Genomic DNA, 115,343 nt, shown 5'->3' with positions numbered 1-115,343 from the left:
TCTCCACCGGGCGTATTGAAGAGCTGATCACCGAATTGAAGCAGGATTACACCGTAGTGATCGTAACTCACAACATGCAGCAGGCTGCGCGTTGTTCTGACCACACGGCGTTTATGTACCTGGGCGAATTGATTGAGTTCAGCAACACGGACGATCTGTTCACCAAGCCAGCGAAGAAACAAACAGAAGACTACATCACCGGCCGTTACGGTTGATTCAGGAGTGCGTTATGGACAGTCTCAATCTTAATAAACATATTTCCGGCCAGTTCAACGCTGAACTGGAAAGCATCCGCACGCAGGTGATGACCATGGGCGGGATGGTGGAGCAACAGCTTACCGATGCCATCACTGCGATGCACAACCAGGACAGCGATCTGGCGAAGCGCGTGATCGAAGGCGACAAAAACGTCAACATGATGGAAGTGGCGATCGATGAAGCCTGCGTGCGCATTATTGCCAAACGTCAGCCGACGGCGAGCGACCTGCGTCTGGTGATGGTGATCAGTAAAACTATCGCTGAGCTGGAGCGTATTGGTGATGTGGCGGACAAAATCTGCCGTACTGCGCTGGAGAAATTCTCCCAGCAGCATCAGCCATTGTTAGTCAGTCTGGAGTCGCTGGGGCGTCACACCATCCAAATGCTGCACGACGTGCTGGACGCGTTCGCGCGCATGGACATTGACGAAGCCGTGCGAATCTATCGTGAAGATAAAAAAGTTGATCAGGAGTACGAAGGTATTGTTCGTCAACTGATGACCTACATGATGGAAGATTCGCGCACCATTCCGAGCGTACTTACCGCGCTGTTCTGTGCACGCTCCATCGAACGTATTGGTGACCGCTGCCAGAATATCTGCGAATACATCTTCTACTACGTGAAGGGGCAAGATTTCCGCCACGTAGGCGGTGATGAGCTGGATAAACTGCTGGCAGAAAAAGAACCGAAAAAGTAACGCTAACTGTAGGACGGATAAGGCGTTTACGCCGCATCCGGCAAAATGTGAATACGTAATCTGCCCGGTGAACATATCACCGGGTTTCTTTATTTACCGTGTAATATCCCAGCCACGCGCCTTCCACAGTTCCGGCAATTGCGAAAGATGGGTAAAGGTAGTGACTTTCGGATGAACGATCGGCTTATTGTGCGGGTCAGCGCAGAAGTAAAACACTTCCATACCGGCATCGATTCCTGACTGTGCTCCTGCGCTGGAGTCATCGACCAGAATGCAGTTTTCAACGTTCACATTCATTGCTTTTGCGGCGTGGAACATTAATGCCGGATCGGGTTTCCAACGCTGAATGTCGTAACCGCTGAACAGTTTTTCCGGGAAATAGTGCAGCATGTTGAGCTTGCCGAGTGAATGCTGCATTTTGTTGACCGGACCGTTAGAGACGACGCACATCGGCACTTTCACGCTTTCCAGTAAGGCGTTTGCTCCCGCAATCACCTCCAGTTCGCTATCAAACAGACGCGCCACCTCTGCACGATAAACGTGTTCGGCATCGGCACGGACTATTTCTACACCCTGTTCTTTGCTAATGATGTCGATGATTTCGTAGAGTTTTACGCCTTTAAAGCGGGTAAAAATCTCTTCAAGGTCAACGTTAATGCCAAACTCTTTGAACATCGTGACATAGGCACGAGAGCAAATAACCTCGCTGTCGACCAGCGTACCGTCGCAGTCGAAAAATACCGCTTCTATCTGGGACATGTCTTTCCTTTATCGTTAGTTTAACGTTTTCGTCATGCAGATTTGAGTGACGCAATCGTTGCCGTATAAGCAAATACAATTAAAAAAAGTTATCTTCAGCCGTCCATATTGTCTCATTTTGGTATAGGATAGCGACGGATTTTCCCTCCTTGTTCGGAAATAGATAATGAGTCAACAACACACAACCCAGGCTTCTGGCCAGGGGATGCTGGAACGCGTGTTTAAACTGCGCGAACATGGCACGACGGCACGGACCGAAGTGATCGCCGGTTTTACCACTTTCCTGACGATGGTTTACATCGTTTTTGTTAACCCGCAAATTCTTGGCGTAGCTGGCATGGACACCAGCGCCGTCTTCGTCACCACCTGTCTGATTGCTGCGTTCGGCAGTATTCTGATGGGGCTGTTTGCTAACCTGCCAGTCGCGCTGGCTCCCGCTATGGGCCTGAACGCGTTCTTCGCTTTTGTAGTGGTGCAGGCGATGGGCTTGCCGTGGCAAGTCGGGATGGGCGCAATTTTCTGGGGCGCGATTGGTCTGCTGCTGCTGACTATTTTCCGCGTTCGCTACTGGATGATTGCCAACATTCCAGTAAGTCTGCGTGTGGGCATTACCAGCGGTATCGGTCTGTTCATTGGTATGATGGGGCTGAAAAACGCGGGGGTGATTGTTGCTAACCCGGAAACGCTGGTGAGTATCGGTAACCTGACATCTCACAGCGTACTGCTGGGTATCCTCGGCTTCTTCATCATTGCTATTCTGGCCTCGCGCAACATTCACGCGGCGGTGCTGGTTTCCATCGTGGTGACGACGCTTCTGGGCTGGATGCTGGGTGATGTGCACTACAACGGCATCGTCTCTGCGCCGCCGAGCGTAATGACGGTGGTGGGGCACGTGGATTTGGCCGGGTCGTTTAACCTCGGCCTGGCAGGCGTAATTTTCTCTTTCATGCTGGTCAACCTGTTTGACTCCTCCGGCACCCTGATTGGCGTGACCGATAAGGCGGGTCTGGCTGATGAAAAGGGTAAATTCCCGCGCATGAAGCAGGCGCTGTATGTCGACAGTATCTCTTCTGTTACCGGTTCGTTTATCGGTACATCTTCTGTCACGGCGTATATTGAATCTTCTTCTGGTGTTTCCGTTGGCGGTCGTACCGGTCTGACGGCAGTGGTTGTTGGTTTGCTGTTCCTGCTGGTTATCTTCTTGTCGCCGCTGGCGGGAATGGTGCCTGGCTATGCTGCTGCTGGTGCGCTGATTTACGTTGGCGTACTGATGACTTCCAGTTTAGCACGCGTGAAATGGCAGGATCTGACTGAATCCGTTCCGGCGTTTATTACCGCTGTGATGATGCCGTTCAGTTTCTCGATTACCGAAGGTATCGCGCTGGGCTTTATCTCCTACTGCGTGATGAAGATCGGCACAGGACGTCTGCGTGATCTAAGCCCGTGCGTAGTCATCGTTGCACTGCTGTTTATCCTGAAAATTGTGTTTATTGACGCTCATTAAAATCGATAGCACGCTAAAAAACCCGCCATGCGTTATTGCTGGCGGGTTTTTTATTTAGATTTTCACCCGCTGAATAAACTCGCCAAACGCAGTTAACTGCCCGGCCAGGTGATCCAGCGTTCCCTGATCAATCACCTCTCTGGTTTGCGGATCGACTTTGTTCTGAATCACGCCGCCCATAAACTCAGGTTTGTTCATTACCATCGCATCGAGGAAGACCAGAATCTGGCGCAGGTGATACTGACAACGTGCGCCGCCAATCACACCCATTGAACTGGTCTGAATCAGCACCGGTTTACCGGCCAACGGTTGATCCGGCAGGCGAGATAGCCAGTCGATGGCATTTTTCAGCCCACCCGGCACCGAGTAGTTATATTCCGGCGTGACAATCACCACACCGTCAGCCTGACGGATCTGTTCCGCCAGAGCTTCAACTGTCGCGGGAAAGCCTTCTTCCTGCTGAACATCTGCGTCATACAGGGGAATATCGGCAATGGAAGGCAACGCGTTGACTTCCATACCCGCCGGGGCAATTTTCGGCAGCGTACGTGCAACCATGCCATTAAATGAACCTTTACGCAGGCTCCCCAATAACGTAACCACCTTCAATTTTTCAGACATGATGACTCCTGTGGTTGTTTATTAATTTGGCGAAAAAGACTTCACGGTAGAGAGCTGGGCAAAACGCATCATCCGGCTGGTGGGGTTGTTGGCACGGTTGTGAATATCAGGCAGGCTTTTCCAGCCTTGTTTGCCATCAAACTCCCAGACATTGAGCTTTTCAATTGCCGGAGTGACTGCCACGGACCACACCAGCACGTCCTCTGCGTCGCATAATACTTCTACATGATTGAGATGGGCACATTTCAGGCGTCCCGCAATGGGCATCAATTGCAGATCGCGCGGGTCGTCATTCAGTACATCGCCGGTAAGTTTTAGCACGCTTCGACGCAAAGTAATGAGTTGCGCTCGTGCTTCGTTAGGATCGTTCTGTTTGCTGATCCATAATGATTCATTGCTGGAAAAAATAGGGTTATCGGGTGCATGGGGGCTATGAAACCCGCGTGTCGCGCGCTGGAGTTCCATATCGAGGCCGCATTCGCCTTCGGTTGTTAACGCCACACCGACGATATTTCCGGCATAGGATATTGAAAATGATGGCAAACTTTTATCGCGGAAAACTGGCTTTCCTTTAGCCTGGGTAACGATTTCCGGCAATTCACTAATGCCATACAGCATGAACATCAGTTCTGCGAGTAAACCTCTGGACGCCAGGAAACGGCTTTGACGATGAGGGGGAATATTTTGGGTTTCTTGATGACACTGCGAGGGTAGGCGAACAGATATCAGATGTCCTTCCGTTAACGTTCCTCGGGCAAAGTGAGTCGCCATTTTTCGCTCCATGCTTAATGGTCCATTATGAATACAAGAGTAATCATTTACTGGAACTATGGACAGACTAAAGCGGCGAAAAGTTCGATTCGGATAAACTTATTACATATATTTTACATTTAAACGCGAGATATGGTCGTATTTCATACAACTTGATTATGCCATCGAGGCGTAAAGATTTTTAATGGTTTCTCGTAACCAGACAATCTTCGGGTTATGGCTATTCCGTTTGTGCCACAGCAGAGTAAACGGTACTTCCAGCTTTTTTTGCTGGATTTCATCAAACGGGAGAGGGAGAGCAACCAGCGGAAGCTGGTGGAGCTGGTTGTAGTACTGACAGTAGCGTGGCGCGGTCGCCAGTAGCAGATTGTCAGGCTGCGCCGCCATAAATAGCGCCTGCTCAAATTCCGGTAGACTCATAGCAATCGTGCGTTCGCGTCCTGATTCTTGCAATACATTGTCCAGCGCCCAGGTATCGCTCTGTTCCCAGCAAATGCTGATATGCGGATAACGCAGAAACGAGTCCAGGTTCCACGCTTCATTCAGCACCGGATGATCTTTACGCAGCCAGACGCAGGGTAAATCGCTAAATAGCACTTCATAATCAATGGATAACGGCAGTGAACTTAGCAGTTCCCGGGAGCGTGGATGACTTTCACGCCCGGAAAAACCGATATCCACTTCACCACGAGTAATGGCATCCAGCGAATCGTAATCCCAGTTACGTAATTTAATAGTCGCCTGGGGGTAACGCTGGTAGATCTGTTTCGATAGCGCATTAAACATGATCATCATCAGCGGCGACTCCGCCGCCAGCTCAAATTTCAGGCCGCGCGGCGTTTCATGATGCGGTTTGTCCAGCAGTTGATTACTCATTTGCATCCACTCCGCCAGATTTTGCTCCATGCTGACCATCAGCGGTGTGGGCGTCAGACCCAACGGGGAGTTCACAAAGAGCGGATCATCAAACCATGTCCGAAGCTTTGCCAGCGATTTACTCACTGCCGAAGGTGTTACGTTCATCCGCTTCGCCGCTTTGGTCACGCTGCGCTCCTGCATCAGTAATTGCAGGCAGAGCAGTAAATTGAGATCAAGCGTGGTGATGGATTTCTTCATGAGCGGCAACAGGGCGTCCAGGTGCGACGAGCATAATCAGCAACAGGCTTACTATGCTACAGGCAATCAGAATCCCGATCAGCATATTCCAGGCGCTGATGCCAATCACTGCTGCCAGCCAAATCCACAGTGACGAGCCACAAACCTGTGCAATGCCTAACGTCGAGCTGGCCACGCCTGCGCGTAATGAAAACGGGCCTAATGCCTGGCTCATTGCCACGCCGAAGCCCACTGAGAAACCGGCGCAAATCAGCGTGATGCCAAACAGCGAAACCGCATGGGAAGGCGAAACTGCAAGGATGATACCCGCCGCCAGGAATAACATTTGCGAGGTGATCATCAGTGTGCGCGGCTTAAAAATTCCCAATGCAAACGGCGTGGAAAACGAAACGGTCATGCTGACGCCTGCGGTTAACGCCATAATGGTGGCGTATTCACCACGTTCGAAGCCCATAATTTCCATCATCAATACAGGCGACGTATTCACGAAGGTAAGAATCACGGAAACGCTGAGAGTGGTGATAAGCACACGGCTAAGGAAAAAACGATTAAGCAGCGACTCGGTATTCTCTCGTGGTCTGTCCGAAGCAGCAGGTGCAGCAGGGCGTGTTTCTTTTAAAATAAACAAAGACAACATGAGTACAGTGATGCCCATCATCGCCATTGTCCAGAACAGGCTCTGCCACGGAAATTTGAGCATAATCAGGTGCCCGAGTACCGGAGCTAACACCGGAATGATGCAGGTAATACCATTGAGCAATGACAGCACTTTTGCTCTGCGTCGATCATCCAGCGTGTCGCGTAAAATCGCGAATGCGACGACATAACAGCAGCCAGCGCCCAGCCCTTGCATAAAGCGTCCGACAAGAAATAGCGTGCTGGTTTCAGACAGTGAACAGAGCACAGAGGCGATAATAAATAGCGCCGCGCCGGGAATGGCGACAGGTTTTCTTCCTGAACGATCGGCCACTTTACCGGCAAACAGCATTGCTGCCGCCATCCCCGCCAGATAAACCGAGAAAGCTATATGCAACTGCGCTTCGCTGGCATTGAGATCGGCGGCAATGCGTGGCAAGCCGACCAGATACATATCAATACCTGCGGGATAAAGTAAAACCAGAGCAAAACTACAAATCAAAAAACGGGACATGGGCTAGCGTCCTGACGGTAAGGTGACGCAAAGCATACGTGGTGAAAGAGAATCAGGCGAGTTGCCATTTGGACATGAGTGATTTCCTGACAGGCAAAAAGCCAGCGAATGACCGCTGGCTTTTTGAAGTGCTTAACCAAATTTGGGTAACACATTAAAGACGTTACCAAACCAGCACAAAATCACGGTTATGCCAAAGAGAATAACAATCGCCGGAATAAGATTACCGCCCCAAACTGTGAATATCTGGTTGGGAAATTTCTTGCGGGCTTTGATAGCCAGTACCGCGGGGATAATCACCGCCCAGATGGTGGCGCACAACCCGGCACCGCCGATCCCGTAAATAAAGCCATTAGGGAAGACCAGATACAACAAAGCGGGTGGCAGGAAGGTTAACAGCACGGTTTTGCAACGTCCGGCGTGGGAGTTATCAATCTTAAACAGATCCGCCAGATAATCGAACAGCCCCAGCGTGACGCCAAAAAATGAACTGGCAACAGCTAAGTTTGAGAACACCAGCAGGCAAAACTCGATAATGCCATGCTGTTTGGTGCCGAGGAACGATTTTACCAGCGAATCAACATTGCCGCCCGAAGAGATAATCGCCTTAAAGCTTTCTCGCGGAATATTCCCCATTGTGCAATACAGCCAGAAGAGATAAATCACCAACGCCAGCAGCGAGCCGAAGATCACGCTTTTGATTAGCTTATCTTTGCGTTTGCCATAGCAAATAATCAGGCTGGGAATATTGCCGTGGAAACCAAATGACGCCAGGCATACCGGCAAAGCCATAAAGATATACGGGAAGTAAGACGTCCCCGAAGTCGTGCTGGTGGCATCGCGCAGAATGGAATAATCGACCTGGAAGAAGAAAGAACCAAACACAATCACAAAGGAGATAATTTTCAGGCCGAGAAACAACGAGGTAATACGACTGGCGGCTAACGAACTTATCCACAGTACGCTGGCGACGAAAATGGCCGTGCAGATCCCAACAATGCGAGGATTAGCGTGATAGCCGAAATTCATCGATATCGTTTCGCTAATGATTGCGCCGTTAGCGGAGATATAGGCGTAGGTGAGAATATAGAGAACGAAAGCAACCGTAATACCACTAATAATGTTCCAGGTGTTACCGATTAAATCTTTGGTGATGGTATTAAAACTGGAGCCGACGGGATAATTTAAATTTGCTTCTAATAACAATAACCCAGAATGTAGCATTGAAAACCAGGCAATGATGAGGATAAATGCGCCCCAAAAAAACCAGGCACCAGCTAGATCAACAGGTAAAGCAAACATACCTCCACCAATTACTGTACCCGCTATAACCATGACACCCCAAAATGCAGAGTGTTTTTTTTCTGATTGTTCAGTCATGATGCCACCTTTAGAGGAAGGCTATTTTTGTTATTGAGGATGTAGAGAATAAGAGTGGCTAACATCCTTATAGCCACTCTGAGTATATTAATTAAACTTCTTTCAGTTTTGCGGTGAAGTGACGTAATACTTTTGGTTCGTATGTAAAGGTTAACCCTTTAATATTTGCCGCGTTCTCTTTCACATGTTTGAAGGCTTCAATAATGAAGTCCATATGTGTTTGCGTATAAGTTGCGCGTGGAATGGTTAAACGCAGCAGCTCAGCCGGACATGGTAATTGTTTACCGGTTTTCGGATCGCGACCTAACAGGAAAGACCCAATTTCTACCGCACGAATCCCCGCGACTTTATACAGCTCGCAGGCCAGCGCCTGTGCCGGAAACTGGTCTGCAGGGATATGCGGCAACAGTTTACCGGCATCCACGAATGCCGCGTGACCGCCCGCCTGCTGACACACTACGCCAATCTCTTCCAGGCCATCGACCAGATACTGCACCTGCGCAATACGATAGGCCAGCCAGTCCAGATTCATGCCGTCATACAGACCTACCGCCAGACGTTCCATTGCGCCGCCTTCCAGACCGCCATATGTCGGGAAGCCTTCCTGCACCACGCAAAGAGTTCTGCACTCGGTGTAGACATCGAAGAAGCTGTCATCTTTCACGCACAGCAGGCCACCCATTGGCACCATCGCATCTTTCTTGGCGGACATCGCCAGCATATCGGCATATTTGTAGGTTTCACGGGTGATCTGCTCGATAGTCCAGTCTTTATATTCCGCTTCGCGCTGTTTGATGAAATAGGCGTTTTCGGCAAAGCGTGCGGAGTCCATTACCACTGGAATGTCATATTTCTTCGCAATGCTGTACATCGCTTTCATGTTCGCCAGTGAAACCGGCTGGCCGCCTGCGGAGTTACTGGTGATGGTCGCGACGATATATGGCACATTATTCGGGCCAACTTCTTCAATACCGCGTTCTAATCCTTCAAGGTCAAAGTTACCTTTAAAGTCATAACGCACGCCAGTATCGAAGGCTTCTTTGATATAGACGTTGCGTACGGTACAGCCGTTAATCTGGCTATGGCCCTGAGTGGTGTCGAAGAAATAGTTAGAGAACGCCACCATTTTGCTGCGATCCAGGCCTTTTTCCTGCTCACGCTTTTTAATCAGTACCGGAATATAGATTTGCTCTGCACCTCGGCCCTGGTGCGTTGGAATGGTGTATTGATAACCAAAGATATTTTTTACTGACTCAGCTAATGCATAGTAGCTACGACTGCCGCTGTAGGCTTCGTCGCCGCGCATCATCGCTGCCTGCATACTCTGCGTCACCGCTCCGGTGCCGCTGTCGGTCAGTAAATCGATAAACACATCTTCGCTATCCAGCAGAAACGGGTTCATACCGGATTTAATAATCGCTTCTTCACGATAAGCGCGGGTAGTACGTTTTACGGGTTCAATAACACGAATGCGGAACGGTTCAGGGAGATGTTTAAAGTTTTCCATTACATAATCCTTCATTTATTTTAATTGCAATGATCCCTGTGAATATTACATTTGCAATATCTATTAATTTCCAGAATATATACATCTACAATTATTAGCTTAATAAAGCAATTAAGACGGAAATAATGTAGATAAAAAGGAAAATAAAGATATAGCAAACTCATAGATCACATTGAATCTAATCGGTTTGACTCTGGTGATGGCGACAGAAGGGAAAATTAAGGGCGGTGATCGACAATCTTGTTGTCAATATTAAACCACTTTGAGGTCACACATATATGTAAGGTATTCATAATGCACTTATCCTCGAAAGACACGACGCTACAGTATAATACTCAAGATTTTTGTCTATTCTGAAGTTGTTTAAATGTGAATCGAATCACAAACGGTCGTGAAGCAATATTAAATGCTCTTTTTAAGAGAATAAATTATGTGAGAAGTTTAATTTTTATAAAAAGGGTTGATTAATAATAAGAGTGCCAACAAGAAAGCGAAACCGCATCTGACAATCAGAATGCGGCTTCGTAATTGCGGGTTACTTACCAATACAGAAGCTGGAGAAAATCCGTCCCAGCAGATCGTCAGAAGTAAACTCTCCTGTGATCTCGCTTAAGTTCTGCTGCGCCAGACGCAGTTCTTCCGCCAGTAATTCACCCGCCCATGCGCCCAGCAGTTGCGCTTTACCCTGCTGCAGATGCTCCGCCGCTTGCTCCAGCGCCTGTAAGTGACGGCGACGCGCCAGGAAACCACCTTCCATATTGGTATCAAAGCCCATGCTCTGTTTGAGATGGTTACGCAGAACGTCCACACCTTCGCCAGTGCGTGCTGAGAGGCGAATCAATGCATGGCCGTTAACTTCACTCATCCCCAGCGTTTCGCCAGTAATATCGGCTTTATTGCGCACCACGGTGATCGGCAGTTTGGCAGGCAGACGGGCAATAAATTCCGGCCAGATTTCTGCCGGATCTACGGCGTCTGTCGTGGTGCCATCGACCATAAACAGCACGCGGTCGGCCTGTTCAATTTCCTGCCATGCGCGCTCGATACCAATGCGTTCGACTTCGTCGCTGGCTTCGCGTAACCCGGCGGTATCGATGATATGCAGCGGCATCCCATCAATGTGGATATGCTCACGCAGTACGTCACGCGTGGTTCCGGCGATATCGGTAACGATAGCGGCTTCACGGCCCGCCAGCGCGTTTAGCAGGCTCGATTTACCGGCGTTAGGACGCCCGGCAATCACCACTTTCATGCCTTCACGCAGCAGGCTGCCCTGACGTGCTTCGGCGCGTACCGCGTCGAGATCGGCAATCACGTCATTAAGCTGGGCTTCAATTTTGCCGTCGGAGAGGAAATCGATCTCTTCATCGGGGAAATCAATCGCCGCTTCGACGTAAATGCGCAAGTGGGTGAGGGCTTCTACCAGATGATTAACTCGTGCAGAGAATGCGCCTTGCAGTGAGTTAAGCGCCGAGCGAGCCGCCTGTTCGGAGCTGGCGTCGATAAGATCCGCAATCGCTTCGGCCTGGGCTAAATCAAGTTTATCGTTGAGAAATGCGCGCTCTGAAAACTCACCTGGGCGGGCAATCCGCAGGCCTGGAATGGTCAGGATACGTTTTAACAGCAGGTCGAGGATCACCGGACCGCCATGACCTTGCAGCTCCAGCACATCTTCGCCGGTGAACGAGTTCGGGCCGGGGAACCATAGCGCGATGCCCTGATCCAGCACGCTGCCGTCGGCGTCTTTAAACGGAAGATAATCGGCGTAGCGCGGTTTGGGTAACTTACCCAGCACGGTTTCGGCAACCTCGCGCGCTTTGAGGCCGGAGATGCGCAGGATACCCACACCGCCACGTCCTGGAGGCGTGGCCTGGGCTACGATAGTGTCATTATCGCTCATGATGTTCCTGTTGCTTTGTTTGGCGGATGCGCTGTGCTTATCCGCCCTACGAAAAGAAAAAAGGCGGTCAACTGACCGCCCTTATTTTAGCGAAAACTCACCGAATCAGGATTTTTTCTTCTCGCGGCTATGCAGGCCACGTTTTTCCAGACCACGGTAAATCAACTGCTGCTGGATAATGGTTACCAGGTTGCTGACGATATAGTACAGCACCAGACCTGACGGGAACCACAGGAAGAACACGGTGAAGATGACTGGCATAAAGGTCATGATCTTCTGCTGCATCGGGTCGGTCACGGTGGTCGGTGACATCTTCTGAATGAAGAACATCGTTACGCCCATCAGGATCGGCAGGATGTAGTATGGGTCCTGTGCAGACAGGTCATGGATCCACAGTGCAAACGGTGCCTGACGCAGTTCAACGGAACCCATCAGCATGTAGTACAACGCCAGGAAGATTGGCATCTGGATCAGCAGCGGGAAGCAGCCGCCCAGCGGGTTAACCTTCTCAGCTTTGTACAGCGCCATCATTTCCTGGCTGATACGCTGTTTGTCATCGCCCAGACGCTCACGCATGGCCTGAATCTTAGGCTGCAGCATACGCATCTTCGCCATGGAGGTGTACTGCGCTTTGGTCAGCGGGTACATGATGCCACGAACGATAAAGGTGATGATGATAATGGAGAAGCCCCAGTTACCCACAAAGCTATGGATCCATTTCAGCAATTTGAACAGCGGCTGAGAGATGAACCACAACCAACCGTAATCAACGGTCAGATCCAGATGCGGAGCAACTGCCGCCATTTTGTCCTGGATTTCCGGGCCAACCCACAGGGTGCTGTTCATCGCGCCAGTCTGACCAGGCTGAACCAGTACCGGCTGAGACTTATAGCCGATAGCGGCGATGCCGTTACCCAGATTAGCGGTATAGAAGTTGTTGGTGCCGTCGTTATGTGGGATCCATGCCGTCGCGAAATACTGTTGCAGCATCGCGACCCAACCACCTTTCGAAGAGATGTTCAGGTTTTCGTTGTCGGCAATAGTATCGAACTTGTATTTCTCGTATTTTTCGTCAGGCGTGGAGTACGCCGCGCCACGGAAAGTGTGCAGTGCGAAGTTGCTGCTTCCGGTGTCGAGATGCGGTGGCAGAGTGATGGATTGCTTCAACTGACCAAAGGTGGAGATCTCCAGCGGTTTTTCGCCAGCGTTCTGCACGTTGTAGTTGACGTTGACAGCGTAATCACCACGTTTCAGGACAAACGTTTTAGTAAACGTGTTGCCTGCTGCGTCGGTATACGTCATCGGCACCTGCAGTTCGTTTTGACCTTCGGCCAGCACATAAGCGTCTTTTTCGACGTTATACAGTGGACGCGGGCCGTTAGCCGGATTATCCGGGCCATCACGACCGGTCAGACCGCTCTGTGCCTGATAAATAAACTGCGGTGAGGTTTCCAGCAACTGGAACGGCTGGGTAGAGTTCAGCTCTTTCGGGTAAGCCGGCAGCAGAGCCTGCTCAACATCACCACCACGGGTGTTGATGGTCAGATCAAGCACGTCGGTTTTTACCGAAATAAGTTTCCCCTGGCCACTGGCCGGTACGCCCTGGTCGGCGGCGCTACCCGCTGCGGTGGTCGTTGTCTGCGTGGTCTGTTGAGCCTGAGGTTGCGGGTTTTTATCCTGCTCCCAGGCTTGCCAGATCATGAAAGACACGAACAGCAAAGCGATGACTAAAAGATTGCGTTGCGAATCCATCGTTAGTGTTCTCTGGTATCAAATGGTCCGGGCGGGACGGGATCGTCACCACCAGGGTGTAAAGGGTGGCATTTTAATACGCGTTTCACCGTCAACCAACTGCCTTTTATCACTCCAAACCTGCGCAATGCCTCAATTCCGTAGCTTGAACAAGTTGGAGTGAAACGACAATGCGGCCCGAGTAGCGGACTAATCAGGCGTTGGTAGACCCGAATGAGGGCTATCAGGACCCGCGAGCCAGGCGACAGTGGCGGCGCCATAATTTTTCCAACGCTTCCGAGAGAGCACGGTTATCGAGGTCGGCAACCCCTTTTTTCGCCACCACCACGAAATCCATAGCCGGGAGTTCATGTTGGCGTAGACGAAAGCTTTCACGCGTCAGACGTTTAATCCGATTGCGTTCATGCGCTCGTCGAACGTTTTTCTTGGCGACTGTAAGACCGATACGGGGATGCCCCAGCGAATTCAGGCGGCCGAGGATGGTGATTTGCGGCGTGCCAGCCCGTTGTGGCTGCTGGAAGACGAATGTGAATTGACTGGGAGTTAACAAGCGTAACTCCCTGGGAAATGCGAGCTTAACCACTCAGGGGTTAGCTTTATTACTTAGAAACGGTCAGACGAGCACGGCCTTTAGCACGACGACGTGCCAGTACCTGACGACCATTTTTAGTAGCCATACGAGCACGGAAGCCGTGAGAACGGTTGCGCTTCAGTACAGACGGTTGAAAAGTGCGTTTCATGGCGATTTCTACCTAAACTTGAATAAATTCAATGGCTTTATTGGATATCCGCCCGAAAACCGAACGATGGACACCGAAGCCATGGGTGATTAAAGAGGCCGGATTGTAATAATTGTACACTCCGGAGTCAATTCTCTTTCCTTATTTACCGCGCTTTTCCGCACCTTTTCACAGGGAAAAAGTACAACTATATACCGGTGAAAACCAGCATTACGCGCCGGGTGGAGGATTATACGGGCTACCGGATAAAGCGCAAGGATCGTCCAGGATCTTTATTAGATCGATTAAGCCTAATTTTGTCTATGGTCATTAAATTTTCCAATATGCGGCTTAAATCGTGCCCGCCTGGTGTCTGGATCGTTTACACTTAGCGGGTTCTGGATCATCCTGTGGATAAATCGGGAAAATCTGTGAGAAACAGAAGATCTCTTGCGCAGTTTAGGCTATGATCCGCGGTCCCGATCGTTTTGCAGGATCTTGATCGGGCATATAACCGCAGACAGCGGTTCGTGCGTCACCCTTATGCAGGGTCTTTTCGACGTGCGTCAACAATCATGAATGTTTCAGCCTTAGTCATAATCGACTTTTGTTCGAGTGGAGTCCGCCGTGTCACTTTCGCTTTGGCAGCAATGTCTTGCCCGATTGCAGGATGAGTTACCAGCCACAGAATTCAGTATGTGGATACGCCCATTGCAGGCGGAACTGAGCGATAACACGCTGGCCTTGTACGCGCCAAACCGTTTTGTCCTCGATTGGGTACGGGACAAGTACCTCAATAATATCAATGGACTGCTAACCAGTTTCTGCGGAGCGGATGCCCCACAGTTGCGTTTTGAAGTGGGCACAAAGCCCGTGACACAAACGCTGAAAGTCCCTGCCAGCAATACAGTTGCACCGGCTCAGGCTGCTCAGGTGCAACCGCAACGTGCTGCGCCTTCTACGCGCTCAGGTTGGGATAACGTTCCGGCTCCGGCAGAACCGACCTATCGTTCCAACGTTAACGTTAAACATACATTTGATAACTTCGTCGAAGGTAAATCTAACCAACTGGCGCGCGCGGCGGCTCGTCAGGTGGCAGACAACCCTGGCGGTGCCTATAACCCGCTGTTCCTTTATGGCGGCACGGGGCTGGGTAAAACTCACCTGCTACATGCGGTGGGCAATGGCATTATGGCGCGCAAGCCGAATGCCAAAGTGGTTTATATGCACTCCGAACGCTTTGTTCAGGACATGGTAAAAGCCCTGCAAAACAACGCGATCGAAGACTTTAAACGCTACTACCGTTCTGTTGACGCGCTGCTGATCGACGATATTCAGTTTTTTGCTAATAAAGAACGATCCCAGGAAGAGTTTTTCCACACCTTTAACGCCTTGCTGGAAGGTAATCAACAGATCATTCTTACTTCGGATCGTTATCCGAAAGAGATCAACGGCGTTGAGGATCGTTTGAAATCCCGCTTCGGCTGGGGGTTGACTGTGGCGATCGAACCGCCAGAGCTGGAAACCCGTGTGGCGATCCTGATGAAAAAGGCAGACGAAAATGACATTCGTCTGCCGGGTGAAGTGGCATTCTTTATCGCCAAGCGTCTACGCTCTAATGTGCGTGAGCTGGAAGGGGCGCTGAACCGTGTTATTGCTAACGCCAACTTTACCGGACGGGCGATCACCATTGACTTCGTGCGCGAAGCGTTGCGCGATTTGCTGGCATTGCAGGAAAAACTGGTCACCATCGACAATATTCAGAAGACGGTGGCGGAGTACTACAAGATCAAAGTCGCAGATCTCCTTTCCAAGCGTCGATCTCGCTCGGTGGCACGTCCGCGCCAGATGGCGATGGCGTTGGCGAAAGAGCTGACTAACCACAGTCTGCCGGAGATCGGTGATGCGTTTGGCGGTCGTGACCATACAACGGTGCTTCATGCCTGCCGTAAGATCGAGCAGTTGCGTGAAGAGAGCCATGATATCAAAGAAGATTTTTCAAATTTAATCAGAACATTGTCATCGTAAACCTATGAAATTTACCGTAGAACGTGAGCATTTATTAAAACCGCTACAACAGGTGAGCGGTCCGTTAGGTGGTCGTCCTACGCTACCGATTCTCGGTAATCTGCTGTTACAGGTTGCTGACGGTACGTTGTCGCTGACCGGTACTGATCTCGAGATGGAAATGGTGGCTCGTGTTGCGCTGATTCAGCCGCACGAACCAGGGGCGACGACCGTTCCGGCGCGCAAATTCTTTGATATCTGCCGTGGTCTGCCTGAAGGCGCGGAAATTGCTGTGCAACTGGAAGGTGAGCGGATGCTGGTGCGCTCCGGGCGCAGCCGTTTTTCGCTTTCTACTCTGCCAGCGGCGGATTTCCCGAACCTTGATGACTGGCAGAGCGAAGTTGAATTTACCCTGCCGCAGGCAACGATGAAACGTCTGATTGAAGCGACCCAGTTTTCGATGGCGCATCAGGACGTTCGCTATTACTTAAATGGTATGCTGTTCGAAACCGAAGGTGAAGAACTGCGCACCGTGGCGACTGACGGCCACCGCCTGGCGGTCTGTTCAATGCCAATTGGTCAGTCTTTGCCGAGCCATTCGGTGATCGTGCCGCGTAAAGGCGTGATTGAACTGATGCGTATGCTCGACGGCGGCGACAATCCGCTGCGCGTGCAGATTGGCAGCAACAACATTCGCGCCCACGTAGGTGACTTTATTTTTACCTCCAAACTGGTGGATGGTCGATTCCCGGATTACCGTCGCGTTCTGCCGAAGAACCCGGACAAACATCTGGAAGCAGGCTGCGATCTGCTCAAGCAGGCGTTTGCTCGTGCGGCAATTCTCTCTAACGAGAAATTCCGTGGCGTGCGTCTGTATGTCAGTGAAAATCAACTGAAGATCACCGCCAACAACCCGGAACAGGAAGAAGCGGAAGAGATCCTCGACGTCACCTACAGCGGCGCGGAGATGGAAATCGGCTTTAACGTCAGCTATGTGCTGGATGTTCTGAACGCGCTGAAATGTGAAAACGTGCGCATGATGCTGACCGATTCAGTTTCCAGCGTGCAGATTGAAGATGCGGCCAGCCAGAGTGCGGCTTATGTTGTCATGCCAATGAGACTGTAATGTCCCTCACCCGCTTGTTGATCCGCGATTTCCGCAATATCGAAACCGCGGATCTCGCTTTATCTCCCGGCTTTAACTTTCTGGTGGGTGCCAACGGCAGTGGCAAAACCAGCGTGCTGGAAGCTATCTATACGCTCGGCCACGGCCGGGCGTTTCGCAGTTTGCAGATTGGTCGCGTCATTCGCCACGAGCAGGAGGCGTTTGTTCTTCACGGGCGTTTACAGGGCGCAGAGCGCGAGACGGCGATTGGCTTAACCAAAGACAAACAGGGCGACAGTAAAGTCCGTATTGACGGTACTGACGGGCATAAAGTTGCGGAACTGGCGCACCTGATGCCGATGCAGTTGATAACGCCTGAGGGGTTTACTTTACTCAACGGTGGCCCCAAATACAGAAGAGCATTCCTCGACTGGGGATGCTTTCACAACGAACCCGGATTTTTCACCGCCTGGAGCAATCTCAAGCGATTGCTCAAGCAGCGTAATGCGGCGCTGAGGCAGGTGTCACGTTACGAACAGCTCCGCCCGTGGGATAAAGAACTGATCCCGCTGGCGGAGCAAATCAGCGCCTGGCGCGCCCAGTACAGCGCCGGTATCGCCGCCGATATGGCCGATACCTGTAAGCAATTTCTCCCTGAGTTTTCTCTGACTTTCTCTTTCCAGCGCGGCTGGGAGAAAGAGACAGAGTACGCTGAGGTGCTGGAACGTAATTTTGAACGCGATCGCCAGCTAACCTACACCGCGCACGGCCCGCATAAAGCGGACTTACGCATTCGCGCCGACGGTGCGCCGGTGGAAGATACCTTATCGCGTGGGCAGCTTAAGCTGCTGATGTGCGCCTTACGTCTGGCGCAAGGAGAGTTCCTCACCCGTGAAAGCGGGCGGCGGTGTCTCTACCTGATAGATGATTTTGCCTCTGAGCTTGATGATGAGCGTCGCGGGCTGCTTGCCAGCCGCTTAAAAGCGACGCAATCACAGGTCTTTGTCAGCGCGATCAGTGCTGAACACGTTATAGACATGTCGGACGAAAATTCGAAGATGTTTACCGTGGAAAAGGGTAAAATAACGGATTAACCCAAGTATAAATGAGCGAGAAACGTTGATGTCGAATTCTTATGACTCCTCCAGTATCAAAGTCCTGAAAGGGCTGGATGCGGTGCGTAAGCGCCCTGGTATGTATATCGGCGACACGGATGACGGCACCGGTCTGCACCACATGGTATTCGAGGTGGTAGATAACGCTATCGACGAAGCGCTCGCGGGTCACTGTAAAGAAATTATCGTCACTATTCATGCTGATAATTCCGTCTCTGTACAGGATGACGGGCGTGGCATTCCGACCGGTATTCACCCGGAAGAGGGTGTATCGGCGGCAGAAGTGATCATGACCGTGCTGCACGCAGGCGGTAAATTTGACGATAACTCCTATAAAGTGTCCGGCGGTCTGCACGGCGTTGGTGTTTCGGTAGTAAACGCCCTGTCGCAAAAACTGGAGCTGGTTATCCAGCGTGAAGGTAAAATTCACCGTCAGATCTACGTGCACGGTGTACCGCAGGCACCGCTGGCGGTTACCGGCGATACCGATAAAACCGGCACTATGGTACGTTTCTGGCCGAGCCTCGAAACCTTCACCAATGTAACCGAGTTTGAATATGAAATTCTGGCGAAACGCCTGCGAGAGTTATCCTTCCTTAACTCCGGCGTTTCCATTCGCCTGAAAGACAAACGTGACGGCAAAGAAGACCACTTCCACTATGAAGGCGGTATCAAGGCGTTCGTTGAGTATCTGAACAAGAATAAAACGCCGATCCACCCGAACATCTTCTACTTCTCCACCGAAAAAGACGGTATCGGCGTTGAAGTGGCATTGCAGTGGAACGATGGCTTCCAGGAAAACATCTACTGCTTTACCAACAACATTCCGCAGCGTGATGGCGGTACTCACCTGGCGGGCTTCCGTGCGGCGATGACCCGTACTCTGAACGCCTACATGGACAAAGAAGGTTACAGCAAAAAAGCCAAAGTCAGCGCCACCGGCGACGATGCGCGTGAAGGCCTGATTGCGGTTGTGTCCGTGAAAGTACCAGATCCGAAATTCTCCTCCCAGACTAAAGACAAACTGGTTTCTTCTGAGGTGAAATCGGCGGTAGAACAGCAGATGAACGAACTGCTGGCAGAATACCTGCTGGAAAACCCAACCGATGCGAAAATCGTGGTTGGTAAAATAATCGATGCTGCCCGCGCCCGTGAAGCGGCACGTCGTGCGCGTGAAATGACGCGTCGTAAAGGTGCACTGGACTTAGCCGGCCTGCCGGGCAAACTGGCGGACTGCCAGGAACGCGATCCGGCGCTTTCTGAACTGTACCTTGTGGAAGGGGACTCCGCGGGCGGCTCTGCGAAGCAGGGGCGTAACCGCAAAAACCAGGCGATTCTGCCGTTGAAGGGTAAAATCCTCAACGTCGAGAAAGCCCGTTTCGATAAGATGCTGGCTTCCCAGGAAGTGGCAACGCTCATCACCGCGCTTGGCTGCGGTATCGGTCGTGACGAGTACAACCCGGACAAACTGCGTTATCACAGCATTATCATCATGACCGATGCGGACGTCGACGGCTCGCACATTCGTACGTTGCTGTTGACCTTCTTCTATCGTCAGATGCCGGAAATCATTGAACGCGGTCACGTCTACATTGCCCAGCCGCCGCTGTACAAAGTGAAGAAAGGCAAGCAGGAACAGTACATTAAAGACGATGAGGCGATGGATCAGTACCAAATCTCCATCGCGCTGGATGGCGCTTCTTTGCATACCAACGCCAGTGCACCAGCTTTAGCTGGCGAAGCGTTAGAAAAGCTGGTGTCTGAGTACAATGCGGCGCAGAAAATGATCGTTCGTATGGAACGTCGTTATCCGAAGGCGATGCTGAAAGAGCTTATCTATCAGCCGACGCTGACGGAAGCGGATCTCTCTGACGAGCAGGTTGTTACCCGTTGGGTGAATGCGCTGGTGACAGAACTGAACGATAAAGAGCAGCATGGCAGCCAGTGGAAGTTTGATGTCCACACCAATGCCGAGAAAAACCTGTTCGAGCCGATTGTTCGCGTGCGTACCCACGGCGTGGATACTGACTACCCGCTGGATCACGAGTTCATCACCGGTGGCGAATATCGTCGTATCTGCACGCTGGGCGAGAAACTGCGTGGCTTGCTGGAAGAAGATGCGTTTATCGAACGTGGTGAGCGTCGTCAGCCGGTAGCCAGCTTCGAGCAGGCGCTGGACTGGCTGGTGAAAGAGTCCCGTCGTGGCCTCTCCATCCAGCGTTATAAAGGTCTGGGCGAAATGAACCCGGAGCAGTTGTGGGAAACCACTATGGATCCGGAAAGCCGTCGTATGCTGCGCGTTACCGTTAAAGATGCGATTGCTGCCGACCAGTTGTTCACAACTCTGATGGGTGATGCTGTTGAACCGCGTCGTGCGTTTATCGAAGAGAACGCTCTGAAAGCGGCGAATATCGATATTTAATGGCATTAGCAATGCGAGCGTGCCTGATGCGCTACGCTTATCAGGCCTACAATACTCATGCAAAATATTGAATTTTCATGATTTTGTAGGCCGGATAAGGCGGTTACGCCGCATCCGGCAAGAAGCTATAAGAAAAGGGCGGAGATGATCTCCGCCCTTTTTACTCCTGTAATCCGCAACTATCATCCCGCAGAACTATACTTTCTGAGTCAACACGTAACGCTTTACAGGTGATTATCATGGGACTTTTCGATGAAGTTGTCGGTGCCTTTCTGAAAGGCGATGCGGGGAAATATCAGGCCATTCTGAGCTGGGTTGAAGAGCAGGGCGGCATCCAGGTGCTGCTGGAGAAACTGCAAAGTGGCGGCTTAGGTGCCATTCTCTCAACCTGGTTGAGTAATCAACAGGGCAATCAACCGGTTAGCGGCGAACAACTGGAATCGGCACTGGGTACGAATGCAGTAGCCGATCTCGGGCAAAAACTCGGCGTAGATACCAGTGCTGCTTCCAACATGCTGGCGGAACAATTGCCGAAGATTATTGATGCGCTATCTCCGCAGGGCGAAGTTTCACCGCAAGCCAATAACGATCTGCTTTCCGCAGGCATGGAGTTGCTGAAAGGGAAACTCTTCCGCTAAGCAAAAGGGGAGCACGCAAGGCGCGTTGCATCCCCCTTTTCCCTCGGGTGTTGTACTGATTTTTGAGCGGAATCGCGTTAGCATGGGTCAGGAATCAATCTACCTGGGGAACTCATGGCTATCAAACTCATTGCTATCGATATGGATGGCACCCTTCTGCTGCCCGATCACACCATTTCACCCGCCGTTAAAAATGCGATTGCCGCAGCTCGCGCCCGCGGGGTGAATGTCGTGCTGACGACAGGTCGTCCTTATGCAGGTGTTCACAGCTACCTGAAAGAGCTGCATATGGAACAGCCGGGCGACTACTGTATTACTTATAACGGCGCACTGGTGCAGAAGGCCGCTGATGGCAGCACCGTGGCGCAAACAGCATTGAGCTATGACGACTATCGTTTCCTGGAAAAACTCTCTCGCGAAGTCGGTTCCCATTTCCACGCGCTGGACCGCACCACGCTGTACACCGCTAACCGTGATATCAGCTATTACACGGTACATGAGTCGTTTGTGGCCACCATTCCGCTGGTATTCTGCGAAGCGGAAAAAATGGACCCCAATATACAGCTCCTGAAAGTGATGATGATTGATGAACCCGCCATCCTCGACCAGGCCATCGCGCGTATTCCGCAGGAAGTGAAAGAGAAATATACCGTACTGAAAAGCGCGCCGTACTTCCTCGAAATCCTCGACAAACGCGTCAATAAAGGTACCGGTGTGAAATCGCTGGCGGATGTGCTGGGCATTAAACCGGAAGAAATTATGGCGATTGGCGATCAGGAAAACGACATCGCAATGATTGAATATGCAGGCGTCGGTGTGGCGATGGATAACGCTATTCCTTCGGTGAAAGAAGTGGCGAACTTTGTCACCAAATCCAACCTTGAAGATGGCGTGGCGTTTGCTATTGAAAAGTATGTGCTGAATTAATCAGTGGGCGGGCAAACTGCATAAACGCGTTTGCCCGCAGCGATTAACAATTTCTGGTCGTGCATAAAATCAGGAACTGGAGTGGTGATGTTACTATATCCAGCGTAAGAGTGACTGGCAGCAACGCGTTAGCGAGGCCGCGCGGGACGCCATCTGTTGTTTTGTACTTATAAAATCCCACTGTAAAGGGTTGATGGAAAACCATCACGTTTGAGTAATCCGCTTTTTTATTTTTCTGGTGGATAGAGCCTTTCAGGCCGTCCAGCATCCATGTACAACGCTGGGTATCACACACAAAGCCATATTGTGTCGCCAGTGCTTTATCTTCCTCATTATCCCAGTCGTAATAGAGCGTTATGGCACCAGAAAAATTCGTATCACCGCTGCTTAAAATAAATTTCGCGTTATCGGAAACGGTGATTCTTTCGCCATGAATTACCGGGTCGTTCAGCATTTTAACCACCTCATCGCCGCCGTTGGTCAACAGGTAGTCCAGCGACTCTCCAACAAAAACATAGCCTTTCGTACCGTTACTATCCTCTGCCAGCGATAGACCCTTAATCGTGTCTGAGCGCCATTGCTGGGCATGTGGAGAGCTTGCGGTATTGAAAACCAGTCCAGCGGTTAGACATCCGGTCAACGCGAATGCTAAAGAACATAAACAGGCTGCTTTAATAAATCCCTGAAAATTCAATTGCATGATTAATCCTTTAAACAAGAATGCTAAGCCGTTGGAAGCATACCTTTATTTCCCCGCCTGTTTACTCCCTGACAACCCTTTTCAGATTTGTGCCTGATGGATGCCATTTTCTTATGTATTGTTCTTTTTGTGATCTAAATTGTAGTACAACAATACATGTTTGTACTACATTACACGCACAGTAAACGCGAATATCATCATGCTGGTACTACAAAGTTGCCGCGTTATGCATCGATCGGGGTAAAGTAGAGCAGAACATACAGAGCACAAGGACTCTCCATGACTCTCAATAAAACCGATCGCATTGTCATTACACTGGGTAAACAGATCGTTCACGGTAAATATGTACCTGGCTCGCCGCTTCCGGCCGAGGCGGAACTCTGTGAGGAGTTTGAAACCTCGCGCAACATCATTCGTGAAGTGTTCCGCTCGCTGATGGCGAAGCGGCTGATTGAAATGAAGCGTTATCGCGGCGCATTTGTGGCATCGCGTAATCAGTGGAATTACCTCGACACTGACGTACTGCAATGGGTGTTGGAAAACGACTACGACCCACGGCTTATCAGTGCAATGAGCGAAGTGCGAAATCTGGTGGAACCGGCGATTGCCCGTTGGGCGGCAGAGCGCGCGACCTCCAGCGATCTGGCGCAGATTGAATCGGCGCTGAACGAGATGATTGCTAACAATCAGGATCGCGAGGCATTTAACGAAGCTGATATTCGCTACCACGAGGCGGTACTTCAGTCGGTACATAACCCGGTGTTACAGCAACTTAGCATCGCGATTAGTTCACTGCAGCGGGCAGTTTTTGAACGAACCTGGATGGGCGATGAGGCCAACATGCCGCAAACGCTTCAGGAACATAAGGCGCTGTTCGATGCGATACGGCATCAGGACGGCGATGCGGCAGAGCAGGCGGCGCTTACCATGATCGCCAGCTCGACACGAAGATTAAAGGAAATCACATGACAGCTCGCTACATCGCAATTGACTGGGGATCGACCAATCTGCGCGCCTGGCTTTATCAGAGCGACAACTGCCTGGACAGCAGGCAATCAGAAGCAGGCGTCACGCGCCTGAACGGAAAATCTCCGGCTGCGGTGTTAGCAGAAGTGATAGCAGGCTGGCGTGAAGAGAATACGCCAGTGGTGATGGCAGGAATGGTCGGCAGCAATGTTGGCTGGAAAGTCGCTCCTTATTTATCCGTTCCTGCCTGTTTCTCATCTATTGGTGAACAGTTAACGTCTGTTGGCGACAATATCTGGATTATTCCCGGATTATGCGTCTCTCATGATGATAACCACAATGTGATGCGCGGCGAAGAAACACAATTGCTTGGCGCGCGTGCTCTTGCTCCTTCCTCTCTTTATGTTATGCCCGGTACGCATTGCAAATGGGTGCAAGCCGATAGCCAGCAAATCAACGATTTTCGCACCGTGATGACCGGTGAATTGCACCATTTACTGCTAAATCAGTCATTGATTGGGGCTGGTTTGCCGCCGCAGGAAAACTCTGCCGATGCCTTCGCGGCCGGTCTTGAACGCGGCCTTAATGCTCCCGCCGTATTGCCGCAACTTTTTGAAGTTCGCGCCTCGCATGTGCTGGGAACGCTTCCCCGCGAACAGGTCAGCGAATTTCTCTCTGGTTTGTTGATTGGTGCTGAGGTCGGCAGTATGCGCGACGACGTGGCTCATCAACAGGCTATCACCCTTGTCGCCGGAACATCGCTGACCGTGCGTTACCAACAAGCCTTTCAGGCTATGGGTTGCGACGTAACGGCGGTGGCGGGCGACACGGCATTTCTGGCTGGTATAAGGAGCATTGCTCATGCAGTGGCAAACTAAACTCCCGCTGATCGCCATTTTGCGCGGCATTACGCCTGACGAGGCGCTGGCGCATGTTGGCGCGGTGATTGACGCCGGGTTCGACGCGGTTGAAATCCCGCTGAATTCTCCCCAATGGGAGCAAAGCATTCCCGCAGTCGTTGAAGCATACGGCGACAAAGCGTTGATTGGCGCAGGTACGGTACTGAAACCTGAGCAGGTTGATACGCTCGCCAGGATGGGCTGCCAGCTCATCGTTACGCCCAATATCCATAGTGAGGTCATTCGTCGTGCGGTGGGTTACGGCATGACCGTTTGCCCCGGTTGTGCGACGGCGACCGAAGCCTTTAGCGCGCTCGAAGCAGGCGCGCAGGCACTGAAAATATTTCCGTCATCGGCTTTTGGCCCGCAGTACATCAAAGCATTAAAAGCGGTATTACCGCAGGACATCGCGGTCTTTGCCGTTGGCGGCGTGACGCCAGAAAACCTGGCGCAGTGGATAGACGCTGGTTGTGCTGGAGCGGGCTTAGGTAGCGATCTCTATCGCGCCGGACAGTCCGTGGAACGTACCGCGCAGCAGGCAGCAGCATTTGTTAAGGCGTATCGAGAGGCAGTGCAATGAAAATTACCAAAATTACCACGTATCGTTTACCTCCCCGCTGGATGTTCCTGAAAATTGAAACCGATGAAGGCGTGGTCGGTTGGGGCGAACCGGTGATCGAGGGCCGCGCCCGCACGGTGGAAGCGGCAGTTCACGAGCTGGGTGACTATCTTATTGGTCAGGATCCATCGCGCATCAACGACTTATGGCAAGTGATGTATCGCGCCGGTTTTTATCGTGGCGGCCCCATTCTGATGAGCGCCATCGCCGGGATCGACCAGGCGTTATGGGATATCAAAGGCAAAGTGCTGAATGCGCCCGTCTGGCAACTAATGGGTGGCCTGGTCCGCGACAAAATCAAAGCCTACAGTTGGGTCGGCGGCGATCGTCCGGCGGATGTTATCGACGGCATTAAAACCCTGCGTGAAATCGGCTTCGATACTTTCAAACTGAACGGTTGTGAAGAACTGGGTCTGATTGATAACTCCCGCGCGGTAGATGCGGCGGTCAACACCGTGGCACAAATTCGTGAAGCCTTTGGTAATCAGATTGAGTTTGGCCTTGATTTTCACGGTCGCGTCAGCGCGCCGATGGCGAAAGTGCTGATTAAAGAACTGGAACCGTATCGCCCGCTATTTATTGAAGAGCCGGTGCTGGCGGAACAAGCCGAATACTACCCGAAACTGGCGGCGCAAACTCACATTCCGCTGGCAGCGGGGGAGCGCATGTTCTCGCGCTTCGATTTTAAACGCGTGCTGGAGGCGGGGGGCATTTCGATCCTGCAACCGGATCTCTCCCACGCGGGCGGTATTACCGAATGCTACAAAATTGCCGGAATGGCGGAAGCCTATGACGTGACTCTTGCGCCGCACTGTCCGCTCGGCCCCATTGCACTGGCTGCTTGCCTGCATATCGACTTTGTCTCCTATAACGCCGTACTTCAGGAACAAAGTATGGGCATTCATTACAACAAAGGCGCGGAGTTACTCGACTTTGTGAAAAACAAAGAGGACTTCAGCATGGTCGGCGGCTTCTTTAAACCGCTAACGAAACCGGGCTTAGGCGTGGAAATCGACGAAGCCAAAGTCATTGAGTTCAGTAAAAATGCCCCGGACTGGCGTAATCCGCTCTGGCGTCATGAAGATAACAGCGTAGCAGAGTGGTAATTCCTGCCACGTAAGCCCCTCATCGGGCACTAAAACAGCAATACAAAAATATAACCCTCTGTAACTTACAGGGCATGGTGAGCGGCCTCGCTATGCCCAAAATCAGGAGATAGCTCGCTATGGATATTCCCGTAAATGCAGCAAAGCCGGGGCGTCGGCGTTATCTGACGTTAGTGATGATTTTTATTACGGTAGTGATTTGTTATGTCGATCGCGCCAACCTGGCCGTGGCTTCCGCCCATATTCAGGAAGAGTTCGGTATTACTAAAGCCGAAATGGGCTATGTATTTTCGGCCTTCGCCTGGCTTTATACCTTATGTCAGATCCCCGGCGGTTGGTTTTTAGATCGCGTGGGTTCACGTGTGACTTATTTTATTGCGATATTTGGCTGGTCGGTGGCGACATTATTCCAGGGATTTGCCACGGGCTTAATGTCATTAATTGGTCTGCGGGCGATAACCGGTATTTTCGAAGCGCCCGCTTTCCCGACCAATAACCGTATGGTGACCAGTTGGTTCCCGGAACATGAACGTGCTTCTGCCGTTGGTTTTTATACCTCTGGTCAGTTTGTCGGTCTGGCGTTTCTGACTCCGCTGCTGATCTGGATTCAGGAGATGTTGAGCTGGCACTGGGTGTTCATTGTCACCGGCGGTATCGGCATTATCTGGTCGCTGATTTGGTTTAAAGTTTACCAGCCGCCGCGCCTGACCAAAGGCATCAGCAAAGCTGAGCTGGATTACATTCGTGATGGTGGCGGTCTGGTGGATGGCGATGCGCCGGTGAAAAAAGAGGCGCGTCAGCCGTTAACGGCAAAAGACTGGAAACTGGTGTTCCATCGTAAACTGATCGGCGTCTATCTCGGGCAATTTGCGGTGGCGTCTACGCTGTGGTTCTTCTTAACCTGGTTCCCGAACTATTTAACCCAGGAAAAAGGGATAACGGCGTTGAAAGCGGGTTTTATGACCACGGTGCCATTTCTCGCTGCGTTTGTCGGTGTACTGCTCTCAGGATGGGTAGCGGATCTGCTGGTGCGGAAGGGCTTTTCGCTGGGCTTTGCGCGTAAAACACCAATAATCTGCGGCTTGTTGATCTCCACCTGCATTATGGGTGCTAACTATACCAATGACCCGATGATGATTATGTGTCTGATGGCGCTGGCATTCTTCGGTAACGGTTTTGCTTCGATTACCTGGTCGCTGGTCTCTTCTTTGGCACCGATGCGCCTGATTGGTTTAACCGGCGGGGTGTTTAACTTCGCCGGTGGTTTGGGGGGTATCACCGTTCCGCTGGTGGTGGGTTACCTGGCGCAGGGTTACGGTTTTGCACCTGCACTGGTTTATATCTCCGCCGTCGCGTTGATTGGCGCGCTCTCTTACATCCTGCTGGTAGGTGATGTGAAGCGCGTTGGGTAATCTCTCAACTGTGGAATATGTGCAATGCCACTGCGCATAATCCACTTTCTTAAGGCCGGTGCGGTCAGGCATCGGCTTTTCAGGATCTTGCCGTAGAGTTTTAAACGCAGTTTGCGGGTGGCGTGCCAGTAAGCGGCATTGATTTTCTCCGGCTGCTTCAGTAGCACCGAACGCAGTATTTCCGCGCTATCCAGCGCATAGCTAATCCCCTCCAGCGAGCTGGCACTGATAAATCCCGCCGCTTCGCCAATAAGAAAAGCATTGTCCTTACCGCAGACAAAATCCTGCCAGCGTGAGGGAAACAACACGGTGCATTTTTCACTTTTCACCGCTTTGCCAAACTGGAACTGAAAGGCGTTCATTTTCTCTTTCAGCGCCGCAAAACGCGCCTGGCCGTCTTTCATCGGATAGGCACCGCCAAAAATAAAATAACCGTCTTTGCTGATACTCCATGAGTAACAGTCAGTTATCGCATTATCAAAGATACAGGAGTAGAACGGCGTCGGATGTTTCTCTGTGAACCACTGCTGGATAGCGACATATTTACGAATCTGATGATCCGGGTAGAGATGTCGCCGCACCATCGAGTTTGCACCATCAGCACCGACCAGATAGCGGGCAGTAATGTGTTGCTCCCAGCCATCGGCGCGAAAAATAACATGCCATTTATCATCCTCACGCCAGATTTTCCGGCACAGGCTGTCGTGGTAAACCTCAACGCTGGTGGGGATCAGCGATTTCATCCACAAGTCGAAGGCATGACGATTAATATTGATATAGCTTCGCTGGTAGTTACGCGTGAGCGATGCTGTGACGTCGACGGTTTTGACGCTGAAAATCTGTGGGTTGGCGATCACATCGACAGGGAGCGTTAGCCCGTCGCGAATAAAAGAACGCTGCGCGTCCGGTGCCAGCAGACCACCGCAAGGTTTGCTGAAACCTTCTGTACCGCACTGGTGCTTTTTATCCAGTGCAATCACCTGCATTTTTCCTGCTAACTGCCGCGCCAGTGCGGAACCCGCCGGGCCGAGGCCGATAATCGCTACGTCAAAATGTTCCATCTTTTTACTCACATTCATCACGATGGCAAAAGACTATTGTCTGAAAGTGAAGTCCTTGTGAAGTATGATGGCGGAAACCGTTTTGTATCAGGATCACGCCATGAAACAACTCACCAACGCTTCACGAAACCACCTGCTCACCAATACCAACACCTGGACACCCGATAGCCAGTGGCTGGTATTTGACGTGCGGCCTTCTGGCGCGTCGTTTACCGGCGAGACAATTGAGCGTGTGAATATCCATACCGGCGAGGTTGAAGTTATTTACCAGGCGTCACAGGGTGCACACGTTGGCGTGGTGACCGTTCATCCGAAGCTGGAGAAATATGTCTTCATCCACGGCCCAGAAAATCCTGATGAAACATGGCATTACGATTTCCATCACCGCCGCGGCGTGATTGTTGAAGGCGGAAAGATGAGCAATCTCGATGCCATGGATATTACCGTTCCGTACACTCCTGGGGCGCTACGTGGCGGCAGTCATGTACATGTCTTTAGCCCGAACGGTGAAATGGTGAGTTTTACCTATAACGACCATGTACTACATGAATGCCGCCCGGCGCTGGATTTGCGAAACGTCGGGGTTGCGGCACCGTTTGGCCCGGTTAACGTACACAAACAGCATCCGCGCGAATACAGCGGCAGCCACTGGTGCGTGCTGGTAAGTAAAACCACGCCCACGCCGCAGCCGGGCAGTGATGAAATCAATCGCGCTTATGAAGAGGGATGGGTCGGAAACCACGCGCTGGCGTTTATTGGCGACACACTTTCGCTGAACGGCGAGAAAGTACCGGAGCTGTTTATTGTAGAGCTGCCACAAAATGAAAACGGCTGGAAAGCGGCTGGTGAGGAGCCGTTAAGCGGCACGGAATCAACCCTGCCAGCGCCGCCGCGTGGTGTCGTGCAGCGACGTTTAACCTTTACTCACCATCGTACTTACCCAGGGTTAGTCAACGTTCCACGCCATTGGGTGCGTTGTAACCCACAGGGGACGCAAATCGCGTTTTTAATGCGTGACGATAACGGTATTGTGCAATTGTGGCTTATCTCCCCACAGGGCGGCGAACCGCGCCAGTTAACCGATAACAAAACGGATATTCAGTCAGCGTTTAACTGGCATCCGTCAGGAGAATGGCTGGGTTTTGTGCTGGATAATCGTATTGCCTGTGCACATGCGCAAAGCGGTGAAGTTGAGTATTTAACCGAAAATCACGCCAACCAACCTTCGGCAGACGCCGTGGTCTTCTCGCCAGATGGTCAATGGCTGGCGTGGATGGAAGCTGGCCAGTTGTGGGTCACCGAAACTGGCCACTAATTCAGTTCGTTGGCATTCGGGCTGGTGGAATGACGGCATTGATGGCCTGCGCGTCGGCTTCACTTTTTTCCACGCGTGAGCGCACTGAACTGTCTTTGCGGAATGCATCCCACGGCAGTAAAAGCGTGTCCATAACAGCGGTAAACGGCATATCAAGAATCACCAGTGACTTAGTGCCCCAGTTGGTTTCATTGTCACCAATCATGGTGGCGCTGGCACGGGTGCCAGGGTATGTTCCCTCTTTGCCCCCTGTATGGGACATCACGCTGGAACATCCTGTCATTAACGCCATCCCGCTGCACATTAAGAGTGCTAACAACACATTTCTTATCATAATAAATTCATCAGTTGATCGTTGGTGTTGGCATGATGTGTTATAGCGATCCCTTGCTGAAAATAACATCATCATCATGTCGCACTGTGGCGGCTATCGCACTTTAACGTTTCGTGCTGCCCCTCAGTCTATGCAATAGACCATAAACTGCAAAAAAAAGTCCGTTGGAAAGACTTGAAAAGTGCATATCCAGACCCATTTTTATACCGTAGCCGATGAGAACGCGCCTGATGGGTGTTCTGGCTATCCGACCTGTCCATTGTGGAAGGTCTTACATTCTCGCTGATTTCAGGAGCTATTGATTATGCGTAACTTTGATTTATCCCCGCTTTATCGTTCTGCAATTGGATTTGACCGTTTGTTTAACCACTTAGAAAACAACCAGAGCCAGAGTAATGGTGGCTACCCTCCGTATAACGTTGAACTGGTAGACGAAAACCATTATCGCATTGCTATCGCTGTAGCTGGTTTTGCTGAGAGTGAACTGGAAATTACCGCCCAGGACAATCTGCTGGTGGTGAAAGGTGCTCACGCCGACGAACAAAAAGAGCGCACCTATCTGTACCAGGGCATCGCTGAACGCAACTTCGAACGCAAATTCCAGTTAGCAGAAAACATTCATGTTCGTGGCGCTAACCTGGTGAACGGTCTGCTGTATATCGATCTCGAACGCGTGATTCCGGAAGCGAAAAAACCGCGCCGTATCGAAATCAACTAATTCTCTAAGGCCGCCTGGCGCGGCCTGGCAACTTCATGCTCGCCGTCAGGGAGCATATGCGAATCCTCGGATTTGCAGGTACTTACTCGCTTCTTAGAAGGAGAAATGACTATGCGTAACTTCGATTTATCCCCACTGATGCGTCAATGGATCGGTTTTGACAAACTGGCCAACGCACTGCAAAACGCCGGTGAAAGCCAGAGCTTCCCGCCGTACAACATTGAGAAAAGCGACGATAACCACTACCGCATTACTCTTGCGCTGGCGGGCTTCCGTCAGGAAGATTTAGATATTCAACTGGAAGGTACTCGCCTGAGCGTAAAAGGCACGCCGGAGCAGCCCAAAGAAGAGAAAAAATGGCTGCATCAAGGTCTTATGAATCAGCCTTTTAGCCTGAGTTTTACGCTGGCAGAAAATATGGAAGTCTCTGGTGCAACCTTCGTAAATGGTTTGCTGCATATTGATTTAATTCGTAATGAGCCTGAACCCATCGCAGCGCAGCGTATCGCTATCAGCGAACGTCCCGCGTTAAATAGCTAATTAGCTATTCTTTTTGCCCCGCCAGCCTGGTGGGGCTTTTTTTATTTACCATCTTCAACAATGTGTTAATTTTCGCCAATTTAAGATGTTCCTGCACTCTCTTTCCCGTGATAATGTGCGCCATAAGGCAAATCTGCTTCACCGATTCAGCCATAATCCATAGCAATTAAAATGTTATCTCAAGAGAAATGGACGATGAGTGATATAGCATTAACAGTCAGTATTCTGGCTTTGGTGGCGGTCGTCGGTTTGTTTATCGGCAACGTCAAGTTTCGCGGCGTTGGATTGGGCATTGGCGGCGTACTATTCGGTGGGATCATCGTCGGCCATTTTGTTTCACAGGCTGGGATGACATTAAGTAGCGACATGCTGCATGTTATCCAGGAATTTGGTCTGATCCTGTTCGTTTACACTATCGGCATTCAAGTGGGGCCGGGATTCTTTGCCTCGTTGCGTGTCTCCGGATTACGCCTTAATTTGTTTGCCGTTTTGGTTGTCATCATCGGTGGCCTGGTCACCGCCATCCTGCATAAATTGTTCGATATCCCACTTCCCGTGGTGCTGGGTATTTTCTCCGGCGCGGTCACCAATACGCCAGCGCTGGGCGCAGGTCAGCAGATCTTACGCGACCTCGGCACACCGATGGAGATGGTTGATCAGATGGGGATGAGCTATGCGATGGCGTATCCATTCGGCATTTGCGGGATTTTGTTCACCATGTGGATACTGCGGGTTATTTTTCGCGTCAATGTTGAGACGGAAGCCCTGCAGCACGAGTCGACACGAACCAACGGCGGTGCGCTAATCAGGACGATTAATATCCGTGTTGAGAATCCTAATTTGCATAATTTAGCCATTAAAGATGTGCCGATTCTCAATGGCGATAAAGTTATCTGCTCGCGATTGAAACGAGAAGAAACCCTAAAAGTACCTTCACCAGAGACCATTATTCAGTTGGGAGATTTACTGCATCTGGTGGGGCAGCCTGCGGATTTACATAATGCACAACTGGTGATTGGTCAGGAAGTGGATACTTCGCTGTCGACGAAAGGCACCGATTTGCGTGTCGAACGCGTGGTGGTCACCAATGAAAATGTGCTCGGCAAGCGTATTCGCGACCTGCATTTTAAGGAGCGCTATGATGTCGTCATTTCGCGACTGAATCGTGCCGGGGTTGAACTGGTTGCCAGTGGCGATATTAGCCTGCAATTTGGCGATATCCTCAACCTGGTTGGACGCCCGTCGGCTATTGATGCCGTTGCCAATGTATTAGGTAATGCGCAGCAAAAACTGCAACAGGTTCAGATGTTACCCGTGTTTATTGGTATCGGTCTTGGCGTGTTGTTAGGCTCCATTCCGGTGTTCGTGCCAGGATTCCCGGCGGCGTTGAAGCTGGGGCTGGCGGGTGGTCCGCTGATTATGGCGCTGATCCTTGGACGTATCGGCAGTATCGGTAAGCTGTACTGGTTTATGCCGCCAAGTGCCAACCTGGCACTGCGCGAACTGGGTATCGTACTGTTCCTTTCAGTTGTTGGTCTGAAATCCGGCGGCGATTTTATCCATACATTGGTTAATGGCGAAGGGCTAAGTTGGATAGGCTATGGTGCATTGATTACCGCGATTCCGCTGATCACAGCCGGCATTCTGGCGCGGATGTTAGCCAAAATGAATTATCTCACTATGTGTGGGATGTTGGCGGGTTCAATGACCGATCCACCGGCGCTGGCGTTTGCCAATAATCTTCATCCAACCAGTGGTGCAGCGGCTCTCTCTTACGCCACGGTGTATCCATTAGTCATGTTTCTGCGCATCATCACACCACAGTTACTTGCGGTGCTTTTCTGGGGCATCGGTTAACCCTTTTCCGGGTGGAGTCGCCGTAAATGGTACTCCACCCGGTATTCACAGGCGTTTCTGAACATTACTGAGTTACTTAAACCAGTGAACCACCGGTCAGGAAAGAAAAGATCAGGAATATCAGCACAATTCCACAGATGATGCCGATACCAAAAAGCAAGGTATGGAAAGCCAGCGTCCCGCTACCAAAAAACAGTGCACCGCGAATGCCCCAGCGATTTTCTTTACGCATACCGGCAACAAACGCGCAGAGTAGCGCGGCAATGGCCAGGGCGATACCGCCGTGATCGAGGATTTTATCGACATCAACGTCCTCTTTTTTCTGCGTCGTGGTGATTTTTTCGCCTTTTATTCCGGCGAGAAGACCTCTTTTAATTTCCGCCGTTTTTTCTGCAATAACGCTTTCCAGCGTTGGCGGCGGCGTGGAAAAAGGGCCGAATGAAAAGTGGATAATGCCCATTATTAAAGCGATAGCACCGAACAGCATACCCAGTGAACTGATTTTATTTTGCGCTATGATACCCATCTGACCTCCTTGTAGCGGATGGCAAGCATATCAGGAAAGCGCCGGACGACATTCCTAAAAATAGACGAATAAGACATCGCTATTGCGAAACGACTAAGGAGCCATAGTGAAAATTTCCCGACTCGGAGAAGCGCCCGATTACCGTTTTTCTCTGGCTAATGAGCGTACCTTTCTGGCGTGGATCCGAACTGCGCTGGGTTTTCTGGCGGCAGGTGTTGGGCTGGATCAGCTTGCGCCGGATTTCGCCACGCCGGTCATTCGCGAACTGCTGGCATTGTTGTTGTGTCTGTTTTCCGGCGGGTTAGCGATGTATGGTTACCTGCGCTGGCTACGTAACGAAAAGGCGATGCGTCTGAAAGAAGATTTACCCTACACCAACAGCTTATTAATCATTAGCTTAATATTGATGATTGTGGCGGTGATCGTTATGGGACTGGTACTGTATGCCGGATAGCCGCAAAGCCAGACGGATTGCCGACCCGGGTCTTCAGCCGGAACGCACATCGCTGGCATGGTTTCGCACCATGCTGGGTTACGGTGCGTTGATGGCGTTGGCAATCAAACACAACTGGCATCAGTCAGACACATTGTTCTGGATTTCTATTGGCATCCTTTCCTTTGTGGCATTGATCCTCTGGCGCTATACCCGCAATCGCAATTTAATGGATGTCACTAATAGCGATTTTTCCCAATTTTACGTAATCCGTGACAAATTTATGATCTCCCTCGCGGTGTTATCTCTTGCAATACTGTTTGCTGTAACGCATATACATCAAATTATCGTATTAATTGAGAGAATCACATGACAGGAAGTCAGGTTAGAAATGCTGAAGAGGACAGGCACAAATTGGTTATAGAGTATAAAGATGCTCTGCAACCTGCCGATTTTTATCAAAATTTCAAACAGCGAGGCATCCGCTCCGTGCAACTTATTCCCCACATTGAATTTGATGACCGGGGCGAGCTGACGGCAGCTTCGATGACAGAGAAGCTGTGGGGGCAATTTTTAATTGCCCTGTTCGAGTGTTGGGTGCGGGCAGATATCAGTCGTATATCAATTGAGCTTTTCGACGCCACCCTGCAAAAATGGTGCAGGAGCGAAAAACTGCAACCCCGGCGAGGCTGTCAGGGATGTGACTGGCATCGTCTTTGCCCACAAGCATGGGATGATCAGCCGGACGACGTGCTTTGTGCTGGCTATCAAGCTTTTTATTCCCACTCGGCACCGTACATGCGGGTGATGCGCGACTTGATAAAGCAGCATCGTTCTCCCATGGAGTTGATGACGATGCTGCGGTGATGCGAGCTTAAACGGCCTGCCCCTGGTGTGATATCCGCGTTGCCAGCGGCAGCCAGCAAAGCACAATCAATAACCCCATTAAGGTCATCAACAGCCCCAGACTTCCCTGGCCGGTTTGCGGCAGCATCGCAGAGAGCGACGCCAGTACGCCGGAACCAATGTTTTGCAGGCCGCCAACCAGTGCGCCAGCAGTACCTGCCAGGAATGGAAACGGCTCCATCGCGCCGCTGGTGGCCAGCGGAAATAGCATTCCGGCACCAAAAAAGAACAGCGCGGCGGGAACGAGTAGTGTCCAGACATTCATCACGCCAAACCAGCCAGGGATCCACATCATCAGTCCTGCCAGCAGGCAACAGATAACTGACTGCCACATTAACGAAGAGAACCGTTTATTCGGGCGTCCGGCAAACCATGCGCCGAAAAATGCCGCCGGGATTGGCAGAATAAATAAAATACTGACCGTCATACTGCTCAGCCCTAATACTGCGCCCATCAACACACCAGAACAGGCTTCGAAAGCGGCAATTCCTGCCAGACCGCCAATAAGCATCAGTAAATAGCAGTTAAAACCGCCGTTACCGAAAAGAGTTTTATAACTGGTCAGTAGGCGCGTGCGTGGCGCATCGACAGGGCGCGTTTCCGGCATCCAGCGCGCCATACTGAACGTCACACCGGCACAGAGCACCAACAAAAACAGGTAACAGGCCCGCCAGTTCCACATGGTATTCAGCAGACCGCCAATTAATGGCGCAAGCAAAGGGCTGACGAGAATACCCATATTTAACATGCTATTAGCGTGACGTAGCTGTGTCCGTTCATACAGATCACGCGGTAATGTACGCGCCATCACACCACCGACACCGGTTCCCATTCCCTGCATTGCGCTGGCAGTAATTAATACCGTCAGGCTGGAGGTGGTGACCGCCACCAGCGTTGCTAACATAAAAATGGACATTCCGACGAGGATCACCGGGCGGCGACCCACACGGTCGGAAATTGGGCCATAAAACAGTTGTGAGACACCGTAGGTCAGCAGATACGCGCCCATTACGCTCTGCACCGCCCCTTCACGGACGTTGAGATCGCGCGCCATATCGGCAATAGCTGGAATATAAATAGTTTGTGCCATCTGACCGACAGCCACGAGTAATACCAACATCAATAATAAATTGATGTTTCTATGCGTTTTCATTATCACAGATGCTTATATAAGAATATTTAGAATAAGTTGCTACGCATTCCAATAAATGCGGGAGAGGAATCTATCACATTGATAAATGTTAGCCAGATATATATATGGAATGATGAATAACGAAGCGGCAGAATATATAAACAACAGCGGCAATAAATGTTTCCGGAATGGATTGTAGTTTAAATAAATTCTGTAGGGTGGATACGATGCGTCAGCATCGCATCGACACGAATCTGCCAGCAGAATGTAAAAGACCACCTCCTCAGGAGGTGGTCTTTTACTTCTTACGTTTCAGTACAAAACGTGATCAGTCCCTCATTTTTTCCCTGATGAAAAATTTTCCATTGTCTCTCCTGTAAACCTGTGCTTGTATAAATATTGTTAAACACAAAACAAACAAGGTCCCCAATGACTACTTCCATGCTCAACGCAAAACTACTACCAACTGCGCCATCCGCCGCAGTGGTCGTCGTGCGTGTGGTGGTGGTCGTCGGCAATGCGCCGTAGGGACTGGAACAACACACGATTCCAAAACCCCGCCGGCGCAAACCGGGCGGGGTTTTTCGTTTAAGCACCCCCGGAAAGTCGGCCCAGAAGAAAAGGACTGGAGCATGGCAAGTTCGGGCACAACATCGACACGTAAGCGCTTTACTGGCGCAGAATTTATCGTTTATTTCCTGGAACAACAGGGCATTAAGGTTGTGACGGGGATCCCTGGTGGCTCAATTCTCCCTGTCTATGACGCCTTAAGCCAAAGTACACAAATCCGCCATATTCTGGCCCGTCACGAACAAGGAGCGGGATTTATCGCCCAGGGGATGGCGCGCACCGACGGAAAACCAGCGGTTTGCATGGCCTGCAGTGGGCCGGGAGCGACTAATCTGGTGACTGCCATTGCCGATGCGAGGCTGGACTCCATTCCGCTGATTTGCATCACCGGTCAGGTTCCGGCCTCAATGATTGGCACCGACGCCTTCCAGGAAGTCGATACCTACGGCATCTCTATCCCCATCACCAAACATAACTATCTGGTCAGACATATCGAAGAACTTCCGCAGGTCATGAGCGATGCCTTTCGCATTGCGCAATCAGGCCGCCCTGGCCCGGTGTGGATAGACATTCCTAAGGATGTGCAAACAGCGGTTTTTGAGATTGAAGAACAACCTGCTCCGGTAGAAAAAGCCGCCGCGCCTGCCTTTAGTGAAGAGAGCATTCGTGACGCGGCAGCGATGATTAACGCAGCCAAACGCCCGGTGCTTTATCTGGGAGGCGGTGTGATCAACGCGCCTGCGCGGGTGCGTGAACTGGCAGAGAAAGCGCAACTGCCCACCACCATGACCTTAATGGCGCTGGGCATGTTGCCAAAAGCGCATCCGCTGTCGCTGGGTATGCTGGGAATGCACGGTGTACGCAGCACCAACTTTATCTTGCAGGAGGCAGATCTGCTGATTGTGCTCGGTGCACGTTTTGATGATCGGGCGATAGGCAAAACCGAGGAGTTCTGCCCGAACGCGAAAATCATTCATGTTGATATCGACCGCGCAGAGCTGGGCAAAGTTAAGCAAGCGCACGTGGCGATTCAGGCGGATGTTGATGATGTGTTGTCGCAATTAATCCCACAGGTGGAAGTCCAACCGCGTACAGAGTGGCACCAACAGGTGGCTGATTTACAACGCGAATTCCCGTGCCCTATCCCGAAAGCATGCGATCCGTTAACGCATTACGGCCTGATCAACGCCGTTGCCGCCTGTGTGGATGACAACGCGATTATCACGACCGATGTTGGTCAGCACCAGATGTGGACCGCACAAGCGTATCCGCTCAATCGTCCTCGTCAGTGGCTGACCTCCGGTGGGCTGGGAACCATGGGCTTTGGCCTGCCAGCGGCGATTGGCGCGGCGCTGGCAAACCCGGATCGCAAAGTTTTATGTTTCTCCGGTGACGGCAGTCTGATGATGAATATTCAGGAGATGGCCACTGCCAGCGAAAACCAACTGGATGTCAAAATCATTCTGATGAACAACGAAGCGTTAGGGTTGGTGCATCAGCAGCAAAGCCTGTTCTACAAGCAGGGCGTTTTTGCCGCCACCTATCCGGGCAAAATCAACTTTATGCAAATAGCCGCCGGATTCGGCCTCGAAACCTGTGATTTGAATAACGAAGCCGATCCGCAGGCCGCGTTGCAGGAAATTATTAATCGCCCTGGCCCGGCGCTGATCCACGTGCGCATTGATGCCGAAGAAAAAGTTTACCCGATGGTGCCGCCAGGTGCGGCGAATACTGAAATGGTGGGGGAATAAACCATGCAAAACACAACTCATGACAACGTGATTCTGGAACTCACCGTTCGCAACCATCCGGGCGTAATGACCCACGTTTGTGGGCTTTTTGCCCGCCGCGCCTTTAACGTCGAGGGTATTCTCTGCCTGCCGATTCAGGACAGCGACAAAAGCCATATTTGGCTACTGGTTAATGATGACCAGCGGCTGGAGCAGATGATAAGCCAAATCGACAAACTGGAAGATGTGGTCAAAGTGCAGCGTAATCAGTCTGACCCGACCATGTTTAACAAGATTGCAGTGTTCTTTCAGTAACCGCTCAAGGCTTGAACAGCGGCGCGCTTATCGTTAAGGTAAGCGCGTTTTTTTACCCGCCAGGACAAGACCATGATCACCGTTGCCCTTATAGACGATCACCTTATCGTCCGCTCCGGCTTTGCGCAGTTGCTGGGGCTGGAACCTGATTTGCAGGTAGTTGCTGAGTTTGGCTCGGGGCGCGAGGCGCTGGCCGGATTGCCTGGGCGCGGTGTGCAGGTGTGTATTTGCGACATCTCAATGCCGGATATTTCGGGGCTGGAGTTGCTAAGTCTGCTACCAAAAGGGATGGCGACAATTATGCTCTCCGTTCATGACAGTCCGGCGCTGGTTGAACAGGCGCTTAATGCGGGCGCGCGCGGTTTTCTCTCCAAACGTTGTAGCCCGGACGAACTGATCGCCGCCGTGCATACAGTTGCCACGGGCGGCTGTTATCTGACGCCGGACATCGCCATTAAGCTGGCATCCGGCCGCCAGGATCCACTGACCAAACGCGAACGTCAGGTGGCGGAAAAGCTGGCGCAAGGGATGGCAGTAAAAGAGATCGCCGCTGAACTGGGGTTGTCGCCTAAAACGGTGCACGTACATCGCGCTAATCTGATGGAAAAACTGGGCGTCAGTAACGACGTTGAACTGGCTCGCCGTATGTTTGATGGCTGGTGATGAAGACGTTTTTTTCCCGCTTAATTACCGTTATTGCCTGCTTTTTTATTTTCTCTGCCGCGTGGTTTTGCCTGTGGAGTATCAGCCTGCATTTGGTTGAACGCCCGGAGCTGGCTGTGCTGCTGTTCCCGTTTGGCTTGCGGCTGGGACTGATGTTGCAATGCCCGCGCGGATACTGGCCCGTATTGCTGGGCGCGGAATGGTTGCTGATTTACTGGTTGATGCAGGCGGTTGGGTTAACGCATTTTACGTTATTGATGATCGGTAGTTTACTGACGTTACTGCCCGTGGCGTTGATTTCTCGCTATCGCCATCAGCGTGACTGGCGCACGTTGCTGTTACAAGGAGCAGCGTTGACGGCGGCAGCGTTGTTACAGTCACTGCCCTGGCTTTGGCACAGATATGGAAACGAGTCGTGGAACGCGCTGTTATTGACCTTAACTGGCGGTCTGACGCTGGCTCCTGTTTGTCTCGTGTTCTGGCATTACCTGGCGAATAACACCTGGCTACCGCTGGGGCCGTCGCTGGTTTCTCAGCCGATAAACTGGCGTGGACGCCATCTGGTCTGGTACTTGCTGCTGTTTGTTATCAGTCTCTGGCTGCAACTGGGGCTGCCGAACGAACTGTCGCGCTTTACGCCATTCTGCCTGGCGCTGCCGATTATTGCCCTGGCCTGGCACTATGGCTGGCAAGGAGCGCTGATTGCGACGCTGATGAACGCCATTGCGTTGATTGCCAGCCAGACATGGCATGATCATCCGGTGGATTTATTGCTCTCGCTGCTGGTGCAAAGCCTTACAGGCTTGTTGCTTGGCGCAGGTATTCAGCGACTGCGCGAGCTTAACCAGTCGCTGCAAAAGGAACTGGCGCGCAATCAGCATCTTGCCGAACGTTTGCTGGAAACCGAAGAGAGCGTGCGCCGCGACGTAGCGCGTGAACTGCACGATGATATCGGCCAGACCATCACCGCTATTCGCACCCAGGCGGGCATTGTTCAGCGACTGGCAGCGGATAACGCCAGTGTGAAGCAGAGTGGACAGCTAATCGAACAACTATCGCTGGGCGTTTACGACGCGGTGCGCCGCTTGTTAGGGCGGTTACGCCCACGTCAGTTGGATGACCTCACTCTTGAGCAGGCCATTCGTTCACTGATGCGAGAAATGGAACTGGAGGGGCGCGGTATTATCAGTCATCTCGAATGGCGGATAGATGAATCGGCGTTAAGTGAAAACCAGCGAGTAACGCTGTTTCGTGTCTGCCAGGAAGGGCTGAACAACATTGTGAAACATGCCGATGCCAGTGCGGTCACGCTGCAAGGCTGGCAGCAGGATGAGCGGTTAATGCTGGTGATTGAAGACGATGGTAGCGGTTTGCCGCCAGACTCAGGGCAACACGGTTTTGGCCTCACCGGAATGCGTGAGCGTGTAACGGCGCTGGGCGGCACCTTAACCATCTCCTGTCTGCACGGCACACGCGTCAGTGTCTCTCTCCCCCAACGTTATGTCTAAGGCTTGATGATGTTGCAGTTTCTGAAAGCGCCTGCCGACGCGCCGCTGATGAGTGATAAACGTGAAATTGATGCCTGCTACCGCTACTGGCGTCGGCATATTTTGTTGACCATCTGGTTAGGTTATGCGCTGTTTTATTTCACGCGTAAAAGTTTTAACGCCGCTATGCCGGAAATCCTTGCTACCGGCGTGCTAAGTCGTAGCGATATTGGCCTGTTAGCAACCCTGTTTTATATCACCTACGGTTTGTCGAAGTTTGTCTCCGGCATTGTCAGCGACCGCTCAAATGCGCGTTATTTTATGGGGATTGGGCTTATCGCGACTGGCATCATCAACATTCTGTTTGGATTTTCCACTTCGCTATGGGCGTTTGCCGTGCTCTGGGTGTTGAACGCCTTTTTCCAGGGCTGGGGGTCGCCGGTTTGTGCGCGTCTGTTAACTGCCTGGTATTCACGTACCGAGCGTGGCGGTTGGTGGGCGCTGTGGAATACGGCACATAACGTTGGCGGTGCGTTGATCCCCATCGTGATGGCGGCAGTTGCGCTGCATTATAGCTGGCGTATCGGGATGATGATTGCCGGAAGTTTAGCCATTATAGTGGGGGTTTTTCTCTGCTGGCGGCTACGCGACCGCCCGCAGGCGTTAGGTTTACCGGCGGTCGGAGAATGGCGGCACGACGCACTGGAGGTAGCCCAGCAACAGGAAGGGGCGGGGTTGACACGTAAAGAGATCCTCACCAAATATGTGTTGCTGAATCCATACATCTGGCTGCTTTCGTTCTGCTACGTGCTGGTTTACGTGGTTCGTGCAGCGATTAACGACTGGGGCAACTTGTACATGTCCGAGACGCTGGGCGTCGATTTGGTGACGGCGAATACCGCGGTAACCATGTTTGAACTGGGCGGATTTATCGGTGCGCTGGTTGCAGGCTGGGGATCGGACAAACTGTTTAACGGTAACCGTGGGCCGATGAATTTGATATTCGCCGCGGGGATTTTGCTTTCTGTCGGCTCGCTGTGGCTGATGCCGTTTGCCAGTTACGTGATGCAGGCGACCTGCTTTTTCACCATTGGCTTTTTTGTTTTTGGCCCGCAGATGTTAATCGGCATGGCAGCGGCAGAGTGTTCTCACAAAGAGGCGGCAGGGGCAGCGACGGGGTTTGTCGGCTTGTTTGCTTATCTTGGGGCATCGCTCGCCGGTTGGCCGCTGGCGAAAGTGCTCGATACCTGGCACTGGAGCGGTTTTTTTGTGGTTATCGCTATCGCCGCCGGGATTTCGGCGCTGCTGTTACTGCCCTTTTTGAATGCTCAGGCACCACGCGAAGCGTGATGCATCTCACCTTTTTACTTCATATCCGGCAAAACTAAGAAATTTTCCTGGTTTTGCCTGGACGCTATCCCAGGCCTGATTTGCTGCTGATTTTTACAATGAATACCTCACGCAGGTATTCATTTCAGGAGTAACCCATGCTGGCTTTCCTCAACCAGGTTCGCAAGCCGACTCTGGATCTTCCGCTCGAAGTGCGGCGCAAAATGTGGTTCAAACCGTTCATGCAATCCTACCTGGTGGTCTTTATTGGCTACCTGACGATGTACCTGATTCGTAAGAACTTTAACATTGCGCAGAACGACATGATCTCCACCTACGGGCTGAGCATGACGCAGTTGGGGATGATAGGACTGGGCTTCTCCATCACCTATGGCGTGGGTAAAACGCTGGTTTCCTATTACGCTGACGGCAAAAATACTAAGCAGTTCCTGCCATTCATGCTGATCCTTTCAGCTATTTGTATGCTGGGGTTCAGCGCCAGTATGGGCAGCGGCTCGGTTAGCCTGTTCCTGATGATTGCTTTCTACGCCTTAAGCGGCTTTTTCCAGAGCACCGGCGGTTCGTGCAGTTACTCCACCATCACCAAATGGACGCCGCGTCGTAAGCGCGGGACGTTCCTCGGTTTCTGGAACATTTCCCACAACCTCGGCGGCGCGGGTGCGGCGGGTGTGGCGCTGTTCGGCGCAAATTACCTGTTCGATGGCCACGTGATTGGCATGTTTATTTTCCCGTCGATTATTGCACTGATTGTCGGTTTTATCGGTCTGCGTTACGGAAGTGACTCCCCTGAAGCTTATGGTCTTGGCAAAGCCGAAGAACTGTTCGGTGAAGAGATCAGCGAAGAGGACAAAGAGACGGAATCCACGGATATGACCAAGTGGCAGATCTTTGTCGAATATGTTTTGAAAAACAAAGTGATCTGGCTGCTGTGCTTCGCCAACATCTTCCTGTACGTGGTGCGTATTGGTATCGACCAGTGGTCAACCGTCTACGCTTTCCAGGAACTCAAACTCTCTAAAGCGGTAGCGATTCAGGGCTTTACGCTGTTTGAAGCAGGCGCACTGGTCGGTACGCTGCTGTGGGGCTGGCTCTCCGACCTGGCGAATGGTCGCCGTGGCCTGGTGGCCTGCATCGCGCTGGCACTGATTATCGCGACACTCGGTGTGTATCAGCACGCCAGCAATCAATATATCTACCTGGCTTCTCTCTTTGCATTAGGTTTCCTGGTATTTGGTCCGCAACTGTTGATTGGCGTGGCGGCTGTTGGCTTTGTACCGAAAAAAGCGATCGGCGCTGCCGACGGGATTAAAGGCACCTTCGCCTACCTGATTGGTGACAGCTTTGCCAAGTTAGGTCTGGGGATGATTGCCGATGGTACTCCGGTATTCGGCCTTACCGGCTGGGCTGGAACCTTCGCCGCGCTGGATATCGCCGCAATTGGCTGTATCTGCCTGATGGCGATAGTCGCGGTGATGGAAGAACGCAAAATCCGCCGCGAGAAAAAAATTCAGCAGTTGACAGTGGCATAAACGTAACTGGTGACTTTTGCCCGGCATGATGCCGGGCTTTTTTTATTCCACGATCTCAAGCGTAGTGAAGGAAAACGTCTCGCCATCAAACAAACCCTGGCTGGTCAGTTTCAGCGCGGGGATCACTGGCAGGGAAAGAAATGCCATCTGAATAAACGGTTCATCCGGTAGTGAACCACATTCACGGGCGGCGACTTTCAATGCGTCAATTTGTTCCGCCAGTGACTGCGCTGTGTCGGTGCTCATCAGCCCGGCAATGGGCAACGGCAGGTGGCTCTGTACCTGACCGTTACGTACTACGCAAAGCCCACCGCCGTCCTGAATAACCTGATTCACCGCCAGCGCCATTTCTTCGGTGCTACGACCGATCACCACAATATTATGGCTGTCATGGCTGACCGTCGCCGCCATCGCGCCTTCGTTCAGGCCAAAGCCGCCGAGCAAACCACAGGCCGGAGTCAGTCGTTGTCCGTAGCGCTCAAGCACGGCAATAAAGCACACATCATCGCGATCAAAACCGTTTTCGCTGTAAACGCAGGAGCGGGAGTGCGTAATCAGTTCGTTATGAATAACGTCAATGACACGATAGCGTTTTCCGGGAGTAAATTGCAGCGCAAAGTCGCTGGCGGAAACAGGCTGGCGGGCAATGGTATTGCCATACGGCGGGGCAGATTGCGCCAGTCTTACCGACTCTTGTGCCTGTAAGGTTTGTGCGTCAATCGGTTCGCCTTTCACCAGTACCTGTTGTACTGTGACCTTACGCGCGTCACTTAGCAGAACGATATCGGCCTGTTTGCCTGGTGCCAGTAAACCGAGATGATTAAGACCAAAATGACGCGCCGTCGACCAACTGGCTACACGATATGCCACATGCAGCGGCACATTGTGTTGTTCGATCAGGCGGCGGATTAAGGCGTCGATATGCCCTTCATGGGCAATTTCCCACGGGTTACGGTCATCGGTACAGAGCATGCATTGCGGGCTGTTAAATTCGTTGATCAACGGTGCCAGTGCATTGAGATTGCGGGCGGCGGACCCTTCGCGGATCATCAACGACATACCGAGTTGTAATTTCCGGCGACCTTCTTCCAGCAGATAACTTTCGTGGCAGTTTTCAATACCCGCAGCAATATAAGCGTTAAGTTCTTTACCACCCAAACCGGGACAGTGACCGTCCAGCGTCAGATGGCGAAACGCGTCCAGTTTATCGAGTAGCGCATTTTGGCCGCTAATCACGCCTGGATAGTCCATCATCTCGGCCAGACCGGTAACCTGCGGATGATCCCGCCAGGTGAGCATCTGTTCGAGGGTAAAACTGGCACCGTTTACATCGCAGCCTTCCAGGGCGGGAACGCAAGAACTGACCTGCAAATACTGATTCTGCCTTGCCTGTTCAGCGCAGCGGGCAAACCAGGCGAATCCGGCTTCACCCATGACGTTGACGATTTCATGAGGGTCGCAAATGACGGTTGTCAGGCCACGCGGCAGGGTGGCGGTTTCAAAGGTGACTGGCGTCATCATGCTGGATTCAATATGCAAGTGAGCATCAATAAACCCCGGCACTGCCGTTGCGCCGTTAGCATCAATTCGATGCAAAGCCGGAGCGTCGGCGTATTCTGCGCCAACACCGGCAATGTAACGCCCTTTAATCACAATCGGGCCGGAAATTTCTCCGCCATTGATCAGATCCAGAATAGAGACATTATCAATAATATAATCGGCAACGGCTTCTCCACGGGATACGGCTAACAATTCCTGGTATTCGTCCCGACTAATGTGATGAAATTTATGGCTAATAGAATTATTCATGTTTTTCTCATTTTGATTTTATCAGTTTGATTATTATTTATCATAAAGAAACGTCGCGAGATTATTAAAGAATATCCATTAATGTGCAATTGAAATGTGATAATTATCACTGAACCGTTGTTGTCATTTGTTTTACAAAAGCAAGGAATTAAATCTCCTTCAATGGACAAAAAAATGAATAATGACAATACCGATTACGTGAGTAATGAATCAGGGACGCTTTCGCGATTATTTAAACTGCCGCAACATGGGACCACCGTCCGCACAGAATTGATTGCAGGGATGACCACTTTTTTAACCATGGTGTACATCGTTTTCGTTAACCCGCAAATTCTCGGTGCGGCGCAAATGGATCCGAAAGTGGTGTTTGTCACCACCTGTCTGATTGCCGGTATCGGCAGCATTGCGATGGGGATATTTGCTAACTTACCCGTAGCGCTGGCTCCAGCAATGGGGCTGAATGCCTTCTTTGCGTTTGTGGTGGTGGGGGCAATGGGCATCTCCTGGCAGACCGGTATGGGCGCTATATTCTGGGGCGCAATAGGGCTATTTTTGCTCACGCTTTTTCGTATACGTTACTGGATGATATCTAACATTCCGTTAAGTTTACGTATTGGTATCACCAGTGGCATCGGGTTATTTATTGCCTTAATGGGATTAAAAAACACCGGTGTTATTGTCGCCAATAAAGATACGCTGGTGATGATTGGTGATTTAAGTTCTCATGGTGTGTTGTTGGGTATTTTAGGTTTTTTTATTATAACCGTGTTGTCATCACGTAATTTTCACGCCGCGGTGTTGGTTTCTATTGTTGTTACTTCCTGCTGTGGATTATTTTTTGGTGATGTTCATTTTAGCGGCATCTATTCCATTCCACCTGATATTAGCGGTGTTATTGGTGAAGTTGATTTGAGCGGAGCATTGTCGCTTGAACTGGCCGGTATCATTTTCTCCTTTATGTTGATCAACCTATTTGATTCATCAGGAACATTAATTGGCGTAACTGATAAAGCTGGCTTAATAGATAGTCACGGTAAATTCCCGAATATGAATAAGGCGCTGTATGTCGATAGCGTCAGTTCGGTGGCTGGCGCGTTTATCGGCACCTCTTCTGTTACCGCCTATATTGAAAGTACTTCTGGTGTGGCGGTCGGTGGTCGCACGGGGCTGACTGCGGTAGTGGTCGGCGTTATGTTCCTGCTGGTTATGTTTTTCTCGCCGCTGGTGGCGATGGTTCCTCCTTACGCAACCGCCGGGGCGTTAATCTTTGTTGGTGTGTTGATGACTTCAAGTCTGGCGCGCGTTAACTGGGATGATTTTACCGAATCGGTGCCCGCATTTATTACCACGGTAATGATGCCTTTTACCTTTTCAATTACTGAAGGTATCGCGCTGGGCTTTATGTCGTACTGCATCATGAAAGTGTGCACCGGGCGCTGGCGCGATCTGAACCTGTGTGTGGTGGTGGTAGCGGCGCTATTTGCGTTGAAAATCATCCTGGTGGATTAGTATCTGATAAGTGTTTCCAGATATCATGAGTGCCGTTTACGCAGGAGAACTCATGATCTGGATAATGCTTGCCACGCTGGCGGTGGTGTTTGTGGTTGGTTTTCGGGTGCTGACATCCGGGGCCAGAAAAGCGATTCGCCGCCTGAGCGATCGGCTGAATATTGACGTGGTGCCTGTCGAATCGATGGTCGATCAGATGGGAAAATTAGCCGGTGACGAATTTTTACGTTATCTGCATCGCCCGGATGAGTCGCACTTGCAAAACGCCGCGCAGGTGTTGCTCATCTGGCAAATTGTCATTGTCGATGGCAGTGAACAGAACCTGCATCAGTGGCATCGAATTTTGCAAAAAGCCCGTCTCGCCGCACCCATTACCGATGCACAGGTGAGGCTGGCGCTGGGTTTTCTACGAGAGACAGAGCCTGAAATGCAGGAAATTACCGCTTTCCAGATGCGCTATAACGCGTTTTTTCAGCCTACTGAGGGCGTTCACTGGCTGCATTAAAACCGCTTTGCCTGATGCGACGCTGGCGCGTCTTATCAGGCCTACAGACCGAGTACGGATAAGGCGTTCACGCCGCATCCGGCAATCTTTGTCTTGTTCCGTTTCAATCTTACCCCTACCTCATGCGACACCGTAAAAGTTGCAAAAACGTTAAATGCATCACACATTTCAATGTTAAAGTGGTCGGCTTTTCCCCTGAAACATGCCTCGAGTAACACCATGAGTGAATTTATTACAGAAAACCGCGGCGCGGGTGCCATCACCCGACCGAACTGGTCAGCCGTTTTCTCGGTGGCGTTTTGCGTCGCCTGTCTGATTATCGTTGAGTTTTTGCCTGTCAGTTTATTGACGCCAATGGCTCAGGATTTAGGTATTTCGGAAGGGGTTGCCGGACAATCGGTGACTGTTACCGCCTTTGTAGCGATGTTTGCCAGTTTGTTTATTACCCAGACAATTCAGGCCACTGACCGTCGCTACGTTGTTATTTTGTTTGCCGTTTTGCTGACGCTCTCTTGCTTGCTGGTTTCCTTTGCCAGTTCCTTCAGGATGTTGTTAATCGGCCGCGCTTGTCTGGGACTGGCGTTGGGTGGGTTCTGGGCAATGTCAGCGTCGCTGACCATGCGGCTGGTGCCGCCTCGAATGGTGCCGAAGGCTCTGTCGGTGATCTTCGGTGCCGTTTCTATCGCGCTGGTGATTGCCGCGCCGTTAGGCAGCTTTTTAGGCGAGCTTATCGGCTGGCGCAATGTCTTTAACGCGGCGGCAGTGATGGGCGTTCTGTGTATTTTCTGGATTATTAAATCATTGCCCTCACTGCCTGGCGAACCGTCACATCAGAAGCAAAATACCTTCCGCCTGTTGCAGCGTCCGGGGGTGATGGCCGGGATGATCGCTATCTTTATGTCCTTTGCGGGGCAATTCGCTTTCTTCACTTATATTCGCCCTGTGTATATGAATCTGGCGGGATTCGGCGTAGATGGCTTAACGCTGGTACTGCTGAGTTTTGGTCTCGCCAGCTTTGTCGGTACATCGCTTTCGTCGATCATTCTTAAACGTTCGGTAAAACTGGCCTTAGCGGGCGCACCGTTAGTGCTCGCCTTTAGCGCGCTGATACTGGTGTTGTGGGGAAGCGATAAAATTGTTGCTACCGGCGTGGCGATTATCTGGGGGCTGACCTTTGCTTTAATTCCCGTTGGCTGGTCAACGTGGATCACCCGCTCACTGGCTGATCAAGCAGAAAAAGCCGGGTCTATTCAGGTGGCCGTTATTCAGCTTGCCAATACCTGTGGCGCGGCAATCGGCGGTTATGCGTTGGATAACATTGGCCTGACTTCGCCGTTAATATTGTCCGGTACGTTGATGTTGCTTACCGCACTGTTGGTTACCGCAAAGGTGAAAATGAAGAAATCCTGATGTCAGGTTAAAGAGGCGTTAGTCAGAGGTCATTGCCACTCTTACATATCCGGGCATTCTACCCGACCCAACGCTTCCCAGTAGTTATTCTGATTATTACGCTCCATCGCCACGATGGCTTCGCGTATGTGTTGTTTATTGCCTTCATCTGACAACATTAACTTTTCCCATGCTTCATCTGACAATGAAGCCTGTGGGGTGCAAATTTTCCGCAAATCCTGCAATACCGTATTTTTCTCTTTTGCGGATTGTAATGAGCTAAAAGGTGACTCGGCGTATACGATATCTGGCACAGTAAAAACGGTGAAAATAAGCAGTAGTGTCGTTGATTTCATGGATTCAACCTCTTACAAATGCGCATCGAATAAAGCATAAGTGTAGTTTGCTTTATTCGCTCTCATCATGCTGTACGAAACGCGCTTGTGTAGTCAGTAAGAAGTGCCAGACCTTATATGCCTCTTTTATTCCTTTTTATTCTTATCGATAGCGTTTCGTTTTTTAAACCGCAGCGACCTTACCGCTATAGTCAGGTAATCATTAATAAAAGGATAAAAAATGAAACTGACAACACATCATCTACGGACAGGGGCTGCATTATTACTGGCGGGGATCTTGCTGGCAGGCTGCGACCAGCAAAGCAGCGATACAAAACACATTAAAGTTGGCGTAATTAACGGTGCTGAACAGGATGTGGCGGAAGTCGCTAAAAAAGTGGCCAAAGAGAAGTATGGCCTTGAGGTTGAACTGGTAGGATTTAGTGGCTCATTGCTGCCTAATGATGCAACAAATCATGGTGAACTGGATGCCAACGTTTTCCAGCATCGCCCTTTCCTTGAACAGGATAATCAGGCTCATGGTTACAAGCTGGTGGCGGTGGGAAATACCTTTGTCTTCCCGATGGCTGGTTATTCGAAAAAAATCAAAACGGTCGATCAGCTAGAAGATGGGGCGACAGTAGCAATTCCGAATGATCCGACCAATCTGGGTCGTGCGCTGTTACTGCTGCAAAAAGAGAAACTGATCACCCTGCAAGAGGGAAAAGGTTTACTGCCAACGGCGCTGGATATTACCGGGAACCCGCGCCATTTGCAGATAATGGAGCTGGAAGGGGCACAATTACCGCGAGTGCTGGATGATCCGAAAGTGGATGTGGCAATTATCAGCACGACTTATATTCAGCAAACAGGGCTTTCCCCGGTGCATGACAGCGTTTTTATTGAAGATAAAAATTCGCCGTATGTGAATATTCTGGTGGCGCGGGCAGATAATAAGGATGCAGAAAATGTGAAGGAATTTTTGCAATCTTATCAATCACCGGAAGTGGCTAAAGCGGCAGAAACTATCTTTAACGGTGGCGCGGTGCCGGGCTGGTAATCATCAACCGTACCGCGCTGGATAGTTAAATTTTTCTGGCGCGGCGGCGGGAATCTACAGAAATTAATATTACTGATGAAAGAATCAATAGTGTCCCTAACCAGTCTGGTAATGTGAAGGTGATCCCCAGTAACAGCAAAGAAAGCAGCGCGCTACTTAACGGTTCTGCGCAACTCAAAATGCTGGCTTTCGGCCCGCCAATTAACTGTGCGCCCTTCAAATACAGACTAAAGGTCAGTGAAGTTCCAATTACCACCAGATAGAAAAACGCCAGGATCAGGCTGCCATTAACCACGAAATTTGTTCCTTGCCCGGCATAAAAAGGTAGCAGGATCAGACCACCAATGAGCATACTCCAGCCAACGACGGGCAGCGTGCCGTAACGGGCAATGAGCGTTGAGGGGTATGTTGTATAGAATGCGGCAGCGAAGGCTGAAGCTATCCCCCAGAACAGCGCGGCGGGAGAGATCGATAACGATGTCGGATTACCGTGGGTGACCAACAAAAAGGTGCCCACGAGAGAGGTCAAAATCGCGGTAAATACCAGAATGCCGGGGCGTGATTTACGTACTAGTGAGAACCAGGCCACGATAATCGTTGGTGATAAAAATTGCAGCACCGTTGCTGTAGCGGCATTGGATTTTTCGATGGTCAGTAAGAAAGTAAGCTGGACGGTCAGCGCGCCAACGATGGAAAAAATCAGCAGGCTGATGGCATCTTTATGATTTCTAATGATTGAGAAGACTTTATCGCCGTGGACAAATGAGAGTGTCAGCAGAATAAACCCGGCAAATATCAGTCGCGTCATGGTAAGAAACTGCGATGACATCTGGCTTTGCTCCATGATGTATTGTGCGCAGACCCCTGAACTCCCCCACAAAACGGCGGCAATTAGAACGTTCAGCATTCCCTTTCTGGTGGAACTCATATTTTCCTCTGCATACTGTTTTGTCGTTTATGTTGCAGGCATGATAGCAAAAATGGCGAGGATGGTTCTTCAGGTAAACCAGTCATTTGATGGGGCGACATTTATGAAACGGGTGAAATACTTGTTAAACCGTCAGATTATGACGTTATCATTTTGTTCTGACAGCGTGCTATTGTTCGCTTTTTAAACGCGAAGAATGTTATGCAAATCCATAAAGTAATAACCCCCGAGTTTGTGAAGAAGTTTTCCTGCGTCGGTCCCAACTGCCTGATTTCCTGCTGTCAGGGATGGAATATACACATCGACAAGAAAACCCATCATACTTACCTCAACGAACAACACCCGAAAATTGCCCAGTTGGCGAAAGAGAATCTATTACGGGTGCGAAATGGTAAAAGCCGCTATTCGATAATCAAACTGGACGCGCAGGGGCAGTGTCCGTTTCTCGATGAAAATAAACTCTGCCTGGTTCATCGCGATCTGGGAGAAGAAGCGCTTTCAGAAAACTGTTCTACTTATCCACGTAACAAAAGGCACTACGCGGATACAACTCGCCATTCGATGGTGATCTCATGTCCAGAAGTAGCCCGACTGGTATTGTTTGATGCCGACAGCATGTTAGTGCACGAACAGGATGAGCTGTTGGCGAAGGCGAAAACCCCCTTCACTGCCAGGCAGCCGGTTAATCAGATCCACCAGATTGTGCATCTCTTTGCCTGGCACCTCCTGCAGTCGCCATCGTTGAACGTTGAAGAGAATCTGATAGCGCTGGCACAGTTTATGGTTTACCTACAGCGCATTGAGTTCGATCTGCACCGCTATTTTGTGCAGGCTGAACAGTACCATCAGGCGTTATTAAGCGAGCTGGCGGCAGGTATTAGCCTGATGAGTCAATCAACGCCTACGGAGTCGGTGGGATTGAAGGTGCGTGCGCTGACGGTATTGGGTTCGCTTGTCGCGAATAAGAGCAGCAGGGATCGTATTATTGCTGATGCGCATCGAAAGATGGCAGTGTATTTAGACGTAGCAAACAGCCCGGATAAGCAGGTTCTGGCTGACAAGTTTGCAGTTCTGGACAAGCAGTGGCAACAGCTTTGCCAGGAATCTATCCTCAGCGCTCCGCATGTATTGCGCAATTTACTGACCTACAAAATTTACCACAGCCATTTTCCTGAGGCTGATTTCTCAACGGTTATGCGCCAGGTTTACCGTTTGATCCTCGACTATTTCTACACAAAGCATTTGCTGAGTGTGATATCGCTGGAAGTCACTCCAGATGAGGCAACGGTGCTGAAGATTGTGGCGAGCCTTGCTGAGAAAACCTTGCATTCGCCAATTATCAATCAGCGGATGGATAAAGCGATCGACATGATCAATACCGGGGACGATCTCTCCTGCTTGCTGTTGATTTGTTGAAAAACAGGCGCAGTAGTAAGCCAGAAATCCCAGGGAATGCCAGCTTCAGCTCCCGTTGTTTCATTAGCGCAGGTAAAGCCAGGTCGATATGAAGCAGCATCGGGGAACAGGATTTCCCGGTGATTGCGGCCAGATCAGTCAGGTAAGATACCCCCAATGCCCCCCCAAAAATAACGTGCCGCAGGTTGAAGTCGGTTGACCTCAGGATACAAATAAAACCTGGTATATAAGGAAATAGAAGAGGTTTTGTGAATGTCGGGAGAGTTCAGAAGAGGCAAATTGGCGGAAGATTATCGGGGTCGTATTTGATGGTTAATTTATTGATTTAATATTCATATTTTGAATTGGATAAATGAGTAACCCCCATAAGTATCCCCAAATGGTTTTGCATATGGAGTTGGGGGCATTCTGAGCTACTTTTTCGACTCTTTATTCCACTGTAGCAAAGCGGCAATATCCTTCTCGCCTTCGGCCTCTTTTAAGCACCGTTGTTGTTTGGCAAACTGAACATACTCCGTCTGCGCTTTTTCATCGGCCATTTTCTTACTGATTTTACCCGCGCCGTGTAGAACCTCACGGTCATTAAATTGCAGGAACTGATCCAGCTTATCCTGCCAGTCGCGCAAAAAGACCTGCTGACGACGACGGGCCTGATCCTCGGCAAAGTCCAGCCACATGTTAACCACGCGATTAAGCTCGCTGACTTCATCCTGGGTGAGATAATTTTTTGCCACCGTCACGTCGCTCTTACGCACCTCTTCACCTTTATAGCTGGTCAGCCCCATATGCGGCTGGCTGGCATCGGCACGCAGATGAATGAGTTCAGCAGCGGTATGCCCGGTACAGGCAAAATGCAGTTTGTTCTGGATGGTTTGAAAAAATTGCGTGGTTTCTTTTAACGAAGGCTGATAGTCAGCAGCTAATGCAAAGATCTCCCGCACCCGCAAATATACCCGGCGCTCGCTGGCGCGAATATCGCGGATACGTTCGAGCATCTCATCAAAATAGTCGGGCACAACCGATGAACCGACAGGGGGATTCTTCAGTCGCTCATCGTCCATCACAAAACCTTTGATCAGGTATTCCTGAAGCGTCTGTGTTGCCCACTGACGGAATTGAGTGCCGCGAGGCGAGCGAACGCGATAGCCAACAGCGAGTATTACAGGCAGGCTGTAATGTAGCTTGTTGCGACTTACCTGGCGGTTACCTTCCTGTTGAACTTGTAAGTAAGACTTACAGGTTGCGTTTTGGTCAAGTTCGCCTTCTTCATAGATCGCTTTAATGTGCTGCGTGACGGCCTGAGGAGTGATCTGATAAAGGTTTGCGATGGTTGCCTGAGGGAGCCAGAGTGTTTCTTGTTCAAAGCGACATTCAACACGCACTTCTCCGTCACCGCTGGCAAACATAATAAATTCGCCTTCTGGGGACTGGGTTAAGTCTTTGTCTGACATGCCGCCTCCGTTAGAATCAAATCCGTAATGCTATAACTCACGTAGTATGCCAGAGAACCGCATATGAACAGTGTTATTTTGCTGATAACGCTGACGGATAGTGCTTCGCCACCATGTCATTCATCTTACCCACCAGATCCAGCCGCTTGAATGTGATATGCCCACTGCCTTTCTGGTAATCGAGTGCCATGACATCCTCCGGCTTTTGACGAATCCATCATCCAGGGGGATGTGCGCCAGTAACTAACTTGATACCCCAAAAATAACGCTATTCAGGACGGGTCACAGGATACAAATAAAGCCAGGTATATAAGGAAATAGAAGAGGTTTTGTGAATGTCGGGAGAGTTCAGAAGAGGCAAATTGGCGGAAGATCACAGGAGTCGAACCTGCCCGGGACCGCTGGCGGCCCCAACTGGATTTGAAGTCCAGCCGCCTCACCGGAGACGACGATCTTCCGCGCCTCGATTGCTACATGGAGGCGGGGCGCATTATAGCTACTTCCTTGAGTTTCTACATCCCCTGGTTCATTTTTTTCCGGGCAATATGCGCAAAGCTTTATCACTAACCCATTATAATTAACATAAATATCATATATTCCAATGATATATGGGTAGGTTTATCGCTACCACGATCACATAAAACAAGAATCATAAATTAATAACCAGATATCGGAATATTCACTCTGGCAGGGATGGTTTACAAAACTCTTTATCGGTCTCAGCACCCCCATAGCATCAAGGAAAAGCAGATGAAGAGTGAAGTGTTGTCCGTTAAAGAGAAAATTGGTTATGGCATGGGAGATGCCGCCAGCCACATTATCTTCGATAACGTAATGTTATATATGATGTTCTTTTACACCGATATTTTTGGTATTCCTGCCGGATTTGTCGGAACCATGTTTTTGGTCGCTCGTGCACTGGATGCGATTTCCGATCCTTGCATGGGGTTGCTGGCCGATCGAACGCGCTCTCGCTGGGGTAAATTTCGACCGTGGGTACTGTTTGGCGCACTGCCATTTGGTGTGGTCTGTGTACTGGCATATAGCACGCCAGATCTCAGTATGAACGGTAAAATGATCTATGCAGCAATTACTTATACCCTACTTACCTTACTTTATACCGTCGTCAATATCCCTTACTGCGCATTGGGTGGTGTAATTACCAATGACCCGACTCAGCGTATCTCGCTGCAATCCTGGCGTTTTGTGCTGGCGACCGCGGGAGGCATGCTCTCCACTGTGCTGATGATGCCGCTGGTTAATTTAATTGGTGGTGATAATAAACCACTCGGTTTCCAGGGCGGCATCGCGGTGCTTTCCGTGGTGGCATTTATGATGCTGGCTTTCTGTTTCTTCACCACTAAAGAACGCGTTGAAGCGCCACCTACGACGACGCCTATGCGGGAAGATTTACGTGATATCTGGCAAAACGACCAGTGGCGTATTGTCGGTATTCTCACCATTTTTAATATTCTGGCGGTGTGTGTACGTGGTGGGGCGATGATGTATTACGTCACGTGGATTCTGGGTACGCCGGAAGTGTTTGTCGCTTTTCTCACCACTTATTGCGTGGGTAACCTGATTGGCTCCGCACTGGCAAAACCGCTGACCGACTGGAAATGTAAAGTCTCTGTCTTCTGGTGGACGAACGCCCTGCTGGCCGTGATTAGCCTCGCGATGTTCTTCGTTCCCATGCAGGCCAGCATCACCATGTTTGTCTTCATCTTCGTGATTGGTGTGTTGCATCAACTGGTGACACCTATCCAGTGGGTAATGATGTCCGATACCGTTGACTACGGCGAGTGGTGTAATGGTAAACGACTCACCGGGATCAGTTTTGCTGGCACGCTGTTTGTGCTCAAACTGGGGTTGGCCTTCGGAGGCGCACTTATCGGATGGATGCTGGCTTACGGTGGATATGATGCAGCAGAAAAAGCGCAGAACAGCGCCACAATTAGCATCATTATCGCGCTATTCACGATTGTTCCGGCGATCTGTTATTTGCTGAGCGCGATTGTCGCTAAACGCTACTACTCTCTCACAACGCACAATCTGAAAACCGTTATGGAACAGTTGGCTCAGGGCAAACGCCGTTGCCAGCAGCAATTCACCTCTCAAGAAGTGCAGAACTAAGGAACGGCAATGAAAATTAGCGATGGAAACTGGTTGATTCAACCTGGCCTTAATTTGATTCACCCGCTTCAGGTGTTCGAGGTTGAACAGCAGGGTAATGAAATGGTGATCTATGCTGCCCCCCGTGATGTGCGTGAACGTACCTGGCAGCTTGACACGCCTTTATTTACGCTGCGTTTTTTCTCCCCACAGGAAGGTATTGTCGGTGTACGGATTGAGCATTTTCAGGGGGCGCTGGATAACGGCCCTCATTATCCGCTCAATATTTTGCAGGACGCGAATGTCACAATCGAAAACACAGAAAGTTACGCTGAGTTTAAAAGTGGCAACTTAAGCGCGCGTGTCAGTAAAGGTGAGTTCTGGTCACTGGATTTTCTGCGTAATGGCGAACGTATTACCGGTAGCCAGGTGAAAAATAATGGCTATGTGCAGGACACTAATAATCAACGAAATTATATGTTTGAGCGGCTGGATCTTGGCGTCGGTGAAACGGTTTACGGGCTGGGAGAGCGTTTTACTGCCCTGGTGCGCAATGGTCAGACGGTAGAAACCTGGAACCGGGATGGCGGCACAAGTACTGAACAGGCGTATAAAAATATCCCGTTCTACATGACTAACCGTGGTTATGGTGTACTGGTCAATCATCCCCAATGCGTCTCTTTTGAAGTGGGATCGGAGAAAGTCTCCAAAGTGCAGTTCAGCGTGGAGAGTGAATACCTCGAATACTTTGTTATCGACGGCCCGACGCCGAAAGCGGTACTTGATCGTTATACCCGTTTTACCGGCCGTCCGGCGCTGCCGCCCGCGTGGTCCTTCGGTCTGTGGTTAACCACTTCATTTACCACTAACTACGACGAAGCGACGGTTAACAGTTTTATCGACGGTATGGCGGAACGCAATCTGCCGCTGCATGTTTTCCACTTTGACTGTTTCTGGATGAAAGCCTTCCAATGGTGCGATTTTGAGTGGGATCCGCTGACCTTTCCGGACCCGGAAGGCATGATCCGCCGCCTGAAAGCAAAAGGGCTGAAAATCTGCGTCTGGATTAACCCCTATATTGGGCAGAAATCTCCAGTCTTTAAGGAGTTACAAGAGAAAGGCTATTTACTCAAACGCCCGGACGGCTCGCTATGGCAATGGGATAAATGGCAGCCAGGGCTGGCGATTTATGACTTTACTAATCCGGATGCCTGCAAATGGTACGCCGATAAACTGAAAGGTCTGATCGCGATGGGTGTCGATTGTTTTAAGACCGACTTTGGCGAACGTATTCCAACAGAAGTTCAGTGGTTTAACGGTTGTGATCCACAGAAAATGCATAACCATTATGCATACATCTACAACGAACTGGTGTGGAACGTGCTCAAGGAAACCGTCGGAGAGGAAGAAGCAGTCTTGTTTGCCCGCTCGGCCTCCGTCGGTGCGCAGAAATTCCCGGTACACTGGGGTGGCGACTGTTACGCTAACTACGAATCAATGGCGGAAAGCCTGCGCGGTGGTTTGTCTATTGGCCTTTCAGGTTTTGGCTTCTGGAGCCACGATATCGGCGGCTTTGAAAATACCGCTCCGGCGCACGTTTACAAACGCTGGTGCGCGTTTGGTTTGCTTTCCAGCCATAGCCGTTTACATGGCAGCAAATCTTATCGTGTGCCGTGGGCCTACGATGATGAGTCCTGTGATGTGGTGCGCTTCTTCACGCAACTGAAATGCCGCATGATGCCGTATCTTTATCGTGAAGCTGCTCGTGCGAACGCGCTGGGTACGCCGATGATGCGCGCAATGGTGATGGAGTTTCCGGACGATCCGGCCTGTGATTACCTTGATCGCCAATACATGTTGGGCGGCAGCGTGATGGTCGTGCCGGTGTTCACTGAAGCTGGCGATGTGCAATTCTACTTGCCTGAAGGTCGCTGGACGCACCTGTGGCATAACGATGAAATAGACGGCAGCCGCTGGCATAAACAACAACACGGCTTTCAGAGTCTGCCGGTATATGTGCGTGATAACACCCTACTGGGGCTGGGCAACAATGAACAACGCCCCGATTATGCGTGGCACGAAGGCACGGCTTTCCTGCTCTTTAATCTGCAAGACGGGCGTGAAGCCGTCTGCGAAGTCCCAGCCGCTGATGGTTCGGTGATCTTCACCCTGAAAGCGGCACGTACTGGCAACATCATTACTGTGACTGGTACGGGAGAAGCGAAGAACTGGACGCTGTGCTTGCGCAATATCGCTAAAGTAAATGGTCTGCAAGGCGGTTCGCAGGCTGAAAGTGAGTTGGGTATGGTGGTGACCCCGCAAGGGAATGAGCTGACAATTACGCTGTAATTTGTTGAAGAAATACCGGGTACGTCTGTGTCGTACCCGGCGAGATTGATTTTACTGTACCGGCTCCGTCGATGTAACTTCACCACTGGAAACCACGCCAGCATTCATGGTTTGGGTCACTTGTTGTTTTTCAGCATTTACGGCGTGGAGCTGTCCGTTAACCGTGGGTTTTAGCGGTGCATCGGCCTGAATATCGCCGCTGGCAGTGAGCTGAATATTGCCATCGCCCGTAATCGGTAACTCTGGCCATCCCCACTGTTGCAGAATATTCACCGGCACACCGCGTCCGTTCAGGCTGATATGGGTCTGGCGCTGCGGCGTTTGTGAGACGCTGGCAGTGGCTTCCAGAATGCCTTTCTCGGTAAACGCGCTAAGTTCGCTGATATTCACCGTGCTGCTGTTGGCGGTTAGCGCCAGCGACGGGCGGCGCACATCAACACGATTGAATGTTGCAGCGGCAGCATTCAGATTTGCCGTGCCACTCCAGACGCCCCACTTATGATCGGCTACCAGTGTCAGATTCGCGCCGTAGCCATCCAGCGCTGTGAGCTGCCACGGGAAGGCTGGGTCAATATCAATGATTAGATTGCGGCTGGCGCTGAATCTCTTCAGTTGCAGAGTGTTTAACCAGGCGGGAGTTTGCTGCATCCACAACTGTTGCCAGTTTTTAGGTAAGGTATATTCCAGTCCAACAATCGCTGCATCGTCGAGGATCAGCGTTTTTCCATCGCGCTGCCAGTTTCCTGACGTTCTGACCATCCCCCCTTCCCAGCGGCTGGTGAACTGGCGCAGCGCTACGCCTTGCGGGGAAAATTCCGCGTTTATAATCGGGTCAAATAAATGCAGCGAACCATAAATAAACTCGCTGGCGTTCATTGATAGCTTGCCTTCCTGTGTCTGCCAGTCATCTTTAATAAAGGTCATATTGCGCAAGCTGAGATCGAGATCGGTCACCGCCCAGTCCGGGCCTTGCAGGCGGGCGTCGATCACTTCCAGGCGGCCAATCTGCAATGACGGGACAGAGCGCAAGGGCGCAAAGAAGTCGGTGAGCGATTTTTCGCTTTGCAGACGGATATCCGCCAGGCGCAGATTTTCCACCTGCCAGCTACCGTCGGCGTTACGCTGCGCATTTCCGGTTAATGTCCCGCGGGCGATGTCGGCACCCAGATTAGTCAGTGTGACGCGATCGTTATCAATATTCCCTTCAATCAACACATTGGTGGCAGGAACATCATTGAGCGACAGAGAGCCAGCACTGAACTGAATTTGTGCTTTTGAGCCTAGTACTTTACCGGCTTCCGGCGACCACGGAACGACGCCGCCATTGACTCTCTGTGCGCTAAGATTCCACTCGCTATTGGGACTGTTAAATGCCATATCACGCAGTTGCAAACGATCCGCTTTAAACGGTAGCGGCGCGGTCTGGTTGGTGAGATTCAGCGTCCCGTTTTCCAGCAGGATAGTATCGACATGCCGTGGCTCGCTCAGTTGCCGACTACTTAGCGCGATATCGACACTTTTTGCAACCAGAGTGGCGGGTTGACCATCACGACCGAATGTGACGTTCTCCAGCAAGATATGAGACGGCGCGGAAAAACGGTGATCCATCGCCCCGAAGGCCAGATGATAGTCGCTATTCTCGGAAATCCATGCGCTGATATGCTCTGCTCCCCAGCGGGTTTGCAGAAGGAAATAGAGGCCAACTACCGCCACTAACAGCGTGATGAAAATGTAGAGAAGCAGCTTCCCAATAAATTTCATGGTCTTCCATCCCGTGAAATGCACATAAGGGAGTTATGCACGATTTACGCGCATTCCTCAAGGCAGGAATGGAGAAAGAGAGTGGTTACGGCGGTAAAGAATTTTACCGCCGCGAGTAAATTACTGCTTTTCTGGCGGGAAAATCAGATTCAGTACAATGGCAGTGATACCGCCAGCGGCAATCCCGGAGGAGAGCAGATTTTTCAGCCAGTCAGGGGCAAACTGCAAAATCAGTGGCTGCTGAGAAACACCCAGACCGACCGCCAGCGACAGGGCAATAATCAGAATCGCCCGACGGTTCAGTGGCTCACGAGAAACGATACGCACACCGGATGCGGCGATAGTACCAAACATCACCAGCGTAGCGCCGCCCAGAACAGGTTCGGGAATGTGTTGGACAAAACCGCTCACCGCAGGGAACAGACCCAGCACGATCAACATCAGCGCCACGACAAAACCGACATAACGACTGGCAACACCGGTCAATTGGATCACACCGTTGTTCTGCCCGAAGCAGGAGTTCGGGAAGGTGTTAAACACCGCCGACACAAACGAGTTCAGGCCGTTTGCCAGCACGCCGCCTTTCAGACGTTTCATGTACAGTGGGCCAGAAACCGGTTGTTCGGAAACGTCGGAGGTGGCTGTGATATCGCCAATAGTTTCCAGTGAGGTGATCATAAAGACCAGCATCAGCGGCAGCAGCAGGCTCCATTCAATACCAAGTCCGTAATAGAGCGGCGTTGGCACCATAATCAGCTCTTGCGTCATCGGCTCGTTGCTTTCTGGCAACATGTCCATAAACCACGCCAGTGCATATCCTGCCGCCATTGCAATCACCAGCGAGGCTACGCGTAAGTAGGGGTTACGTTGGCGATTAAGCAGGATGATTAAAGCTAAGACCACGCCCGCCAGTAGCAGATTTTTCGGTGCACCAAAGGTGTTATCGCTCATGGCCGCATAACCGCCACCAATGGATGTTAGCCCAACCTGAATCAGTGACAGGCCAATAATCATCACCACGACGCCGGAAACCAGCGGCGTAATAATGCGGCGCGCCAGATGCAGAACGCGGGAGATAACCATTTCGGTGCAGCTTGCCAGCATCAGTGTGCCGAACAGAGCCGCCATCATCGTAGGAACATCGGCACCACCGGTCTTCAGCGCTGTGCCGCCCATAATCAGCGGAGCAACGAAGTTAAAGCTGGTGCCCTGAATAGACAACAAACCGGAGCCAACCGGACCCCAGGCTTTAATTTGAATAATTGATGCCACACCAGAGGCAAACAGCGACATACTAATAATGTGTTGCGTGTCCTGTGCTGGTAAACCCAGCGCCTGGCAGATTAACAATGCTGGCGTGATTACCGCGACAAACATCGCCAGCAGGTGCTGACAGGCGGCAAACAGAGTTTGAGCAAGCGGCGGACGATCTTCAAGACGGTAAATCAGTTCGCTGTTTTGAGTCTGCGCAACCGGTTGCGCATTTTCTGACTCGAAGGTGGAAACAGACATCGAAAACAATCCCGTGGTAGCAAAGCGGGCATTTTAGCTGACCGAAAGGCAAAAGCAAACGTTTGCCAATCATTCTTCTAAATATTTAAATGCGATAAATGCACTTTTTTATATAACTTTTGGTTGTTTTCTGCTTAAAATCCATGCCATTTTTTTATTTTCAGCTAAGAATTCGAACCGGGAAAGCATGACTCGATACTCGTCATATTTCGTCTTACTATGATTGCGCGATGAAGTATGACGAGTATGAAGAGTGGTGCGGATACAAAGGAGTAACTATGTTTCATCTCGATACTTTAGCAACGCTTGTTGCCGCAACGCTGACGTTGCTGCTCGGGCGCAAGTTGGTCCATTCCGTCTCCTTTCTGAAAAAATACACCATACCAGAACCGGTTGCCGGAGGGTTGTTGGTGGCACTGGCTCTGCTGGTGTTGAAAAAAAGCATGGGCTGGGAAGTTAATTTTGATATGTCCTTGCGCGATCCATTAATGCTGGCTTTCTTCGCCACCATTGGCCTGAACGCCAATATTGCCAGCCTGCGTGCCGGTGGACGCGTAGTGGGGATTTTCCTCATTGTGGTTGTTGGTCTGTTGGTGATGCAAAATGCCATCGGCATTGGCATGGCTAGCCTGTTAGGGCTTGATCCGCTGATGGGGCTGTTGGCGGGGTCTATTACGCTTTCTGGCGGTCACGGGACCGGCGCAGCGTGGAGTAAATTGTTCATTGAACGTTATGGCTTCACCAACGCGACGGAAGTGGCGATGGCCTGTGCGACGTTTGGTCTGGTTCTGGGTGGGCTGATTGGCGGCCCGGTGGCGCGTTACCTGGTGAAACACTCCACCACGCCGAACGGCATACCTGATGACCAGGAAGTCCCCACCGCATTTGAAAAGCCCGACGTAGGGCGCATGATCACCTCGCTGGTACTGATTGAAACTATCGCGCTGATTGCTATCTGTCTGACGGTAGGGAAAATCGTTGCGCAACTTTTGGCTGGCACTGCTTTTGAATTGCCAACCTTTGTTTGCGTGCTGTTTGTGGGCGTGATTCTGAGCAACGGCTTGTCAATGTTGGGCTTTTACCGCGTCTTTGAGCGCGCGGTATCCGTACTTGGTAACGTAAGCCTGTCGCTGTTCCTGGCGATGGCGTTGATGGGGCTGAAACTGTGGGAGCTGGCTTCGCTGGCGTTGCCGATGCTGGCGATTCTGGTCGCGCAAACCATCTTCATGGCGTTGTACGCTATCTTTGTCACCTGGCGCATGATGGGGAAAAACTACGATGCGGCGGTGCTGGCCGCGGGTCACTGTGGCTTTGGTCTTGGCGCAACACCAACGGCAATCGCTAACATGCAGGCGATCACCGAACGTTTTGGCCCTTCACATATGGCCTTCCTGGTGGTGCCGATGGTCGGTGCGTTCTTTATCGATATTGTCAATGCGCTAGTGATTAAGCTGTATTTGATGTTGCCGATTTTTGCCGGTTAAAAATGAAAAAGCGTCGGAAGGAGCCGGAAACGCTACGTGAACGCTGTCGCCATATTTTTGGTGACGAGCCGCCAGTGCTCTGTGTATGGGAGACGGAATTTGATTACGCAGATGCTGAACTCAAGGCGCTGGCGGCTAAAGAGTGGCAACAGATCAGCGAATGGGATTTGAGTGCTTACTATGTACTCAATCTCGTTTATAACGAACCGATGCAAATAGAGCTGTTTCGCTATCTGTTTCCGCTATGCCTGGCGCAATGGCATGAAACCGTTTTAGCTGGCGGTTATGGTGATCACTTCGAAGAATCCTTAATGAAGGCATTGCGTCGGCCCTATCTCTGGCAGGAGATGATGAATGCTTCCCAACGCCAGCAGGTACGGCAATTTTTACTGGAAACCGCGTTGCAGCGTATGGATAACGAGCGTGGTTTCAATTATGTTCTTTGCTGGCTGGCGGTGCCCAATACTCTGGGCGGGGCCGCGCCGTTAATTCATTCTCTCTGGTCACACTGGTGGGCGCTGGATACGCCGGGAAAAGCGGTGTGTGCTATTCAGTATGCCGCGCATCTTATTTATCCCATAGAAGCCAATCCGTTATGGTCGCAAGAATGGTTAGGCTGGGGACATCCATTAGGTCATAAAGATGGCTGGTCCTCTGAGAATCGCGCTTTTCTTCGCCAGATGTTAACACCTGAAATGATTGTGGCTGGCGTACAGGCAGCGGCTGAAATTCTGCGTGGTGAACCGGAAGGCGCAATGGCGGCGCGAATTGCGCAGGATGCGTATGAGGCAGTGGATATCATCACTATCCAGATTGAAGATTTACTGCGTGACTTGTCTTGTGATGAGTCTGGTCATGCGTTGGAGTAACGTTCCGTCTCCGGCATCCAGCGTTCTATCAGGGCTTTTGCCTGCTGGGGATAACGTTCGTGAATATGGCGTGCCAGGCGCTGAACTTCCGGGATCATGGCCTGATCGCGCAGCAAATCAGCCACTTTAAACTCTGCATTGCCTGTCTGGCGCGTGCCCAGCAGTTCACCAGGGCCGCGAATCTCTAAATCTTTTTGCGCAATCACAAATCCGTCGTTGCTGTCGCGTAGCACTTGCAGGCGGACTTGCGCCGTTTTGGAGAGTGGTGTTTTGTAAAGCAGAACACAGTGAGAAGCCACCGCGCCACGACCTACGCGCCCGCGCAACTGGTGTAACTGCGCCAGACCCAGACGCTCCGGGTTCTCGATAATCATCAGGCTGGCGTTGGGGACATCGACGCCTACTTCAATAACAGTCGTCGCAACCAGCAGGTGTAGTTCACCTTGTTTAAACGACGCCATCACCGCCTGTTTCTCGGCAGGTTTCATCCGCCCATGAACCAGACCGACGTTCAGTTCCGGCAGCGCCAGTTTTAACTCTTCCCACGTTGCTTCGGCTGCCTGCGCTTCCAGTAATTCCGATTCTTCAATCAATGTACAAACCCAGTACGCCTGACGGCCTTCCGTTATGCAGGCGTGGCGCACGCGGTCGATAATGTCGTTACGACGCGTATCCGGGATCGCCACTGTCGTCACTGGGGTACGTCCTGGCGGTAGTTCATCAATGACCGAGGTATCGAGATCGGCATACGCGGTCATCGCCAGAGTGCGGGGAATCGGCGTGGCGGTCATGATCAACTGATGAGGATGAAAGCCCTGCTGCTGGCCTTTCTCCCATAACGCCAGGCGTTGATGCACGCCAAAACGATGCTGTTCGTCGATAATCACCAGCGCCAGACCGTTAAACTGTACCTGTTCCTGGAAGATAGCGTGGGTGCCGACAATCATCTGCACCTGACCGCTGGCGATGGCTTCTTGCTGTGCCAGCCGCGCTTTGCCCTTCTGTTTGCCCGCCAGCCAGCCCACTTCGATACCGAGCGGTTCAAACCAGTTGCGGAAATTATTGGCGTGCTGTTCGGCAAGCAATTCGGTTGGTGCCATCAGTGCCACTTGTTTGCCGTGAGCGATAGCACGCAGCGCAGCGAGAGCGGCAACCAGCGTTTTACCGGAACCTACATCGCCCTGCACCAGGCGCATCATCGGCACATCCAGCGCCATATCGCGCTCGATCTCCGCCACCACACGCGCCTGCGCGCCCGTTGGCTTGAACGGTAAGGCAGCGAGCAGTTTGTCCTTCAGCGCGTCACTGGCGCTAAGCGGCTGAGCATGAAAACGTTGGGCACCGGCGCGTAACGCTAACATGCTGAGGTTGTGAGCCAGCAGCTCTTCCAGAATAAGACGACGCTGTGCCGGATGCCGCCCGGTTTCCAGATCGCTGAGCTGTAGTGTTGGCGGTGGACGATGCAGGGTGCGCAAGGCTTCCGGCAGCGTCATCATTCCTTGTGACAGTTCCGGCGGCAGCAGTTCTTCAATGGCGCAGGTGTCGAGCAGATCCAGCGCCTGATCGGTCAGTTTGCGCAGCGTTGCCTGTTTTACACCTTCCGTTGTTGGGTAAACCGGGGTGAGGGTTTCCTGTAACTCCGGAGTACTGAGATCGCCCTGTACGCGGTATTCCGGGTGGATCATCTCCGCACCATATTTACCGCGCTTTGCTTCGCCATAGGCCAATACACGTCGACCTGTCGCCAGGCTATTTTTCATCGCGGCGTTAAAGTTGAAAAAGCGCATGGTGAGAATGCCGGAACCGTCGCTAATCTGACAGGTCATCATCCGGCGACCGCCGAAGGAGATATTGCAGTTCAGTACTTCGCCTTCCACCGTGGCATAAATGCCCGGCAACAGCTCACCTATGGGATAGAGATGGGTGCGATCTTCATAGCGCAGGGGAAGGTGTAACAGTAAATCCTGCACGGTATGCAGGTTGATTTTCGCCAGTTTGTTACTTTGCGCCGCGCCAACGCCCGTTAGGGAACTGAGCGGGACAGCATCTAACAGGCGACCTTTCATAGCGCTTACCCTGCGGCCTGCATGGTAGCCCACCACTCAGCATCGGCTTCAATCTCGCCTTGTTGATTGACGTGGGGGTAGGGCAGGCCTTTGCGTTTCGCGACTTTAGCCAGCACCGGATAGCCACCTTCAAACAGCAGGCGTTGTTGCTCTGCTTCCGGCAACATACTGTTTTCACGCAGATACATACCCGCGTTTTGCCGCTGACGCTGGGCTTCGTAAAGAATAAGTGCGGAGGCGACGGAGACATTAAGTGACTGCACCATGCCGATCATCGGAATGATGATGTCCTGATCTGCCAGTTCTAATGCTTCCTGTGTGATGCCCGTTTTTTCCTGTCCCATTAAAATACAGGTCGGGCGGGTGTAATCGATTTCGCGAAAATCGACGGCTTTATCAGAAAGGTGGGTTGCCAGAATTTGCATACCCTGACCTTTCAGGTGGGCGACTGCATCGCCAATGGTGCGGTGTGTTTTCACCTGTACCCAACTGTTACTACCAGCAGCAGCCGAAGCCATGGTGCGCATCCGGCTACCAGGCCAGACAGCGTGAACTTCGTGTACGCCAACGGCATCTGCGGTACGAATGATCGCAGAAACGTTATGGGGTTTGTGAACCTGTTCCATGCAGACGGTCAGGTCAGGCTGCCGCCTGGCGAGCATTTCGCAGATGCGTGCATAACGTGTTGGGTTCATAAAACATTAATTTCTGTTTCGGGTGACTTTAATTACGTCTGGCATCACGCGGATTTTGCGCATGATATTTGCCAGATGTACGCGGTCACGTGCGGTCAGACGAATAAAGGCACTGTAGACGCGACCATCTTTCTCTTCTGTATTCAGACTTTGAATATTGGAATTAGTGGTGTTGATCGCCGCTGTCAGGTTTGCCAGTGCGCCCTGATGGTTGAACATCTCAACTTTTATTTCGGTGATGAACTCCTGCGCCGTCTCTTTATCCCATTCCACAGCCATAAACTTCTCTGGCTCTTTCTGATAGCCACGGATGTTACGGCAGGATTCATGGTGGATCACCAGACCCTTACCGGGGCTGACGTGGGCGATAATCGGGTCGCCAGGAATTGGGCGGCAGCATTTCGCAAAGGTGATCAGCACGCCATCGGCACCTTTGATCGGCAGATGCCCGTGACTTTGGGTCGCTGGTGGAATAGAGGCGTCACCATGTTGCAGATTTTTCGCGACCACCACGCTCATTGCGTTACCAAGGCCAATTTCAGCCAGCAGATCGTCAAGCGTTGCCAGCTTCATGCGGTCCAGTTCGCGCTGGATATTCTCCTGCGGAATTTCATTCAGCTTGCGGCTGCCACCTAATGCATGGTTGAGCAGACGGCGACCGAGGCTTACGGAATCATCACGCTTGAGGTTTTTCAGCAACTGGCGAATTTTGGCGCGCGCTTTCGAGCTGACGACAAAGTTCAGCCATGCGGCATTCGGGCGAGCGCCCGGTGCGGTAATGATTTCAACGGTTTGACCACTGGAGAGCGGCTGCGATAGCGGGTACGGCTGGCGGTCGACGCGCGCGCCCACGCAGGCGTGACCGATATCGGTATGCACTGCGTATGCGAAGTCGACAGGTGTGGCACCGGCAGGCAACTCGACAATGCGCCCTTCCGGTGTGAAAACGTAAATCTCATCCGGGAAGAGATCGGATTTAACGCTCTCGATAAATTCGAACGAGCTGCCGGCGCTTTGCTGCAGCTCCAACAGGCTCTGCATCCAACGCTGGGCGCGGATTTGTGCAGTAGTGCTGGTTTCGCCGTGCTCTTTATACGCCCAGTGCGCGGCAACACCCATCTCCGCCATCTGGTCCATATCTTCGGTACGAATCTGGACTTCAACCGGAACGCCGTGCGGGCCAATCATTGAGGTGTGTAAAGACTGATAGCCGTTCGCTTTTGGGATGGCGATGTAGTCTTTCACGCGCCCCGGACGCGGCTTGTACAGGCTGTGCATCTGACCGAGCACGCGATAACAGGTATCGGCATCATGGACGATTACGCGAAAAGCATAGATGTCCATGATCGAGTGAAAACGCTGCTCTTTGAGCACCATTTTGCAGTAAATCGAATAAAGATGTTTCTCGCGACCACTGACACGGCATGGTATTCCCGCTTCCTGCAAACGCCCTTCGATTTCAGAGAGGATTTTTTGGATCATCTCTTTACGGTTGCCGCGTGCAGCTTTCACCACTTCTTTAATCACGCGGTAGCGGTTGGGGTACAGCGCTTCAAAACCCAGCTCTTCGAGTTCGGTTTTAATGTGGTGGATACCTAAACGGTGTGCCAGCGGACTGTATATTTCAAGGGTTTCACGGGCGATGCGGCGACGTTTGTCCGGGCGGAGTGAGCCCAGCGTGCGCATGTTGTGGGTACGGTCTGCGAGTTTGATGAGAATGACGCGGATATCTTGCACCATCGCCATAATCATCTTGCGAAAGTTTTCGGCCTGCGCCTCTTTCTTATCGCGGAACTTGAGTTTATCAAGTTTTGACACCCCCTCTACCAGTTCGGCTACGCTTTTGCCAAAAAGCTGTTCCATGTCCTGGTAGGTGGCGGGAGTATCTTCAATCACGTCATGAAGTAGCGCCGCCATCAGCGTTTCATAGTCGAGTTTCATCTCGGCCAGAATGCAGGCAACCGCTACTGGGTGCGTGATATAGGGTTCACCGCTTGAACGTGTTTGCCCCTCGTGAGCATCACGTGCAACGAGATACGCCTGCCGCAGACGCTTAATTTGGTCTTCCGGCAGGTAGTTTTGAATCAGTTGATTCAGGCTTTCAAACAGATACAAGGGCGACCCGCTTTGTGATTAACGACGACCTTCAGCAATAGCGGTAACGGCTTGTAATTCAGCGGCTTCCTGCTCTTGCTGTTCCTGGCGTTCGCGAACGTCGAGGATCTGGTTGTTGATCAGACCTTCTTCGATTTCGCGCAGCGCGATTACTGTAGTTTTATCGTTTTCTTCCGGTACTAGCGGATCCTTTCCGCCTACCTGCATCTGACGAGCGCGACGCGCGGCGACCAGTACCAGGTCAAAACGGTTACCAATTTTCTCTACAGCGTCCTGAACAGTTACGCGTGCCATACTTAAAAAGCTCCACAGGTGAAGAAATGACTGGGCATGATACTGAAAGAAGGTTCAGTCTGCCAACAATTTGCTGATTAAAGCGTCATGACGTTGCTTTTGGCGACTCATGCGCAAGCGTTCGGCGCGAATAATGGTCTTCAAATCGGTCAATGCGGTATCGAAGTCATCATTCACAATCAAATAATCATATTCGGCGTAATGGCTCATTTCTGCAACTGCTTGCGCCATACGCTTTGCAATGACCTCTTCGCTGTCCTGACCGCGACCGCGTAGACGGCGGTCCAGCTCGATTTTGGACGGCGGTAAAATAAAGATACTACGCGCATGCGGCATCTTCTGGCGAATTTGCTGCGCACCCTGCCAGTCGATATCAAGAAAAACATCCACACCGCTTGCCAGTACTTGCTCAATGGCCTCGCGCGAAGTGCCGTAGTAATTACCGAACACTTCCGCGTGCTCAAGGAATGCATCTCTGCTAATCATTTCTTTAAATTCATCATGATTAACAAAAAAGTAATGCTCACCGTGTACTTCACCAGGACGCGGTGCGCGCGTGGTGTGTGAAACAGAAACCTGGGTGTCATACAACGGTTGGGTTTTTAATAAAGCCTGAATCAGGCTGGATTTACCCGCGCCACTGGGGGCAGAAACAATATAAAGCGTGCCTTGAGCCATGAGTATCTTTCGTATGTGATTAGCGAAATAAAGCCTACATACGAGCTTATTATACACGGCGTGGCCATGTGACGTAGCCCTTGCTCACACTTTTTGCGCAAAGTTGTTGCGTTTTGCGTAGCTGTTTCCGCAATTCCCTATCATTTACTGCAATCAGGACGATTCTCTGGAAGCATCATCGCACACTTCAGTTTTGCCTCTCGGCTTTGCATTCACCTCGTTGTATACCTGCCAGCCTGACAACAGTGGAGGTGACGATGAAAGTATGGATTGCAGTGTTAATGAGTGTTTTATGCTGGCAATCATCGGCGCAGGGAGTCTGCCCAGTCTGGTCGCCAGCCAGAGCGCATGAAGAAATTTCCCGCCTGCAACAGCAAATAAAACAGTGGGATGAGGATTACTGGAAAAAGGGAAAAAGTGCTGTTGAAGACGGCGTTTATGATCAACTCAGCGCCCGCCTTGCACAGTGGCAACGTTGTTTTGGTGAAGAGGCAACTCGCGAAGCCATGATACTGCCTTTAATTGGAACCGTAATGCATCCAGTTGCTCATACTGGAGTGCCTAAGCTGGCGGATAAAAATGCATTGAGCCTTTGGATGCGTGAACGCAGCGATCTTTGGGTGCAGCCAAAAGTTGATGGTGTCGCGGTAACTCTGGTCTATCGTGACGGAAAACTGATTAAGGCGATCAGCCGTGGCAATGGCCTGAAAGGTGAAGACTGGACGCAGAAAGTGCGCTCGATTCCTTCTGTACCGCAATCCGTCAGCGAACCTTTAGCCAATAGCACACTGCAAGGAGAAATATTTCTCCGGAGCGAAGGCCATATCCAGCAGCAAATGGGCGGAATGAATGCGCGTGCAAAAGTTGCAGGTATGTTGATGCGCCAGGACAATAACGACACGCTAAATTCGCTGGGCGTTTTTATCTGGGCGTGGCCGGATGGACCGCAGTTAATGGCCGAGCGATTGCAGCAGCTTGCAAGCGCGGGATTTAGTCTGACGCAAGCGTACACTCACACGGTGAAAAATGCTGATGAGGTTGAGCGAGCACGTAATGAGTGGTGGAAAGCGAAATTGCCCTTCGTCACCGATGGCGTGGTTGTGCGAGCGGCTAAGGAACCCGAATCCCGCCATTGGCTACCGGGGCAGGCGGACTGGCTGGTGGCGTGGAAATATCAACCTGTGGCACAGGTTGCTGAAGTGAGTTCGATTCAGTTTGCAGTGGGCAAAAGCGGAAAAATATCGGTGGTGGCGTCACTCGCACCAGTCATGCTGGATGATAAAAAAGTTCAGCGGGTGAATATTGGTTCCGTCAGTCGCTGGCAGGAGTGGGACATAGCGCCTGGCGATCAAATCCTCATAAGTCTTGCCGGTCAGGGTATTCCACGTATTGATGATGTGGTGTGGCGGAGTGCGGAACGCAGAAAGCCGACACCGCCAGAAAACCGCTTTAACTCGTTGACCTGTTACTTTGCTTCTGATGTTTGTCTGGAGCAATTCATATCACGCTTAGTCTGGTTGGGGTCAAAACAGGTTTTGGGGCTGGATGGCATTGGCGAAGCTGGCTGGCGCGCACTGCATCAGACGCATCGCTTTGAGCATATCTTTTCCTGGCTTTCATTAACGCCAGAGCAATTACAGAACACGCCAGGGATAGCGAAAAGTAAAAGCGGGCAGTTATGGCATCAGTTTAATCTGGCTCGTAAGCAGCCTTTTACCCGCTGGGTGATGGCAATGGGAATACCGTTAACCCGGGGGGCGCTTAATGCCGGTGATGAACGGTCCTGGACGCAACTTTTGCAGAGAAGTGAACAACATTGGCAGCATCTGCCGGGAACCGGATCTCGTCGCGCCAGCCAGATTATTGAATGGAAGAATAATGTGCAAATCAAGACGCTAGGTAGCTGGTTGGCTACCCAGCAGATCGCAGGTTTTGTACCTTAATGACCTTCGTGGCTGTAATAAAAAACGGGTAATCCCAGTTTAAGACGCAGTGCCAGCAAGCGAGCAAAAAAGCCAAACACCAGGGTGGAGATAATCACCACATCATGGTTGGAAACATAGTGTTGCAGTGCGATATACAGCACGGCGGAAGCAAATGAAACCCCGGCATACAGTTCTTTCTGAAAGACCAGCGGGATGCGTTTACAGAACATATCGCGCAAAACACCGCCAAATACGCCGGTTGTCACCGCAGCGACAACGGCAATGACCGGGCCGTGGCCCATATCCAGCGCGACCTGTGCGCCAATGATAGAAAAGACCACCAGTCCGAGCGCATCTAACACCAGAAAGACTTTGCGCAGGTAAGGCATTACGGGAGCAACAATAGTGGTGAGTACCGCGGCGGTGGCGACGATAATCACATATTCCGGATGTTTGACCCAGCCGAGCGGATAGTGGCCCAAAAGTATATCCCGTACTGAACCGCCGCCGATTGCAGTGGCGGTCGCAATAATAATTACGCCAAATGTATCCATGCGCCGCCGTCCGGCCGCCAGCGCTCCCGTCATGGCTTCGGCAGTAATGCCAACCAAATACAAAATGTGTAACAGCATGGTTCTCTCCCTAAAAATCTGTCTGGCAGGGTAGCGATTTGTACGCATCGTCACGATTGAGATTTTTTAAGGTGAGAGGTTATTGATAATATTTAGTTATGTGAAATTGGTGTTTTCTGTAGTTTTAATGCGTTTCTCTTAGATTGTCAGAAGAAAAATGCATTAGAAATATTAGGGCGTGTTTTAAAGTAAATAAGAAGTCTGTATACGTAGCGCCGCTGTAATTTAACAACGGCCTACGGAATTATGAGGGTTACTCGATATTCTGAATCTGTTCGCGCATTTGTTCGATCAGTACTTTCAGTTCAATAGCTGAATTAGTTACTTCGGCATTGATAGACTTCGAGGCCAGGGTGTTCGACTCGCGATTAAACTCTTGCATCATAAAGTCCAGACGACGGCCAACCGCTTCTTTTTTCTTCAGAATGTTGTAGGTCTCTTTGACATGCGCTTCGAGGCGGTCCAGCTCTTCGGCAACGTCAATTCGTTGCGCCAGCAGCACTAACTCTTGCTCCAGGCGATTGTTTTCCAACTGTACCTGAGCATCTTCCAGTTTCGCTACCAGACGTTCACGCTGCCATTGCAGGATTTCCGGCATATGGGCACGAACTTTAGCCACTTCGGCGGTGACACCTTCCAGACGCTGCTCGATCAACGCTTTCAGCGCCTGACCTTCGGTTTCGCGCGCGACAATAAAGTCGTCAAGAGTACCATCCAGCGCAGCGAGAATTTCAGCGGCAATGGCGTCGAGATCCTGCTCCTGAGCTGCCATCACACCCGGCCAGCGCAGGATATCAACCGGGTTGATTTCCCCTTCGTCGCTCTGCATTTTTACCCAGTTAGCAGCAGTTACGAGCTGTTTAGCCAGCTTTTCGTTGAGAATCAGCTCGCCTTGTGCGCTAACATCTGGCTCATAGCGCAGGGTGCATTCCACTTTACCGCGCGTCAGGCGAGAACGAATACGCTCGCGAACGACAGGTTCAAGGCTACGGAACTGCTCCGGCAGACGAAAGTAAGTTTCCAGATAACGCTGGTTTACCGAGCGCATTTCCCAGGTTGCGCTCCCCCATTCACCCTTGATTTCACGCCGGGCGTAGGCGGTCATACTGCGGATCATAGACGTTCCTGTTTTTGAAAGGAGAGGTGGAAGGATTATAGCCATCGATGCCTTGTCAGGATAGGAATAACCGCCGGAAGTCCGTATAATGCGCAGCCACATTTGTTTCAAGCCGGAGATTTCAATATGCGTCCAGCAGGCCGTAGCAATAATCAGGTGCGTCCCGTTACCCTGACTCGTAACTATACAAAACATGCAGAAGGCTCGGTGCTGGTCGAATTTGGCGATACCAAAGTGTTGTGTACTGCCTCTATTGAAGAAGGCGTGCCGCGCTTCCTGAAAGGTCAGGGGCAGGGCTGGATCACCGCAGAATACGGTATGTTGCCGCGCTCCACCCACACCCGTAACGCCCGCGAAGCGGCGAAAGGTAAGCAGGGCGGACGCACGATGGAAATCCAGCGTCTGATCGCCCGTGCATTGCGTGCAGCGGTTGATTTGAAAGCGTTGGGTGAGTTCACCATTACGCTGGACTGCGACGTACTTCAGGCCGATGGCGGCACGCGCACTGCTTCGATCACCGGTGCTTGCGTGGCGCTGGCAGATGCGCTGAATAAGCTGGTTGAGAATGGCAAACTGAAAACCAACCCGATGAAAGGCATGGTAGCTGCGGTTTCGGTGGGTATCGTTAATGGCGAAGCGATTTGCGATCTGGAATATGTTGAAGACTCTGCCGCAGAAACGGACATGAACGTGGTGATGACCGAAGATGGGCGGATCATTGAGGTTCAGGGAACGGCAGAAGGCGAACCATTCACCCACGAAGAACTCCTCACCTTGTTGGCGCTGGCCCGAGGGGGAATCGAATCCATTGTAGCGACGCAGAAGGCGGCGCTGGCAAACTGATTTTTAAGGCGACTGATGAGTCGCCTTTTTTTTGTCTGTAGAAAAGTAAGATGAGGAGCGAAGGCATGAAACCATATCAGCGCCAGTTTATTGAGTTTGCGCTTGGCAAACAGGTATTAAAGTTTGGTGAGTTTACGCTGAAATCCGGGCGTAAAAGCCCCTATTTCTTCAACGCCGGACTATTTAATACCGGGCGCGACCTGGCACTGTTAGGCCGTTTTTACGCTGAAGCGTTAGTGGATTCTGGCATTGAGTTCGATCTGCTGTTTGGCCCCGCTTACAAAGGTATTCCGATCGCGACCACAACCGCTGTGGCACTGGCGGAGCATCATGACCTTGACCTGCCATACTGCTTTAACCGCAAAGAAGCAAAAGACCACGGCGAAGGTGGCAATCTGGTTGGTAGCGCGTTACAAGGACGAGTAATGCTGGTGGATGATGTGATCACCGCCGGAACGGCGATTCGTGAGTCGATGGAAATTATTCAGGCCAATGGCGCGACGCTTGCTGGCGTGCTGATTTCGCTCGATCGTCAGGAACGTGGTCGTGGCGAGATATCAGCGATTCAGGAAGTTGAGCGTGATTACAACTGCAAAGTGATCTCTATCATCACCCTGGAAGACCTGATTGCTTATCTGGAAGAGAAGCCGGACATGGCGGAACATCTGGCAGCCGTTAAGGCTTATCGCGAAGAGTACGGGGTTTGATAAAAAACGCCGGATGGTAAGTCATCCGGCGTCATTTTATTGCAACTGCGCGGCAATCAACGGCCAGCGAGCGTCAAAGTCATCCGTCGGGCGGTATTTAAACTCGCTGCGGACAAAACGAGACAGCATCCCTTCACAAAATGCCAGAAGTTGGCTTGCCAGCAACGTTTCATCGGTGGTGTAACCTTCACCCTCACGCATTCTCTTTTCACGCAATACCTGACGCAGTTGCGCTTCAATACGCTCGAACAGTTGGTTGATGCGCCCTTGCAGGCGGTCTTGTTCGAACATTAGCGCATGGCCGGTGAGGATACGGGTCAGGCCTGGATTACGCTCGCCAAAACCGAGAAGTAGCAACACAATCAGACGCAGACGCGCAGTGGTGTCCTTCTCATCTTTCAGAATCAGATTAATGCGAGTAATCAGGCTATCTTCGATAAACTCAATCAGGCTATCGAACATGCGGGTCTTACTGGGGAAGTGGCGATACAGAGCCGCTTCGGAAACGCCGACAGAGGCGGCCAGTTTCGCCGTCGTGATACGTTGGCTTCCATCGCTGGATTCCAGCATCAGCGCCAGAGACTGAAGTATTTCTTCGCGACGGTTCCTTTTCGCAGTTTGTTTTTCTGCCATGTTACAAAATACCCCTGAAAATAAGCACTTGCCAGGCGGCACCCACGCTATGACCGCAAACAAAATGTTTGCGGCGATGTTATGACGTTATTTGGATGCGTATGTGTTACTGACGACCAGAGTGACCAAAGCCGCCTTCACCGCGGTCAGTAGCGTCAAAATCTTCCACCAGATTAAATTCAGCCTGTACCACCGGAACAAAAATCATCTGTGCGATACGTTCACCAGGTTGAATGGTGAAGCTGTCCTGACCACGGTTCCATACAGAGATCATCAATTGGCCCTGATAGTCGGAATCGATCAATCCCACCAGGTTGCCGAGCACGATACCGTGCTTATGGCCCAGCCCGGAGCGCGGCAGCATCATCGCCGCCAGTGAAGGATCGGCAATATGAATCGCCAGTCCGGTCGGCACAAGTGTCGTGTCGCCCGGTGCCAATTCTACGGCGTCGTCGAGACAAGCGCGCAGGTCAAGTCCGGCAGAACCAGAAGTGGCATAAGTCGGGAGTGGAAATTCCTTCCCAACGCGCGGGTCCAGAATCTTAACGTCGATTTTCTTCATCATAACGGGTCACAATCTCGTCGAGTAATAATTGGCCAAGGAGCTCTTTTCGCTCAAGCGGTAAGATTTTATCGCCATCTTGCCAGAAAAGGTGTAATGCGTTTTTGTCGCTATTAAAGCCTTGAGTTGGCTGGGAAACATCGTTCGCGCAGATCAGATCAAGGTTTTTACGGATACGTTTTTGTCGGGCGTATTCTTCCACATTATTTGTTTCGGCCGCAAATCCAACAACATAAGGCCGATGGTCTTTTAATGCGGCAACACCGGCGACGATATCGGGGTTTTTAACCATTTTTATTGTTAATTCATCGCCCGGCGTGGCCTGCTTTTTGATTTTTTCGCGGGCAACGGTAGCTGCGCGATAATCCGCAACGGCAGCGCAACCGATAAATATATTTTGCTGCTGTACAGAAGCCTTCACGGCCGCTTCCATCTCCAGTGCGGTTATCACGTCAATACGTTTCACAAACGGTGGCGTCGGTAGCGAAACCGGGCCAGAAACCAGCGTGACGTTTGCTCCTCTACGTGCTGCTGCTGCGGCAATGGCGAATCCCATCTTGCCGGAGCTGTGATTAGAGATGTAACGCACCGGATCGAGTGGTTCACGTGTCGGACCCGCGGTAATCATAATATTCAGATGTTTCAGGTCGTTGACGGGGGAGAAATGGGCCACCGCCATATCAACAATGGTTAACGGATCGAGCATTCGCCCTGGGCCGATATCACCACAGGCCTGGCTGCCGCTATCTGGCCCCCAGATCAACAAACCTCGCGAGGCAAGTACCTCTAAATTATGCTGAGTAGCTGCAGCCCGATACATCTGCTGGTTCATTGCTGGCAGCACGGCAACAGGCGCAGGCGTCGCAAGGCAAATCGTTGATACCAGATCATTCGCCATACCAGCAGCAACGCGGGCAATCAAATCCGCTGTCGCTGGAGCAAGAATCACTAAATCAGCCCATTTTCCCAGCTCAATATGGCCCATTGCCGCTTCGGCAGCCGGGTCCAGCAGACTGTCGGAAACGGGATAACCAGAGACTGCCTGCAAGCTAAGTGGAGTGATAAAGGCTTTTGCCGCTTCGGTCATGGCTACACGGACGTCGGCTCCGCGATCGCGCAAACGACGCACCAGTTCAGGGGTTTTATAGGCAGCAATACCGCCGCTGACGCCGAGAACGATTTTTTTACCGGCCAGGCTCATGATGATTTTTCCTGTTGGGTGACACCAGAAGTTGGCGATTTTATCACAATACTTTTGTTGTCGTGCTTTCACCTGAGAATCACTTTGCGAGGCGCTTTCCAGGATTGAAAACTGACCGTCGATTTAACCAAACGACTATGACAGGATGCGCCCTCCACAAAGGAGGTGAAGGTGAAAAGCAATGCTGACTTGTTGATGCCACGTGAAAAAATGCTGAAGTTGGGTATTAGCGCGTTAACGGATATTGAACTGCTGGCGCTGTTTCTGCGTACAGGAACGCACGGAAAAGATGTGCTAACCCTGGCAAAAGAGATGCTGGAGAATTTCGGCTCTCTTTACGGCTTGTTATCCTCTGAATATGAACAAGTTAGAGGCGTTCATGGAATAGGTGTGGCGAAATTCGCCCAGTTAAAGGGGATTGCCGAACTGGCCCGGCGTTACTACAACGTGCGGATACGCGAAGAAAGCCCGTTACTTAGCCCGGAGATGACGCGCGAGTTTTTACAAAGCCAGCTTACGGGCGAAGAGCGCGAGATCTTTATGGTGATCTTTCTCGACACTCAACACCGGGTACTTACTCACAGCCGATTGTTTTCCGGCACACTAAACCATGTGGAAGTCCATCCGCGTGAGATTGTTCGGGAAGCGATAAAAATAAACGCGGCGGCACTGATCCTTGCCCATAATCACCCTTCGGGTTGTGCTGAACCCAGTAAAGCGGATAAACTCATCACCGAACGGATAATAAAAAGTTGTCAGTTCATGGATTTACGCGTGCTCGACCATATCGTGATTGGGCGTGGAGAGTATGTTTCTTTTGCCGAACGCGGCTGGATTTAACCCGCTATGCGCGATCCTTCGGGATCTTTGTCTGTTCGGGACTTGAGCACATCGCTGAGTCAGCGTATACTACGCCACCTTTGAGAATCTCGGGTTTGGCATTTGGGCCTGGCAATCGAGAGTTCACATAGAACTGCGATGACCGGGCTGTAAAGCCTGACGAGGCGCCAATACCCCATACGAAGCTCGAGCTAATTTGATTTTTGGAGAATAGACATGTCCCGAGTCTGCCAAGTTACTGGCAAGCGTCCGGTGACCGGTAACAACCGTTCCCACGCACTGAACGCGACTAAACGCCGTTTCCTGCCTAACCTGCACTCTCACCGTTTCTGGGTTGAGAGCGAGAAGCGTTTTGTCACCCTGCGCGTATCTGCTAAAGGTATGCGTGTAATCGATAAAAAAGGCATCGATACAGTTCTGGCTGAACTGCGTGCCCGTGGCGAAAAGTACTAAGTACTTAGAGGAAATAAATCATGGCTAAAGGTATTCGTGAGAAAATCAAGCTGGTTTCTTCTGCTGGTACTGGTCACTTCTATACCACTACGAAGAACAAACGTACTAAGCCGGAAAAACTGGAACTGAAAAAATTCGATCCAGTTGTACGCCAGCACGTGATCTACAAAGAAGCGAAAATCAAATAATTCTCGCTTTGATGTAATAAAAACCTCGCTCCGGCGGGGTTTTTTGTTATCTGCTTGCCCCCATATTGACTGCATCTGTTCATTCCAGGAGATGCTATGCCTGAATTACCAGAAGTTGAAACCAGCCGCCGCGGCATTGAACCGCATCTCGTTGGCGCGACCATTCTTCATGCGGTGGTCCGCAACGGGCGTTTGCGCTGGCCAGTCTCGGAAGAAATCTACCGTCTAAGTGACCAGCCGGTGCTTAGTGTGCAGCGCCGCGCTAAATATCTGCTGCTGGAATTGCCGGAAGGCTGGATAATCATTCATCTGGGTATGTCTGGCAGTCTGCGCATACTTACGGAAGAACGTCCTCCTGAAAAGCATGACCATGTTGATTTGGTGATGAGCAACGGCAAAGTGCTGCGATATACCGATCCTCGTCGCTTTGGTGCCTGGTTGTGGACCAAAGAGCTGGAAGGACACAATGTGTTGGCACATCTTGGACCGGAGCCGCTTAGCGATGATTTCAACGGCGAATACCTGCATCAGAAATGCGCGAAGAAAAAGACAGCGATTAAACCCTGGCTGATGGATAACAAGCTGGTGGTGGGCGTGGGGAATATCTATGCCAGCGAGTCACTGTTTGCTGCGGGGATCCATCCGGATCGGCTGGCGTCATCGCTGTCGCTGGCGGAGTGCGAACTGCTGGCACGGGTGATTAAAGCAGTGTTACTGCGTTCTATTGAGCAGGGCGGCACGACGCTGAAAGATTTTCTGCAAAGCGACGGAAAACCAGGTTATTTCGCGCAGGAATTACAGGTTTACGGGCGTAAAGGCGAACCGTGTCGGGTTTGTGGTACGCCGATTGTGGCGACTAAACATGCGCAGCGGGCGACATTTTATTGCCGACAGTGCCAGAAGTAATTCATGCGAGCCGGATGGCATTCCATCCGGCATAAAAGCTACGCTAACTTCGCCATCAGCGCCTGATGGACATTCTTCGGCAGGAAATGGGTGACATCACCCTGATGGCGCGCAACTTCTTTCACCAACGATGAAGAAATAAACGACCACTCTTTCGAAGGCATCAAGAAGACGCTTTCCAGCTCCGGCATTAAGTGGCGATTCATATGCGCCAGTTGCATTTCATATTCAAAATCTGCTACCGCACGCAGGCCACGAATCAGTACCGTGGCTTGTTGATTACGGGCGAAGTTCGCCATCAAATCACTAAAACCGACCACTTCAACGTTATCCAGATGTGCGGTTGCCTGCTGAGCCAGCGCCACACGCTCTTCCAGGGTAAACATTGGTTTTTTACTGGGGCTGGCGGCAATCGCCAGAATAACGTGATCGAACATCTGCGTAGCGCGCGTCACGATATCGATATGACCATTGGTAATGGGATCGAAAGTCCCCGGATAAATCGCCCGTTTTTGCATAACAACCTCAATGCGTTTTCGGTGGCAGGTAAGGTTCCAGCAGTTGAAGCAGACGCTGCAGCGCGCCCTGGTTTTGATACAGCACTTCAACGGCATGACGGCCATAGAAACTACGGTAATCGGCGTCAGTGAGCAAAGAGGAAACCTCTTTTGCCAGTGACGCGGCATCGGTGACGGTAATCAGCCCGCTTGCCTGCTCCAGCCGTGCGCAAATGTCTTTAAAGTTAAAAGTATGCGGCCCCATCAGTACCGGAATAGCGTGTGCGGCGGCTTCCAGCGGATTATGCCCACCGCGTTCGACCAATGAACCGCCAACAAAAGCGAGATCGGCAATGCCATACAGCAGCATCAGCTCGCCCATCGTATCGCCAATTACCACTTGTGTACTGGCGGAAGGGATTTCTCCGGAAGAGCGTGTGATATAGCTTAGCCCAGCCTGGCGGACAAGGTTAATCGCATCCGGGAAGCGTTCCGGATGACGTGGAACAAGAATAAGCAATAAATTAGGGAACTGCTGCAACAGCGCCTGATGTGCGGCAATCACCACACTCTCTTCGCCATCGTGAGTGCTGGTGGCAATCCATACCGGACGATGAGGTGCCCACTGGCGGCGCAGTGTTACTGCTTTAGCGGCTAGCTGCGGAGTTACCGAGATATCGAATTTCAGGCTACCAGTCACAGTCACCTGATTATTTTTTGCGCCCAACGCTACAAAACGCGCGCCATCTTCTTCGTTTTGCGCGGCGATTAGTGTAATACGACGCAACAAGCGACGAACAAATTTGCCCAGTTTGGCGTAACCCGCCGCAGAGCGTGCAGAAAGTCGCGCGTTGGCGATAACCAGCGGGATCTTGCGCTTATGTAGTGCCGCAATCAGGTTAGGCCACAGCTCCGTTTCCATAATCAACACCAGTTTAGGATCGACTTTATTAAGAAAACGGTTGAGCGCATCGGGTAGATCGTAAGGCAGATAGACGTGCTGAACATCTTTACCGAAAGCAGATTGCACGCGTTCCGAGCCGGTCGGCGTCATAGTCGTGACGGTAATTGGCAAATCAGGATAGCGATGACGCAGCGCGCGCACCAACGGGATCGCCGCCAGGGTTTCACCGACGGAGACGGAGTGCAGCATGATGCCGCCTTGTTTCAGCGGATGGCGGTAAAAACCGTAACGTTCACCCCAGCGTTTTCGATAGGCCGGAGCCTTACGTCCGCGCACCCAAAGCCGTATCCAGATCAACGGCTGAATAAGGTAGAGAAGGGCGGTGTAAAGCAATTCAAGCATAATAAATAGCTGACTTATGGATGTGCTGGGGATTCTATGTATTTAGCTGGGGCTTTACCATTACTTTTCCCGTTTTTGACTTAAATAGCTTCTGTTTGGCCTGAACTGCCGCTACATCTCCAGTTTTTTTGTATTTTTATGCGATTTATTGAAACTCGACCCTATTTTCAACTCTACATCGGCTATACCGGTATTATCTGCGCGCTTTTTCTTATCTATATGATTTTTATGATTAAAACATATTTTGTGTATAAAAATCATTCGGGTCGGATTGCTGCGAAAGAAATGCTACACTAGCACGTCAAAGTAAGTGCGTTATCAGTATTCAGGTAGCTGTTGAGCCTGGGGCGGTAGCGTGCTTTTTTCTGCTTAACTTAACCAGACAATCATACAAAAGAGTCGCTAGTGGAAAAGCCATTTCGAAAAATCCTGGTCATAAAGATGCGATATCATGGAGATATGTTATTAACCACTCCTGTCATCAGTACGCTCAAGCAGAATTATCCTGATGCAAAAATCGATATGCTGCTTTATCAGGACACCATCCCTATTTTGTCTGAAAACCCGGAAATTAATGCGCTCTACGGTATAAGCAATAAAAGTGCAGGAACATTCGATAAAATTAAAAATGTGCTTTCATTGATAAAAACTCTGCGTGCGAATAATTACGACCTGGTCATTAATCTTACGGATCAGTGGATGGTGGCACTGTTGGTACGTTGTTTACCCGCACAGGTGAAAATATCGCAACTTTATGGTCATCGGCAGCATAGCATCTGGAAAAAAAGCTTTACACACTTAGCGCCAATACACGGCACACATATTGTTGAGCGTAATTTATCGGTCCTTGAGCCATTAGGTATTACCGATTTCTACACTGATACAACAATGAGTTACGCCGAAGATTGCTGGAAGAAGATGCGCCAGGAATTAGATGCTCTGGGCGTGAAAGAGCATTATGTTGTTATCCAGCCGACTGCTCGTCAGATATTTAAGTGCTGGGATAACGATAAATTTTCTAAGGTTATCGATGCGTTGCAACAGCGAGGGTATCAGGTTGTGCTGACCTGCGGGCCTTCGGCAGATGATCTCGCCTGTATCGATGAAATAGTGCAAGGCTGCCAAACAAAACCTGTCGCTGGCCTTGCGGGTAAAACACGGTTTACTGAACTGGGTGCTTTAATTGATCATGCCGTACTCTTTATTGGTGTGGATTCTGCACCAGGACATATTGCAGCGGCAGTGAAAACGCCAATAATTAGTTTATTTGGTGCAACTGATCACATATTCTGGCGTCCCTGGACTGAGAATATTATTCAATTCTGGGCGGGGAATTATCAGCAAATGCCGAGCCGACATGAACTTGACCGCAATAAAAAATATCTTTCTGTTATCCCCGCGGAAGATGTTATCGCCGCTACGGAAAAGCTGCTGCCAGAAGATGCCCCTTCAGTTGACAGGAATGCACAATTATGATCGTGGCGTTTTGTTTATATAAATATTTTCCTTTTGGTGGGCTTCAACGTGATTTTATGCGTATTGCATCAACCGTTGCCGCACGAGGCCACCATGTTCGGGTCTATACGCAGTCGTGGGAAGGCGAGTGCCCAAAAACATTTGAGCTTATTCATGTGCCAGTTAAGTCCCATACCAACCATGGACGCAATGCAGAATATTATGCCTGGGTACAAAATCATCTCAAAGCGCATCCCGCTGATCGTGTTGTTGGGTTTAATAAGATGCCTGGGTTGGATGTTTATTTTGCCGCTGATGTTTGTTACGCCGAGAAAGTTGCGCAAGAAAAAGGTTTTTTATATCGTCTAACATCACGTTATCGTCATTATGCCGCATTTGAGCGAGCGACTTTCGAGCATGGTAAATCGACGAAACTCATGATGCTGACTGATAAGCAAATCACCGATTTCCAGAAGCATTATCAAACTGAACCTGAACGTTTTAAAATTCTTCCTCCCGGCATCTATCCGGACAGAAAATACAGCGAGCAAATCCCAAATAGCCGTGAAATTTATCGCCAGAAAAATGGCATAAAAGAGCAACAAAACTTATTGCTACAAGTTGGATCAGATTTTGTTCGTAAAGGTGTGGATCGCTCAATTGAAGCTTTGGCAGCGTTACCGGAATCATTACGCCACAATACGCTTTTGTTTGTTGTTGGCCAGGATAAACCGCGAAAATTCGAAGTGCTGGCAGAAAAACTCGGCGTGCGGAGCAACGTGCATTTCTTTTCCGGTCGCAATGATGTGTCAGAATTAATGGCTGCAGCCGATTTATTATTGCATCCCGCTTATCAGGAAGCTGCTGGTATCGTTCTCCTTGAAGCGATCACTGCTGGATTACCTGTTTTGACAACAGCGGTATGCGGTTACGCGCATTATATTGCCGATGCCAATTGTGGAACGGTTATCGCTGAACCTTTCTCCCAGGAACAATTAAATGAAGTTTTACGTAAATCATTAACACAATCTTCATTGCGAATGGCCTGGGCGGAGAATGCTCGCCATTATGCCGATACTCAGGATTTGTATAGCTTGCCAGAGAAAGCCGCGGATATCATTACAGGTGGTTTAGATGGTTGAATTAAAAGAGCCGCTTGCCACACTTTGGCGTGGTAAAGATGCTTTTGCCGAAGTTAAGGAACTGAATGGCGAGGTCTTCCGCGAACTGGAGACACGTCGCACATTACGCTTTGAACTGTCCGGGAAAAGCTATTTTCTTAAATGGCACAAGGGGACAACATTAAAAGAGATTATAAAAAATCTGCTCTCATTGCGGATGCCCGTTTTGGGTGCAGACAGAGAGTGGCATGCTATTCATCGCCTGAGTGATGTCGGTGTTGATACGATGAATGGCATTGGGTTTGGTGAAAAAGGTTTAAATCCATTAACCCGTACATCATTTATTATTACCGAAGATCTCACTCCCACGATTAGCCTTGAAGATTATTGTGCAGATTGGGCAGTCAACCCACCTGATGTGCGTATTAAACGTATGTTGATCACGCGAGTGGCAACCATGGTGCGTAAAATGCACGCAGCAGGGATAAATCACCGTGACTGTTACATTTGCCACTTTTTGCTTCATTTGCCATTTACTGGCCGGGAAGATGAATTAAAAATTTCGGTTATCGATCTACATCGGGCGCAGATACGCTCAAAAGTACCGCGCCGTTGGCGCGATAAAGACTTGATTGGCTTATATTTCTCATCAATGAATATTGGTCTGACGCAGAGAGATATATGGCGATTTATGAAGGTTTATTTTGGAATGCCTTTACACGAAGTTCTATTGCGGGAAGTTAACTTAATTAAAGAAGCAGGAATTAAGGCGCAAAAAATAAAAGAAAGAACAATAAGGAAAAAGCTTTAAATGTTCATTTCTTATAATAAGGGCTTAAAAATTGTTAAATATTAGGAACTTCGTCGCTAAGAAACAAAATTTATTTCAACACGAAATACCGAATGTTAAACATTTGCATATAGCATTATGCTTTGACCGTGGATTCATAATGCCAGCGGGTGTTGCATTATATTCAATCATTTCAAATAATAGTGATGTTAATCTTCACTTTCACCTTCTTGTTTCAGGAATAAGTGAAAATGAATGCTCCGTATTTTCCGAACTAGAGGGACCGAATACGTCAATATCAGTATATCATGTGACAGATGAATTTGATATTAATCCGGACACCTTAATCCTGGGCATCCCTTTATCAACGTGTTTGCGTTTTTTAATCCCAGAGGTTATTGATGATAAAATAACAAATATACTTTATCTTGATTGTGATATCATATGTAATAGCTCTTTATATGAGCTCGTTGATTACGATTTAAATGATTATATAGCATGCGTCATCCCTGACTCACCAGATATGCAAGACCGTGTGAAACAGTTAGACTATGGCATTGAATTTATCAATTATTTTAATGCCGGAGTTATGCTTATTAATACCAGCGCATGGAAAAACGAGAACATAACACAAAAAGCGTTGGAGATGATCAACAATGGGAAAGTATATAGGTATGCAGACCAGGATGTGCTAAATATTTTACTTAATGGGCGATTATATTATCTCGATAAAAAATATAATAAAAAGACAACATTATCAGTAAGATGTGATGAAGAACAAAAAAATTTACCCAACACAATTATAATGCATTATGTTACTCAGAATAAACCATGGTATAAAATATTTAGGGCACAAAACTTTGAACGTTATTTTTATAATTCACCGTGGAGACATCATAAAAGGATGTTATCACCATCATCAAGTGATATTAGGTTAAAAGCTAAAGTTTATTGGTCCGAAGGGAAATATGGCAAAGCCATTTCTTATTATTATCATTATCTGTTCGCTAAATTATTCAACGTGAAAATTTAGATGGAAAACTAATATAATTATGAAAATAGCATTTATCGGCGAAGCGGTTTCTGGATTTGGTGGCATGGAAACGGTTATCCGCGATGTCATTAATACCTTCAGGCAACAACACATCCAAAGTGAAATGTTTTTCTTTTGTCGCAATGACAAAATGGATAAGGGATGGTTGGAAGGTATTGAATACTCGTGTTCATTTTCCAATATTCGGTTAGGTTTTTTGCGTCGAACGAAACATATTCATGCTTTAAGCAAATGGCTTCAGGATTATCAGCCAGATGTTGTTATTTGTATTGACGTTATCTCGTGTTTGTATGCGGCCAAAGCACGTAAAAAATCAGGAATTGATGTGCCAGTATTTTCATGGCCACATTTTTCTTTAGATCACAAAAAACATGCTGAATATATCACCTGTGCCGACTATCATTTAGCAATCAGCTCTGGCATTAAACAGCAAATGATTAATCGGGGTGTACCAGAATCGACGATAAATGTTATTTTTAATCCAGCCGAAGCTAAAGACACAGTCATTCCTGCGCCTGAGGAAGGCGAAACGGCAACGTTCATTTATGTTGGGCGTATGAAATTCGAGGGACAGAAGCGGGTTAAAGACCTCCTTGATGGCTTATCACAAGCTCAAGGTAACTGGAAACTCCATGCATTGGGTGATGGCTCCGATTTTGAAAAATGCCAGGCTTATAGTAGAGAATTAAATATTGATGATCGAATTGTCTGGTATGGTTGGCAACAACATCCTTGGGAATTAGTCCAGCAAGATATTAAAAAAGTGACTGCGTTATTACTCACGTCATCTTTTGAAGGTTTCCCAATGACTTTACTTGAAGCTTTATCATGGGGAATTCCTTGTATCAGTGCCGATTGTGTCTCCGGACCTGCTGACATTATTCAATCTGATGTTAATGGTCATCTGTATCAACCGGGAGATATTACTGGTTTTGTAACTCTTCTGAATAAATATATAGCAGGTGAAATTCATATCGAACATGGAAAAATTCCTTCATCGATAGATAAGTTTTATAAACCGAAGTATTACGATAGATTACATAAGATAATTATTTCTGCTATTTCCCGGAGGAAATAATGCAGCAGGTGTTTTTCCAGGAAACTGAGTTTCTTAATTCAGTTATTGATTATAATCATAAAGTAGAAACAGAAAATCTTTGTCTGGACATCGCTTATGGAACTGACAAAAATTTTCTTTTTGGTTGCGGAATATCGATTGCTTCTATATTAAAATATAATGAAGGAAGTCGATTGTGTTTCCATATTTTTACTGATTATTTTGGTGATGATGATCGTAAGTATTTTGATGCCCTGGCGTTACAGTATAAAACCAGAATTAAAATATATCTGATTAATGGTGATCGACTTCGATCATTGCCAAGTACCAAGAACTGGACTTATGCAATATATTTTCGATTTATTATTGCGGATTACTTTATTAATAAGGTGCCTAAAGTCCTTTATCTGGATGCAGATATCATTTGCCAGGGGGCTATTGAGCCACTAATCAATTTCTCGTTTCCAGACTATAAAGTCGCAATGGTTGTTACGGAAGGCCAGGCTGACTGGTGGGAAAAACGCGCACATTCGTTAGGTGTTGCGGGGATTGCTAAAGGTTACTTTAACTCCGGTTTTTTATTTATCAATACAGAACAATGGGCAGTCGAGCAGGTTTCAGCGCGAGCCATTGCAATGTTAAATGAACCAGAAATAATCAAAAAAATAACACATCCTGATCAGGATGTATTAAATATGCTGCTGGCTGACAAACTTATTTTTGCTGATATTAAATATAACACCCAGTTTAGCTTAAATTATCAACTCAAAGAAAGTTTTAAAAACCCAGTAAACGAAAATACTATTTTTATCCATTATATCGGTCCAACCAAGCCCTGGCATGATTGGGCCTGGGATTATCCTGTATCACAAGCCTTTATGGAGGCAAAAAATGCTTCGCCATGGAAGAAGACGGCGTTGCTGAAACCTAACAATAGCAATCAATTAAGGTATAGCGCAAAACATATGCTTAAAAAGCATAGATATCTAAAAGGATTTAGCAATTATCTTTTGTATTTTATTAAAAAGATAATGCATTAAAACTGGGAAACTATAAAATAATGATATAAGGGTAGCATTGTGGACTCATTTCCTGCCATAGAGATAGATAAAGTTAAAGCCTGGGATTTCCGGCTAACTGATATAAATACTTCTGAATGTTTAAATGTTGCCTATGGTGTCGATGCTAATTATCTTGATGGTGTAGGTGTTTCTATCACATCAATTGTTCTAAATAATCGACATATTAATCTTGATTTTTATATTATTGCTGATATCTACAATGATGATTTTTTTCAAAAAGTCGCAAAACTTGCAGAACAATACCAATTAAGAATCACGTTATATAGAATTAATACTGATAAGCTTCAGTGCTTGCCTTGTACACAGGTCTGGTCAAGAGCAATGTACTTTCGCTTATTTGCATTTCAATTATTGGGTTTAACGCTTGATCGTTTGCTTTATCTTGATGCGGATGTTGTTTGTAAAGGTGATATTAGCCCGCTATTGCATCTGGATTTAAACGGAGCGGTGGCTGCTGTTGTTAAAGATGTTGAGCCAATGCAGGAAAAGGCAGTGTCAAGGTTGTCTGATCCTGAACTACTGGGGCAGTACTTTAATTCTGGTGTCGTTTATTTAGACTTAAAAAAATGGGTTGACGCAAAACTAACAGAAAAAGCGTTGTCTATTCTTATGAGCAAAGATAATATTTATAAATATCCTGACCAGGATGTTATGAATGTCTTACTGAAGGGAATGACAATATTTTTACCTCGTGAGTACAATACAATTTATACAATTAAAAGTGAATTAAAAGATAAAACACATCAAAACTATAAAAAGTTGATTACAGAAAGTACTCTTCTTATTCATTATACAGGTGCTACTAAACCGTGGCACAAATGGGCAATATATCCATCGGTGAAATACTATAAAATAGCGTTAGAAAATTCCCCCTGGAAAGATGACTCTCCGCGAGATGCAAAATCAATTATTGAATTTAAAAAAAGATATAAACATCTGTTAGTGCAACATCATTATATCTCAGGAATCATAGCAGGAGTCTGTTATCTTTGCCGAAAATATTACCGTAAATAACATTTAACTGGTTTATCATGATTCAGAAGAACAAGATCAAAGACTTAGTTGTTTTTACCGATGAAAGCAATTCAAAGTATCTCAATGTATTAAATGACTTCTTGTCTTATAATATAAATATCATCAAAGTTTTTCGTTCTATTGATGATACGAAAGTCATGCTTATTGATACCGATTACGGTAAATTAATACTTAAGGTCTTTTCCCCGAAAGTTAAGCGTAACGAACGTTTCTTTAAGTCGCTGTTAAAAGGTGATTATTACGAACGCCTTTTTGAGCAAACCCAAAAAGTACGAAATGAAGGGTTAAATACCCTCAATGATTTTTATTTGTTGGCTGAGCGAAAAACCTTACGATTCGTCCATACTTATATCATGATTATCGAGTATATTGATGGTGTAGAGTTGTGTGATATACCCGATATTGATGATGTACTAAAAAATAAAATTCAGCAATCAATTAATTCATTGCATCAACATGGTATGGTTTCTGGTGATCCCCATCGTGGTAACTTCATTATAAAAAATGGTGAGGTTAGAATTATTGATCTTTCAGGAAAACGTGCTTCAGCACAGCGTAAAGCGAAAGATCGTATTGATTTAGAGCGTCATTACGGTATTAAAAATGAGATTAAAGATCTAGGTTATTATCTTTTAGTATATCGTAAAAAAATGCGCAATTTTATGCGGCGTTTGAAAGGGAAACCAGCACGCTAAAATAGAAATATCCCGCAATTACTTGTCTTCGTTAGGCATTTTTACACGGAGTTATTTATTTCACAGGTTTATCATGAAGAATATTCGATACATTGACAAAAAGGATGTTGAAAACCTGATAGAAAATAAGACATCTGATGATGTTATTATTTTTCTGTCTGGTCCCACATCGCAAAAGACGCCTTTGTCGATATTACGGGCAAAGGATATTATTGCTGTCAATGGTTCAGCGCAATATCTGTTAAGTCATAATATTGTTCCCTTTATATATGTACTTACAGATGTTCGCTTTTTACATCAGCGTCGTGATGACTTTTATAAATTTAGCCAGAGAAGTCGTTATACCATAGTAAACATTGACGTTTATGAACACGCTTCCGAAGAAGATAAACTTTATATCCTCCAGAACTGCCTTGTATTACGGTCTTTTTACCGCCGGGAAAAAGGTGGTTTTATAAAGAAGATCAAATTTAATATTTTGAGTCAGATTCACAAAGAACTGCTGATCTCTGTACCTTGGTCTAAAAGAGGTCGTCTGGTCGGATTTTGCAAGGACATCAGTCTTGGTTATTGCTCATGTCATACTATTGCCTTTGCTGCAATTCAAATAGCATATTCACTGAAGTATGCACGGATTATTTGTTCTGGTCTGGATTTAACTGGTAGCTGCTCGCGATTCTATGATGAAAATAAGAATCCCATGCCCTCGGAATTAAGTAGAGATTTATTCAAAATATTACCCTTCTTCCGCTTTATGCGTGATAATGTAGAAGATATCAATATTTATAATTTATCTGATGATACAGCAATTCAATATGATATTATTCCATTTGTGAAAGTATCAGAAATTGAAGGCTCTTGTAGTTCGATAAAATAAACTAATATCTTTTATGTTGCTATGATGTTTTATAAAATATTGGGGTTGTTTAATAATGATTAAAAAGATAATGTTTACCGTTACACCAATATTTTCTATACCACCAAAAGGAGCTGCGGCAGTCGAAACATGGATTTATCAGGTTGCAAAAAGACTTTCGATGTCAGCAACTATTGCCTGTATTCGAAACGAGGGCTACCCGACCTACACAAAAGTAAATGATAAATGTGATATTCACTACATTGGTTTTAGTCGAATCTATAAACGTCTTTTCCAAAAGTGGACCCGACTTGATCCTGTGCCGTATTCTCAGCGTATTTTAAATACCCAACCTAAAAATGCTGATCTGAAAGAATCTGTTATTGTCATTCATAATAGTATGAAACTTTATAAACAGATTCGTGATAGAAGCCCCCAGGCGCAACTCGTCATGCATCTTCATAATGCTTTCGAACCAAGTCAGTTAGACAAAAATGCAAAGATAATTGTACCGAGCCAGTTTCTTTTTGATTTCTATTCAGAAAAAATGCCTGATGCAGATATTGCTATTGTGCCGAATGGTTTTTGTTCTGAATCTTATACACAAAATATTACGGAAGATTTAAGACAGAAGCTTAATATTGATGCCAATGATACCGTATTATTATTTGCAGGAAGGATATCACCAGATAAAGGATGCCTGATGCTTATGGAGGCTTTTAATAATCTGCGTGAGAAGCGAGACAATCTAAAATTGGTTATCGTTGGTGATCCTTATGCCAGTAGAAAAGGTGAAAAAGCTGAATATCAGAAAAAGGTTCTGGATGAGGCGAAAGCCATTGGCGCGCAATGTATTATGGCAGGTGGACAGCCGCCGGAGCAGATGCATAATTATTACCACTTAGCCGATCTGGTGGTTGTTCCTTCTCAGGTAGAAGAGGCTTTTTGCATGGTAGCCGTTGAAGCAATGGCGGCTGGTAAGCCTGTTCTTGCCAGTCAAAAAGGGGGGATTCGCGAGTTTGTCCTGGAAGGTATAACGGGCTATCACCTTGCTGAACCTATGACATCTGAAAGTATTCTCGCTGATATCAACCGGGTTTTAGCAGACAGTAATAGAACACAGATTACCGAAAATGCCCGGAAATTCGTTTTCTCAAAATATAGCTGGGAACATGTAACACAGTGTTTTGAAGAACAAATGCAAGACTGGTTTGGTTAAAAAATCATTTGATTTGAAGAGCCTGCCTGAACTTAATATCAGGCAGGCTTTTTTTATTTATTCCGCATTGCTAACAGTAAACTAACAATCAAGCCTATTGGTTTAAGATCAACTTCCTCGAAGTTGCCTCGAATAATATAAAAGCCGACAAAGGTTAAAAATAGCAATAAATGGCCATTGTAAGGGGAGACCATAACTTTTTTAAATATCACATTGGTTGTTTCTTTGATAATAGAGCCATACAGATAAAGTAAAGCGAGTAACCCAGCTAAACCTGCAGCAAACCAAATTGACAAAATAATGTTATGTGGCCCAATAGATTTCTTGCTTATCCAGGATGGAAAATCTACGACGCGTTTGTTATAAATACGATGGTAAATATCATCTCCGTAGCCATATCCCTTAAGCGGATTTTCCATTATTAATGTCCAGGCTGTACCCTGAGTGCCATTGGTGTAGCGATTAGAGCTGTCAGTTTGTTGAAGTTTATAAATAAGTCTATCTTTGTTGGTATTATCAACTTTATAGGTAAATACGCAAGCTGCAGCGATGGTAATAATTATGGAGGCAAGCATTAATAATTTCCACTGGCGATTTAAGATTAACCACAGTAGAGTAACAATGAATACTGCCAGCCATGCGCCTCGGGAGAGTGTTCCTAATAAAAGAAACAAGAAAACAACACTGAAAATTATAAAACCTATTTTATAAGATGTTTTCTTGATAAACCAAAGATTTAATAATGCGGGAAATAAGAACACCATTGAATCTGAAATGCTGCGATGTTCATATGTCGTAAATGGCATTATTCCTTTGTTATAATCCTGAATGTAAAGAATAATTTCAACAAGGCAACGTAACCCAAGTCCGCTAACTAATGAGTATAGTACAATTTTACCGATGCTTTCATTATCTTCATCTTTTAATAATGCGGGTATAAGTAAACTATATGCCAAAAATCCTTTAAGTACCGTATTACTGAACTCTTTAAAACTTACTTTCAGGTCGGGTGATATGAAAGTGGCATATAAAAGAATGAGTGACAGTGCTATGACACTATAAAAAAGATTATTTTTATAGAGTGCTTTAAATGTTCCTGGAGCACGAGAAACCTGATAGATTACCGTGATGATCATTAGTACTGATATGATATGTTTATAACGAGTAATACCATCAAGGAAAAAGGTTGAAATAAAGAGAAATACCAACGCTTTATTCCAGTATGGTTTCCAGTTCTCTTTATTACGCAGCACCAGCGAGGCTGTTAACATTGCTTATCCACCATCTTAAATAATATATAATGTGTTAATCAGGAATTGATTTTTTTTAATACTGTATCTGCAGCCAAATGAGCAAGATCTTTATCTGCCGCCCTACAAACCACCTGATTCTTCCCATACCCGCCAATTAATCCCGGATCGGTCGGTCCATAAACAGTGATATTGGGTTTATCCAGAGCCGCAGTTAAATGGCTTAACCCCGTATCTACCGAAACCACGAATTTCGCCCCGGCCAGCACTCGGGCAACTCCTTCCAGACTCATCTTCGGCAATACGTCGACATAATCAAATCCCTCCGCCAGCCTTTTCGCCCGAGCTTCTTCATGCGGTGCGCCCCAAGGGAGTTTAATGCGGATCCCCGAATCTGCCAGCAAGCCGATTAATTCTCGCCAGTGCTCTTCCGGCCAGTGCTTATCATCACGGGTCGTGGCATGCAGAAATACAGCATATTCACCAGCATCCGGTAGTGGATTTGTCAGGAAATGCTGCGCAATAGCATAATCGCCCTGGGTTTGTGGTTTGCTATACCCCAGGCTTTTAGCGAACAACTCACGGGTTCGTTCTACGGCGTGCTGCTGTTTCGCAATATGGTGCTTGCGATTATAAAACAGGCTTGCCAGTGGTTCGCGAGCAGTTTGCCAGTCCATTCCATGCTTAACGCCATGCGCCAGACGTGTCACCAGCGCGGCACTTTTTACCAGTCCTTGCGCATCAATAATCGCGTCATAGTTTTCCGCTCGTAGCGCTTCACGAAACGCTTTCCGCTCTGCTTTAACAGGCGCTGAAAACCACGCTTTACGCCAGCGACGTATCGCTACCGGAATAACCCGCTCAACGGCGGCGTGCCAGGAAGGAATTTGTGCAAAACCTTCTTCCACCACCCAGTCAAACGTAATCCCCGGGATTGCCTGCTGTGCATCGGTGAGCGCGGGCAGCGTGTGGAGAACATCGCCCATCGACGATGTTTTGACGATCAGTACCCGCATCCGTCAGGCTTCCTCTTGTAACAACAGCGTGTTGAGTTCTTCCAGCACGAGTTGTGGCGTAATGTCGACCAGGCTCTGGTGATAACCCTCTGCGGCGTCACCTTTACGCACTTTGTGATAACCCGTAATCAGGCGGATCACCCGCGCTTTATGGGAAAGCGGCGGTGTGAAGTCCGGGCTGCTCGGGCCATACAGTGCAACCAGTGGGCGATTAAGCGCTGCCGCAACGTGCATCAGCCCTGAATCATTAGTGACAATGGCTTTACAAGCCGCAATCAGGATAACCGCTTGATCAAGCTGCGTTTCCCCTGCCAGATTACGACACCACGACTGCTGCTCGGTATTCAATGCCGCAAGGATCTCATTACCCGCTTCATGATCTTTAGCCGAGCCAAACAGAACCACCTGATAACCTTCATCAATGAGCTGTTTCGCCAGTTCCGCGTAGTGGTAGTGCGGCCAGCGTTTTGCCGGACCAAACTCTGCACCAGGGCAAAAGCCAATCATCGGGCGTTCTGATGAGAGGGAAAATTGATTACAGGTATACGATTTTTCACCTTCGCTCACCTGTAGCTGCGGCCATAGCAGTGGCTGCGGCAGATCTTGTGCTGTGCGCATAATGCCTTTGTCGTAGGCCAGTGCGACATAGCGTTCCACCATCAGTGGCCAGGCTTCTTTATCAAGTACGCGAACATCGTTGAGTAAACCATAGCGCATTTCACCCCGCCAGCCGGTGCGATGAGGAATACCTGCGAAGAAAGGCACTAATGCTGATTTAAAGGAGTTGGGTAAGACGTAGGCGCGGTCGTAACGTTTTTCGCGCAGGCTATGCCCCAGCTTGCGGCGTTCGCTAATCTCCAGCGCCCCATGACCGAGGGGCATGGGAATGGCTTCGTTGACTTCCGGCATCCGCGACAATAACGGACGGCACCAGGCAGGTGCCATCACGTCGATTATCGCCTGGGGATAGCGCGCCTGGAGCGTACGATAGAGACTTTGCGACATCATCATGTCGCCAACCCAAGACGGGCCGATCACCAGTATTTTCATTCAAAGCTCTTATGCGTCGCGATTCAACCAGGCCATATATTCCGTTACGCCTTCGGCAACGGTTTTGAATGGTTTGTCATAACCCGCAGCACGCAGGTTAGTGAGATCTGCCTGGGTGAATGCCTGATAACGGCCTTTCAGTTTATCCGGGAACGGAATGTATTCGATCTGGCCTTTCTTGTGATAAGCCAGCGTCGCATCCGCCACGGCCTGGAAAGATTCTGCACGACCGGTGCCGAGGTTAAAGATGCCGGAAACGCCATTTTCCAGGAACCACAGGTTCACATCAGCCACGTCGCCCACGTAGACGAAGTCGCGTTTAAAGTTTTCGCTACCTTCGAACAGTTTCGGTGATTCACCGTTGTTAAGCTGAGTGTTGAGATGGAAAGCGACGCTCGCCATGCTGCCTTTATGGCCTTCACGCGGCCCATAAACGTTGAAGTAACGGAAACCGACAATCTGCGAGTTCGCTTCTGGCAGGATTTGACGAACATATTCATCAAACAGGAATTTTGAGTAACCGTAGACGTTCAGTGGTTTTTCGTATTCGCGGGATTCGATAAAGTCGGAGGTGCGTCCGCCATAGGTGGCTGCGGAAGATGCATACAGGAATGGGATTTCGCGTTCCAGACAGTAGTGCAGCAGCTCTTTGGAGTATTGATAGTTGTTATCCATCATATACTTGCCATCCCACTCGGTGGTGGAAGAGCACGCGCCTTCATGGAAAATCGCTTCGACATCACCGAACTCTTCGCCAGCCATAATCTGGATCAGGAAGTCTTCCTTATCCATATAGTCTGCGATATTCAGATCCACCAGGTTCACAAACTTGGTGCCGTCTTTCAGGTTGTCCACCACCAGAATATCGGTGATGCCTTTATCATTCAGGGCCTTAACGATGTTGCTGCCGATAAAGCCCGCGCCGCCGGTAACGATGATCATAACTGTAACCTTCGAATTATGGAGTCAGAGACAATCTCAGACACGAATACTTCTATCATATCACTACACGGCGTTGGCTTCAGCCATTCACCGAAAGTGAGAATGATGGGCGTTATTTATTCTAAATTTTACAGAAGTGTTAACGCGTCATCTCGTCGCGACCTGTAAGTTTGGGTAATATGTGCGGGAATTTGTCCTGTCTGGAGAGTCGCAATGCGTGGAGAATTTTATCAGCAGTTAACTAACGACCTGGAAACCGCAAGGGCGGAAGGGTTGTTTAAAGAAGAGCGCATTATCACGTCTGCGCAACAAGCGGACATCACTGTGGCTGATGGAAGCCACGTCATTAACTTTTGTGCCAATAACTATCTCGGGTTGGCGAACCATCCTGAGCTGATTGCGGCGGCAAAGGCGGGAATGGATTCTCACGGTTTCGGGATGGCTTCAGTACGTTTTATTTGCGGTACTCAGGATAGCCATAAAGAGCTTGAGCAGAAACTGGCAGCATTCCTGGGTATGGAAGATGCGATTCTCTACTCATCCTGTTTTGACGCCAACGGTGGCCTGTTTGAAACGCTGCTGGGCGCAGAAGACGCCATTATCTCTGACGCGCTGAATCACGCTTCGATCATTGACGGTGTGCGTCTGTGCAAAGCCAAACGCTATCGCTACGCCAATAACGATATGCAGGAGCTGGAAGCGCGGCTGAAAGAAGCGCGTGAATCCGGGGCGCGCCATGTGTTAATCGCCACCGATGGTGTGTTCTCTATGGATGGCGTAATTGCCAACCTGAAAGGAGTTTGCGATCTCGCGGATAAATACGACGCTTTGGTGATGGTCGATGACTCTCATGCTGTCGGTTTTGTCGGTGAAAACGGCCGCGGTTCTCATGAATACTGCGACGTGATGGGCCGTGTCGATATCATCACCGGCACGCTGGGTAAAGCGCTGGGCGGTGCTTCCGGCGGTTACACCGCGGCGCGCAAAGAAGTGGTTGAGTGGCTGCGCCAGCGTTCTCGTCCGTACTTATTCTCCAACTCGCTGGCACCGGCCATTGTCGCCGCTTCCATTAAAGTGCTGGAGATGGTCGAAGCGGGCAGTGAACTGCGTGACCGCCTGTGGGCGAACGCGCGTCAGTTCCGTGAGCAGATGTCAGCCGCTGGCTTTACCCTGGCGGGTGCCGATCACGCCATTATTCCGGTCATGCTTGGTGATGCTGTAGTGGCACAGAAATTTGCTCGTGAGCTGCAAAAAGAGGGCATTTACGTTACCGGTTTCTTCTATCCGGTCGTACCGAAAGGTCAGGCACGTATTCGTACCCAGATGTCTGCGGCGCATACTCCTGAGCAAATTACGCGTGCGGTCGAAGCGTTCACGCGTATTGGTAAACAACTGGGCGTTATCGCCTGAGGATGTGAGATGAAAGCGTTATCCAAACTGAAAGCGGAAGAGGGCATCTGGATGACCGACGTTCCTGAACCGGAACTCGGACATAACGACCTGCTGATTAAAATCCGTAAAACAGCCATCTGCGGGACTGACGTTCACATCTACAACTGGGATGAGTGGTCGCAAAAAACCATTCCGGTGCCAATGGTCGTAGGCCATGAATATGTTGGTGAAGTGGTTGGTATTGGCCAGGAAGTGAAAGGCTTCAAAATTGGCGATCGCGTTTCCGGTGAAGGCCATATTACTTGCGGTCATTGCCGTAATTGCCGTGGTGGTCGTACTCATCTGTGCCGCAACACGATCGGCGTCGGCGTTAATCGTCCGGGTTGCTTCGCTGAATATCTGGTGATCCCGGCATTCAACGCCTTCAAAATTCCCGACAATATCTCCGACGACTTAGCTGCGATTTTCGATCCGTTCGGTAATGCGGTACACACGGCGCTGTCGTTCGATCTGGTTGGCGAGGATGTGCTGGTTTCTGGTGCGGGGCCAATTGGTATTATGGCGGCGGCGGTGGCAAAACACGTCGGCGCACGCAACGTGGTGATCACCGACGTTAACGAATACCGTCTGGAGTTGGCGCGTAAAATGGGCATCACTCGCGCGGTTAACGTTGCCAAAGAAAACCTCAATGATGTAATGGCAGAACTCGGCATGACCGAAGGGTTTGATGTTGGTCTGGAGATGTCCGGTGCGCCAGCGGCGTTCCGCACCATGCTGGACACCATGAATCACGGCGGTCGTATTGCGATGCTGGGTATCCCGCCGTCTGACATGTCTATCGACTGGACAAAAGTGATCTTTAAGGGCTTGTTCATTAAAGGCATTTACGGCCGTGAGATGTTCGAAACCTGGTATAAAATGGCGGCGCTGATTCAGTCTGGTCTGGATCTCTCGCCAATCATTACCCATCGTTTCTCCATCGATGATTTCCAGAAAGGCTTTGACGCCATGCGTTCTGGCCAGTCCGGGAAAGTTATCCTGAGCTGGGATTAACACAAAAAAGGGCTGGCATTCCAGCCCTTTTTCCTGAGGATAATCCGTTAAATATGTAAAATCTTGTCAGTACAATAAAGAATAAGTAATTGCGCTGTTCTCTTATATAGCTGTTCTCATTATCTCTCTAACCTGAAGTTACTCTCTCACCCGTAAAAATAATATCTCACCGGCTTAATAGTTTCTTAATGCAAAGCCTGTACAAAGGAACGGTAATTTCAGAGGTCGTCGGTAACTTATGATGAACAGCACCAATAAACTTAGTGTTATTATCCCGTTATATAATGCGGGCGATGATTTTCGCACGTGTATGGAATCTTTAATTGCGCAAACCTGGACTGCTCTGGAAATTATTATTATTAACGATGGTTCAACGGATAATTCTGTTGAAATAGCAAAGCATTACGCGGAAAACTATCCGCACGTTCGCTTGTTGCATCAGGCGAATGCTGGCGCATCGGTAGCGCGTAATCGTGGGATTGAGGCGGCGACGGGCAAATATGTCGCTTTTGTCGATGCAGATGATGAAGTCTATCCCTCTATGTACGAAACGCTGATGACAATGGCGTTAGAGGATGATCTCGACGTGGCGCAGTGCAATGCTGACTGGTGTTTTCGTGATACCGGGGAAACCTGGCAATCTATTCCCACCGATCGCCTTCGCTCAACCGGCGTGTTAACTGGCCCGGACTGGCTGCGGATGGGGCTTTCTTCCCGCCGCTGGACTCACGTTGTCTGGATGGGCGTTTATCGCCGCGATGTTATTGTAAAAAATAACATTAAATTTATTGCCGGATTACATCATCAGGATATTGTCTGGACAACAGAATTTATGTTTAACGCGCTGCGCGCGCGATATACCGAGCAACCATTATATAAATATTATCTGCATAATTCGTCAGTGAGTCGTCTGAATAGACAAGGGAATAAAAACCTTAATTATCAACGCCACTATATTAAAATCACGCGTCTGCTGGAAAAATTAAATCGCCAGTACGCCGACAAAATTACGATTTATCCGGAATTTCATCAGCAAATAACGTATGAAGCATTGCGCGTTTGCCATGCGGTACGTAAAGAGCCGGATATTATTACCCGCCAGCAGATGATTGCCGAGATATTTACTTCCGGCATGTATAAGCGCCTGATTACTAATGTGCGCAGCGTGAAGGTGGGTTATCAGGCGTTGCTGTGGTCTTTCCGCTTATGGCAATGGCGCGACAAAACACGGTCGCACCATCGCATTACGCGTAGCGCCTTTAATTTGCGCTAGCGTTAAGTTTTGCCGCTTCGGGCTGTTTGCCCCAGCCTTGCCACTGATGCTGGAAGTAAACGATCAGTGTGCTCTGGCTGATGCTTTCGCTTAATACTTCAAAGAAGCGATTAGCATAAACCGGTTCCAGCGGTTTCTTCGGTTTACACAGCTTCACACCACGGAACGGATTACGCGGCGCGTTGGGCACGGTGTTTTTCGGCGGAGTCGATGTATCGACCTGCGGTTCATTCAGCAAGCTGCTGGCTTTCACCAGCGTAATGTCTGGCGGCAGGTTATAAACCATCTGCTGCAGCACACGTACCGTTGAAGGGTGAGGATGACCAATGGCGATCGTCGAACCGTTGCGACGCGCCAGTTCAATTGCGCGATTAAACTGCACACGAATATCCGCTTCGTTTTGCGAATCGTCGAGGAATACCTTCCGTTTAATAACTTTCACGCCAGTACCTTGCGCAGCGCGCATCGCCTGGGTATTGCCGATGGTTACGCTGTCGAGGAAGTAAAGATTGTAACGTGCCAGCGCCTGCATCACTTTCTGCATACCAAACAGGTTCGAGGTCATCTTGCTGCCCATGTGGTTGTTGATCCCCACAGCATAGGGCACGTTATTGACTGCACTGCGAATGATGCGCTCAATTTCGTCGCTACTCATTTCCGGGCGTAACGTATTTTTTTCCAGCGGCTGTTTACTCAATGGTGCCATCGGCAGATGAATCAACACTTCGTGACCGCTGTTATGCGCTTTGGTCGCCATCTCTCTGGCGTGCGGCGAGTCGGGTAGCACGGCGACGGAGATAGCGGATGGCATCGCCAGCACCTGGTTTTCGTTGTGCGGGCGATAGCCAAAATCATCAATAACGATGGCAAGTTTGCCAGCAAGTACGGGGGAGGAAAGCGCCAGCAGAGCGGCAAATGCAAGAACGTTACGACGAAATGGAAACAAAACTTATCTTCCCAACCACGGCTGTGGATTGACCGCCTGACCCTGGCGGCGAATTTCGAAATAGAGTGAAGGCCGACCCTGACCGCCACTGCTGCCCACTAGTGCAATTGGCTGACCCGCGCGAACCTGCGAGCCAACGCTCACCAGTGCGCTCTGATTATAGCCGTAAAGACTCATATCGCCTTTACCGTGCTCAACCACCACCACCAGACCGTAGCCTTGCAGCCAGTCAGCCAGAATTACTCGACCGTCGGCAATCGCTTTAACTTCAGTGCCTTCAGAAGCACCAATAACCATCCCTTTCCAGCGCAGCTCGCCCTGTAGCTGTTCGCCATAGCGATGCAGTGTTGGCCCACGAACAGGCCAGAATGCCTGACCACGCGGTGCACCTAAACCACCGGTACGGGACATCAGCGATTTTTCGCTTTCGGTTGGTTTGTAGGTGGTGCCTTTGCGCGTCGCTTCTTTCTGCCTGTCGCGCACTGCCTGGGCTTCGCGCGCTTCACGTTCAGCACGTGCTTTCGCTGCCGCTTCTGCACGAGCAATGCTATTGCGCAGACGAGATTCGTTGGCGCGCAGCTCGCTTAACTGTTGCTGACCTTGTTGAATGGAAGACTCCAGCCCTGCCAGCGTCTTCTTACGCTCATTCAGCGCCTGGGTCAGCTTCGCCTGTTGGGCGCGCTGTTCATATAACAGTGTTTGTTGTTCGCTCTGTTTCTCTTCCAGTTCAGCACGCTGCATGGCAACTTCTGCGCGCGTCTGCTTCAGCTCAGCGATGGTTTCTTGTCGCGCCTGGTTGAGGTAACCGAAGTAAGCCTGCAAACGCTGGCCGCGCTGGCTTTCTTCACCGCTAAGAATGAGCTGAATACCGGTATGCTCACCCTGACGAAACGCAGCATCCAGTTGCGCGGCGAGGCTGCGTTCCTGAGCGGCTTTTTGCTGCTCCAGCTTAGCAATTGACGCGTTCATCTCATCAATCTGTTTATTCAGTTGATTGAGCGTGTTTTGCGTTTCGCGCAGCTTACGGGTGGCTTCAGAGATCGCCTCTTCCTGCTTTTTCAATTGTGCGAGCAGGCTTGCGCGTTGTTGCTGTTGTTGGCGTACCGCGCGCTCTTTCGCGGCGATATCGGCCTGAATAGACTTGAGTTGGTCGCGGTCATCCGCCTGGGCGGAAAAAGTGCACAACAATACGCCAGCGCTAAGAACGCTGGCGTAAATGATGGGCCTGACTGCAAACCTGCGCGGTTTCGTGGCCCGTGTCATGGTATTAATCGCCTTTCCCCTCATGGGGAGGGATTATTCCACGATGAACAGCGGCTTACCAGTCATCTCTTGCGGGATTTCCATACCCATTAAAGAGAGCATGGTCGGCGCGATGTCAGAAAGTTTGCCACCTTCAACCGCTTTCACGTTCTTATCGCCAACGTAAATCAGCGGAACAGGCAGGTTGGTGTGCGCCGTGTGCGCCTGACCGGTAGCCGGATCGCGCATCTGTTCAGCGTTACCGTGGTCAGCGGTGATCAGCAGTTGACCGCCAACAGATTCAACGGCTTTCGCCACTTCATCCACGCAGTGATCCAGCGCTTCTACCGCTTTAACTGCCGCTTCCATCACCCCGGTGTGACCTACCATGTCGCCGTTCGGGTAGTTACAGATGATGGTGTCGTATTTGCCGCTCTTGATTGCCGCAACCAGTTTTTCGGTCAGTTCTGCGGAGCTCATTTCCGGTTGCAGGTCGTAGGTCGCGACTTTCGGTGAGTTGATCAGAATGCGATCTTCGCCTTTGAACGACTCTTCTACGCCGCCGTTAAAGAAGAAGGTGACGTGGGCATATTTTTCGGTTTCGGAAATACGCAACTGAGTTTTGTCATTTTTCGCCATCCACTCACCGAAGGTGTTAACCAGAGAGGCTGGTGGGTAAGCCACTGAGGTTTTGATGTCGGCGGCGTATTCGGTCAGCATCACGAAATCAACGTTAACCACTTTCTTACGGGCGAAACCGTCGAAATCAGCGTTAACGAACGCGCGGGTGATTTCACGGGCACGGTCAGCACGGAAGTTCATGAAAATCAGTGCGTCGCCGTCTTCCATTGCTGCATCTGGCTGGCCTTCGGCACGGATGACAGTCGCTTTCACGAATTCATCGTTTTCGTCACGAGCATAAGCGGCCTGCAAACCGGCAACGGCGGTATCAGCCTGGAATTCGCCCTGCGCCAGAGTCAGCAGGTCATAAGCTTTTTCAACGCGATCCCAACGGTTGTCGCGGTCCATCGCGTAGTAACGACCAATAATGGACGCTACGCGGCCTTTACCCAGTGCGGCAAATTTCTCTTCGAATTTTTTCAGAGAAGCTTCAGCGCTGCGCGGTGGGGTGTCGCGACCGTCGAGGAATGCGTGCAGATAGATTTTTTCTGCGCCACGTTCAGCGGCCAGTTCTACCATTGCCATGATGTGATCTTCGTGGCTGTGTACGCCGCCAGCGGAGAGCAGACCCATAATGTGTACAGCTTTGCCCGCGTTTTTCGCTTTATCTACCGCGCCAGTCAGCACCGGGTTAGCGAAGAACGCGCGATCTTTGATTTCAACGTCCAGACGAGTCAGGTCCTGATACACGATGCGGCCGGCACCCAGGTTAACGTGACCTACTTCGGAGTTACCCATCTGACGGTCAGGCAGACCGACTTCCAGACCGGAAGCGTCGATCAGGGTATGCGGACGATTGGCCCACAGTGCATCCATTACCGGGGTTTTTGCACTAAAAATGGCGTTATCCTGCTGTTCTTCGCGATAGCCATAGCCATCCAGAATCACCAGTACCATAGGTTTTTTAGAAACCGACATTGCGACAACCTCATACTCAAGAGTCAAAATTTGCGTAATTTTACTACAGCTGAATCGATAAAATAGCCTCTGAAGATCAAATTATGACGCCGCACAGTGAAAGCCGGGGGCTGATTTGCGATTTTTTTTCGTAGCGCCCCGCAAAATTGCATTCCAGTGCACGCGCTGGCTGTATTTGCCGCAACGCGCAGGTATACTCCTTTCCTGGTTTTTTTAATCACTACGTCGGGAGTTGTTACCCCCCATGCAAGAAATTATGCAATTTGTCGGCCGCCATCCCATGCTGAGTATCGCCTGGATCGCGTTACTGGTGGCGGTCCTGGTTACTACGTTCAAAAGCCTGACCTCGAAAGTGAAGGTGATTACACGTGGTGAAGCGACGCGTCTGATCAACAAAGAAGACGCTGTGGTTGTGGATTTACGCCAACGTGATGACTTCCGTAAAGGCCATATCGCTGGCTCTATCAATTTGTTGCCGACCGAAATCAAAGCCAACAATGTTGGTGAGCTTGATAAGCACAAAGACAAACCGGTTATCGTGGTTGACGGTTCTGGCATGCAGTGCCAGGAGCCAGCAAACGCGCTGACGAAAGCTGGGTTTGCGCAAGTATTTGTGCTGAAAGAAGGCGTAGCTGGCTGGGCTGGCGAGAACTTGCCTCTGGTGCGCGGCAAATAATTTACCTGTCGTTTTTTATGCCGCTGATAGTTAGCTGCAATTATGCCCCCAGTGACTTATTGATATAAGCTTCTGGGGATATTCTATTTTGTCGCTACCCTGCAACATAAAACAACAGGTAAAAAACAGGAGCTAAATTATGGCCAATGTTGAAATTTATACCAAAGAAACCTGCCCTTATTGCCATCGTGCGAAAGCATTGCTGAGCAGCAAGGGCGTGAATTTCCAGGAACTGCCGATTGATGGCAACGCCGCTAAGCGTGAAGAGATGATCAAACGCAGTGGCCGCACCACGGTTCCGCAGATTTTTATTGACGCACAGCACATTGGCGGCTGTGACGACTTGTATGCATTGGATGCACGTGGTGGACTGGATCCTCTGCTGAAATAACGTGTGAACGTTGGCATTACATTGCGCAGTATTTAAGGACAACACTTAAGGGTTTTCTACACATGTCAGAACAAAACAACACCGAAATGACTTTCCAGATCCAGCGTATTTATACCAAGGATATTTCTTTCGAAGCGCCGAACGCGCCGCACGTTTTCCAGAAAGATTGGCAGCCAGAAGTTAAACTTGATCTGGATACGGCATCTTCCCAACTGGCAGATGACGTTTACGAAGTGGTACTGCGTGTTACCGTAACGGCATCCCTGGGCGAAGAAACCGCGTTTCTGTGCGAAGTTCAGCAGGGCGGTATTTTCTCCATCGCGGGTATCGAAGGCACCCAGATGGCACATTGCCTGGGCGCATACTGCCCGAACATTCTGTTCCCGTATGCTCGTGAATGCATCACCAGCATGGTATCCCGCGGTACATTCCCGCAACTGAACCTTGCGCCGGTTAACTTCGATGCTCTGTTCATGAACTATTTACAGCAGCAGGCTGGCGAAGGTACTGAAGAACATCAGGATGCCTGATGAACCAACGTAATGCTTCAATGACTGTGATCGGTGCCGGCTCGTACGGCACCGCTCTTGCCATCACCCTGGCAAGAAATGGCCACGAGGTTGTCCTCTGGGGCCATGACCCTGAACATATCGCGACGCTTGAACGCGACCGTTGTAACGCCGCGTTTCTCCCCGATGTGCCTTTTCCCGATACGCTCCACCTTGAAAGTGATCTCGCCACTGCGCTGGCAGCCAGCCGTAATATTCTCGTCGTCGTACCCAGCCATGTCTTTGGTGAAGTACTGCGGCAGATTAAACCGTTGATGCGTCCTGACGCGCGCCTGGTATGGGCAACCAAAGGGCTGGAAGCGGAAACCGGGCGTCTGTTACAGGACGTGGCGCGCGAAGCGTTAGGCGATCAAATTCCGCTGGCGGTTATCTCTGGCCCCACTTTCGCGAAAGAGCTGGCAGCAGGTTTACCAACGGCTATTTCGCTGGCCTCTACCGACCAGGATTTTGCTGACGATCTCCAGCAACTGCTGCACTGCGGCAAAAGTTTCCGTGTCTACAGCAACCCGGATTTCATTGGCGTGCAACTTGGCGGCGCGGTGAAAAACGTCATTGCGATTGGTGCGGGGATGTCTGACGGTATCGGTTTTGGGGCGAATGCGCGAACGGCGCTGATCACCCGTGGCCTGGCTGAAATGTCGCGTCTGGGCACGGCGTTGGGTGCCGAGCCTGCCACCTTTATGGGCATGGCAGGCCTGGGTGATCTGGTGCTTACCTGTACCGACAACCAGTCGCGTAACCGCCGCTTTGGCATGATGCTCGGTCAGGGCATGGATGTACAAAGTGCGCAGGAGAAGATTGGTCAGGTGGTGGAAGGTTACCGCAATACGAAAGAGGTTCGCGAACTGGCGCATCGCTTCGGCGTTGAAATGCCAATAACCGAGGAAATTTATCAAGTATTATATTGCGGAAAAAACGCGCGCGAGGCAGCATTGACACTATTAGGTCGTGCACGCAAGGACGAGCGCAGCAGCCACTAAACCCAGGGAACTTTTGTTACCGCTATGACCCGGCTCGCGCAGAACGGGCCGGTCATTACCTCATCGTGTGGAGTAAGCAATGTCGTGTGAAGAACTGGAAATTGTCTGGAACAATATTAAAGCTGAAGCCAGAACGCTGGCGGACTGTGAGCCAATGCTGGCCAGTTTTTACCACGCAACGCTACTCAAGCACGAAAACCTGGGGAGTGCATTGAGCTATATGCTGGCGAACAAGCTGTCATCGCCTATTATGCCTGCCATTGCTATTCGCGAAGTGGTTGAAGAAGCTTATGCCGCCGACCCGGAAATGATCGCTTCTGCGGCCTGCGATATCCAGGCGGTGCGTACTCGCGACCCGGCAGTCGATAAATACTCAACGCCATTGTTATATCTGAAAGGTTTTCATGCCTTGCAGGCGTATCGCATTGGTCACTGGTTGTGGAATCAGGGCCGCCGTGCACTGGCAATTTTCTTGCAAAACCAGGTATCTGTGACGTTCCAGGTCGATATCCATCCGGCGGCAAAAATTGGTCGCGGTATCATGCTCGACCACGCGACGGGCATCGTCGTTGGTGAAACGGCGGTAATTGAAAATGACGTGTCGATTCTGCAATCCGTGACGCTCGGTGGTACAGGTAAAACCAGCGGCGATCGTCACCCGAAAATTCGTGAAGGCGTGATGATTGGCGCTGGTGCGAAAATTCTCGGCAACATTGAAGTTGGTCGTGGCGCGAAGATTGGCGCAGGTTCCGTGGTGCTGCAACCAGTGCCGCCGCATACCACTGCCGCTGGCGTTCCGGCGCGTATCGTCGGTAAACCAGACAGCGATAAACCGTCAATGGATATGGATCAGCATTTCAACGGCATTCACCATACGTTTGAGTATGGCGATGGGATCTGATGTCCTGTGATCGTGCCGGATGCGATGCTAACGCATCTTATCCGGCCTACGGTAACTAATCTCTCAACACCGCCCCCGGATACCCCAACTGCCGCCAGGCTTCATACACCACCACCGACACCGCATTGGACAGGTTCATGCTGCGGCTGTCCGGCACCATTGGAATACGAATTTTTTGTTCAGCGGGCAGGGCGTCAAGGATGGTTGCGGGTAAGCCACGTGTTTCCGGGCCGAACATCAGATAATCGCCATCCTGATAACTTACGGCGCTATGTGCGGGCGTACCTTTAGTGGTAAGGGCAAACAGACGCTGGGGATTTTCCGCCTCAAGAAACGCGCTATAGTCATGATGACGCGTAACGGCGGTAAATTCGTGGTAGTCCAGCCCCGCGCGGCGCAGGCGCTTGTCGTCCCAGGCAAATCCCATCGGTTCGATGATATGCAGACGAAAGCCGGTATTAGCGCAAAGACGAATGATGTTGCCAGTGTTTGGCGGAATTTCTGGTTCGTAAAGTACGATGTTTAGCATGCTGCCCCCTTAGTGCGGGGGCAGGATAGCAGATATTAATCTAACCCTTAAGCTGCATTCCCTTTCGCCATCGGAGCCAGTGCCGCAGGCAACTCTTTACCCAGCCCCTGAACCAGCGAGTCTTCCGTGATTTCGCTAATTGATTTCGCGCCAGTCAGCGTCATCGCCACTTTCATCTCTTTCTCGATCAAATTCAGCAAGTTTGCTACGCCCGCCTGGCCCGCCGTGGCCAGTGCATACAGGAAAGCACGGCCCAGCAGTACGGTATCGGCACCGAGTGCGATCATACGCACAACGTCAAGCCCGTTACGAATACCGCTATCCGCCAGAATCGCGATATCGCCTTTCACCGCATCTGCAATAGCAGGCAGTGCGCGGGCGGAAGAGAGCACGCCATCCAACTGACGACCGCCGTGGTTAGAAACTACAATGCCATCCGCGCCAAAGCGGACTGCATCACGGGCATCTTCCGGATCGAGGATCCCTTTGATCACCATCGGGCCATCCCAGAAATCACGGATCCACTCAAGGTCTTTCCAGGAGATGGATGGATCGAAGTTATTCCCCAGCCAGCCGATGTAATCTTCCAGTCCGGTCGGTTTACCGAGATAAGCTGAGATATTACCTAAATCATGCGGACGACCGTTCAGGCCCACATCCCAAGCCCATTGCGGATGAGTCACCGCCTGCAAGTAGCGGCGCATTGCGGCATTCGGACCGCTCATACCCGAGTGTGCGTCACGGTAGCGTGCGCCCGGCGTTGGCATGTCAACGGTGAAAACCAGCGTCGAACAACCCGCGGCTTTTGCCCGTTCCAGCGCGTTACGCATAAAGCCGCGATCGCGCAGCACATAAAGCTGGAACCACATTGGGCGCTTGATGGCTGGTGCAACTTCTTCAATCGGGCAAACGGAAACCGTCGAGAGAGTAAACGGAATGCCATGCGCATCTGCCGCTTTTGCTGCCTGGACTTCGCCGCGACGCGCATACATGCCGCACAAGCCCACCGGAGCCAGCGCCACTGGCATCGACAATTTCTCATTAAACAGCGTCGTTTCCAGGCTTAAGTCAGACATGTTTTTCAGAATGCGCTGGCGCAGCGCCACGTCGGACAAATCTTCTACATTGCGGCGCAGGGTGTATTCAGAATATGCGCCGCCATCCATATAGTGGAACAGGAACGGCGGCAGAATGCGTTGTGCGGCGGCGCGATAATCGCTGGCTGCGGAAATAATCATGCGTTTTTCTCCCTCGAATGCTCATGATGCTCACCGGGCAGGCGGGTAATGCGTGCGCGGCGTGCCTGATCTTCATCGAATCGTTTTATGGTGGTGTGGACAAAACTGAGATGCGCCATCATCGCTTTACGCGCACCGTCGGCATCACCAGCAAAAATGGCGTCAATGACTGCCTGATGCTGTTCAGTCAGTTGCGAAAAAACGGGCGGAACCAGATACATCCGCTGGCGACTTTGCATTACCGAGGACTGCAGGACATCAAAGAAACCGCGCATGGTCTGTAGCAGAACAATGTTATGTGAGGCTTCGGCAATCGCCAGATGAAAACGAACGTCTGCTTGTGAGGCGAGGTCCGGGTCTTCGCTGAGCGTTGCCTCAAAGCAAAGCTGAATTTTCTCTTTGTCGCCAGGCGTGGCGCGCATCGCCGCATGCCAGGCGGTGCTGGCTTCAATGGCGTAGCGGGCTTCCAGAATATCGAAGCTGTAATCCGGATCATCGGCCATCAGCGTTTTCAGTGGTTGGACGATGTTTTGCTCCGACCATGCATCATGACGCCAGCGAATAAACGTCCCGCCGCCGCGTCGGCTGAGCAGCACGCCTTCGCTTACCAGTTTTGCCAGCGCCTCGCGTAATGAATTACGCGACACGCCGAGCTGCATCGCCAGTTGACGTTCAGCGGGCAACTTCATGCCCGCCTCCAGATTTTTTTCATCAATCAGCGCCCGCACACGATCTGCTACCTCGTCTGACAGGCGTCTGGGTATAACCATCATTAAGGAATCATCCACGTTAAGACATAGGCCTGCAGCGTGGTGATCACGCCCACCATACAGGTGAAGATCAGGCTGTGTTTGACAGTAAAGCGGAACAAATCAGACTCTTTGCCAACCAGGCCTACTGCCGCACAGGCGATGGCGATAGATTGCGGAGAGATCATCTTGCCGGTGACGCCGCCGGTAGTGTTGGCTGCAACCAGCAACAGGTCAGAGACGCCAATTTGTTGTGCTGCTGTGGCTTGCAGAGCGGCAAACAGGGCGTTAGATGATGTATCCGAGCCGGTCAGGAATACACCCAGCCAACCAAGGAATGGCGAGAAGAAGGTGAATGCGTGGCCGGTGTGTGCCAGAGCCAGCGCCAGTGTTGACGACAACCCGGAATAGTTCGAAATAAAGGCGAACGCCAGCACCATACCAATGGAGTAGATGGGCAGCGCCAGCTCTTTCAGCGTGTTGCCGAAGGTGCTGATAGCGTCAGACGGTTTCATTTTCAGCCAGATAACAGAGAGCAGCGCAGCAAACAGAATGGCGGTGCCGGTGGCAGAGAACCAGTCGAACTTAAACACGGCTGCATAGGCGGTGGCTTCGCTGACCACCGGCGGCATACGAGCAACCAGTTTATCGAGGTACGGCACCGGAATGTTGATGACCCACTCATACAGCGCTCCGCCCGAAGCGAACAGGGCTTTAAACGGTGGAATACTCCACAGTGTTACGGTGGCGGTCAGGAACAGGAACGGTGTCCAGGCACGCAATACCTGACCTGCGGTGTAACCGGTGTGAGCCAGCGTCATATCAACCTGTGACGCCCCCAAATCACCGAAGCGGAAAACGCGCACCGGCTGCCAGCGTTTGAGGAACAGTGTCAGGCAGAGTAGCGATACCAGCGAAGAGATAATGTCCGGCAGTTCCGGCCCAATGAAGTTGGAACTGAGGTACTGTGCGATGGCAAACGAACCACCCGCAACCACGACCGCAGGCCAGGTTTCTTTGATACCGCGCCAGCCGTCCATAATTGCCATGATCCAGAACAGCACGATAATAGTCATAAATGGTAGCTGGCGGCCCACCATCTGGCCAATCTCAAAGCTGTCGATGCCTGTTACCTGCCCGGCAACCAGAATCGGAATACCCATTGCGCCAAATGCCACCGGTGCGGTGTTAACAATCAGGCACAGCCCGGCGGCGTACAGTGGTTTAAAGCCCAGGCCGACCAGTAAGGCTGCGGTAATCGCGACCGGTGCGCCGAAGCCTGCAGCCCCTTCGAGAAATGCGCCAAAACAGAAACCGACGATCAGCATTTGCAGGCGCTGGTCAGGGGTTATTGAAAGAATGGACGAGCGGATGATGTCAAACTGCCCGGTTTTCACCGAGATCTTATAGACGAATACCGCTGCAATAATAATCCACGCGATCGGCCACAGGCCGTAGAAGAAGCCATAAACCACGGAGGCCAGCGCGTTGGCGACCGGCATTTTATAGAACAGCAAAGCTACCGCCAGAGCGATAGTGACCGTCCAGGTGGCGGCGACGTATCCTTTCAGTTTGAGCTTAATCAGCGCAAAGAAGAAAAACAGGATGGGAAGCGATGCTATCAGGCTGGAAAGCCAGATATTCCCGGCGGGATCATAGTTTTGTTGCCAGAGATTCATTGCAGGTCTCCTGGAGGCCACGCACATCGTGTAATGAGTCTGTTGCTCATCTCCTTGTCACACGTTGTGTAAAAGTGGCACTGCCAATTTTGTTGTGTAGGGATAATGACAATGAATGGTTAACCAAATGTTATATGATGGCAACGTTAATGTGAGTTTGAATTGATGAACTGTGAACCAGAGGCCAGATAAGGGAAGAATTGGTAGGGCCAATTTGGGGTGAGGAAGGTGTCTGGTAAAGAAAAGGGCAATCCTCATCAGAGAATTGCCCGCAGATTGTTGACCTGGTGCACCTTATTTTGCCGGATGCGGCGTGAACGCCTTATCCGGCCTACAGGAATTTGTGGAATCCTCCTGTAGGCCGGATAAGCGTAGCGCATCAGGGTTTACCCATTCGTTAATGGATAATTACCACTGAATACCGGCACCGAGTGCGGCGGAGTATTCGCCCTGGCTATTGGTACTACCTTGTAATTTGTAGACCCAACGACCGTTGGCACTCACCATCGATACACCTAAAGCAACAGCCGATTCACCGTTATAAGTACCGCCCCCAATAGAAGCCATGCTGGCACCTGGCGTGTAGGCCTGAGGCAGACCAGTCATCGCCATTGCCGAAGCGATACCACCGCTCATTTTTTTCTCTACGCCCTTCACTTTGTTATCCATTTCAACCATTTTCTGGTCTGTGTAGCTATTGGTATCCTGGATACTTTGTTTTAGCTGTGCGTAGTTAACCGCATCGTGATCGTTCACAGCGGCTGACACATTACTGATTTGCGTCGTGCCCCCCTTACCATCACCCAGGTTTAACGTACTGTAGTTAATCGTACCGTCTTCATTCGTACTGTAACGAACACCACCCTCAGTGGACGATTTCAACTGTGCGACGTTCACTGCATCAGTGTCATTTTTACCGGCAGCAACATTGGTGATGCGGCGCTGATTAGTTGATGACCCCACAGATATGGTATTGGTTTCATCGGCGATCGAACCTGTACCTAAGGCTACACTGTTATCTGCAGCAGCGATTGATCCTGAACCGATAGCGACGCTGTCCGCCCCCTGTGCATTGGCATCCGCACCGGTTGTATTTGCCTTGAAGTATTTCGTACTTCCGGTAGTAACAATATCGCCAATACCATTCTCGATGTTGGTAACACGGGTATCGAGATTGCTCACCTGATTGTTCAGGTTATTGATACTGGTCGTGTTGATCTCAACGCGCGCATCCGTCACTTTCAACTGGCCAACATTAACCGCATCGGTATCCTGTGAGCCCGCTGCCACATTAGTGATTTGCCTCTGACCATTGGTGCTGCCTACAGAGAATTCACCCACCGAGTTTTGCGGGGCATCCATATTGTAAGCGGTATAGTTGCTTTGGGCCCCAACGGTGGTTTGAGAACCATTACCCATTGCAATGCTGTTAGCATGGTTCGCGCGAGCACTGGAACCGATAGCGATACCGTTAATTGCGTCCTGTACCACTAAGGAGCCAAAACCAATACCAATTCCGGCATCACCATTGACCACTGTTTTTGCACCCATCGCCAGAGAGTCCGTCCCAACGGCCAGTGAATCCTCTTCTTTCGAGTTTGAGTGGAAGTACTTAGCAGGAGTGCTTGCAACTGAACCTATCGCATTTTGCAACTGACGGACAGTGACGACGTCATGAGCCTCTGAACCATCTGCGACGTTAATGATTTGGCGATAACTTTCACCATCTTTACCTACAGATAGCGCACCGAGTAATTCGCCATCAGTGGTGTCATAACCAATGACAACCCCGTTTTCCGTTACGCTGCCAGAACGGGAGCCCTTGACGATGACACGGTCAGAGGTGGAGCCACTGCCCAGTGCTATACCGGAGTCGATCGAGCTGACACTGTCTCGACCAATAGCGAGGCTGTTTTCACCCGATGCGGTCGCGTTATAACCCAACGCGGTAGAGCCGACGCCCGCTGCGCTGGCATCTATAAAGGTCAAGCCGGTATCGTTTGTACGGACGTAATTTACACCTGCACCATGCTCTTCAATATAGGTCGTACTGGTGTCGCCAGCGAGCTGGTTAATCATATCGCTATTCTGGTTGATGAGCACATTTGTGGCATACAACTGAGAACCATTAACCGCATCGGTGCTATCAACCGCCACGTTACCGGCTTTTACATTAGTGATTTTACTGGTGGTATCACCATCGTGGGCCGCACTAAAGGCACCTGCGTTATCATCCCAAATCATTGCATCATCAAGCGTCGAGTCTATCGCGCTCAGTGCATCACCTACATTATCGTAGTCAGTATTAGCGATAGTATAGGCTGGTGCGTTGATTGTGCCGTCAGCATTAACAGTGGAACCACCGCCAAGAATGTCACTAATAGAGTTGCTTACATCATAGAGCTGTCCACCGTTCACTGCGTCTGCGCTGTCTTTAGAAATTGAACCGGCGGCGACGTTAGTGATTTTACTGGCACTACCACCATGACTGGCTGTGAATGTGCCTGTTTTGGCATCCCAGGCAAGGGCATCACCGAGTGAGGCTACAACTGAGGAGTCAATAGCGGCTAATGCTTCACCTACGTTATCGTAATCAGTGCCCCCGATATTATAGGTTGGTTCAGTAAACACGCCGCTTGAATCAACAGAGGCATTTCCACCCAAATAGTTAGCGATAGAACTGCTCAAACCATACAGTTGTCCGCCATTTACGGCATCGGTACTTGACGACGATAGTGTTCCCGCCGCCACATTAATGATTTTGTTGGTGGTGCTGGTGCCGTGTTTGGCACTGAACGCCGTACCATTCCACTGCAGGGAATCATCTTCCAGACCCGTGAT

Annotated in this window: 109 protein-coding genes, 1 tRNA gene, 3 pseudogenes and 1 other annotated feature (1 of these 114 only partly in view); of the genes and pseudogenes, 62 read left to right on the top strand and 51 right to left on the bottom strand. The window is 50.1% G+C overall.

What is annotated here, in order from left to right:
* Positions 1 to 215: the 3' end of a phosphate ABC transporter ATP-binding protein PstB gene (pstB, locus tag A31E_RS03825; RefSeq protein WP_000063126.1), read on the top strand. The gene continues 559 nt to the left of window position 1, outside the view; 215 of the gene's 774 nt are visible here — the last part of the coding sequence; the start codon falls outside the window, past its left edge; the stop codon is at positions 213 to 215.
* Positions 216 to 229: 14 nt separating this feature from the next.
* Positions 230 to 955, top strand: a complete 726-nt coding sequence (gene phoU, locus A31E_RS03830) for a phosphate signaling complex protein PhoU (protein WP_000377803.1) — start codon at positions 230 to 232, stop codon at positions 953 to 955.
* A 93-nt stretch (positions 956 to 1,048) separates the two neighbouring features.
* Here phoU and yieH read toward each other — a convergent pair whose 3' ends face one another.
* The gene (gene yieH, locus A31E_RS03835; protein WP_000078042.1) at positions 1,049 to 1,714 is read right to left on the bottom strand and encodes a 6-phosphogluconate phosphatase; all 666 of its coding nucleotides are present in this window, start codon (positions 1,712 to 1,714) and stop codon (positions 1,049 to 1,051) included.
* Positions 1,715 to 1,880: 166 nt separating this feature from the next.
* Between yieH and adeP the strand changes: the two genes are divergently transcribed.
* Positions 1,881 to 3,218 carry an adenine permease AdeP gene (gene adeP, locus A31E_RS03840; RefSeq protein ID WP_010377951.1) on the top strand — a complete coding sequence of 446 codons (1,338 nt, stop codon included), beginning with the start codon at positions 1,881 to 1,883 and terminating at the stop codon, positions 3,216 to 3,218.
* A 54-nt stretch (positions 3,219 to 3,272) separates the two neighbouring features.
* Here adeP and yieF read toward each other — a convergent pair whose 3' ends face one another.
* The 12 genes from yieF to rpmH form a co-directional block, all read right to left on the bottom strand.
* A complete protein-coding gene (gene yieF, locus A31E_RS03845) occupies positions 3,273 to 3,839 on the bottom strand; it encodes a class I chromate reductase YieF (protein ID WP_001517422.1) in 567 nt (188 codons plus the stop codon).
* 21 nt (positions 3,840 to 3,860) lie between these two features.
* The gene (locus A31E_RS03850) at positions 3,861 to 4,610 is read right to left on the bottom strand and encodes a 4'-phosphopantetheinyl transferase family protein (protein WP_001517423.1); all 750 of its coding nucleotides are present in this window, start codon (positions 4,608 to 4,610) and stop codon (positions 3,861 to 3,863) included.
* A 156-nt stretch (positions 4,611 to 4,766) separates the two neighbouring features.
* On the bottom strand, positions 4,767 to 5,726 hold the full coding sequence (gene yidZ, locus A31E_RS03855) for an HTH-type transcriptional regulator YidZ (protein WP_001517424.1): 960 nt from the start codon (positions 5,724 to 5,726) through the stop codon (positions 4,767 to 4,769).
* Complete coding sequence (mdtL, locus tag A31E_RS03860; RefSeq protein WP_000086015.1) at positions 5,701 to 6,876, bottom strand: multidrug efflux MFS transporter MdtL; 1,176 nt, start codon at positions 6,874 to 6,876, stop codon at positions 5,701 to 5,703. Before mdtL ends, yidZ begins: the two co-directional genes overlap by 26 nt.
* A 132-nt stretch (positions 6,877 to 7,008) precedes the next feature.
* Positions 7,009 to 8,256, bottom strand: a complete 1,248-nt coding sequence (gene tnaB, locus A31E_RS03865; RefSeq protein WP_001517425.1) for a low affinity tryptophan permease TnaB — start codon at positions 8,254 to 8,256, stop codon at positions 7,009 to 7,011.
* Positions 8,257 to 8,347: 91 nt separating this feature from the next.
* Positions 8,348 to 9,763 (bottom strand): tryptophanase, encoded by a 1,416-nt coding sequence (gene tnaA, locus A31E_RS03870; protein ID WP_001517426.1) that lies wholly within the window; start codon positions 9,761 to 9,763, stop codon positions 8,348 to 8,350.
* Positions 9,764 to 9,981: 218 nt separating this feature from the next.
* Positions 9,982 to 10,056, bottom strand: a complete 75-nt coding sequence (gene tnaC, locus A31E_RS0123220; RefSeq protein WP_010377944.1) for a tryptophanase leader peptide — start codon at positions 10,054 to 10,056, stop codon at positions 9,982 to 9,984.
* A 242-nt stretch (positions 10,057 to 10,298) separates the two neighbouring features.
* Positions 10,299 to 11,663 (bottom strand): tRNA uridine-5-carboxymethylaminomethyl(34) synthesis GTPase MnmE, encoded by a 1,365-nt coding sequence (gene mnmE, locus A31E_RS03875; protein WP_001282361.1) that lies wholly within the window; start codon positions 11,661 to 11,663, stop codon positions 10,299 to 10,301.
* A gap of 105 nt (positions 11,664 to 11,768) precedes the next feature.
* Entirely contained in the window at positions 11,769 to 13,415 is a 1,647-nt protein-coding gene (gene yidC / locus A31E_RS03880) for a membrane protein insertase YidC (protein WP_000378258.1), read from the bottom strand.
* Positions 13,416 to 13,417: 2 nt separating this feature from the next.
* Positions 13,418 to 13,675 (bottom strand): membrane protein insertion efficiency factor YidD, encoded by a 258-nt coding sequence (yidD, locus tag A31E_RS0123215; RefSeq protein WP_001307474.1) that lies wholly within the window; start codon positions 13,673 to 13,675, stop codon positions 13,418 to 13,420.
* Positions 13,639 to 13,998, bottom strand: a complete 360-nt coding sequence (gene rnpA, locus A31E_RS03885) for a ribonuclease P protein component (protein ID WP_000239730.1) — start codon at positions 13,996 to 13,998, stop codon at positions 13,639 to 13,641. The genes yidD and rnpA overlap by 37 nt, the downstream gene beginning before the upstream one ends.
* Before the next feature lie 16 nt (positions 13,999 to 14,014).
* Positions 14,015 to 14,155 (bottom strand): 50S ribosomal protein L34, encoded by a 141-nt coding sequence (rpmH, locus tag A31E_RS03890; RefSeq protein WP_000831330.1) that lies wholly within the window; start codon positions 14,153 to 14,155, stop codon positions 14,015 to 14,017.
* A 606-nt stretch (positions 14,156 to 14,761) separates the two neighbouring features.
* On the opposite strand from rpmH, the gene dnaA reads away from it, so the two are divergent.
* The 6 genes from dnaA (at position 14,762) to yidA (ending at position 22,348) form a co-directional block, all read left to right on the top strand.
* Entirely contained in the window at positions 14,762 to 16,162 is a 1,401-nt protein-coding gene (gene dnaA / locus A31E_RS03895) for a chromosomal replication initiator protein DnaA (RefSeq protein ID WP_016249432.1), read from the top strand.
* A 4-nt stretch (positions 16,163 to 16,166) separates the two neighbouring features.
* Entirely contained in the window at positions 16,167 to 17,267 is a 1,101-nt protein-coding gene (dnaN, locus tag A31E_RS03900; protein ID WP_000673456.1) for a DNA polymerase III subunit beta, read from the top strand.
* Positions 17,267 to 18,340, top strand: coding sequence for a DNA replication/repair protein RecF (recF, locus tag A31E_RS03905; RefSeq protein WP_000060099.1), 1,074 nt, complete (start codon positions 17,267 to 17,269; stop codon positions 18,338 to 18,340). The genes dnaN and recF overlap by 1 nt, the downstream gene beginning before the upstream one ends.
* A 28-nt stretch (positions 18,341 to 18,368) precedes the next feature.
* Positions 18,369 to 20,783, top strand: coding sequence for a DNA topoisomerase (ATP-hydrolyzing) subunit B (gyrB, locus tag A31E_RS03910; protein ID WP_000072079.1), 2,415 nt, complete (start codon positions 18,369 to 18,371; stop codon positions 20,781 to 20,783).
* A 239-nt stretch (positions 20,784 to 21,022) separates the two neighbouring features.
* Entirely contained in the window at positions 21,023 to 21,421 is a 399-nt protein-coding gene (locus A31E_RS03915; protein ID WP_000522197.1) for a YidB family protein, read from the top strand.
* A 114-nt stretch (positions 21,422 to 21,535) separates the two neighbouring features.
* Entirely contained in the window at positions 21,536 to 22,348 is an 813-nt protein-coding gene (gene yidA / locus A31E_RS03920) for a sugar-phosphatase (protein ID WP_001517428.1), read from the top strand.
* A gap of 43 nt (positions 22,349 to 22,391) precedes the next feature.
* Here the strand turns inward: yidA and A31E_RS03925 are convergent, their stop codons facing one another.
* Positions 22,392 to 23,048, bottom strand: coding sequence for a YidX family protein (locus tag A31E_RS03925; protein WP_016249431.1), 657 nt, complete (start codon positions 23,046 to 23,048; stop codon positions 22,392 to 22,394).
* A 279-nt stretch (positions 23,049 to 23,327) separates the two neighbouring features.
* Between A31E_RS03925 and dgoR the strand changes: the two genes are divergently transcribed.
* The 5 genes from dgoR to A31E_RS03950 all read left to right on the top strand — a co-directional run bounded on the left by dgoR (position 23,328) and on the right by A31E_RS03950 (position 28,050).
* A complete protein-coding gene (dgoR, locus tag A31E_RS03930; RefSeq protein ID WP_016249430.1) occupies positions 23,328 to 24,017 on the top strand; it encodes a D-galactonate utilization transcriptional regulator DgoR in 690 nt (229 codons plus the stop codon).
* A complete protein-coding gene (gene dgoK, locus A31E_RS03935; protein WP_016249429.1) occupies positions 24,014 to 24,892 on the top strand; it encodes a 2-dehydro-3-deoxygalactonokinase in 879 nt (292 codons plus the stop codon). The genes dgoR and dgoK overlap by 4 nt, the downstream gene beginning before the upstream one ends.
* A complete protein-coding gene (gene dgoA, locus A31E_RS03940) occupies positions 24,876 to 25,493 on the top strand; it encodes a 2-dehydro-3-deoxy-6-phosphogalactonate aldolase (RefSeq protein WP_001198729.1) in 618 nt (205 codons plus the stop codon). Before dgoK ends, dgoA begins: the two co-directional genes overlap by 17 nt.
* Complete coding sequence (gene dgoD / locus A31E_RS03945; protein ID WP_000705001.1) at positions 25,490 to 26,638, top strand: galactonate dehydratase; 1,149 nt, start codon at positions 25,490 to 25,492, stop codon at positions 26,636 to 26,638. The genes dgoA and dgoD overlap by 4 nt, the downstream gene beginning before the upstream one ends.
* A 119-nt stretch (positions 26,639 to 26,757) precedes the next feature.
* A complete protein-coding gene (locus A31E_RS03950) occupies positions 26,758 to 28,050 on the top strand; it encodes an MFS transporter (protein ID WP_000354284.1) in 1,293 nt (430 codons plus the stop codon).
* On the opposite strand, the gene cbrA is transcribed toward A31E_RS03950, so the two are convergent.
* Positions 28,011 to 29,111, bottom strand: a complete 1,101-nt coding sequence (cbrA, locus tag A31E_RS03955) for a colicin M resistance lipid reductase CbrA (RefSeq protein ID WP_016249428.1) — start codon at positions 29,109 to 29,111, stop codon at positions 28,011 to 28,013. The two genes, A31E_RS03950 and cbrA, sit on opposite strands and share 40 nt — an antisense overlap.
* 100 nt (positions 29,112 to 29,211) lie before the next feature.
* Between cbrA and A31E_RS03960 the strand changes: the two genes are divergently transcribed.
* Entirely contained in the window at positions 29,212 to 30,426 is a 1,215-nt protein-coding gene (locus tag A31E_RS03960) for a YidR family protein (protein WP_016249427.1), read from the top strand.
* A 1-nt stretch (position 30,427) separates the two neighbouring features.
* Here the strand turns inward: A31E_RS03960 and A31E_RS0123210 are convergent, their stop codons facing one another.
* Positions 30,428 to 30,760 (bottom strand): YceK/YidQ family lipoprotein, encoded by a 333-nt coding sequence (locus A31E_RS0123210; RefSeq protein WP_010377863.1) that lies wholly within the window; start codon positions 30,758 to 30,760, stop codon positions 30,428 to 30,430.
* Positions 30,761 to 30,998: 238 nt separating this feature from the next.
* Positions 30,999 to 31,071 (top strand) — a sequence feature (ROSE (Repression Of Heat Shock gene Expression) occurs in the 5'-region of heat shock genes and acts as an RNA thermometer to modulate expression.).
* Here A31E_RS0123210 and ibpA point away from each other — a divergent pair.
* The 3 genes from ibpA to A31E_RS03975 all read left to right on the top strand — a co-directional run bounded on the left by ibpA (position 31,065) and on the right by A31E_RS03975 (position 33,875).
* A complete protein-coding gene (gene ibpA / locus A31E_RS03965) occupies positions 31,065 to 31,478 on the top strand; it encodes a small heat shock chaperone IbpA (protein WP_001243437.1) in 414 nt (137 codons plus the stop codon). Its footprint overlaps the feature before it by 7 nt.
* A 111-nt stretch (positions 31,479 to 31,589) precedes the next feature.
* Positions 31,590 to 32,018, top strand: coding sequence for a small heat shock chaperone IbpB (gene ibpB, locus A31E_RS03970; protein ID WP_001243426.1), 429 nt, complete (start codon positions 31,590 to 31,592; stop codon positions 32,016 to 32,018).
* A 195-nt stretch (positions 32,019 to 32,213) separates the two neighbouring features.
* On the top strand, positions 32,214 to 33,875 hold the full coding sequence (locus A31E_RS03975; RefSeq protein WP_001279777.1) for a putative transporter: 1,662 nt from the start codon (positions 32,214 to 32,216) through the stop codon (positions 33,873 to 33,875).
* Here the strand turns inward: A31E_RS03975 and A31E_RS26140 are convergent.
* Together A31E_RS26140 and yidI are read right to left on the bottom strand one after the other, a co-directional pair.
* A pseudogene (locus A31E_RS26140) lies at positions 33,872 to 33,955 on the bottom strand (GntR family transcriptional regulator); the annotation flags it as partial. The gene A31E_RS03975 and the pseudogene A31E_RS26140 overlap by 4 nt on opposite strands.
* Positions 33,952 to 34,401, bottom strand: a complete 450-nt coding sequence (yidI, locus tag A31E_RS03980) for a protein YidI (protein WP_001517434.1) — start codon at positions 34,399 to 34,401, stop codon at positions 33,952 to 33,954. The gene yidI and the pseudogene A31E_RS26140, both read right to left, overlap by 4 nt.
* A 106-nt stretch (positions 34,402 to 34,507) precedes the next feature.
* On the opposite strand from yidI, the gene A31E_RS03985 reads away from it, so the two are divergent.
* The 3 genes from A31E_RS03985 to A31E_RS03995 are packed head-to-tail and all read left to right on the top strand — an operon-like array spanning position 34,508 to position 35,701.
* A complete protein-coding gene (locus A31E_RS03985) occupies positions 34,508 to 34,855 on the top strand; it encodes a YidH family protein (protein ID WP_000703955.1) in 348 nt (115 codons plus the stop codon).
* Positions 34,845 to 35,207 carry a DUF202 domain-containing protein gene (locus A31E_RS03990; RefSeq protein ID WP_016249426.1) on the top strand — a complete coding sequence of 121 codons (363 nt, stop codon included), beginning with the start codon at positions 34,845 to 34,847 and terminating at the stop codon, positions 35,205 to 35,207. The genes A31E_RS03985 and A31E_RS03990 overlap by 11 nt, the downstream gene beginning before the upstream one ends.
* Positions 35,204 to 35,701, top strand: coding sequence for a radical SAM protein (locus A31E_RS03995; RefSeq protein WP_016249425.1), 498 nt, complete (start codon positions 35,204 to 35,206; stop codon positions 35,699 to 35,701). The genes A31E_RS03990 and A31E_RS03995 overlap by 4 nt, the downstream gene beginning before the upstream one ends.
* Before the next feature lie 7 nt (positions 35,702 to 35,708).
* On the opposite strand, the gene emrD is transcribed toward A31E_RS03995, so the two are convergent.
* Positions 35,709 to 36,893: a multidrug efflux MFS transporter EmrD gene (emrD, locus tag A31E_RS04000; RefSeq protein WP_001517436.1), complete on the bottom strand. Its 1,185-nt coding sequence runs from the start codon at positions 36,891 to 36,893 to the stop codon at positions 35,709 to 35,711.
* Between the two features lie 408 nt (positions 36,894 to 37,301).
* On the opposite strand from emrD, the gene ivbL reads away from it, so the two are divergent.
* The 7 genes from ivbL to uhpT all read left to right on the top strand — a co-directional run bounded on the left by ivbL (position 37,302) and on the right by uhpT (position 44,516).
* A complete protein-coding gene (gene ivbL, locus A31E_RS04005; RefSeq protein WP_001300753.1) occupies positions 37,302 to 37,400 on the top strand; it encodes an ilvB operon leader peptide IvbL in 99 nt (32 codons plus the stop codon).
* 104 nt (positions 37,401 to 37,504) lie between these two features.
* Entirely contained in the window at positions 37,505 to 39,193 is a 1,689-nt protein-coding gene (ilvB, locus tag A31E_RS04010) for an acetolactate synthase large subunit (protein ID WP_016249424.1), read from the top strand.
* 3 nt (positions 39,194 to 39,196) lie between these two features.
* Positions 39,197 to 39,487 (top strand): acetolactate synthase small subunit, encoded by a 291-nt coding sequence (ilvN, locus tag A31E_RS04015; RefSeq protein ID WP_001181706.1) that lies wholly within the window; start codon positions 39,197 to 39,199, stop codon positions 39,485 to 39,487.
* A gap of 72 nt (positions 39,488 to 39,559) precedes the next feature.
* Positions 39,560 to 40,150 carry a response regulator transcription factor UhpA gene (uhpA, locus tag A31E_RS04020; RefSeq protein WP_000633662.1) on the top strand — a complete coding sequence of 197 codons (591 nt, stop codon included), beginning with the start codon at positions 39,560 to 39,562 and terminating at the stop codon, positions 40,148 to 40,150.
* Complete coding sequence (gene uhpB, locus A31E_RS04025; protein ID WP_016249423.1) at positions 40,150 to 41,658, top strand: signal transduction histidine-protein kinase/phosphatase UhpB; 1,509 nt, start codon at positions 40,150 to 40,152, stop codon at positions 41,656 to 41,658. Before uhpA ends, uhpB begins: the two co-directional genes overlap by 1 nt.
* 9 nt (positions 41,659 to 41,667) lie before the next feature.
* Entirely contained in the window at positions 41,668 to 42,987 is a 1,320-nt protein-coding gene (uhpC, locus tag A31E_RS04030) for an MFS transporter family glucose-6-phosphate receptor UhpC (protein ID WP_001517439.1), read from the top strand.
* A 137-nt stretch (positions 42,988 to 43,124) separates the two neighbouring features.
* On the top strand, positions 43,125 to 44,516 hold the full coding sequence (uhpT, locus tag A31E_RS04035) for a hexose-6-phosphate:phosphate antiporter (protein WP_000879190.1): 1,392 nt from the start codon (positions 43,125 to 43,127) through the stop codon (positions 44,514 to 44,516).
* Between the two features lie 42 nt (positions 44,517 to 44,558).
* Here the strand turns inward: uhpT and adeD are convergent, their stop codons facing one another.
* Positions 44,559 to 46,325, bottom strand: a complete 1,767-nt coding sequence (adeD, locus tag A31E_RS04040) for an adenine deaminase (protein ID WP_016249422.1) — start codon at positions 46,323 to 46,325, stop codon at positions 44,559 to 44,561.
* 174 nt (positions 46,326 to 46,499) lie between these two features.
* Between adeD and adeQ the strand changes: the two genes are divergently transcribed.
* The 3 genes from adeQ (at position 46,500) to nepI (ending at position 49,749) form a co-directional block, all read left to right on the top strand.
* The gene (gene adeQ, locus A31E_RS04045) at positions 46,500 to 47,834 is read left to right on the top strand and encodes an adenine permease AdeQ (RefSeq protein ID WP_010377843.1); all 1,335 of its coding nucleotides are present in this window, start codon (positions 46,500 to 46,502) and stop codon (positions 47,832 to 47,834) included.
* A gap of 52 nt (positions 47,835 to 47,886) precedes the next feature.
* On the top strand, positions 47,887 to 48,339 hold the full coding sequence (locus A31E_RS04050; protein WP_001517442.1) for a DUF1198 domain-containing protein: 453 nt from the start codon (positions 47,887 to 47,889) through the stop codon (positions 48,337 to 48,339).
* Between the two features lie 219 nt (positions 48,340 to 48,558).
* Complete coding sequence (gene nepI, locus A31E_RS04055; RefSeq protein WP_016249421.1) at positions 48,559 to 49,749, top strand: purine ribonucleoside efflux pump NepI; 1,191 nt, start codon at positions 48,559 to 48,561, stop codon at positions 49,747 to 49,749.
* A 41-nt stretch (positions 49,750 to 49,790) separates the two neighbouring features.
* Here the strand turns inward: nepI and yicS are convergent, their stop codons facing one another.
* Positions 49,791 to 50,084 (bottom strand): protein YicS, encoded by a 294-nt coding sequence (yicS, locus tag A31E_RS04060; RefSeq protein ID WP_000843473.1) that lies wholly within the window; start codon positions 50,082 to 50,084, stop codon positions 49,791 to 49,793.
* 220 nt (positions 50,085 to 50,304) lie between these two features.
* Between yicS and nlpA the strand changes: the two genes are divergently transcribed.
* On the top strand, positions 50,305 to 51,123 hold the full coding sequence (gene nlpA / locus A31E_RS04065; protein WP_000779416.1) for a lipoprotein NlpA: 819 nt from the start codon (positions 50,305 to 50,307) through the stop codon (positions 51,121 to 51,123).
* 3 nt (positions 51,124 to 51,126) lie between these two features.
* Here the strand turns inward: nlpA and A31E_RS04070 are convergent.
* Positions 51,127 to 52,051 (bottom strand): annotated as a pseudogene (locus A31E_RS04070) (carboxylate/amino acid/amine transporter).
* A 201-nt stretch (positions 52,052 to 52,252) separates the two neighbouring features.
* Between A31E_RS04070 and fliB the strand changes: the two are divergent.
* The gene (gene fliB, locus A31E_RS04075; protein WP_016249420.1) at positions 52,253 to 53,467 is read left to right on the top strand and encodes a flagellin lysine-N-methylase; all 1,215 of its coding nucleotides are present in this window, start codon (positions 52,253 to 52,255) and stop codon (positions 53,465 to 53,467) included.
* 413 nt (positions 53,468 to 53,880) lie between these two features.
* Here the strand turns inward: fliB and A31E_RS04080 are convergent, their stop codons facing one another.
* From A31E_RS04080 to A31E_RS04085, 3 genes and pseudogenes are all read right to left on the bottom strand, one after another.
* Positions 53,881 to 54,918, bottom strand: a complete 1,038-nt coding sequence (locus tag A31E_RS04080; protein WP_001280590.1) for a virulence RhuM family protein — start codon at positions 54,916 to 54,918, stop codon at positions 53,881 to 53,883.
* Positions 54,919 to 54,991: 73 nt separating this feature from the next.
* Positions 54,992 to 55,096: pseudogene (locus A31E_RS24760) on the bottom strand (DUF4942 domain-containing protein); the annotation flags it as partial.
* Between the two features lie 185 nt (positions 55,097 to 55,281).
* Positions 55,282 to 55,376: transfer RNA gene (locus A31E_RS04085), tRNA-Sec, on the bottom strand.
* A 292-nt stretch (positions 55,377 to 55,668) separates the two neighbouring features.
* On the opposite strand from A31E_RS04085, the gene A31E_RS04090 reads away from it, so the two are divergent.
* Together A31E_RS04090 and yicI are read left to right on the top strand one after the other, a co-directional pair.
* Positions 55,669 to 57,051, top strand: coding sequence for a glycoside-pentoside-hexuronide family transporter (locus A31E_RS04090; protein WP_000834449.1), 1,383 nt, complete (start codon positions 55,669 to 55,671; stop codon positions 57,049 to 57,051).
* Between the two features lie 9 nt (positions 57,052 to 57,060).
* Positions 57,061 to 59,379 carry an alpha-xylosidase gene (gene yicI, locus A31E_RS04095; RefSeq protein WP_016249419.1) on the top strand — a complete coding sequence of 773 codons (2,319 nt, stop codon included), beginning with the start codon at positions 57,061 to 57,063 and terminating at the stop codon, positions 59,377 to 59,379.
* A 51-nt stretch (positions 59,380 to 59,430) separates the two neighbouring features.
* On the opposite strand, the gene A31E_RS04100 is transcribed toward yicI, so the two are convergent.
* Together A31E_RS04100 and xanP are read right to left on the bottom strand one after the other, a co-directional pair.
* Positions 59,431 to 61,140: an AsmA family protein gene (locus A31E_RS04100; RefSeq protein WP_016249418.1), complete on the bottom strand. Its 1,710-nt coding sequence runs from the start codon at positions 61,138 to 61,140 to the stop codon at positions 59,431 to 59,433.
* A gap of 120 nt (positions 61,141 to 61,260) precedes the next feature.
* The gene (xanP, locus tag A31E_RS04105; protein WP_001517446.1) at positions 61,261 to 62,652 is read right to left on the bottom strand and encodes a xanthine/proton symporter XanP; all 1,392 of its coding nucleotides are present in this window, start codon (positions 62,650 to 62,652) and stop codon (positions 61,261 to 61,263) included.
* A gap of 278 nt (positions 62,653 to 62,930) precedes the next feature.
* Between xanP and gltS the strand changes: the two genes are divergently transcribed.
* Together gltS and A31E_RS25885 are read left to right on the top strand one after the other, a co-directional pair.
* The gene (gene gltS / locus A31E_RS04110) at positions 62,931 to 64,136 is read left to right on the top strand and encodes a sodium/glutamate symporter (RefSeq protein ID WP_000468834.1); all 1,206 of its coding nucleotides are present in this window, start codon (positions 62,931 to 62,933) and stop codon (positions 64,134 to 64,136) included.
* Positions 64,137 to 64,138: 2 nt separating this feature from the next.
* Entirely contained in the window at positions 64,139 to 65,005 is an 867-nt protein-coding gene (locus A31E_RS25885) for a hypothetical protein (RefSeq protein ID WP_016249417.1), read from the top strand.
* Here A31E_RS25885 and recG read toward each other — a convergent pair.
* From recG to gmk, 5 genes are read right to left on the bottom strand one after another with little or no spacing between them, the layout of a single operon-like run.
* Positions 64,990 to 67,071, bottom strand: coding sequence for an ATP-dependent DNA helicase RecG (recG, locus tag A31E_RS04120; RefSeq protein WP_001517447.1), 2,082 nt, complete (start codon positions 67,069 to 67,071; stop codon positions 64,990 to 64,992). The two genes, A31E_RS25885 and recG, sit on opposite strands and share 16 nt — an antisense overlap.
* A gap of 5 nt (positions 67,072 to 67,076) precedes the next feature.
* Entirely contained in the window at positions 67,077 to 67,766 is a 690-nt protein-coding gene (gene trmH / locus A31E_RS04125; protein ID WP_001070171.1) for a tRNA (guanosine(18)-2'-O)-methyltransferase TrmH, read from the bottom strand.
* A 6-nt stretch (positions 67,767 to 67,772) separates the two neighbouring features.
* Positions 67,773 to 69,881: a bifunctional GTP diphosphokinase/guanosine-3',5'-bis pyrophosphate 3'-pyrophosphohydrolase gene (gene spoT, locus A31E_RS04130; RefSeq protein WP_000280466.1), complete on the bottom strand. Its 2,109-nt coding sequence runs from the start codon at positions 69,879 to 69,881 to the stop codon at positions 67,773 to 67,775.
* A gap of 18 nt (positions 69,882 to 69,899) precedes the next feature.
* Entirely contained in the window at positions 69,900 to 70,175 is a 276-nt protein-coding gene (rpoZ, locus tag A31E_RS04135; RefSeq protein ID WP_000135058.1) for a DNA-directed RNA polymerase subunit omega, read from the bottom strand.
* Positions 70,176 to 70,229: 54 nt separating this feature from the next.
* Entirely contained in the window at positions 70,230 to 70,853 is a 624-nt protein-coding gene (gene gmk, locus A31E_RS04140; protein ID WP_001517448.1) for a guanylate kinase, read from the bottom strand.
* A gap of 257 nt (positions 70,854 to 71,110) precedes the next feature.
* Here gmk and ligB point away from each other — a divergent pair, with 257 nt between their 5' ends.
* Positions 71,111 to 72,796 (top strand): NAD-dependent DNA ligase LigB, encoded by a 1,686-nt coding sequence (gene ligB / locus A31E_RS04145; protein WP_016249416.1) that lies wholly within the window; start codon positions 71,111 to 71,113, stop codon positions 72,794 to 72,796.
* Here ligB and A31E_RS04150 read toward each other — a convergent pair.
* Together A31E_RS04150 and A31E_RS04155 are read right to left on the bottom strand one after the other, a co-directional pair.
* Entirely contained in the window at positions 72,793 to 73,410 is a 618-nt protein-coding gene (locus tag A31E_RS04150; protein WP_001517449.1) for a trimeric intracellular cation channel family protein, read from the bottom strand. The genes ligB and A31E_RS04150 overlap by 4 nt on opposite strands.
* A gap of 253 nt (positions 73,411 to 73,663) precedes the next feature.
* Entirely contained in the window at positions 73,664 to 74,527 is an 864-nt protein-coding gene (locus tag A31E_RS04155; protein ID WP_000621334.1) for a YicC/YloC family endoribonuclease, read from the bottom strand.
* Between the two features lie 126 nt (positions 74,528 to 74,653).
* Here A31E_RS04155 and rph point away from each other — a divergent pair, with 126 nt between their 5' ends.
* Together rph and pyrE are read left to right on the top strand one after the other, a co-directional pair.
* The gene (gene rph / locus A31E_RS04160) at positions 74,654 to 75,370 is read left to right on the top strand and encodes a ribonuclease PH (RefSeq protein ID WP_001247086.1); all 717 of its coding nucleotides are present in this window, start codon (positions 74,654 to 74,656) and stop codon (positions 75,368 to 75,370) included.
* Positions 75,371 to 75,435: 65 nt separating this feature from the next.
* Entirely contained in the window at positions 75,436 to 76,077 is a 642-nt protein-coding gene (gene pyrE, locus A31E_RS04165) for an orotate phosphoribosyltransferase (protein ID WP_016249415.1), read from the top strand.
* A gap of 36 nt (positions 76,078 to 76,113) precedes the next feature.
* Here pyrE and slmA read toward each other — a convergent pair whose 3' ends face one another.
* The 3 genes from slmA to coaBC form a co-directional block, all read right to left on the bottom strand.
* Positions 76,114 to 76,710: a nucleoid occlusion factor SlmA gene (slmA, locus tag A31E_RS04170; RefSeq protein ID WP_000818603.1), complete on the bottom strand. Its 597-nt coding sequence runs from the start codon at positions 76,708 to 76,710 to the stop codon at positions 76,114 to 76,116.
* Between the two features lie 106 nt (positions 76,711 to 76,816).
* Positions 76,817 to 77,275: a dUTP diphosphatase gene (gene dut, locus A31E_RS04175; protein WP_000976070.1), complete on the bottom strand. Its 459-nt coding sequence runs from the start codon at positions 77,273 to 77,275 to the stop codon at positions 76,817 to 76,819.
* Positions 77,253 to 78,473: a bifunctional phosphopantothenoylcysteine decarboxylase/phosphopantothenate--cysteine ligase CoaBC gene (coaBC, locus tag A31E_RS04180; protein WP_000050132.1), complete on the bottom strand. Its 1,221-nt coding sequence runs from the start codon at positions 78,471 to 78,473 to the stop codon at positions 77,253 to 77,255. The genes dut and coaBC overlap by 23 nt, the downstream gene beginning before the upstream one ends.
* A gap of 171 nt (positions 78,474 to 78,644) precedes the next feature.
* Here coaBC and radC point away from each other — a divergent pair, with 171 nt between their 5' ends.
* The 4 genes from radC to mutM all read left to right on the top strand — a co-directional run bounded on the left by radC (position 78,645) and on the right by mutM (position 80,860).
* Entirely contained in the window at positions 78,645 to 79,313 is a 669-nt protein-coding gene (radC, locus tag A31E_RS04185; RefSeq protein ID WP_001517452.1) for a RadC family protein, read from the top strand.
* Between the two features lie 216 nt (positions 79,314 to 79,529).
* Positions 79,530 to 79,766, top strand: a complete 237-nt coding sequence (rpmB, locus tag A31E_RS04190; RefSeq protein ID WP_000091955.1) for a 50S ribosomal protein L28 — start codon at positions 79,530 to 79,532, stop codon at positions 79,764 to 79,766.
* A gap of 20 nt (positions 79,767 to 79,786) precedes the next feature.
* On the top strand, positions 79,787 to 79,954 hold the full coding sequence (gene rpmG / locus A31E_RS04195; RefSeq protein WP_001051798.1) for a 50S ribosomal protein L33: 168 nt from the start codon (positions 79,787 to 79,789) through the stop codon (positions 79,952 to 79,954).
* Positions 79,955 to 80,050: 96 nt separating this feature from the next.
* Positions 80,051 to 80,860 carry a bifunctional DNA-formamidopyrimidine glycosylase/DNA-(apurinic or apyrimidinic site) lyase gene (mutM, locus tag A31E_RS04200; RefSeq protein ID WP_001114550.1) on the top strand — a complete coding sequence of 270 codons (810 nt, stop codon included), beginning with the start codon at positions 80,051 to 80,053 and terminating at the stop codon, positions 80,858 to 80,860.
* 38 nt (positions 80,861 to 80,898) lie between these two features.
* Here mutM and coaD read toward each other — a convergent pair whose 3' ends face one another.
* The gene (gene coaD / locus A31E_RS04205) at positions 80,899 to 81,378 is read right to left on the bottom strand and encodes a pantetheine-phosphate adenylyltransferase (protein WP_001517454.1); all 480 of its coding nucleotides are present in this window, start codon (positions 81,376 to 81,378) and stop codon (positions 80,899 to 80,901) included.
* Between the two features lie 7 nt (positions 81,379 to 81,385).
* Positions 81,386 to 82,663, bottom strand: a complete 1,278-nt coding sequence (gene waaA, locus A31E_RS04210) for a lipid IV(A) 3-deoxy-D-manno-octulosonic acid transferase (protein WP_000891578.1) — start codon at positions 82,661 to 82,663, stop codon at positions 81,386 to 81,388.
* Between the two features lie 405 nt (positions 82,664 to 83,068).
* Between waaA and rfaQ the strand changes: the two genes are divergently transcribed.
* The 10 genes from rfaQ (at position 83,069) to A31E_RS04260 (ending at position 93,027) form a co-directional block, all read left to right on the top strand.
* Complete coding sequence (gene rfaQ, locus A31E_RS04215; RefSeq protein ID WP_001517455.1) at positions 83,069 to 84,139, top strand: lipopolysaccharide core heptosyltransferase RfaQ; 1,071 nt, start codon at positions 83,069 to 83,071, stop codon at positions 84,137 to 84,139.
* A complete protein-coding gene (gene rfaG, locus A31E_RS04220; protein ID WP_000634289.1) occupies positions 84,136 to 85,260 on the top strand; it encodes a lipopolysaccharide glucosyltransferase I in 1,125 nt (374 codons plus the stop codon). The genes rfaQ and rfaG overlap by 4 nt, the downstream gene beginning before the upstream one ends.
* Positions 85,253 to 86,050: a lipopolysaccharide core heptose(I) kinase RfaP gene (rfaP, locus tag A31E_RS04225; protein WP_016249414.1), complete on the top strand. Its 798-nt coding sequence runs from the start codon at positions 85,253 to 85,255 to the stop codon at positions 86,048 to 86,050. The genes rfaG and rfaP overlap by 8 nt, the downstream gene beginning before the upstream one ends.
* A gap of 31 nt (positions 86,051 to 86,081) precedes the next feature.
* The gene (locus tag A31E_RS04230; RefSeq protein WP_024193618.1) at positions 86,082 to 87,062 is read left to right on the top strand and encodes a glycosyltransferase family 8 protein; all 981 of its coding nucleotides are present in this window, start codon (positions 86,082 to 86,084) and stop codon (positions 87,060 to 87,062) included.
* 19 nt (positions 87,063 to 87,081) lie between these two features.
* A complete protein-coding gene (gene waaB / locus A31E_RS04235; RefSeq protein WP_016249412.1) occupies positions 87,082 to 88,161 on the top strand; it encodes a lipopolysaccharide 1,6-galactosyltransferase in 1,080 nt (359 codons plus the stop codon).
* The gene (waaO, locus tag A31E_RS04240; RefSeq protein WP_016249411.1) at positions 88,161 to 89,180 is read left to right on the top strand and encodes a lipopolysaccharide 3-alpha-galactosyltransferase; all 1,020 of its coding nucleotides are present in this window, start codon (positions 88,161 to 88,163) and stop codon (positions 89,178 to 89,180) included. Before waaB ends, waaO begins: the two co-directional genes overlap by 1 nt.
* Positions 89,181 to 89,219: 39 nt before the next feature.
* Positions 89,220 to 90,236 carry a lipopolysaccharide 1,2-glucosyltransferase RfaJ gene (rfaJ, locus tag A31E_RS04245; RefSeq protein WP_016249410.1) on the top strand — a complete coding sequence of 339 codons (1,017 nt, stop codon included), beginning with the start codon at positions 89,220 to 89,222 and terminating at the stop codon, positions 90,234 to 90,236.
* A 17-nt stretch (positions 90,237 to 90,253) separates the two neighbouring features.
* The gene (rfaY, locus tag A31E_RS04250; protein ID WP_000615163.1) at positions 90,254 to 90,952 is read left to right on the top strand and encodes a lipopolysaccharide core heptose(II) kinase RfaY; all 699 of its coding nucleotides are present in this window, start codon (positions 90,254 to 90,256) and stop codon (positions 90,950 to 90,952) included.
* 73 nt (positions 90,953 to 91,025) lie between these two features.
* On the top strand, positions 91,026 to 91,829 hold the full coding sequence (gene waaZ / locus A31E_RS04255; RefSeq protein WP_016249409.1) for a 3-deoxy-D-manno-oct-2-ulosonate III transferase WaaZ: 804 nt from the start codon (positions 91,026 to 91,028) through the stop codon (positions 91,827 to 91,829).
* A gap of 55 nt (positions 91,830 to 91,884) precedes the next feature.
* On the top strand, positions 91,885 to 93,027 hold the full coding sequence (locus A31E_RS04260) for a lipopolysaccharide N-acetylglucosaminyltransferase (protein ID WP_016249408.1): 1,143 nt from the start codon (positions 91,885 to 91,887) through the stop codon (positions 93,025 to 93,027).
* 53 nt (positions 93,028 to 93,080) lie between these two features.
* Here A31E_RS04260 and rfaL read toward each other — a convergent pair whose 3' ends face one another.
* From rfaL to rfaD, 4 genes are read right to left on the bottom strand one after another with little or no spacing between them, the layout of a single operon-like run.
* Positions 93,081 to 94,298: an O-antigen ligase RfaL gene (gene rfaL, locus A31E_RS04265; protein ID WP_016249407.1), complete on the bottom strand. Its 1,218-nt coding sequence runs from the start codon at positions 94,296 to 94,298 to the stop codon at positions 93,081 to 93,083.
* A 38-nt stretch (positions 94,299 to 94,336) separates the two neighbouring features.
* Complete coding sequence (gene rfaC / locus A31E_RS04270; RefSeq protein ID WP_016249406.1) at positions 94,337 to 95,293, bottom strand: lipopolysaccharide heptosyltransferase RfaC; 957 nt, start codon at positions 95,291 to 95,293, stop codon at positions 94,337 to 94,339.
* Positions 95,294 to 95,296: 3 nt separating this feature from the next.
* Positions 95,297 to 96,343 carry an ADP-heptose--LPS heptosyltransferase RfaF gene (gene rfaF / locus A31E_RS04275; RefSeq protein WP_000699256.1) on the bottom strand — a complete coding sequence of 349 codons (1,047 nt, stop codon included), beginning with the start codon at positions 96,341 to 96,343 and terminating at the stop codon, positions 95,297 to 95,299.
* 9 nt (positions 96,344 to 96,352) lie between these two features.
* Positions 96,353 to 97,285, bottom strand: a complete 933-nt coding sequence (rfaD, locus tag A31E_RS04280) for an ADP-glyceromanno-heptose 6-epimerase (RefSeq protein WP_000587764.1) — start codon at positions 97,283 to 97,285, stop codon at positions 96,353 to 96,355.
* A gap of 213 nt (positions 97,286 to 97,498) precedes the next feature.
* Between rfaD and kbl the strand changes: the two genes are divergently transcribed.
* The 3 genes from kbl (at position 97,499) to waaH (ending at position 101,003) form a co-directional block, all read left to right on the top strand.
* Positions 97,499 to 98,695, top strand: a complete 1,197-nt coding sequence (gene kbl, locus A31E_RS04285) for a glycine C-acetyltransferase (protein ID WP_001213851.1) — start codon at positions 97,499 to 97,501, stop codon at positions 98,693 to 98,695.
* Positions 98,696 to 98,704: 9 nt separating this feature from the next.
* On the top strand, positions 98,705 to 99,730 hold the full coding sequence (tdh, locus tag A31E_RS04290; RefSeq protein ID WP_000645981.1) for an L-threonine 3-dehydrogenase: 1,026 nt from the start codon (positions 98,705 to 98,707) through the stop codon (positions 99,728 to 99,730).
* Between the two features lie 238 nt (positions 99,731 to 99,968).
* Entirely contained in the window at positions 99,969 to 101,003 is a 1,035-nt protein-coding gene (gene waaH / locus A31E_RS04295) for a UDP-glucuronate:LPS(HepIII) glycosyltransferase (protein WP_000982071.1), read from the top strand.
* On the opposite strand, the gene A31E_RS04300 is transcribed toward waaH, so the two are convergent.
* Genes A31E_RS04300 through gpmM form a run of 3 tightly spaced genes read right to left on the bottom strand, consistent with a single transcriptional unit; the run spans position 100,990 to position 104,790 of the window.
* Positions 100,990 to 101,949: a divergent polysaccharide deacetylase family protein gene (locus A31E_RS04300; protein WP_000483843.1), complete on the bottom strand. Its 960-nt coding sequence runs from the start codon at positions 101,947 to 101,949 to the stop codon at positions 100,990 to 100,992. The two genes, waaH and A31E_RS04300, sit on opposite strands and share 14 nt — an antisense overlap.
* A gap of 3 nt (positions 101,950 to 101,952) precedes the next feature.
* Positions 101,953 to 103,212, bottom strand: a complete 1,260-nt coding sequence (gene envC, locus A31E_RS04305) for a murein hydrolase activator EnvC (RefSeq protein WP_001517464.1) — start codon at positions 103,210 to 103,212, stop codon at positions 101,953 to 101,955.
* Positions 103,213 to 103,245: 33 nt separating this feature from the next.
* A complete protein-coding gene (gene gpmM, locus A31E_RS04310; protein WP_001517465.1) occupies positions 103,246 to 104,790 on the bottom strand; it encodes a 2,3-bisphosphoglycerate-independent phosphoglycerate mutase in 1,545 nt (514 codons plus the stop codon).
* Between the two features lie 244 nt (positions 104,791 to 105,034).
* Here gpmM and A31E_RS04315 point away from each other — a divergent pair, with 244 nt between their 5' ends.
* From A31E_RS04315 to cysE, 5 genes are all read left to right on the top strand, one after another.
* On the top strand, positions 105,035 to 105,466 hold the full coding sequence (locus A31E_RS04315) for a rhodanese-like domain-containing protein (RefSeq protein ID WP_001517466.1): 432 nt from the start codon (positions 105,035 to 105,037) through the stop codon (positions 105,464 to 105,466).
* 139 nt (positions 105,467 to 105,605) lie between these two features.
* Complete coding sequence (grxC, locus tag A31E_RS04320) at positions 105,606 to 105,857, top strand: glutaredoxin 3 (protein WP_000024387.1); 252 nt, start codon at positions 105,606 to 105,608, stop codon at positions 105,855 to 105,857.
* A gap of 62 nt (positions 105,858 to 105,919) precedes the next feature.
* Positions 105,920 to 106,387 carry a protein-export chaperone SecB gene (secB, locus tag A31E_RS04325; protein ID WP_000003377.1) on the top strand — a complete coding sequence of 156 codons (468 nt, stop codon included), beginning with the start codon at positions 105,920 to 105,922 and terminating at the stop codon, positions 106,385 to 106,387.
* Positions 106,387 to 107,406 carry an NAD(P)H-dependent glycerol-3-phosphate dehydrogenase gene (gpsA, locus tag A31E_RS04330; protein WP_001517467.1) on the top strand — a complete coding sequence of 340 codons (1,020 nt, stop codon included), beginning with the start codon at positions 106,387 to 106,389 and terminating at the stop codon, positions 107,404 to 107,406. The genes secB and gpsA overlap by 1 nt, the downstream gene beginning before the upstream one ends.
* A 79-nt stretch (positions 107,407 to 107,485) precedes the next feature.
* Positions 107,486 to 108,307 carry a serine O-acetyltransferase gene (cysE, locus tag A31E_RS04335; RefSeq protein WP_001277564.1) on the top strand — a complete coding sequence of 274 codons (822 nt, stop codon included), beginning with the start codon at positions 107,486 to 107,488 and terminating at the stop codon, positions 108,305 to 108,307.
* A 55-nt stretch (positions 108,308 to 108,362) separates the two neighbouring features.
* Here cysE and trmL read toward each other — a convergent pair whose 3' ends face one another.
* The 5 genes from trmL to A31E_RS04360 form a co-directional block, all read right to left on the bottom strand.
* The gene (trmL, locus tag A31E_RS04340) at positions 108,363 to 108,836 is read right to left on the bottom strand and encodes a tRNA (uridine(34)/cytosine(34)/5-carboxymethylaminomethyluridine(34)-2'-O)-methyltransferase TrmL (RefSeq protein WP_000932355.1); all 474 of its coding nucleotides are present in this window, start codon (positions 108,834 to 108,836) and stop codon (positions 108,363 to 108,365) included.
* A gap of 47 nt (positions 108,837 to 108,883) precedes the next feature.
* A complete protein-coding gene (gene lldD / locus A31E_RS04345) occupies positions 108,884 to 110,074 on the bottom strand; it encodes a quinone-dependent L-lactate dehydrogenase (protein ID WP_000586943.1) in 1,191 nt (396 codons plus the stop codon).
* Positions 110,071 to 110,847, bottom strand: a complete 777-nt coding sequence (lldR, locus tag A31E_RS04350) for a transcriptional regulator LldR (RefSeq protein ID WP_001517469.1) — start codon at positions 110,845 to 110,847, stop codon at positions 110,071 to 110,073. Before lldR ends, lldD begins: the two co-directional genes overlap by 4 nt.
* Positions 110,847 to 112,502, bottom strand: a complete 1,656-nt coding sequence (gene lldP / locus A31E_RS04355) for an L-lactate permease (protein WP_001055313.1) — start codon at positions 112,500 to 112,502, stop codon at positions 110,847 to 110,849. Before lldP ends, lldR begins: the two co-directional genes overlap by 1 nt.
* 408 nt (positions 112,503 to 112,910) lie before the next feature.
* Positions 112,911 to 115,343, bottom strand: a 2,433-nt coding sequence (locus A31E_RS04360; protein WP_024193617.1) for a YadA family autotransporter adhesin, incomplete at its 5' end; no start/stop codon positions are given.

This window comes from Escherichia sp. KTE159, from assembly GCF_000408805.1.
Classification (GTDB): Bacteria; Pseudomonadota; Gammaproteobacteria; order Enterobacterales; family Enterobacteriaceae; genus Escherichia; species Escherichia marmotae.
This window is presented reverse-complemented; position numbering and strand designations above follow the sequence as displayed.

Bases quoted from the DNA above. Each gene is read 5' to 3' on its own strand.
- A31E_RS03990 (WP_016249426.1), top strand. From the start codon at position 34,845: ATGCCGGATAGCCGCAAAGCCAGACGGATTGCCGACCCGGGTCTTCAG.
- A31E_RS04155 (WP_000621334.1), bottom strand. From the start codon at position 74,527: ATGATCCGCAGTATGACCGCCTACGCCCGGCGTGAAATCAAGGGTGAA.
- gmk (WP_001517448.1), bottom strand. From the start codon at position 70,853: ATGGCTCAAGGCACGCTTTATATTGTTTCTGCCCCCAGTGGCGCGGGT.
- gyrB (WP_000072079.1), top strand. From the start codon at position 18,369: ATGTCGAATTCTTATGACTCCTCCAGTATCAAAGTCCTGAAAGGGCTG.
- yidC (WP_000378258.1), bottom strand. From the start codon at position 13,415: ATGGATTCGCAACGCAATCTTTTAGTCATCGCTTTGCTGTTCGTGTCT.
- dgoD (WP_000705001.1), top strand. From the start codon at position 25,490: ATGAAAATTACCAAAATTACCACGTATCGTTTACCTCCCCGCTGGATG.
- rfaL (WP_016249407.1), bottom strand. From the start codon at position 94,298: ATGTTAACAGCCTCGCTGGTGCTGCGTAATAAAGAGAACTGGAAACCA.
- rpmG (WP_001051798.1), top strand. From the start codon at position 79,787: ATGGCTAAAGGTATTCGTGAGAAAATCAAGCTGGTTTCTTCTGCTGGT.
- ivbL (WP_001300753.1), top strand. From the start codon at position 37,302: ATGACTACTTCCATGCTCAACGCAAAACTACTACCAACTGCGCCATCC.
- A31E_RS04050 (WP_001517442.1), top strand. From the start codon at position 47,887: ATGATCTGGATAATGCTTGCCACGCTGGCGGTGGTGTTTGTGGTTGGT.
- waaB (WP_016249412.1), top strand. From the start codon at position 87,082: ATGAAAATAGCATTTATCGGCGAAGCGGTTTCTGGATTTGGTGGCATG.
- yidA (WP_001517428.1), top strand. From the start codon at position 21,536: ATGGCTATCAAACTCATTGCTATCGATATGGATGGCACCCTTCTGCTG.
- fliB (WP_016249420.1), top strand. From the start codon at position 52,253: ATGCAAATCCATAAAGTAATAACCCCCGAGTTTGTGAAGAAGTTTTCC.
- A31E_RS03960 (WP_016249427.1), top strand. From the start codon at position 29,212: ATGAAACAACTCACCAACGCTTCACGAAACCACCTGCTCACCAATACC.
- A31E_RS04100 (WP_016249418.1), bottom strand. From the start codon at position 61,140: ATGAAATTTATTGGGAAGCTGCTTCTCTACATTTTCATCACGCTGTTA.
- pyrE (WP_016249415.1), top strand. From the start codon at position 75,436: ATGAAACCATATCAGCGCCAGTTTATTGAGTTTGCGCTTGGCAAACAG.
- A31E_RS03915 (WP_000522197.1), top strand. From the start codon at position 21,023: ATGGGACTTTTCGATGAAGTTGTCGGTGCCTTTCTGAAAGGCGATGCG.
- yieF (WP_001517422.1), bottom strand. From the start codon at position 3,839: ATGTCTGAAAAATTGAAGGTGGTTACGTTATTGGGGAGCCTGCGTAAA.
- ibpA (WP_001243437.1), top strand. From the start codon at position 31,065: ATGCGTAACTTTGATTTATCCCCGCTTTATCGTTCTGCAATTGGATTT.
- yieH (WP_000078042.1), bottom strand. From the start codon at position 1,714: ATGTCCCAGATAGAAGCGGTATTTTTCGACTGCGACGGTACGCTGGTC.
- xanP (WP_001517446.1), bottom strand. From the start codon at position 62,652: ATGTCTGTTTCCACCTTCGAGTCAGAAAATGCGCAACCGGTTGCGCAG.
- envC (WP_001517464.1), bottom strand. From the start codon at position 103,212: ATGACACGGGCCACGAAACCGCGCAGGTTTGCAGTCAGGCCCATCATT.
- yicI (WP_016249419.1), top strand. From the start codon at position 57,061: ATGAAAATTAGCGATGGAAACTGGTTGATTCAACCTGGCCTTAATTTG.
- rpmB (WP_000091955.1), top strand. From the start codon at position 79,530: ATGTCCCGAGTCTGCCAAGTTACTGGCAAGCGTCCGGTGACCGGTAAC.
- A31E_RS04150 (WP_001517449.1), bottom strand. From the start codon at position 73,410: ATGCTGTTACACATTTTGTATTTGGTTGGCATTACTGCCGAAGCCATG.
- waaA (WP_000891578.1), bottom strand. From the start codon at position 82,663: ATGCTTGAATTGCTTTACACCGCCCTTCTCTACCTTATTCAGCCGTTG.
- gpmM (WP_001517465.1), bottom strand. From the start codon at position 104,790: ATGTCGGTTTCTAAAAAACCTATGGTACTGGTGATTCTGGATGGCTAT.
- rfaP (WP_016249414.1), top strand. From the start codon at position 85,253: ATGGTTGAATTAAAAGAGCCGCTTGCCACACTTTGGCGTGGTAAAGAT.
- coaBC (WP_000050132.1), bottom strand. From the start codon at position 78,473: ATGAGCCTGGCCGGTAAAAAAATCGTTCTCGGCGTCAGCGGCGGTATT.
- ilvN (WP_001181706.1), top strand. From the start codon at position 39,197: ATGCAAAACACAACTCATGACAACGTGATTCTGGAACTCACCGTTCGC.
- trmH (WP_001070171.1), bottom strand. From the start codon at position 67,766: ATGAACCCAACACGTTATGCACGCATCTGCGAAATGCTCGCCAGGCGG.
- mutM (WP_001114550.1), top strand. From the start codon at position 80,051: ATGCCTGAATTACCAGAAGTTGAAACCAGCCGCCGCGGCATTGAACCG.
- A31E_RS04080 (WP_001280590.1), bottom strand. From the start codon at position 54,918: ATGTCAGACAAAGACTTAACCCAGTCCCCAGAAGGCGAATTTATTATG.
- recF (WP_000060099.1), top strand. From the start codon at position 17,267: ATGTCCCTCACCCGCTTGTTGATCCGCGATTTCCGCAATATCGAAACC.
- uhpB (WP_016249423.1), top strand. From the start codon at position 40,150: ATGAAGACGTTTTTTTCCCGCTTAATTACCGTTATTGCCTGCTTTTTT.
- yicS (WP_000843473.1), bottom strand. From the start codon at position 50,084: ATGAAATCAACGACACTACTGCTTATTTTCACCGTTTTTACTGTGCCA.
- ligB (WP_016249416.1), top strand. From the start codon at position 71,111: ATGAAAGTATGGATTGCAGTGTTAATGAGTGTTTTATGCTGGCAATCA.
- tnaA (WP_001517426.1), bottom strand. From the start codon at position 9,763: ATGGAAAACTTTAAACATCTCCCTGAACCGTTCCGCATTCGTGTTATT.
- cysE (WP_001277564.1), top strand. From the start codon at position 107,486: ATGTCGTGTGAAGAACTGGAAATTGTCTGGAACAATATTAAAGCTGAA.
- A31E_RS25885 (WP_016249417.1), top strand. From the start codon at position 64,139: ATGAAAAAGCGTCGGAAGGAGCCGGAAACGCTACGTGAACGCTGTCGC.
- rfaG (WP_000634289.1), top strand. From the start codon at position 84,136: ATGATCGTGGCGTTTTGTTTATATAAATATTTTCCTTTTGGTGGGCTT.
- uhpA (WP_000633662.1), top strand. From the start codon at position 39,560: ATGATCACCGTTGCCCTTATAGACGATCACCTTATCGTCCGCTCCGGC.
- uhpC (WP_001517439.1), top strand. From the start codon at position 41,668: ATGTTGCAGTTTCTGAAAGCGCCTGCCGACGCGCCGCTGATGAGTGAT.
- phoU (WP_000377803.1), top strand. From the start codon at position 230: ATGGACAGTCTCAATCTTAATAAACATATTTCCGGCCAGTTCAACGCT.
- adeP (WP_010377951.1), top strand. From the start codon at position 1,881: ATGAGTCAACAACACACAACCCAGGCTTCTGGCCAGGGGATGCTGGAA.
- slmA (WP_000818603.1), bottom strand. From the start codon at position 76,710: ATGGCAGAAAAACAAACTGCGAAAAGGAACCGTCGCGAAGAAATACTT.
- tdh (WP_000645981.1), top strand. From the start codon at position 98,705: ATGAAAGCGTTATCCAAACTGAAAGCGGAAGAGGGCATCTGGATGACC.
- cbrA (WP_016249428.1), bottom strand. From the start codon at position 29,111: ATGGAACATTTTGACGTAGCGATTATCGGCCTCGGCCCGGCGGGTTCC.
- lldP (WP_001055313.1), bottom strand. From the start codon at position 112,502: ATGAATCTCTGGCAACAAAACTATGATCCCGCCGGGAATATCTGGCTT.
- A31E_RS03975 (WP_001279777.1), top strand. From the start codon at position 32,214: ATGAGTGATATAGCATTAACAGTCAGTATTCTGGCTTTGGTGGCGGTC.
- adeQ (WP_010377843.1), top strand. From the start codon at position 46,500: ATGAATAATGACAATACCGATTACGTGAGTAATGAATCAGGGACGCTT.
- rpmH (WP_000831330.1), bottom strand. From the start codon at position 14,155: ATGAAACGCACTTTTCAACCGTCTGTACTGAAGCGCAACCGTTCTCAC.
- recG (WP_001517447.1), bottom strand. From the start codon at position 67,071: ATGAAAGGTCGCCTGTTAGATGCTGTCCCGCTCAGTTCCCTAACGGGC.
- tnaB (WP_001517425.1), bottom strand. From the start codon at position 8,256: ATGACTGAACAATCAGAAAAAAAACACTCTGCATTTTGGGGTGTCATG.
- gltS (WP_000468834.1), top strand. From the start codon at position 62,931: ATGTTTCATCTCGATACTTTAGCAACGCTTGTTGCCGCAACGCTGACG.
- mdtL (WP_000086015.1), bottom strand. From the start codon at position 6,876: ATGTCCCGTTTTTTGATTTGTAGTTTTGCTCTGGTTTTACTTTATCCC.
- nepI (WP_016249421.1), top strand. From the start codon at position 48,559: ATGAGTGAATTTATTACAGAAAACCGCGGCGCGGGTGCCATCACCCGA.
- dgoR (WP_016249430.1), top strand. From the start codon at position 23,328: ATGACTCTCAATAAAACCGATCGCATTGTCATTACACTGGGTAAACAG.
- dnaN (WP_000673456.1), top strand. From the start codon at position 16,167: ATGAAATTTACCGTAGAACGTGAGCATTTATTAAAACCGCTACAACAG.
- dgoA (WP_001198729.1), top strand. From the start codon at position 24,876: ATGCAGTGGCAAACTAAACTCCCGCTGATCGCCATTTTGCGCGGCATT.
- lldR (WP_001517469.1), bottom strand. From the start codon at position 110,847: ATGATGGTTATACCCAGACGCCTGTCAGACGAGGTAGCAGATCGTGTG.
- A31E_RS03950 (WP_000354284.1), top strand. From the start codon at position 26,758: ATGGATATTCCCGTAAATGCAGCAAAGCCGGGGCGTCGGCGTTATCTG.
- mnmE (WP_001282361.1), bottom strand. From the start codon at position 11,663: ATGAGCGATAATGACACTATCGTAGCCCAGGCCACGCCTCCAGGACGT.
- rfaC (WP_016249406.1), bottom strand. From the start codon at position 95,293: ATGCGGGTACTGATCGTCAAAACATCGTCGATGGGCGATGTTCTCCAC.
- rfaD (WP_000587764.1), bottom strand. From the start codon at position 97,285: ATGATCATCGTTACCGGCGGCGCGGGCTTTATCGGCAGCAACATCGTT.
- A31E_RS04090 (WP_000834449.1), top strand. From the start codon at position 55,669: ATGAAGAGTGAAGTGTTGTCCGTTAAAGAGAAAATTGGTTATGGCATG.
- gpsA (WP_001517467.1), top strand. From the start codon at position 106,387: ATGAACCAACGTAATGCTTCAATGACTGTGATCGGTGCCGGCTCGTAC.
- ibpB (WP_001243426.1), top strand. From the start codon at position 31,590: ATGCGTAACTTCGATTTATCCCCACTGATGCGTCAATGGATCGGTTTT.
- secB (WP_000003377.1), top strand. From the start codon at position 105,920: ATGTCAGAACAAAACAACACCGAAATGACTTTCCAGATCCAGCGTATT.
- trmL (WP_000932355.1), bottom strand. From the start codon at position 108,836: ATGCTAAACATCGTACTTTACGAACCAGAAATTCCGCCAAACACTGGC.
- grxC (WP_000024387.1), top strand. From the start codon at position 105,606: ATGGCCAATGTTGAAATTTATACCAAAGAAACCTGCCCTTATTGCCAT.
- yidD (WP_001307474.1), bottom strand. From the start codon at position 13,675: ATGGCGCCGCCACTGTCGCCTGGCTCGCGGGTCCTGATAGCCCTCATT.
- emrD (WP_001517436.1), bottom strand. From the start codon at position 36,893: ATGAAAACGCATAGAAACATCAATTTATTATTGATGTTGGTATTACTC.
- adeD (WP_016249422.1), bottom strand. From the start codon at position 46,325: ATGAATAATTCTATTAGCCATAAATTTCATCACATTAGTCGGGACGAA.
- yidZ (WP_001517424.1), bottom strand. From the start codon at position 5,726: ATGAAGAAATCCATCACCACGCTTGATCTCAATTTACTGCTCTGCCTG.
- A31E_RS04260 (WP_016249408.1), top strand. From the start codon at position 91,885: ATGATTAAAAAGATAATGTTTACCGTTACACCAATATTTTCTATACCA.
- kbl (WP_001213851.1), top strand. From the start codon at position 97,499: ATGCGTGGAGAATTTTATCAGCAGTTAACTAACGACCTGGAAACCGCA.
- rfaF (WP_000699256.1), bottom strand. From the start codon at position 96,343: ATGAAAATACTGGTGATCGGCCCGTCTTGGGTTGGCGACATGATGATG.
- A31E_RS03925 (WP_016249431.1), bottom strand. From the start codon at position 23,048: ATGCAATTGAATTTTCAGGGATTTATTAAAGCAGCCTGTTTATGTTCT.
- uhpT (WP_000879190.1), top strand. From the start codon at position 43,125: ATGCTGGCTTTCCTCAACCAGGTTCGCAAGCCGACTCTGGATCTTCCG.
- waaH (WP_000982071.1), top strand. From the start codon at position 99,969: ATGATGAACAGCACCAATAAACTTAGTGTTATTATCCCGTTATATAAT.
- dut (WP_000976070.1), bottom strand. From the start codon at position 77,275: ATGATGAAGAAAATCGACGTTAAGATTCTGGACCCGCGCGTTGGGAAG.
- A31E_RS03995 (WP_016249425.1), top strand. From the start codon at position 35,204: ATGACAGGAAGTCAGGTTAGAAATGCTGAAGAGGACAGGCACAAATTG.
- rfaY (WP_000615163.1), top strand. From the start codon at position 90,254: ATGATTCAGAAGAACAAGATCAAAGACTTAGTTGTTTTTACCGATGAA.
- waaZ (WP_016249409.1), top strand. From the start codon at position 91,026: ATGAAGAATATTCGATACATTGACAAAAAGGATGTTGAAAACCTGATA.
- coaD (WP_001517454.1), bottom strand. From the start codon at position 81,378: ATGCAAAAACGGGCGATTTATCCGGGGACTTTCGATCCCATTACCAAT.
- rph (WP_001247086.1), top strand. From the start codon at position 74,654: ATGCGTCCAGCAGGCCGTAGCAATAATCAGGTGCGTCCCGTTACCCTG.
- A31E_RS03850 (WP_001517423.1), bottom strand. From the start codon at position 4,610: ATGGCGACTCACTTTGCCCGAGGAACGTTAACGGAAGGACATCTGATA.
- rpoZ (WP_000135058.1), bottom strand. From the start codon at position 70,175: ATGGCACGCGTAACTGTTCAGGACGCTGTAGAGAAAATTGGTAACCGT.
- ilvB (WP_016249424.1), top strand. From the start codon at position 37,505: ATGGCAAGTTCGGGCACAACATCGACACGTAAGCGCTTTACTGGCGCA.
- waaO (WP_016249411.1), top strand. From the start codon at position 88,161: ATGCAGCAGGTGTTTTTCCAGGAAACTGAGTTTCTTAATTCAGTTATT.
- dgoK (WP_016249429.1), top strand. From the start codon at position 24,014: ATGACAGCTCGCTACATCGCAATTGACTGGGGATCGACCAATCTGCGC.
- nlpA (WP_000779416.1), top strand. From the start codon at position 50,305: ATGAAACTGACAACACATCATCTACGGACAGGGGCTGCATTATTACTG.
- A31E_RS04315 (WP_001517466.1), top strand. From the start codon at position 105,035: ATGCAAGAAATTATGCAATTTGTCGGCCGCCATCCCATGCTGAGTATC.
- yidI (WP_001517434.1), bottom strand. From the start codon at position 34,401: ATGGGTATCATAGCGCAAAATAAAATCAGTTCACTGGGTATGCTGTTC.
- lldD (WP_000586943.1), bottom strand. From the start codon at position 110,074: ATGATTATTTCCGCAGCCAGCGATTATCGCGCCGCCGCACAACGCATT.
- A31E_RS0123210 (WP_010377863.1), bottom strand. From the start codon at position 30,760: ATGATAAGAAATGTGTTGTTAGCACTCTTAATGTGCAGCGGGATGGCG.